General features: G+C 41.5%; 102 protein-coding genes, 1 tRNA gene and 1 pseudogene. 42 read left to right on the forward strand and 62 right to left on the reverse strand.

Features of this window, described 5'->3' with window-relative positions; genetic code table 11:
* From U2718_RS03880 to ppsA, 7 genes are all read right to left on the reverse strand, one after another.
* The coding region (locus tag U2718_RS03880) for an ATP-binding protein (protein ID WP_411813221.1) at positions 1 to 1,172 on the reverse strand (1,172 nt) is incomplete at its 3' end.
* 117 nt (positions 1,173 to 1,289) lie between these two features.
* Positions 1,290 to 1,736 (reverse strand): response regulator, encoded by a 447-nt coding sequence (locus tag U2718_RS03885; RefSeq protein ID WP_341995263.1) that lies wholly within the window; start codon positions 1,734 to 1,736, stop codon positions 1,290 to 1,292.
* The gene (locus U2718_RS03890) at positions 1,684 to 3,987 is read right to left on the reverse strand and encodes an ATP-binding protein (RefSeq protein ID WP_341995265.1); all 2,304 of its coding nucleotides are present in this window, start codon (positions 3,985 to 3,987) and stop codon (positions 1,684 to 1,686) included. The genes U2718_RS03885 and U2718_RS03890 overlap by 53 nt, the downstream gene beginning before the upstream one ends.
* Positions 3,988 to 4,290: 303 nt before the next feature.
* On the reverse strand, positions 4,291 to 4,635 hold the full coding sequence (locus tag U2718_RS03895; protein WP_341995267.1) for a hypothetical protein: 345 nt from the start codon (positions 4,633 to 4,635) through the stop codon (positions 4,291 to 4,293).
* A gap of 221 nt (positions 4,636 to 4,856) precedes the next feature.
* Positions 4,857 to 6,404: a dolichyl-phosphate-mannose--protein mannosyltransferase gene (locus tag U2718_RS03900; protein ID WP_341995268.1), complete on the reverse strand. Its 1,548-nt coding sequence runs from the start codon at positions 6,402 to 6,404 to the stop codon at positions 4,857 to 4,859.
* Positions 6,405 to 6,466: 62 nt separating this feature from the next.
* On the reverse strand, positions 6,467 to 8,209 hold the full coding sequence (locus tag U2718_RS03905; RefSeq protein WP_341995269.1) for an ABC transporter ATP-binding protein/permease: 1,743 nt from the start codon (positions 8,207 to 8,209) through the stop codon (positions 6,467 to 6,469).
* A 287-nt stretch (positions 8,210 to 8,496) separates the two neighbouring features.
* On the reverse strand, positions 8,497 to 10,995 hold the full coding sequence (ppsA, locus tag U2718_RS03910; protein WP_341995271.1) for a phosphoenolpyruvate synthase: 2,499 nt from the start codon (positions 10,993 to 10,995) through the stop codon (positions 8,497 to 8,499).
* A 529-nt stretch (positions 10,996 to 11,524) separates the two neighbouring features.
* On the opposite strand from ppsA, the gene U2718_RS03915 reads away from it, so the two are divergent.
* Positions 11,525 to 12,739 carry a hypothetical protein gene (locus tag U2718_RS03915; RefSeq protein WP_341995273.1) on the forward strand — a complete coding sequence of 405 codons (1,215 nt, stop codon included), beginning with the start codon at positions 11,525 to 11,527 and terminating at the stop codon, positions 12,737 to 12,739.
* A gap of 139 nt (positions 12,740 to 12,878) precedes the next feature.
* On the forward strand, positions 12,879 to 13,070 hold the full coding sequence (locus U2718_RS03920; RefSeq protein WP_341995275.1) for a hypothetical protein: 192 nt from the start codon (positions 12,879 to 12,881) through the stop codon (positions 13,068 to 13,070).
* Positions 13,071 to 13,192: 122 nt separating this feature from the next.
* Here U2718_RS03920 and prmA read toward each other — a convergent pair whose 3' ends face one another.
* Positions 13,193 to 14,098, reverse strand: a complete 906-nt coding sequence (gene prmA, locus U2718_RS03925; protein ID WP_341995276.1) for a 50S ribosomal protein L11 methyltransferase — start codon at positions 14,096 to 14,098, stop codon at positions 13,193 to 13,195.
* A 153-nt stretch (positions 14,099 to 14,251) separates the two neighbouring features.
* Complete coding sequence (gene serA, locus U2718_RS03930; RefSeq protein ID WP_341995278.1) at positions 14,252 to 15,832, reverse strand: phosphoglycerate dehydrogenase; 1,581 nt, start codon at positions 15,830 to 15,832, stop codon at positions 14,252 to 14,254.
* 480 nt (positions 15,833 to 16,312) lie between these two features.
* Between serA and U2718_RS03935 the strand changes: the two genes are divergently transcribed.
* Positions 16,313 to 17,467 carry a Fic family protein gene (locus tag U2718_RS03935; RefSeq protein ID WP_341995280.1) on the forward strand — a complete coding sequence of 385 codons (1,155 nt, stop codon included), beginning with the start codon at positions 16,313 to 16,315 and terminating at the stop codon, positions 17,465 to 17,467.
* Between the two features lie 75 nt (positions 17,468 to 17,542).
* Here the strand turns inward: U2718_RS03935 and U2718_RS03940 are convergent.
* The 4 genes from U2718_RS03940 to U2718_RS03955 all read right to left on the reverse strand — a co-directional run bounded on the left by U2718_RS03940 (position 17,543) and on the right by U2718_RS03955 (position 18,989).
* Positions 17,543 to 17,616 (reverse strand) — tRNA-Val (locus U2718_RS03940).
* 57 nt (positions 17,617 to 17,673) lie between these two features.
* Positions 17,674 to 18,405 (reverse strand): hypothetical protein, encoded by a 732-nt coding sequence (locus U2718_RS03945; protein ID WP_411813222.1) that lies wholly within the window; start codon positions 18,403 to 18,405, stop codon positions 17,674 to 17,676.
* Positions 18,406 to 18,482: 77 nt separating this feature from the next.
* Positions 18,483 to 18,728: a hypothetical protein gene (locus U2718_RS03950; RefSeq protein WP_341995283.1), complete on the reverse strand. Its 246-nt coding sequence runs from the start codon at positions 18,726 to 18,728 to the stop codon at positions 18,483 to 18,485.
* Between the two features lie 135 nt (positions 18,729 to 18,863).
* Positions 18,864 to 18,989, reverse strand: a complete 126-nt coding sequence (locus tag U2718_RS03955; protein ID WP_341995285.1) for a hypothetical protein — start codon at positions 18,987 to 18,989, stop codon at positions 18,864 to 18,866.
* A gap of 167 nt (positions 18,990 to 19,156) precedes the next feature.
* On the opposite strand from U2718_RS03955, the gene U2718_RS03960 reads away from it, so the two are divergent.
* On the forward strand, positions 19,157 to 19,933 hold the full coding sequence (locus U2718_RS03960) for an SDR family oxidoreductase (RefSeq protein WP_341995287.1): 777 nt from the start codon (positions 19,157 to 19,159) through the stop codon (positions 19,931 to 19,933).
* Between the two features lie 268 nt (positions 19,934 to 20,201).
* Here the strand turns inward: U2718_RS03960 and U2718_RS03965 are convergent, their stop codons facing one another.
* The 4 genes from U2718_RS03965 to U2718_RS03980 form a co-directional block, all read right to left on the reverse strand.
* Positions 20,202 to 20,981, reverse strand: coding sequence for a photosystem II S4 domain protein (locus U2718_RS03965; RefSeq protein ID WP_341995289.1), 780 nt, complete (start codon positions 20,979 to 20,981; stop codon positions 20,202 to 20,204).
* An 18-nt stretch (positions 20,982 to 20,999) separates the two neighbouring features.
* Positions 21,000 to 21,143 (reverse strand): hypothetical protein, encoded by a 144-nt coding sequence (locus U2718_RS03970; protein WP_341995291.1) that lies wholly within the window; start codon positions 21,141 to 21,143, stop codon positions 21,000 to 21,002.
* Between the two features lie 164 nt (positions 21,144 to 21,307).
* The gene (locus U2718_RS03975; RefSeq protein WP_341995293.1) at positions 21,308 to 21,802 is read right to left on the reverse strand and encodes a hypothetical protein; all 495 of its coding nucleotides are present in this window, start codon (positions 21,800 to 21,802) and stop codon (positions 21,308 to 21,310) included.
* 86 nt (positions 21,803 to 21,888) lie between these two features.
* On the reverse strand, positions 21,889 to 22,269 hold the full coding sequence (locus U2718_RS03980) for a hypothetical protein (protein WP_341995294.1): 381 nt from the start codon (positions 22,267 to 22,269) through the stop codon (positions 21,889 to 21,891).
* Between the two features lie 134 nt (positions 22,270 to 22,403).
* On the opposite strand from U2718_RS03980, the gene U2718_RS03985 reads away from it, so the two are divergent.
* Positions 22,404 to 22,853, forward strand: a complete 450-nt coding sequence (locus tag U2718_RS03985) for a DUF6022 family protein (RefSeq protein WP_341995296.1) — start codon at positions 22,404 to 22,406, stop codon at positions 22,851 to 22,853.
* Here U2718_RS03985 and U2718_RS03990 read toward each other — a convergent pair.
* The 7 genes from U2718_RS03990 to U2718_RS04020 form a co-directional block, all read right to left on the reverse strand.
* On the reverse strand, positions 22,850 to 23,557 hold the full coding sequence (locus tag U2718_RS03990; RefSeq protein WP_341995298.1) for a M15 family metallopeptidase: 708 nt from the start codon (positions 23,555 to 23,557) through the stop codon (positions 22,850 to 22,852). The two genes, U2718_RS03985 and U2718_RS03990, sit on opposite strands and share 4 nt — an antisense overlap.
* A gap of 164 nt (positions 23,558 to 23,721) precedes the next feature.
* A complete protein-coding gene (gene phoU / locus U2718_RS03995; RefSeq protein ID WP_341995300.1) occupies positions 23,722 to 24,408 on the reverse strand; it encodes a phosphate signaling complex protein PhoU in 687 nt (228 codons plus the stop codon).
* A 28-nt stretch (positions 24,409 to 24,436) separates the two neighbouring features.
* On the reverse strand, positions 24,437 to 25,750 hold the full coding sequence (locus U2718_RS04000; protein WP_341995301.1) for a sensor histidine kinase: 1,314 nt from the start codon (positions 25,748 to 25,750) through the stop codon (positions 24,437 to 24,439).
* A 40-nt stretch (positions 25,751 to 25,790) separates the two neighbouring features.
* Positions 25,791 to 26,543: a winged helix-turn-helix domain-containing protein gene (locus tag U2718_RS04005; protein ID WP_289791356.1), complete on the reverse strand. Its 753-nt coding sequence runs from the start codon at positions 26,541 to 26,543 to the stop codon at positions 25,791 to 25,793.
* 1,398 nt (positions 26,544 to 27,941) lie between these two features.
* Positions 27,942 to 28,715: a 1-(5-phosphoribosyl)-5-[(5-phosphoribosylamino)methylideneamino]imidazole-4-carboxamide isomerase gene (hisA, locus tag U2718_RS04010; protein WP_341995304.1), complete on the reverse strand. Its 774-nt coding sequence runs from the start codon at positions 28,713 to 28,715 to the stop codon at positions 27,942 to 27,944.
* Positions 28,716 to 28,988: 273 nt separating this feature from the next.
* Positions 28,989 to 29,285 (reverse strand): DUF3593 domain-containing protein, encoded by a 297-nt coding sequence (locus tag U2718_RS04015; RefSeq protein WP_341995306.1) that lies wholly within the window; start codon positions 29,283 to 29,285, stop codon positions 28,989 to 28,991.
* A gap of 35 nt (positions 29,286 to 29,320) precedes the next feature.
* The gene (locus U2718_RS04020; RefSeq protein WP_341995307.1) at positions 29,321 to 29,665 is read right to left on the reverse strand and encodes a DUF2499 domain-containing protein; all 345 of its coding nucleotides are present in this window, start codon (positions 29,663 to 29,665) and stop codon (positions 29,321 to 29,323) included.
* 178 nt (positions 29,666 to 29,843) lie between these two features.
* Here U2718_RS04020 and csaB point away from each other — a divergent pair, with 178 nt between their 5' ends.
* The 3 genes from csaB to U2718_RS04035 all read left to right on the forward strand — a co-directional run bounded on the left by csaB (position 29,844) and on the right by U2718_RS04035 (position 34,475).
* Entirely contained in the window at positions 29,844 to 30,887 is a 1,044-nt protein-coding gene (gene csaB / locus U2718_RS04025) for a polysaccharide pyruvyl transferase CsaB (RefSeq protein WP_341995727.1), read from the forward strand.
* Between the two features lie 381 nt (positions 30,888 to 31,268).
* Complete coding sequence (locus U2718_RS04030) at positions 31,269 to 32,561, forward strand: glycoside hydrolase family 140 protein (protein ID WP_341995309.1); 1,293 nt, start codon at positions 31,269 to 31,271, stop codon at positions 32,559 to 32,561.
* A 915-nt stretch (positions 32,562 to 33,476) separates the two neighbouring features.
* Positions 33,477 to 34,475, forward strand: coding sequence for a hypothetical protein (locus tag U2718_RS04035; protein WP_341995311.1), 999 nt, complete (start codon positions 33,477 to 33,479; stop codon positions 34,473 to 34,475).
* Here U2718_RS04035 and U2718_RS04040 read toward each other — a convergent pair.
* The 5 genes from U2718_RS04040 to U2718_RS04060 all read right to left on the reverse strand — a co-directional run bounded on the left by U2718_RS04040 (position 34,459) and on the right by U2718_RS04060 (position 39,180).
* Positions 34,459 to 35,664, reverse strand: a complete 1,206-nt coding sequence (locus U2718_RS04040) for an MFS transporter (RefSeq protein WP_341995313.1) — start codon at positions 35,662 to 35,664, stop codon at positions 34,459 to 34,461. The genes U2718_RS04035 and U2718_RS04040 overlap by 17 nt on opposite strands.
* Positions 35,665 to 35,859: 195 nt before the next feature.
* Positions 35,860 to 36,573 carry a rubrerythrin family protein gene (locus U2718_RS04045; protein ID WP_341995317.1) on the reverse strand — a complete coding sequence of 238 codons (714 nt, stop codon included), beginning with the start codon at positions 36,571 to 36,573 and terminating at the stop codon, positions 35,860 to 35,862.
* A 212-nt stretch (positions 36,574 to 36,785) separates the two neighbouring features.
* Entirely contained in the window at positions 36,786 to 37,907 is a 1,122-nt protein-coding gene (locus U2718_RS04050) for an alkene reductase (RefSeq protein WP_341995319.1), read from the reverse strand.
* Positions 37,908 to 37,936: 29 nt separating this feature from the next.
* Positions 37,937 to 38,680 (reverse strand): glucose 1-dehydrogenase, encoded by a 744-nt coding sequence (locus U2718_RS04055; protein WP_341995321.1) that lies wholly within the window; start codon positions 38,678 to 38,680, stop codon positions 37,937 to 37,939.
* A gap of 137 nt (positions 38,681 to 38,817) precedes the next feature.
* Complete coding sequence (locus U2718_RS04060) at positions 38,818 to 39,180, reverse strand: antibiotic biosynthesis monooxygenase family protein (protein ID WP_341995323.1); 363 nt, start codon at positions 39,178 to 39,180, stop codon at positions 38,818 to 38,820.
* 197 nt (positions 39,181 to 39,377) lie between these two features.
* On the opposite strand from U2718_RS04060, the gene U2718_RS04065 reads away from it, so the two are divergent.
* From U2718_RS04065 to U2718_RS04075, 3 genes are all read left to right on the forward strand, one after another.
* A complete protein-coding gene (locus U2718_RS04065; protein WP_341995325.1) occupies positions 39,378 to 39,812 on the forward strand; it encodes a MarR family transcriptional regulator in 435 nt (144 codons plus the stop codon).
* 203 nt (positions 39,813 to 40,015) lie between these two features.
* Positions 40,016 to 40,630 (forward strand): Crp/Fnr family transcriptional regulator, encoded by a 615-nt coding sequence (locus U2718_RS04070; RefSeq protein ID WP_341995327.1) that lies wholly within the window; start codon positions 40,016 to 40,018, stop codon positions 40,628 to 40,630.
* Positions 40,631 to 40,779: 149 nt separating this feature from the next.
* Positions 40,780 to 41,691: an AraC family transcriptional regulator gene (locus tag U2718_RS04075; RefSeq protein ID WP_341995329.1), complete on the forward strand. Its 912-nt coding sequence runs from the start codon at positions 40,780 to 40,782 to the stop codon at positions 41,689 to 41,691.
* Positions 41,692 to 41,760: 69 nt separating this feature from the next.
* On the opposite strand, the gene U2718_RS04080 is transcribed toward U2718_RS04075, so the two are convergent.
* The 4 genes from U2718_RS04080 to pgeF form a co-directional block, all read right to left on the reverse strand.
* Positions 41,761 to 42,321: a response regulator gene (locus U2718_RS04080; RefSeq protein ID WP_341995331.1), complete on the reverse strand. Its 561-nt coding sequence runs from the start codon at positions 42,319 to 42,321 to the stop codon at positions 41,761 to 41,763.
* Between the two features lie 572 nt (positions 42,322 to 42,893).
* Positions 42,894 to 43,877 (reverse strand): TAXI family TRAP transporter solute-binding subunit, encoded by a 984-nt coding sequence (locus U2718_RS04085; protein WP_341995333.1) that lies wholly within the window; start codon positions 43,875 to 43,877, stop codon positions 42,894 to 42,896.
* 269 nt (positions 43,878 to 44,146) lie between these two features.
* Positions 44,147 to 44,905, reverse strand: a complete 759-nt coding sequence (aqpZ, locus tag U2718_RS04090; protein WP_341995335.1) for an aquaporin Z — start codon at positions 44,903 to 44,905, stop codon at positions 44,147 to 44,149.
* 975 nt (positions 44,906 to 45,880) lie between these two features.
* Positions 45,881 to 46,681, reverse strand: a complete 801-nt coding sequence (gene pgeF, locus U2718_RS04095) for a peptidoglycan editing factor PgeF (protein ID WP_341995337.1) — start codon at positions 46,679 to 46,681, stop codon at positions 45,881 to 45,883.
* 50 nt (positions 46,682 to 46,731) lie between these two features.
* Here pgeF and U2718_RS04100 point away from each other — a divergent pair, with 50 nt between their 5' ends.
* Entirely contained in the window at positions 46,732 to 47,571 is an 840-nt protein-coding gene (locus U2718_RS04100; protein ID WP_341995340.1) for a biotin--[acetyl-CoA-carboxylase] ligase, read from the forward strand.
* Between the two features lie 89 nt (positions 47,572 to 47,660).
* Complete coding sequence (locus U2718_RS04105; RefSeq protein ID WP_341995344.1) at positions 47,661 to 49,268, forward strand: peptidoglycan DD-metalloendopeptidase family protein; 1,608 nt, start codon at positions 47,661 to 47,663, stop codon at positions 49,266 to 49,268.
* A 153-nt stretch (positions 49,269 to 49,421) separates the two neighbouring features.
* Here U2718_RS04105 and U2718_RS04110 read toward each other — a convergent pair whose 3' ends face one another.
* On the reverse strand, positions 49,422 to 50,102 hold the full coding sequence (locus tag U2718_RS04110; RefSeq protein WP_341995347.1) for a riboflavin synthase: 681 nt from the start codon (positions 50,100 to 50,102) through the stop codon (positions 49,422 to 49,424).
* Between the two features lie 340 nt (positions 50,103 to 50,442).
* Between U2718_RS04110 and U2718_RS04115 the strand changes: the two genes are divergently transcribed.
* The 3 genes from U2718_RS04115 (at position 50,443) to U2718_RS04125 (ending at position 53,812) form a co-directional block, all read left to right on the forward strand.
* The gene (locus U2718_RS04115) at positions 50,443 to 50,940 is read left to right on the forward strand and encodes a bifunctional nuclease family protein (protein ID WP_289791375.1); all 498 of its coding nucleotides are present in this window, start codon (positions 50,443 to 50,445) and stop codon (positions 50,938 to 50,940) included.
* A gap of 78 nt (positions 50,941 to 51,018) precedes the next feature.
* Positions 51,019 to 52,152 (forward strand): aldo/keto reductase, encoded by a 1,134-nt coding sequence (locus U2718_RS04120; protein ID WP_341995349.1) that lies wholly within the window; start codon positions 51,019 to 51,021, stop codon positions 52,150 to 52,152.
* Positions 52,153 to 52,222: 70 nt separating this feature from the next.
* On the forward strand, positions 52,223 to 53,812 hold the full coding sequence (locus tag U2718_RS04125; RefSeq protein ID WP_341995351.1) for an NCS2 family permease: 1,590 nt from the start codon (positions 52,223 to 52,225) through the stop codon (positions 53,810 to 53,812).
* A 672-nt stretch (positions 53,813 to 54,484) separates the two neighbouring features.
* Here the strand turns inward: U2718_RS04125 and U2718_RS04130 are convergent.
* The 4 genes from U2718_RS04130 to U2718_RS04145 form a co-directional block, all read right to left on the reverse strand.
* Positions 54,485 to 56,719: a TolC family protein gene (locus U2718_RS04130; protein ID WP_341995352.1), complete on the reverse strand. Its 2,235-nt coding sequence runs from the start codon at positions 56,717 to 56,719 to the stop codon at positions 54,485 to 54,487.
* Between the two features lie 66 nt (positions 56,720 to 56,785).
* Positions 56,786 to 58,354, reverse strand: coding sequence for a circadian clock protein KaiC (gene kaiC / locus U2718_RS04135; protein ID WP_341995353.1), 1,569 nt, complete (start codon positions 58,352 to 58,354; stop codon positions 56,786 to 56,788).
* 84 nt (positions 58,355 to 58,438) lie between these two features.
* Positions 58,439 to 58,756, reverse strand: coding sequence for a circadian clock protein KaiB (kaiB, locus tag U2718_RS04140; RefSeq protein WP_026087735.1), 318 nt, complete (start codon positions 58,754 to 58,756; stop codon positions 58,439 to 58,441).
* 169 nt (positions 58,757 to 58,925) lie between these two features.
* Positions 58,926 to 59,231 (reverse strand): circadian clock protein KaiA, encoded by a 306-nt coding sequence (locus tag U2718_RS04145; RefSeq protein WP_341995356.1) that lies wholly within the window; start codon positions 59,229 to 59,231, stop codon positions 58,926 to 58,928.
* Positions 59,232 to 60,393: 1,162 nt separating this feature from the next.
* On the opposite strand from U2718_RS04145, the gene U2718_RS04150 reads away from it, so the two are divergent.
* From U2718_RS04150 to U2718_RS04175, 6 genes and pseudogenes are all read left to right on the forward strand, one after another.
* Entirely contained in the window at positions 60,394 to 63,894 is a 3,501-nt protein-coding gene (locus U2718_RS04150; protein WP_341995730.1) for an ATP-binding protein, read from the forward strand.
* A 131-nt stretch (positions 63,895 to 64,025) separates the two neighbouring features.
* Complete coding sequence (locus tag U2718_RS04155) at positions 64,026 to 64,508, forward strand: phosphate-starvation-inducible PsiE family protein (RefSeq protein ID WP_341995358.1); 483 nt, start codon at positions 64,026 to 64,028, stop codon at positions 64,506 to 64,508.
* A 335-nt stretch (positions 64,509 to 64,843) separates the two neighbouring features.
* Positions 64,844 to 65,263: a nitrogen fixation protein NifX gene (nifX, locus tag U2718_RS04160; protein ID WP_341995360.1), complete on the forward strand. Its 420-nt coding sequence runs from the start codon at positions 64,844 to 64,846 to the stop codon at positions 65,261 to 65,263.
* Positions 65,264 to 65,323: 60 nt separating this feature from the next.
* On the forward strand, positions 65,324 to 65,464 hold the full coding sequence (locus U2718_RS04165; protein WP_411813223.1) for a hypothetical protein: 141 nt from the start codon (positions 65,324 to 65,326) through the stop codon (positions 65,462 to 65,464).
* Between the two features lie 84 nt (positions 65,465 to 65,548).
* Positions 65,549 to 66,391, forward strand: a pseudogene (locus tag U2718_RS04170) (homocitrate synthase); the annotation flags it as partial.
* Between the two features lie 121 nt (positions 66,392 to 66,512).
* Positions 66,513 to 66,848 (forward strand): DUF4870 domain-containing protein, encoded by a 336-nt coding sequence (locus U2718_RS04175; RefSeq protein WP_341995362.1) that lies wholly within the window; start codon positions 66,513 to 66,515, stop codon positions 66,846 to 66,848.
* A gap of 98 nt (positions 66,849 to 66,946) precedes the next feature.
* Here U2718_RS04175 and hisD read toward each other — a convergent pair whose 3' ends face one another.
* Positions 66,947 to 68,233 carry a histidinol dehydrogenase gene (hisD, locus tag U2718_RS04180; RefSeq protein ID WP_341995364.1) on the reverse strand — a complete coding sequence of 429 codons (1,287 nt, stop codon included), beginning with the start codon at positions 68,231 to 68,233 and terminating at the stop codon, positions 66,947 to 66,949.
* 1,178 nt (positions 68,234 to 69,411) lie between these two features.
* Here hisD and U2718_RS04185 point away from each other — a divergent pair.
* Positions 69,412 to 70,248, forward strand: a complete 837-nt coding sequence (locus U2718_RS04185; RefSeq protein ID WP_341995367.1) for a sulfite exporter TauE/SafE family protein — start codon at positions 69,412 to 69,414, stop codon at positions 70,246 to 70,248.
* Between the two features lie 90 nt (positions 70,249 to 70,338).
* Positions 70,339 to 70,881, forward strand: a complete 543-nt coding sequence (locus tag U2718_RS04190; RefSeq protein ID WP_341995732.1) for a DUF1634 domain-containing protein — start codon at positions 70,339 to 70,341, stop codon at positions 70,879 to 70,881.
* A 343-nt stretch (positions 70,882 to 71,224) separates the two neighbouring features.
* On the opposite strand, the gene U2718_RS04195 is transcribed toward U2718_RS04190, so the two are convergent.
* The 4 genes from U2718_RS04195 to U2718_RS04210 form a co-directional block, all read right to left on the reverse strand.
* Positions 71,225 to 71,569 (reverse strand): four-helix bundle copper-binding protein, encoded by a 345-nt coding sequence (locus tag U2718_RS04195; protein ID WP_341995369.1) that lies wholly within the window; start codon positions 71,567 to 71,569, stop codon positions 71,225 to 71,227.
* Between the two features lie 69 nt (positions 71,570 to 71,638).
* Entirely contained in the window at positions 71,639 to 71,836 is a 198-nt protein-coding gene (locus U2718_RS04200; RefSeq protein WP_411813224.1) for a rhodanese-like domain-containing protein, read from the reverse strand.
* Positions 71,763 to 71,951 carry a rhodanese-like domain-containing protein gene (locus tag U2718_RS04205; protein ID WP_341995374.1) on the reverse strand — a complete coding sequence of 63 codons (189 nt, stop codon included), beginning with the start codon at positions 71,949 to 71,951 and terminating at the stop codon, positions 71,763 to 71,765. The genes U2718_RS04200 and U2718_RS04205 overlap by 74 nt, the downstream gene beginning before the upstream one ends.
* Before the next feature lie 61 nt (positions 71,952 to 72,012).
* The gene (locus U2718_RS04210) at positions 72,013 to 72,294 is read right to left on the reverse strand and encodes a hypothetical protein (protein WP_341995376.1); all 282 of its coding nucleotides are present in this window, start codon (positions 72,292 to 72,294) and stop codon (positions 72,013 to 72,015) included.
* A gap of 69 nt (positions 72,295 to 72,363) precedes the next feature.
* Between U2718_RS04210 and U2718_RS04215 the strand changes: the two genes are divergently transcribed.
* A complete protein-coding gene (locus U2718_RS04215; protein WP_341995378.1) occupies positions 72,364 to 73,488 on the forward strand; it encodes a site-2 protease family protein in 1,125 nt (374 codons plus the stop codon).
* Between the two features lie 167 nt (positions 73,489 to 73,655).
* Here U2718_RS04215 and U2718_RS04220 read toward each other — a convergent pair whose 3' ends face one another.
* Positions 73,656 to 74,135 (reverse strand): hypothetical protein, encoded by a 480-nt coding sequence (locus tag U2718_RS04220; RefSeq protein WP_341995380.1) that lies wholly within the window; start codon positions 74,133 to 74,135, stop codon positions 73,656 to 73,658.
* Between the two features lie 379 nt (positions 74,136 to 74,514).
* Between U2718_RS04220 and U2718_RS04225 the strand changes: the two genes are divergently transcribed.
* The 5 genes from U2718_RS04225 (at position 74,515) to U2718_RS04245 (ending at position 80,218) form a co-directional block, all read left to right on the forward strand.
* On the forward strand, positions 74,515 to 75,462 hold the full coding sequence (locus U2718_RS04225) for a DUF5996 family protein (RefSeq protein ID WP_341995382.1): 948 nt from the start codon (positions 74,515 to 74,517) through the stop codon (positions 75,460 to 75,462).
* A gap of 438 nt (positions 75,463 to 75,900) precedes the next feature.
* Positions 75,901 to 76,308, forward strand: coding sequence for a hypothetical protein (locus U2718_RS04230; protein ID WP_341995384.1), 408 nt, complete (start codon positions 75,901 to 75,903; stop codon positions 76,306 to 76,308).
* 353 nt (positions 76,309 to 76,661) lie between these two features.
* A complete protein-coding gene (locus U2718_RS04235) occupies positions 76,662 to 76,859 on the forward strand; it encodes a hypothetical protein (protein ID WP_341995386.1) in 198 nt (65 codons plus the stop codon).
* 525 nt (positions 76,860 to 77,384) lie between these two features.
* Positions 77,385 to 78,281 carry a hypothetical protein gene (locus tag U2718_RS04240; protein ID WP_341995388.1) on the forward strand — a complete coding sequence of 299 codons (897 nt, stop codon included), beginning with the start codon at positions 77,385 to 77,387 and terminating at the stop codon, positions 78,279 to 78,281.
* Positions 78,282 to 78,295: 14 nt separating this feature from the next.
* On the forward strand, positions 78,296 to 80,218 hold the full coding sequence (locus tag U2718_RS04245) for an Hsp70 family protein (RefSeq protein WP_341995389.1): 1,923 nt from the start codon (positions 78,296 to 78,298) through the stop codon (positions 80,216 to 80,218).
* 169 nt (positions 80,219 to 80,387) lie between these two features.
* Here U2718_RS04245 and U2718_RS04250 read toward each other — a convergent pair whose 3' ends face one another.
* Both U2718_RS04250 and U2718_RS04255 read right to left on the reverse strand, forming a co-directional pair.
* Complete coding sequence (locus U2718_RS04250; RefSeq protein ID WP_341995391.1) at positions 80,388 to 80,606, reverse strand: hypothetical protein; 219 nt, start codon at positions 80,604 to 80,606, stop codon at positions 80,388 to 80,390.
* Between the two features lie 395 nt (positions 80,607 to 81,001).
* A complete protein-coding gene (locus U2718_RS04255; RefSeq protein WP_341995393.1) occupies positions 81,002 to 82,018 on the reverse strand; it encodes a sulfate/molybdate ABC transporter ATP-binding protein in 1,017 nt (338 codons plus the stop codon).
* Between the two features lie 305 nt (positions 82,019 to 82,323).
* Between U2718_RS04255 and chlP the strand changes: the two genes are divergently transcribed.
* The 3 genes from chlP (at position 82,324) to U2718_RS04270 (ending at position 86,605) form a co-directional block, all read left to right on the forward strand.
* Positions 82,324 to 83,544: a geranylgeranyl reductase gene (gene chlP / locus U2718_RS04260; protein ID WP_289791992.1), complete on the forward strand. Its 1,221-nt coding sequence runs from the start codon at positions 82,324 to 82,326 to the stop codon at positions 83,542 to 83,544.
* 106 nt (positions 83,545 to 83,650) lie between these two features.
* A complete protein-coding gene (locus tag U2718_RS04265) occupies positions 83,651 to 85,306 on the forward strand; it encodes a GH3 auxin-responsive promoter family protein (RefSeq protein WP_341995394.1) in 1,656 nt (551 codons plus the stop codon).
* A 621-nt stretch (positions 85,307 to 85,927) separates the two neighbouring features.
* Positions 85,928 to 86,605: a tetratricopeptide repeat protein gene (locus U2718_RS04270; RefSeq protein ID WP_341995396.1), complete on the forward strand. Its 678-nt coding sequence runs from the start codon at positions 85,928 to 85,930 to the stop codon at positions 86,603 to 86,605.
* Between the two features lie 561 nt (positions 86,606 to 87,166).
* Here U2718_RS04270 and U2718_RS04275 read toward each other — a convergent pair.
* From U2718_RS04275 to U2718_RS04340, 14 genes are all read right to left on the reverse strand, one after another.
* The gene (locus U2718_RS04275; protein ID WP_341995400.1) at positions 87,167 to 87,313 is read right to left on the reverse strand and encodes a photosystem I reaction center subunit IX; all 147 of its coding nucleotides are present in this window, start codon (positions 87,311 to 87,313) and stop codon (positions 87,167 to 87,169) included.
* Between the two features lie 187 nt (positions 87,314 to 87,500).
* The gene (locus U2718_RS04280; protein WP_341995401.1) at positions 87,501 to 87,980 is read right to left on the reverse strand and encodes a Photosystem I reaction center subunit III; all 480 of its coding nucleotides are present in this window, start codon (positions 87,978 to 87,980) and stop codon (positions 87,501 to 87,503) included.
* 380 nt (positions 87,981 to 88,360) lie between these two features.
* A complete protein-coding gene (gene psbH / locus U2718_RS04285) occupies positions 88,361 to 88,567 on the reverse strand; it encodes a photosystem II reaction center phosphoprotein PsbH (RefSeq protein ID WP_341995402.1) in 207 nt (68 codons plus the stop codon).
* Between the two features lie 73 nt (positions 88,568 to 88,640).
* Positions 88,641 to 90,173 (reverse strand): photosystem II chlorophyll-binding protein CP47, encoded by a 1,533-nt coding sequence (gene psbB / locus U2718_RS04290; RefSeq protein WP_341995735.1) that lies wholly within the window; start codon positions 90,171 to 90,173, stop codon positions 88,641 to 88,643.
* 365 nt (positions 90,174 to 90,538) lie between these two features.
* Positions 90,539 to 91,963, reverse strand: coding sequence for a photosystem II reaction center protein CP43 (gene psbC, locus U2718_RS04295; RefSeq protein ID WP_341995403.1), 1,425 nt, complete (start codon positions 91,961 to 91,963; stop codon positions 90,539 to 90,541).
* Positions 91,947 to 93,008: a photosystem II D2 protein (photosystem q(a) protein) gene (gene psbD / locus U2718_RS04300; RefSeq protein ID WP_341995404.1), complete on the reverse strand. Its 1,062-nt coding sequence runs from the start codon at positions 93,006 to 93,008 to the stop codon at positions 91,947 to 91,949. The genes psbC and psbD overlap by 17 nt, the downstream gene beginning before the upstream one ends.
* A 31-nt stretch (positions 93,009 to 93,039) precedes the next feature.
* On the reverse strand, positions 93,040 to 93,561 hold the full coding sequence (apcD, locus tag U2718_RS04305) for an allophycocyanin subunit alpha-B (RefSeq protein WP_289792942.1): 522 nt from the start codon (positions 93,559 to 93,561) through the stop codon (positions 93,040 to 93,042).
* Positions 93,562 to 93,605: 44 nt separating this feature from the next.
* Positions 93,606 to 93,815, reverse strand: coding sequence for a hypothetical protein (locus U2718_RS04310; protein WP_341995405.1), 210 nt, complete (start codon positions 93,813 to 93,815; stop codon positions 93,606 to 93,608).
* Positions 93,787 to 96,060, reverse strand: coding sequence for a phycobilisome rod-core linker polypeptide (locus tag U2718_RS04315; RefSeq protein WP_341995406.1), 2,274 nt, complete (start codon positions 96,058 to 96,060; stop codon positions 93,787 to 93,789). Before U2718_RS04315 ends, U2718_RS04310 begins: the two co-directional genes overlap by 29 nt.
* A 63-nt stretch (positions 96,061 to 96,123) precedes the next feature.
* Entirely contained in the window at positions 96,124 to 96,603 is a 480-nt protein-coding gene (apcD, locus tag U2718_RS04320; RefSeq protein ID WP_341995407.1) for an allophycocyanin subunit alpha-B, read from the reverse strand.
* Between the two features lie 122 nt (positions 96,604 to 96,725).
* Complete coding sequence (apcB, locus tag U2718_RS04325) at positions 96,726 to 97,211, reverse strand: allophycocyanin subunit beta (RefSeq protein WP_341995408.1); 486 nt, start codon at positions 97,209 to 97,211, stop codon at positions 96,726 to 96,728.
* A gap of 124 nt (positions 97,212 to 97,335) precedes the next feature.
* Complete coding sequence (gene apcD / locus U2718_RS04330) at positions 97,336 to 97,812, reverse strand: allophycocyanin subunit alpha-B (RefSeq protein WP_341995409.1); 477 nt, start codon at positions 97,810 to 97,812, stop codon at positions 97,336 to 97,338.
* 296 nt (positions 97,813 to 98,108) lie between these two features.
* Positions 98,109 to 99,194, reverse strand: coding sequence for a photosystem II q(b) protein (psbA, locus tag U2718_RS04335; protein ID WP_276751469.1), 1,086 nt, complete (start codon positions 99,192 to 99,194; stop codon positions 98,109 to 98,111).
* A 30-nt stretch (positions 99,195 to 99,224) separates the two neighbouring features.
* A complete protein-coding gene (locus tag U2718_RS04340) occupies positions 99,225 to 100,355 on the reverse strand; it encodes a photosystem II q(b) protein (RefSeq protein ID WP_341995410.1) in 1,131 nt (376 codons plus the stop codon).
* Positions 100,356 to 101,250: 895 nt separating this feature from the next.
* On the opposite strand from U2718_RS04340, the gene U2718_RS04345 reads away from it, so the two are divergent.
* The 4 genes from U2718_RS04345 (at position 101,251) to U2718_RS04360 (ending at position 106,753) form a co-directional block, all read left to right on the forward strand.
* Positions 101,251 to 102,414 (forward strand): response regulator, encoded by a 1,164-nt coding sequence (locus U2718_RS04345; protein WP_341995412.1) that lies wholly within the window; start codon positions 101,251 to 101,253, stop codon positions 102,412 to 102,414.
* The gene (locus U2718_RS04350; RefSeq protein ID WP_411813229.1) at positions 102,401 to 105,046 is read left to right on the forward strand and encodes an ATP-binding protein; all 2,646 of its coding nucleotides are present in this window, start codon (positions 102,401 to 102,403) and stop codon (positions 105,044 to 105,046) included. The genes U2718_RS04345 and U2718_RS04350 overlap by 14 nt, the downstream gene beginning before the upstream one ends.
* A gap of 92 nt (positions 105,047 to 105,138) precedes the next feature.
* Complete coding sequence (locus U2718_RS04355) at positions 105,139 to 106,320, forward strand: transposase (protein ID WP_341995415.1); 1,182 nt, start codon at positions 105,139 to 105,141, stop codon at positions 106,318 to 106,320.
* Position 106,321: 1 nt separating this feature from the next.
* The gene (locus tag U2718_RS04360) at positions 106,322 to 106,753 is read left to right on the forward strand and encodes a response regulator (protein WP_341995417.1); all 432 of its coding nucleotides are present in this window, start codon (positions 106,322 to 106,324) and stop codon (positions 106,751 to 106,753) included.
* Between the two features lie 61 nt (positions 106,754 to 106,814).
* On the opposite strand, the gene U2718_RS04365 is transcribed toward U2718_RS04360, so the two are convergent.
* Positions 106,815 to 108,290 carry a GH1 family beta-glucosidase gene (locus U2718_RS04365; RefSeq protein WP_341995419.1) on the reverse strand — a complete coding sequence of 492 codons (1,476 nt, stop codon included), beginning with the start codon at positions 108,288 to 108,290 and terminating at the stop codon, positions 106,815 to 106,817.
* Positions 108,291 to 108,692: 402 nt separating this feature from the next.
* Here U2718_RS04365 and U2718_RS04370 point away from each other — a divergent pair, with 402 nt between their 5' ends.
* The 5 genes from U2718_RS04370 (at position 108,693) to U2718_RS04390 (ending at position 115,035) form a co-directional block, all read left to right on the forward strand.
* Positions 108,693 to 109,076, forward strand: a complete 384-nt coding sequence (locus U2718_RS04370; RefSeq protein WP_289792953.1) for a response regulator — start codon at positions 108,693 to 108,695, stop codon at positions 109,074 to 109,076.
* A 184-nt stretch (positions 109,077 to 109,260) separates the two neighbouring features.
* On the forward strand, positions 109,261 to 111,627 hold the full coding sequence (gene psaA / locus U2718_RS04375; protein WP_341995422.1) for a photosystem I core protein PsaA: 2,367 nt from the start codon (positions 109,261 to 109,263) through the stop codon (positions 111,625 to 111,627).
* Between the two features lie 93 nt (positions 111,628 to 111,720).
* Positions 111,721 to 113,946: a photosystem I core protein PsaB gene (gene psaB, locus U2718_RS04380; RefSeq protein ID WP_341995424.1), complete on the forward strand. Its 2,226-nt coding sequence runs from the start codon at positions 111,721 to 111,723 to the stop codon at positions 113,944 to 113,946.
* Between the two features lie 281 nt (positions 113,947 to 114,227).
* Entirely contained in the window at positions 114,228 to 114,773 is a 546-nt protein-coding gene (locus U2718_RS04385; RefSeq protein ID WP_341995426.1) for a photosystem I reaction center subunit XI, read from the forward strand.
* A gap of 61 nt (positions 114,774 to 114,834) precedes the next feature.
* On the forward strand, positions 114,835 to 115,035 hold the full coding sequence (locus U2718_RS04390; RefSeq protein ID WP_016873408.1) for a photosystem I reaction center subunit VIII: 201 nt from the start codon (positions 114,835 to 114,837) through the stop codon (positions 115,033 to 115,035).
* Positions 115,036 to 115,098: 63 nt separating this feature from the next.
* On the opposite strand, the gene U2718_RS04395 is transcribed toward U2718_RS04390, so the two are convergent.
* On the reverse strand, positions 115,099 to 115,242 hold the full coding sequence (locus tag U2718_RS04395) for a hypothetical protein (protein WP_341995428.1): 144 nt from the start codon (positions 115,240 to 115,242) through the stop codon (positions 115,099 to 115,101).
* Positions 115,243 to 115,343: the final 101 nt, after the last annotated feature.

Consider the following 115,343-nt stretch of genomic DNA (forward strand, 5'->3'; position numbering starts at 1 on the left):
TCTTTAATCATTGGCAGCGTCACAGTAAAACTTGTGCCTACTCCCACCTCACTTTCAACTAAAATTTCACCACCGTGTGCTTCTACGCACTTTTTGACAATTGCTAGTCCTAAGCCAGTGCCAGGAATCGCACCGACATTGGAAGCACGTTGGAAAGGTTGAAATAAGTGCTGTTGCTCGTTTTGAGGAATACCGATGCCCTGGTCTTTTACCCGGAATATTACTGACTTATCCTGACCTATGAGTTCAAAATGAACTTTACTGTTTGCAGGCGAATACTTAATGGCATTGGTAAGCAAGTTGCCTAAAATGTGTCGCAATAGGTGTTCATCCCATAATGCCTCATCCAACTGTCCACTGGCAGTAAACACAATTGTGATTTGCTTCTGGGCTGTACTTAGTTCAGTTTCTTGAGTTAACTGACGGCAGAAGGCTTCCAAATCCACAAGCACAAGTTCACACTGAAGTCTACCTGTATCGGCTTTACCTATGAATGAAACTTCATCCAATAGTTGCGACATACTTTTGACAGCAGAACGAATTAACTGATAATGATTCAGTTTTTTTTCCTTGGGCAATTTGTCATCGTTGCTCTGCAACAATCCAGCCGCTAATAGGATTGTGTTTAGAGGATTGCGGATATCATGAGAGAGCATTGAGACAAATTCTGATTTAAACTGGTTGAGTTCTTTTGCTTTAAGCAACTCAGCCGTTCTTTCTTGTACTCTAATTTCTAAACTTTTATTATCTTTTCGTAAGCATTCTAAAGCTTGCTTGCGCTCTATTGCATAGCGCAAAGAGCGCAGGAGCACTTCTAAATTCACCTGCCGCTTGACGAGATAATCTTGTGCGCCTTGCCGCACTGCTTCAATTGCGAGCGCTTCATCATTGGTATTAGTTAGCACTACAATCGGCAAGGTAGGAGCAAGGTGGCTCAGAATCGGGAGAGATGTCAATCCTTGACTATCTGGTAGCGTTAGATCTAACAAAATAATATCAAAAGGATTATCTTGATCAATATAATTACTTAGTATATCTAGGGCTTCTCCCAATCGTTTAACGTGAATTAAAGTAAACTCCTTTGACTGGGCTTGCTTCAGAAACTCTTGTAACAACCTAGCTTCTGCTAAGTTATCTTCAATTAACAAGATTTTTACTGAGCTTCCAACCATAGTTTGTTTTACAAGTGCTGAATGCAAAGTGTGGAGCGAATAAACAGGGAACAGAGGAAGACAAAGTAGAAAGTGCTTCCTTTCCCTTGTCTTCCCGATTCACTTGTTTTGTTGTCCTTAGTCAGATGGCAGAGTCACAGTAGATAACCAAAAATCTTCTATTCCTTTAACAATTTGGAATAGCTGACTAAGGTTGCGGGATTTGGTGATATAGCAATTTACGTGCAAGTCGTAGCTGTGAAAAATGTCTTCCTCGTTATGTGAGGTTGTCAGTACTACTACGGGAATGCGTTTGAGGTTGGGATCGTTTTTAATTTCTGCTAGAACTTCTCTGCCATCTTTTTTAGGCAGGTTTAAATCCAACAGAATTAAATCGGGGCGGGGTGCATTAGCATACTCGCCCTCTTGGCGCAAATAAGCCATTGCATCCATCCCATCTCTGACAGTGACGACTTGGTGCGGTATCAAGCTATTTTTCAATGCCTCTTGGATCAGGCGGATGTCAGCTTTGTTATCTTCTACCAAAAATATTGTTTTGTGCTTTTCGTCCGTTTCTACGCTCACGATCGCGCCCTCCCACGGGTATTGTAAAGTAGAATGTTGCACCCTCTCCTAGTTGTGATTCTACCCAGATCCGCCCTCTGTGACACTCGATAATTTTCTTGCAGATAGCCAAGCCCATGCCTGTACCTGCATATTCATCACGGGTGTGCAGGCGTTGAAAGATAACGAAAATGCGATCGCTAAATTGTGGATCGATACCGATACCATTGTCTCGGACTGAAAATAGCCATTCATCTTCTAAGCGAGTGGCACCGACATGAATTTCTGGTGCTTGATCGCTACGGAATTTAATGGCGTTGCCAATCAGGTTTTGGAACAGTTGCATTAGTTGGGTATGATCAGCCATCACTGTTGGCAAAGGATCGTGGGTGATCGTGGCACCAGTTTCGCTAATGCGTTTGCGCAAATTGGCAAGGGCGCGTTCTAAAGCTGTATCTACCTCCGTTAGTTCAAACTCAATTGCTTGCATATCTACCTTGGAGTATGCCAACACGTCATCAATTAGTGTTTGCATCAGACTGACTCCCTCGACGGCAAAGGTGATAAATTCTTTAGCGTCTTCATCAAGAAAGTCGTTGTAGCGCATCTCCAACAATTGCACGTAGTTTGCTACTTGATTTAATGGTTCTTGCAAGTCGTGGGAGGCGACGTAAGCAAACTTTTTCAATTCCGAGTTAGAAAGTTCTAGATCGTGCGCTAACTGTGCCAGTTCATCTGCTTGCCGCAGCACGATGTTGACAATTGCTTTGCGCAGTTCTAGTGCAGCTTTAATTTCTACATAACGCCACGGCAAAGAAGTTAAGCGAACTGTCTCTTTCCACAACTCAAATGATTTACGCGGACAAAGACGCGTACTACCATTGGACTGCTTAACCTCAAACGCCTTATTAGGATCGCCACCCCAATTGACAGTTTGAATTACTTCTGGACGGAACCACAATACATAATTGCGCTTGGAAATGGGAATAGCAAGTAAACCACTGGCAACGTTTTTAAAGTTGTGCGCATCTGGATATAGCCGTGGCAAAGAATCTGTGTAGAAAATGTCTTCATTAATGGTATTCTTGAGCCATTGGACTAACAGGTTTACATCTTCTTCGGCAGGAGTTTGTCCGATTAAGGTATAGTTACCACCAAAGCAAATTGCTGCTCCTTGCGCACTGGTTAAATCCAGCAAATTTGGTTGATGTTTAACCAAACCATCAATAAAGTTTTCTTCTTGGGACATATGTTCAATCAATCCTGATTGAACATATGTCAGCTGCATCCTGTAGTCATAATCTTCGGTTTCTTCTCTGGCTGAAAGTTCAGAAAATATCACTCGCCCCAAGAATTCGCAAGCTTTGCGTAACTCATAGGAAACATATTTGGGTGTTTGGTGATGGCAAGCAATTAATCCCCAAAGTTTACCTTCTTTAATTAAAGAGATGGTTAAAGAAGCACCTACGCCCATGTTGTGTAGATACTCCATGTGACAACTATAGGGGCTTCTAAGAATAGAGTTGGTTAAATCGAGGGGACGTTGAGTGAGTGGGTTAACAGCAGGAAAGATTGCTACAGGCTGAGAATGGGTATCTGGAATTATTCTGATCCAATTTGAACTGAATAATTTTCTGGCTGGTTTGGGAATATCCGACTCTGGATAATGCAAGCCCAGATAAGATTCCATACTTTCTAGTTTTTCTTCAGCAAGTACGGAGCCATGCCCATCATCATCAAACTTATACAGCATTACCCTGTCAAATCCAGTGACTTTTCGCACTTCTTGCACAATAATTTGACACAAATCACGGGTATTTCCTGTTTCTTCTAGTCTGCTGATGGAAGCTCTAGCTAAATGATAAATACTGAGAAAGGGGATATTTTCCTGAGAGATAGCAGGCTCTAACTCTAAAATCAAAACATTGTCGATATTACGGTGAAATACTCCATCAAATACTACGTAATCGTCACCTTTTCTTCTCAACCAAATTTTGACAGGATTGATAAAATCTAGACTTTCTTCTAAAAGTCCTGCTTTAATTCTCTCTATTTGGAATGGATCTAATAAATCTTCCAGTTTTTTTTGCAGTAGTTCTTCAGGAGTAATGCCAAAAACACTGGATGTATTACTGCTAAATTGCAAAATCTTTAAATCTGGCTCTTCTAAAACCAAAAGTACGCCATATGGTTGAATTTGACCAATAACATGAATTGGTGGCTCTTTCAAATTAGTCAAATTAATATTTTGCAATTCTAATTCCTTAACCATTTAGATCCTCCTCTTTCCTTGCGGATCGTTCAAAACTAAAGTAGCGATCGCCTGAATTACCAATTGGGTATACTACTCTCAGTAGATTAATTTTTGTAACTACCTTTTTAATCACAGATAGTTAAAGCTAAACGACAGGATTATAATCTTGCTAAATTTCCCAAGTTATAAAAATCTTGTCTGAATTCTTAAGTCTTTTCCCGCCTTTAGTTGTTTTTGCAGTGTTTCTCAATTAACTTGCGTTCCCAGTCTAACAAGTCATAGAGGAGTATTCAGCTAATTAATGTTAAAAGTCGTTTATTATTACATACTCTCAATATGTACTTTGATGAATAAACAATGCTTTTTATATGCATAAATTACTAAGTTTGTAGAGTAGAAGGCAGAGGGCAGAAGGCAGAAGGCAGAAGGCAGAGGGGTAGAGGGGTAGAGTGGAAGATTGAAAAGCTCAAACTTCATCCTCAAAAGCTCGACTTTCATCCTCAGAAGCTCGACTTTCATCCTCAAAAGCTCAAACTTCATCCTCAGAAGCTCGACTTTCATCCTCAAAAGCTCAAACTTCATCCTCAGAAGCTCGACTTTCATCCTCAGAAGCTCAAACTTCACCCTCAAAAGCTCAACTTTCACCCTCAAAAGCTCAAACTTCACCTTCAGTTCCCCGTAGGGGTTCGGTGCAGGGTAAGTAGCTACTCCGCATCTACCGCGTCTACCGCGTCTACTACCTCTTGCCTCTCCGAAGTTTGGAGCCTCCTTGTGGAGGAGCTAAGTCGCAAAGCGAGACACTGCGCGGTAAGCGCAGCCATGCCCGCAGGGCTTTACGCTACGAAGGAAGCCTCCGCTCTAACTTCTCTGTACCCTCTGCCTTCTGTTTAAATCCAAGAATTGAACCACATCCGCAATTTGTAATCTTCAGGAGACAGAGGTAAAGCCAAATAAATAGGCAACCAGAAAACAAAAGCAGCGAGAATGATGAAGGTAATGGTGACACCAACAGCGCGGAGTGGTTTGTAGTAACTGCGAAGACACTGATCCACAAACCAAGCGATCGCTAAAAATGCAAATACCACTGCTGTCATGTAGTGATAAATAAAAACGCAGCGATTTACTGTCACCCAAGGAAGTATATTAGCGGCATAATTTAAAACCAAGTACAAGGCAATCCAAGTATCAAGTGAAAGCACTGCAACAGAAGAAAAACGCTTTTGCTTGACTAAAGAATTTACTACTAACCATCCAAGCATTAGTACTAAAAACAACAATGCCGCTAAACCAAACCACCATAAAAAAGGATTGCCCATAGCATGGACATCATAAACTACTTCTCCAGTCCCCGTAGGTAAAGGTGGCCCCATGACGGGCAATGGTTCTTGTAAACTTGTTGCTGTTTGGTATAAGTATGCCATTGGTCTAATCATTAAAGGCCATGTATACCAAGGAGCGCAGTAAGGATGTACCTTAGAAGTATTACCGCCTAAACCTTCATGAAACGATAAAATTTGTTTGTGAACTTCGATGAAATTGAATCTTGTGTCTATTAGTAGGTGAGGAATCCAAATCAAAGTGTAAATGACAACAGGAATAATTCCTAAGTAAAAAGCAATATGAAAAATATTAAGCTGAGTTAAGTTTTGTAGTGGTGATAAATTCTGATCAGATTCCCACAAATGAAGGTTGTGTCTGCCATTGATGATGTTGACATCGGATTGTGTAGCAGGTGTGGCAGAGGAGTGATTATTTACATCAGTTACTTGATGTCTGGCAATGAGAATTTTCCACGCCCAAGCGAAGATCCAAAGCAGATAAACACCCAAAAGAAACCACAAACCATTCCATTTCGTGGCAATAGCAGCACCAAAAGCAATACCAGCAAGTACTAAATAAAATCTGCGTTGCTGTCTTTGTTTGGCTAGTGCCAATAAAAACAACCATTGCCCTAACAACCCAAACACAACTATATAGATATTGATGAGGGCATAACGAGACTCAACTATAAATATGCCGTCGGTGGCTGCGAACAAACCAGCAAGCAAAGCCAAGCTGCGGCGATAACTTAACTGATAGGCAATGCCAGCGATAATTAGGGGAATAAATGAGCCAAACAGAGCATTAATCCAACGATAACTCCAGGGCGATCGCACTGAACCTGTTAGCCCATTTACCATATCTTGTCCAAAGGGAAGGTGACTGCCAAGCCATATTCCCACTGCAATAATCAGTTTACCAACTGGTGGATGACCGTCAAAAAAAGGTTTGTGGGTAAGGTAGTTATTGCCAAAAGTGGCGTAGTAAACTTCGTCAAATACCAAGGTATTAAATCTCTCTAGTCCCCAAAACCGCAGGGCAAGCGAGAGAATAAATATACCTGCAATGCCTAACCAAAACCAATAATCAATCTTTTTACTTGGCTGTTTCGTCATTTTCCCATCTAAAAGCGGTTTTCGGGATATCTAGTTTGAACAGCAAAACTTTGAAAATCTAATTAGCTGAATGCACTCAGATTAGCTGTGTATTCCTCGGTAGGTACCAACTGCCAATTAGAGTTTCCATCCAGTTCTAATACATACTCGTGGTATTGTAGCAAGCTAGGACGGTGTCCGACGCTGATCAAGGTAGCTTGCTGTGTCCGTAGTTGCTGATACAGTTTTTGTTCGTTGGCAAGATCGAGGGCGCTAGTTGCTTCATCTAAGATGGCATAGTTGGGTATATTCAACAGCAGTCTCGCGAAGGCAAGGCGTTGTTGTTCTCCCAAAGATAATACACCTGACCAGTCTAACTCTACGTCAAAGCCTCCCACTCGTTCTGGCAAGTCGATTAAGTTGACTTGCTCTAGTACCTCATGCATCTTGCTTTCACTAATTTCGCCATTAGTTTTGGGGTAAAGCAACTGACTGCGTAAAGAACCCAACACCATATAAGGACGTTGCGGCAAAAACATCATCTCTGCTAGAGGAGGACGAATAATTTGCCCTGTACCCGCATTCCATAATCCAGCGATCGCCCTCAATAAGGAACTTTTACCGCTACCACTGTTACCGACGATAACTAAACCTTCCCCTGGCTGCAAGCTGAGTGACAGTTCCCTCACCAAAGTACGTTCATAGTTGGGAGTCAACAGCGTCACGTGGCGCAATGCTAATTGGGAGTCTTCTGTTGTGTCGATAGTTGTCATTCCAGGCTGCGGCTTGGATTCTATTTCTAGGGCATCAGCCAAGCCTCCCATACGTTCTATCCCGGCGGCAAAAGCAGTTAGGTTTTCAAACTGACTAACTACAACAGATAAAGCACTGAAAATTTGCTGGAAGGCAATTGCTGCTTGGGTAAATGTGCCAAAATCAGTTTGACCTGCAAAGTAGATGGGCGCAATTACTATATAAGGTAGTGCAGAAACAAAGTAGTTATAACTTTGAGTAAAGAAACCTAAATTCCGCTGCCAGTTAATTAACAAATCAAAGTTGCGGATTGCTAACAAAAAACGCTGTCTAAGTTGCAGAGATTCTTGAAACTCACCTTGGTAAAAAGCAATTGATTCAGCGTTATCCCGAACATGAACTAAACCGTAACGAAAGTCTGCCTCTTTTCTAAGTTGATTGAAGTTAATGCCAATTAAACGTTGACCGATCCAAGCTGTGACTATTGTTCCGATCAATGCATATATAATTAGTGCAATTGATAGGTAAACAGAAATAGATAATAAGACTCCAGTGAAAGAAACTAGAGTCACAATTGATGTCAGAATCAGTAGTAAGAAAGATAAGCTGGTGCGGGTAAATGACCTAATGTCTTCAGATATACGTTGATCTGGATTGTCAATATTCTCATTAAAATTAATTTTGTAATAGGCACGATTTTGGAAATATTTATCCAGAAAACGGTTTGTCAGCCAATCCCGCCAGAACAATCCTAGCTTGTCTTGGATATAGCTAAACATGACAACAATCGGAGTACCAATTACTAAAAGTCCTGCATAAATAGCGATGAATCGCCAAAATGTTGTTGTATCTCCTGTTTGCGGAAAAGTTGCCAGTGAAGTATCAATGTTTCTGAAAATAAAGCTGATACTGACATTGATAGCGTTAACTAATAATGCCAACAAAATCAACAGCGCTAACAGCCCTCTGGCTTTCCACTTTTGTTCAGAAAACCAGTAAGGTTTGGCAAGCGTCACAAATCTCCGCCACAGTTGATAATCAAATCGTTTCGGCTTAGTTGTCGTTGCGCTCATTGCTGAAAGACTTGGTTAAATCTCACTTTTCTCACTTTATCTTAGGAATATGCAAGCTCAGAAAATAAAGTAGCTGTATTCCTGTTTCTGTCTTGAAAATAGGGAACGGAGAACTCTTAACAGGGAACAGGTAACAGGGAACAGGGAAAGAGTTTTTATGCTTAGTTGTGGGATTTTCCCGTGATTAACTGATTAGATATTAAGGACGCGGTTGATTTAGAGCCTGCCTTACTGTTCGGCAGGCTCCATGTTGCCAAATTTTAATGGACACTTGCGAGCCACTAGATTCAGGGCTGTGCTTTGTCTAGATGAGTTTGCTGTTCTACTTTTGCCACTTCCAGCATAGTTTTTAGTAGCGAATCAGGATTGAGACTGATGGAATCAATTCCCTGTTCTACCAAAAACTGGGTAAATTCTGGATAATCGCTAGGTGCTTGCCCACAAATACCGATTTTGCGGTGATGTTTTTTTGCAGCTGCGATCGCCATTTTCACCATTCGCTTTACTCCCTGACTGCGCTCGTCAAATAACCGCGCTACCAATGCCGAATCTCTATCTAATCCCAATGTCAACTGAGTGAGGTCATTAGAACCGATGGAAAAACCATCAAAAACCTCAGCAAACTCTTCAGCCATTATGACATTATTGGGTAACTCACACATTACATAGACTTGCAAGTTATTTTCACCTTGCTTTAACCCATTTTTTGCCATTTCTGCTAACACCAGGCGTCCTTCATCGGGTGTACGACAAAAGGGAATCATGGGAATCACATTTGTCAAACCCATCTCATCTCTGACTTGCTTGATGGCTTTACACTCTAAGGCAAAAGCTTGACGATAACCTTCATCATAGTAACGTGCTGCTCCTCGCCAACCCAGCATGGGATTTTCTTCATCAGGTTCAAACTGTTTTCCACCTAGTAAATTTGCATACTCGTTACTTTTAAAATCCGACATTCTGACAATAACTGGCTTAGGATAAAATGCCGCAGCAATTCTACTTATACCTTGTGCCAATTTATCAACAAAATACTGGGGTTTGTCATCGTAAAGGGCGGTGATTGCGGCTATTTTTTCCTTCACAACTTCATCTTTTAACTGCTCGTAATGAATCAATGCCATTGGATGAGTTTGGATGTGGTTGGCAATAATAAATTCTGTTCGCGCCAAACCTACCCCATCATTAGGAATGGTAGATAAATTAAAGGCTTCCTGGGGATTGCCCACATTCATCAAAATTTGCGTGTTGGTACGAGGTAAATCTTCTAAAAGAACTTCTTGTACCTCAAAAGGTAGCAATCCTAGATAAACCCGCCCCTCTTCTCCTTCGGCACAAGAAACAGTCACCTCTTGACCAGTTTTCAAGATTTCCGTAGCATTACCACATCCGACAATTGCAGGTACACCTAATTCTCGTGCAATAATAGCTGCGTGACAAGTGCGTCCGCCAGAATTAGTAATAATCGCACTGGCTTTTTTCATAATTGGTTCCCAGTCGGGATCTGTTCTTTCGGTGACAAGTACTTCTCCTGGCTGGAATTGCTCGATTTTATCGGCTTCTATAATTACCCGCACTTTCCCTTGGCTGATGGCTGAACCTACGGCTCTTCCAGTTACAACAGACACGGGGAGGTGGGGACGGGGCGTGTCTCCGTGTCTCCGTGTCCCCTTGTCCTCTTCTAATAGCCGATAAGTCCTCAAGACATTCTGTTTTCTCTGAGATTGCACTGTTTCCGGGCGTGCTTGCACAACAAACAATTCTTCAGTAATGCCGTCTTTTGCCCATTCGATATCCATCGGCGTGTAAGTGCCGTTGATTTGGGAGTAATAATCTTCAATTAAACAAGCCCACCGCGCTAGTTGTAAAATTTCGTCATCACAAAGAACAAATTTACTTTTTTCTGCGTTTGTAACTGCTACATTTTTAGTAAATTTAGAACCGTGATCATAAACCATTTTTAATTCTTTACTGCCCAATTTTTTATCGATAATAGGGCGAAAACCTGCTTTTAAAGTTGGTTTAAATACATAATATTCATCAGGATTGACAGTTCCTTGAACAACATTTTCACCCAAACCATAGGCTGCTGTAATTAGCGCAGCATTTTTAAAGCCTGTTTCCGTTTCAATAGAAAACATGACTCCAGAAGATGCTAAATCGGAACGCACCATTTTTTGCACGCCGACGGCGAGAGCAATGCTAAAGTGGTCAAATCCTTTGATGTGGCGATAGGAAATAGCGCGATCTGTAAATAGGGAAGCAAAGCATTGATGACAAGCTGCTAAAACTCCTTCCACACCAGTGACGTTAAGATAGGTTTCTTGTTGCCCGGCAAAACTAGCATCAGGTAAGTCTTCGGCGGTGGCGCTGGAGCGAACAGCCACATCTGTATTTGGATTGTATAGTTCGCAGAGACTTTGGTAGGCTTTAGCGATCGCATTGCGTAATTGCGGTGGAAATGGTGTTTGTAAGATGAGCGATCGCGCTTTTTTTCCTCGTTCTTGTAAATTCCTGACACTATCTACATCTAAGTCAACAAAGAGTTTTCGGAGCTTTGCTTCTAACCCTGCTGATTGAATGAAATAACGATAAGCATAGGCAGTAGTTGCAAACCCAATCGGTACTTTAATTCCTTTAGGCATGAGTTGCTGAATCATTTCGCCTAAAGATGCGTTCTTGCCCCCAACTAGGGGTATGTCAGCAATGCCAACTTCGTCGAACCAGAGAATGAGCGATCGCTCTTTAGAAGTTGATAAAAAAGTTTCTTTTATAACTGTAGTCATAAGTATTTTCTCCCTAATCAATTCTCTATCTACTCAGCAAAAATAGGCAGTGTAGTTCGTGACTTTAAAATTGCCAGTCTTTTTATTGACGAACTACTATATTTCGTAATTTACTTCATATTTTTTTTGGGATCACTATATCAAAAGTTGGAGAGGAAGCTTTCTTCTCTATAATCAAGTAAATATTGCTAAATAAAACGGTAAGTGGCAATTAATCTAATTATTGCTTGAATAATTGCGTTTATAATCCAATTATTGTTTTAAGAATGTATTTTTCATCCAATCTAAATCTGTATTTTACAATTCCGAAATAATCCCTATTAATGCTGGATTTATTTAATAGATGCTTTTTTAACTGAAGAAGTAATACCAAATCTGTTTTTTAACCCTTTTTTTCTAGCCCGTATTGGCAGGCTAGCCTCTGGGAAGTCGCCTACGGCGTCTATGTACGTGTTGCCTCAGGCTTCCAGCCTGTAGAGCATAAGGCGGATTTGAAAAATCAAGATTTTGCAGGTAAGTGTGAATTAATATGAACAATCAAGATGTTAATATTAAATTTCCTAAAGGTCGTACAGCATTTCTTGTTATTCACGGTGTTGGAGAACAAAGTCCATTTGAAACTATGGACTATTTTGCTCAGAACTTGCTCCAATTCTTAAAAGACGAAAATTTACAGATTCAGCTAGAACATCTAATTAAAAAGCGAAAACTATCAACAGGCTATCCTTGGACAGAAAGTTTTGTCAGAATCAATTCGGCTAATTCTCAAGCAGAAGATTTCATAGACATTCATGAATACTACTGGGCGCCTGATACAGAAAATAAAATTAGTATTCCGGAAATTTTACAGTGGGCTGAACGAACACTACAAGGCACAATAGACTTTTACAGCCGTAAAGAAAATAAACCTTTATTAGAAGAACTTTTAAAAGACAAGCAAGGAAAAGGAATTTTTATATTTCGCTTACGTTGGCTGACAATATTTATACGTATATTTAACTTAATATTTCCTATTTTGCGACTGTTAGTATGGTTAATTTTGCTGATAATAAGTCCATTTCTTAGTGGTCGTTTTCTGCAACCAGCTTGGCAATTGAGTAAAGAAATTGTAACTCCATTGTTAGTAAATTTTGTGGCAGATGTTGCTATCTACACTACTACAGATATGAAATCTCCTTACCACTGGATTCGAGAGAAAATATTAGCAGAATCCTTAACAAGGCTGAAAGCGCTTCTGAAGGATAAACAAGCCAATTATGACCAAGTAATACTAGCTGGACATTCTTTAGGTAGTTGTATTGCCTATGACACTCTCAATCTTTTGTGCTTAGAAGCTAGTCTTGCTCAAGATTTGGGTAAAAGTTTACAGATTGACAAAATTACAGGATTAATTTCCTTTGGTTCCCCATTAGATAAAATTGCTTTTTTCTTTAGAGAAATGGGGCAGCATCATCAATACATTAGACGGCGTATTTTAGAACAATTAAATTCTTTTCGGATTAAACCGTTATATATTTGGGAACTTCCATACTTGAATGTTAATCCTGTGCAATGCCAACTAGAAAAAATCCAATGGGTTAACTATTATCATCTACAAGATCCGATTAGTGGTCATCTAGATTATTATGAAAAATTAGATAATGTTAAGATGGAATATCCAAGTCAATGGGGTGTAGAAGCACATTTAGGCTACTGGACTTATCGAGATTTCTATGAGGATATTGCCAGACGCTTCTTATTTTAAGACACAGATCCCCGACTTCTCAAAGAAGTCGGGGATTCTGATTTAAAGCATTATTCGGTTTTCCCTCTATACTCTTCTCCCTCATCTCACAATAATTTTAGTCAAAATTTAAGTAGGGTTTTATTTAGACAGGACAATTATGTTTCCCTTTAATGTTTGGTATAACTCTTGCTATGGCGGAGAGTCTGTTTCTCGCAAGACTCAGCTAGAGCGTAAGTTGAGATTTCTTAAGACGATGCGAGATGATTTGGAGACTAAACTTGCTGGGCTGAATGCTGCTATTAGTAAGGTGGAGCAGCAGTTAAGTCAAGAAGATGTGACAAGAGTCTAAGCATTTGTGACTGGCAAGTATTCTCTTGATTGTATAGTTGCATTTTTTTAAACGGCGTTGCCCAAGCGCGTTATGAATCCAGGTGTAGAGACGCGATATATCGCGTCTCTACAAAGGTTTTCTTAAGAACGCCGCGCATTTAAACAACACCATTCTTTACGTTTCCACAAAGTCGCTACGATCCAACCATGTTTTTCTAAAGTGTCGGCAACTGCTTGCGACTGTTCAACTAAGATGCCGCTAAAAATAGCCCAAGTTGTAGCTTTGGCGATCGCACTCATCTGCGGTACTAGTTCAATAATTACATCAGCCAAAATATTACAAACAATACCATCAACTGGCTCTGCAACCAGTTTTATCAAAACATCTACACTTCCTTGTGCCACTACTAGGCTGTCAGGATCGATATTATTGAGAGCGCGATTTTCTTCAGTAGATTGCACTGCTAGGGGATCGTTATCTACCGCGTATACTTTTTTTGCTCCCAATCGCAACGCACCAATAGAGAGAATTCCTGAACCACAACCAATATCGGCAATTACCGCATCTCCTCCCTGTACCTGAGTCAGAGAATTACCCAGCCGCATTTCCAAAGATTCTAAACATAATTGAGTTGTGGCGTGAGTACCTGTACCAAAAGCCATACCAGGATCGAGCAGGATTAGCAAGCGATCTGAATTTTCTGGAAGCGGCTGCCATGCAGGATTAATCAAAAAGCGATCGCCAATTTCTTGCGGTTGCCAATATTGTTTCCAACTACTTGCCCAATCTTGTTCATCTATCAACTGCCAATGCATGGTGGGTGCTGAAATTCCCATACAAAGAGCGTCTTGACGCAGCCACAACGATAGCGCTGCTAAATCCAAAAGCTGCGCCTGAAATATCGGCAAGTAAGCCTTAACCAGACTGTAATTTCCTTTTTGTTCGCTAGCTGTGCCACGACAACCAAAAACCCCTAATCGCCAAAAAATAGAATCTTCTAAGTCTGGCTCACAAAAAATCTTTAGTTCCCACCAAGTATTAGCCATATCTAAAGTATGAAGTGTAAAGGCTAAAGGATGAAAGAATTTTTAAGTAGAAGGCAGTTATGCTGATGGTAAATTACAGATAAATATTTTATGTTTCATTCTGTCCACCTACTTACTTAATATTTCATCCTTCATCCTTTATCCTTCATCCTTTTAAAGTGTTACTGTATAAGCATCGCGAATTCCAGGTACTTTGATAATCTCAGCCAAAATCCCATCCGGTAAAGGATCATCAAGACTGAGAACCATCACTGCATCACCGCGAACAATTTTTCTACCTACCTGCATACTGGCAATATTGACATTAAAGCTGCCCAACAAGGAACCAAGTTTACCAATAATTCCCGGCATATCCCGGTGAAGGGTAAATAGCATATGCTGGCTGGGAGGAACGTTAACAGGGAAACCGTCAATGTTAGTCAGGCGGATTTCTCCATCGCCCAACAAAGCACCAGTCACAGAATGAGTACCCAAAGAACCTGTAGCTTCTAGATGCAAAGAACCTGCGTAGTCTTTAATTGCAGCATCGCGTGTTTCAATGACGCGAATTCCTCGTTCTTTTGCTTCAAGGGTAGCATTTACATAATTTACCCGTTCCCGTAGTGCTTGGTAAAGAAGTCCTTTTAGGGATGCGACAACTAAAGGCTGACTCTTATTGGTTGCTAGCTCACCTTGCAGTCTAACGTTGAGTAATTCTACCCTACCTCCAGCTAGCTGTCCCACCAGCTTACCCAGAGTTTCTGCCAACTGCATATAGGGCTTGAGTTCTTCCAATATATCAGGGCCTAGTCCAGGAATGTTAACTGCTGATCGCGCTGGTAATCCCAACAATACATCCCGAATTTGTTCGGCAACATCAATCGCTACATTCACCTGTGCTTCTGTCGTCGATGCACCTAAATGGGGAGTGAGGATAATTTCTTTGCCTAAAGCTCTCAAGGAAGATTCTCCCAAGGGTTCTGATTCAAACACATCTAGAGCCGCACCGGCAATTTGTCCTTGTTTGAGAGCCACAGCCAAAGCTTCTTCATCAATGATGCCACCACGAGCGCAATTTATAATCCGAGCAGTGGGTTTCATTTTTGCCAGCATTTTGGCATCAATCAGGTGGGTAGTTTCTGGAGTTTTAGGCATATGCAGTGTGATGTAGTCTGCTTGCTGTACCAATAATTCCAGATCTACTAATTGACAGCCGATTTGTTCTGCTCGTTCTGTAGAAATGAAGGGATCGTAGGCAAGCAACTTCATTCCCATTGCTTTGGCAACATTGGCAACATGAGAGCCAATTTTACCCAAGCCGATAACACCAAGAGTTTTTTTGTATACTTCTGCTCCAATGAAGCTTTTGCGATCCCACTCACCGCGTTTTACAGATACATTAGCATCGGGGATGTAGCGAGACAAAGATAACATCATGGCTAGTGCGTGTTCGGCTGCGGCGATCGTGTTGCCCTCTGGAGAGTTGACAACTACAATCCCTTTACGGGTAGCGGCGGGAACATCCACGTTATCTACACCCACGCCGGCGCGCCCAATAATTTTTAGCTGTGTGCCAGCTTCAATGATTTCTTTGGTGACGCGAGTACCAGAACGAATCATTAGTGCATCGTAGTCACCAATGATTTGTACTAGTTCTTCTGGTTTGAGATTTGTTTTGATATCAACAGTAGCAACTTGGGATAAAATATCAATCCCAGCTTGGTCAATCGGATCGGAGACGAGAACCTTAGACATGATACTTTGAGTTTTAAGCTAGAGGTAATGCGGTTGGTAGAATTTATAAGTTTAATGTTTATCTGTACCAATTAAGCAAGTGGTATGAATTTGCCAATTATCTAACACCAAACCAGCTATACCTCTTAGTGATTGTGTGAGAGTCTTAGTTACAGAGACCTCCATCACTGAAGGTGCATAGACTTAGTACCACTCCCTCGGTAAATATAAACCATCCACAGCGCAAATACTCATTATTTTATTAAAAATTTCAAAAGCAATGATGACTTGCTGAGTCTTTAGCGCGATCGCTCATTTAAGGTTTAGGTTCAGCGGGAGCGAGCGCCACGGATTCAATTTGGAATAAGCGGCGCGATCAAGGGTAACGGGAGGCAAGCCCAAATCTTATTTTATAAAATAGGCTATAAATAAAATAAGATTTAAAACTTGCTGGCTTATTTCACAGCACTAAAATAAGACTCTTACTCATCTGGTTATATTATGCGAAGTGGTCGATATGTAAAACAAGTTGAGGGCTACAGTGCATTTATCCCGGCTCCCTTACCTCCAGATCCGCCTATAAAGATGGATGATTCAGAACTGATCCGTCTGCTATCCGATGCCGATCGCGCCTTAGGCAGACTTGATGGTTCTACCTCCATTCTCCCCAATCCTGACTTGTTTGTAGCCATGTATGTCCGTCAAGAAGCAGTACTGAGTTCGCAGATTGAAGGAACTCAAAGCACCTTAGAAGACGTACTTCAGTTTGAAATCGATGTCAAAAATCAGGAAATTCCCAAAGATGTAGAAGAGGTAGTCAATTATATCCGAGCCATGAATTATGGGTTGGAACGCCTAAAGGAATTTCCGCTTTGTCTGCGCCTAATTCGAGAGATCCACGCCCACTTAGTTGACGGAGTAAGGGGAGGCGATCGGACTCCTGGTGAGTTTCGTACAAGTCAGAATTGGATTGGTGCAACAGGTTGTAACTTAGCTACTGCTTCTTTCATTCCACCGCCAATTACAGAGATGAACCAAGCTTTAGACAACCTGGAGAAATTTCTGCATGATACAAAATCTTTCCCTGTACTTATCCTATGTGGGCTAGCTCACGCGCAGTTTGAGACTATCCACCCGTTTTTAGATGGTAATGGGCGTATTGGACGCTTGTTAATTACCTTTTTACTATGTGAGCGAGGAATTTTACAGCGGCCTCTTTTATACCTCAGTCACTATCTGAAAGCTCATAGAATAGAATACTATGACCGACTTATGGCTATCCGTACGGATGGAGATTGGGAAGGGTGGTTAAAATTTTTCTTGCGAGGCGTTTTTGAGGTTAGTCAGTCTGCAACTACAACCGCCCGCTCAATTCTTAACCTACGTGAGATTCACCGGGAAATCATCGGTCAGAAAATTTCTAGCAGTAATTACGGTTTGCGTTTATTAGACTTTCTCTTTCAGCAACCCATAGTTACTGTCAGGCTAGTAGAAGAACATCTTCAGTGCGCTTACGTTACAGCTAGCAAAACAGTAGAGCAGTTTGTAGAGCTTGGATTTCTTAGAGAAATTACTGGCTGGCAGCGCAATCGTCTATACCGTTATGAACCATATCTCGCTCTCTTTCAACCACTTAAAATAACCACATCTTTATAGAGTAATATTTAACATTTAAGATTGTTCGAGATAATCTTTTCAGTGTACAGTCGTGAACTCTGACTGGTAATGTAATGGACGTAACTGGATTCGAACCAGTGACCTCTACGATGTCAACGTAGCGCTCTAACCAACTGAGCTATACGTCCGTTTGCAGCTTTGTAATTATAACATAGATTTCTCTAAAAAGCAACTTCTACAAAAAACTACTGTTGCAACCTTTGTTGTGCTGAGATGAGCAGTTGTTGTGCTTCTGCGTAGGCACTTGTCCCTGGTTTAACAGTTTTTAGTTCATTGATAATTCCCATTAACTCACCTTTAAATTGATTGCGATCTGTGGGAGGGTAAGCAACCAGTCTTTGGATTTGCTCGTTAGCTTTATTGAGGGCTTGGGTTGACTCAGTTTCTGCTTGCTTGCGAGATTGCACAATCCCTAAGTTGCTCTGATATGCAGCCAGTAGCTTTTGTGCTTCCAAATATAGCGGTTCTCCTACTTGAATTTTTTGTAGTCGTTCAATTGCTTCCAACCACAATTTTTCTGCTTGTTGCCATTTTTGGCCTAGATGGGGTGGATTTTGTAAAACTTGTGCAGCTTTTAAGGCAAATACTTTTGCAGCCTCAATTAATGACTCTGTCTGCCTATTCCCTGTAATATTATTAGTGACTTTACCAAAATCGCGCTCGTAAGCTGATAGCTTTACTTGTGCCGTTTTTCCTGCTAGTGTTTCTCTAGGTATTTGCTCTAGGGTATCCAGCGCCGCTTGCATAGATGCGATCGCTTTCTTTTGTTCTTGTGCATTCTTGGCTTGTTCGTATTGCTGCTTTGCAACCCCCAGAACATTTTCTGCTTCTATTAAGAGCGTAAAAGCATTTTTTTCTTGAAAAACTTTTGCATCCATCCGTGCTACTCTACGACGGGCGTCTTCAAACTCATCCAAAGTAAACTTCCAAGTGCAACTAAAGAAGCGACAGTAAGCTTGAGGATAGTATCCCAAAAACCAAACGGGTAAATGATCTAGATGCTTTTGTGCTCTTTCACTTTGTCTGCACCATACTCAATATCAGCTTGGCTTGTAGCTTTGTTGATGAGCTGATCTGCTTGTTCAACGTAGTTGACTGTCCCACGATAGTTACGATCCATGCTTATAAAACTAGGTAGTAGCAAAATTGGTGCTGTTTTGGCAACAGGCCAGCGAATCATCGGATAGGGTAAATTTACTACCCAAACAGAGCCAGTGACAGTTGTGACTAAAATAGTCACCCATTTTATTTTGCTGAAAATAGTAGAAGGCTGATTAGCGCGCGCAGCTTGCTTGATAACCTTTTCGCTGAAGTGGGGAAATACATCTACAACTGTATCGCGCAGTTCATCTGCATTAGCAGGATAACCTTTTTCTCACCGCAGTTTTTCTAAACGTTTCATAACGATTTGGCGTTCAGTTTTGCCAATCTCGCTATCATTACTACATTTTTCAACTTCAGTACCCAATATTTCAAAAGCTTGCTTTTCGAGACGGTACATAAAAAACTCAATATTTTATGATTTTAGTATTCCCGTCAGTAACGAAAAATATATAAATAACCCAGTTCAGCTTTGCCTTTTTGGGTATATGACTCTGGGCGGGTCAAACTTCCAACTAATATTGTTAATATCTGTACAGTAATTAACAAATTATTTTAGTACCGATAATGCCGACTGCTTTAATTACAGGAGCCTCTGGTGGAATTGGAAAAGCTTTTGCAGAGGAACTAGCTACACGCAATACAAATCTTGTACTGGTTGCTCGTTCTGAAGAAAAGTTAAACGAACTGGCAAAAGAACTACAAGAAAAATATCAAATTCAAGTTGACATTATAGTTAAAGATTTAGCAGAAACAGGCGCTACTAGTGCTGTGTTTGATTTCACTCAACAAAAAGGATTGACGATTGACTTATTAATTAACAATGCTGGTTTTGCTGATTATGGGGACTTTGCTGAAACAGACGAAGAAAGGCAAATTAAGATGGTACAACTGAATATTTTGGCATTAGTCGATTTAACTCATAAATTTCTACCTTTGATGCGCCAACGCCGCTCAGGTAGCATCATCAATGTATCTTCTTTAGCTGCATTTCAACCAATACCATACCTTTCTGTTTATGCCGCTAGCAAAGCTTTTGTTCGTAATTTTAGTGAAGCACTGTGGGCAGAAAATCGCCACTATGGTATCCGCATTCTAGTCTCTTGTCCGGGGCCAGTTGAAACAAATTTTTTTACTGAAGCTAAATTTCCTCCAGCTTTGGCAGGAAAAACAAATAAGATATCTACAGCAAAAGAGGTTGTGCAGGAAACACTAAAAGCTTTAGAAAGAGGTGACTCTACGGTAGTAATTGGTGGTTTAACGACTCATTTAATCACTAAATTAGCTGGTTTTGTTCCACGGACAACTCTAGTGAATATTTTGGAAAAACAATTTAAGGCGTGAGAGTGGTTAGTGGTTAGTTATTAGATAATCATTGGTGGTTAGTATACCGACTTACTATATTACTGTCTACTAATTACCAATTACTGTAGGGGAGGCAGCGCGTTGCGGAGCCAGTGCGCCCTTGCGGGTTTCCCGCGTTGTAGCACCTGGCGTCACCTGGCGTTGGGTTCCCCCGGTTGTAGCGGCTGCCGTGCGGGTTTTGTTGATTATATGAACGGTTAAAAAAGATAATTTATCTCCTACACCCGCCTCTACTAACTCCTAACTCCTACATATACCGTGTAAGTTGGACGCGATATCTATCTTTCTTGGTAATAGCAATATCACCAACTTCTAAACGTCCTTTGCCACGAATCGCTATTAAGTCACCTGTTTTAACTTGAGAACTAGCTTGAGTGATGTCTTTCCAATTCACTCGTACATCACCTGCATCTATTAATTCCACCATTTTACTGCGAGACATACTAAATCCAGCCGAGGCGATCGCATCTAAGCGCAAAGATGCCTCCACGGTGGTTAATTCTTTTTTCTTTGGTTCCCGTACCTTTAATTCGCTTAAATCAATACGCTGAGTTTTCACAGGAACCGATCGCACCTGCTTGAGGTTCATCTCTAAAAAGTCTACTAATTCTGGTACGACTATTGCCTGTGCTCCACGTTCGCCCAAGACAATAATATCCCCTGTTTTTTCGCGAACAATACCAGTTCCTAGCATTGCACCTAAAAAGTCGCGGTGAGTAGCGGTATCAAATAGAAAATTGCCAGCAATATCTAGTATGGCGATCGCGACTTGAGATAGATCAACAGGAAGTTCAGAACGAGCAATCGCTATTCTTTGGCGTTCTGCTTGGGGATATCCTCCCCACGCCAGTAATTGTACTTCTGTTAATCGACCAAATACTTGCTGAATTTCTGCCAACTCTGGTGGAGACAGAAAATCTGTCAAAACCACTTCCCAAGTTTTAATGGCTTGTTCGGCTTGATCGATGACACGAGCTAAAGCATCTCGATTTTCAACACCTTTTAAAATTTCTTCCCTTGGCAGCATTATGTAAATTGTTAGTTGTTAGAGTAGAAGGCAGTAGGCAGTAGACGCGGTAGACGCGAAGCGGCTTCCGAAGGTACGGCTACTTGCAGAAGTCGCTCCGCGTCTACCGTAGGTAGGCAGAGGGTAAAAGGCTGTTTCTACCCGCTTTCTAGAAGTCGCCATTTTACATTTAATTATGTCCGCTTACTTAATTATTAACTGTTAATTGCTGTAACTATTAAATAGTCGGCAATAAACTGTGTAATAAATAAGACATAAAAAGGAAAATCTCAATCACGTTCTTGCTCTAAGCCTTTCCATCTGCCATCTGCCTTCTTAACCATTAACTATCCTTGGTAACCTTGGATATTTTCTGGCTCATATTGACGTAAAATGCGATTTGCTTGGCGGATCAGAGTTTCAGAACCTTGAACCGCTATTAAGTATTTACCTTCATTCAAGCGGTTGCGGTACGGTAAAGCATCACCACTACCAGCGATCAAGCCAATTCCACCACCTACGAATAGGCTACCCAAAGCACCACTACCAGCTCCTAACAATCCTCCAATGATGTGATTGCCAATTTCACCTGCCCAAGCAAAGGTATTCAACCCCGTAATAATGCTGAAAGTCGTTCCTGCAAAAAATCCAAAGGGTATGAGCCAGAATGCCATTAGCCTGGCTTGCTTTTTAGCTGGTTCTTTAGGATCGATTAAGCCAAATTCATCAGCTGATTTGTAGCCTTTACCTAAAATTGTGCCTTTTATGCCTTCTTTTTCTAAGGCTAAGTAAGCTGCTTCTGCTTGGATGCGGTCTGATAATACGGCAATAAGGTAATTCATTGGTATAACTGGATATAACTTAAGATTTGTTTGAAATCAGTTTTGCCTTAATTACCAGGGTATCAGTGCTCGGAGTTCTAAACCATTTACTCCAACAATGCATCCAGTGGCTCACAAAAATTGTTTATACCTTGCTTGAGAATATACATTAAGACTGGTGTGGCTAAAATTTTCGGAAACGTCGGCATTGTATTTAAACGCTCAATTATCCCCTTGACTGATCCATTGAGCAAGTCTTCACGGAATCCTTGTTCGCAAATCACAGCCCGCCACTTTCTTGCTAAGGCATCTAACCACTCTGAATTTGCTCTTTCTGGTTCTTGCCCTACCCGAATAGCTAACGTCATTGCTGCATCTTCCAAATCGCCCTCACAATCTTCGATCATGTCCAATGCTTCCATTGCTCTAGGATCATCTGCCAATTGTGAGCGAAAGAGGGCGATTTCTTGCACTGTCACTGTAGTCATGGGATATTTTTTCTAGCCAGGTGTTGACCTCTCAGTTATGTTATTCCAATTTTGACCAATCTAAATATACGTGAGTCTCCAACGAAGGCGCACCTGAGGAAAGAGGTTATTCATGATTTTCATACCTTTGCTGGTTGTACTCCCACAGCTTAAAAAATAGAGATAAGTTGTTAGATGCTTTCAGCAAAGCTGGTGATATGGCTTATGGTGCCTATTGCTATAAGCTATTTCGACCTATTCATCAACAGCTTAAACAGGTTGAATTATATCCGTCACCCTGGTTCCCTGGCGATTTTAACATCTCAAGAGAGTGGGGCAACATAGATCAAACCGAACAGCAGCGATGGATGTGGAGTAAAATTACTACATTGGAAGGAGAAGCGATCGGCACAATTGTTACTATTATCTTTCACGACCACACTCAGTTTCGCCTCCCTCACCAGCCCCAAGTGATTGCTTTAACACAAACCAGTAAAGAAGCAGTTGTCGAAGCATTATCAGAACGTTCTACAGACTTTAAATTTGCTCTAGAATTCCAAATTGAATACGCACAATATCTCCAAAGTTTAGAAAAGCAAACCTAAACTAATCGACCGTACCGTGCTACAAACTTTGCATCTGGATTAATTTGATTATTTAACCAAGCCCACATTTGATCCCCAAAGGAAAAATGCCACCACTCGCGGGGATTGCGTTTAAATCCAGCTTTTTCCATCACATCCAACAAGAGCCAACGGTTAGCATGATACTGCTGTGCCTGTGCATGATCGCTGTTGAGATAGTAATCGGGGAGCGATCGCTCGGATAATTCATCAATCGGCGAACCCATATCAATAATTTTTCCCGTATCATCTACCAGCGTTACATCTACAGCTGCACCAGTACTGTGAGGAGGTGGTGTTTTTTCATCTAAACTGGGTTCAGCCCAGATTTTATAAACTTCCTGCCAAATTTCCTGGCGTTGAATTTCTGATAACTCAATGCCAATAAGTCCCCTGTCGTGCAAAGCTTCGTCAAAGGCGTAATTAACCATAAACTGCTGCACGGTTACGGGGCGATAGGCATCAAATATTTGAATATGCCAATCAGGGCGTAGTCTTTGCAGGTAATTTTGCGCTGCTATCAAATAATCAACTACGCTTTGGCGTAGAAAATAAGGGGAATGTTCGCCATAAGGCGCACCCAGCTTTTCATAAGGATGGGGAGATTCGACTGCAAATTTTTTGAGGGGAATAGGTACAAGAGGTTCACCACACTCTTGAATAGGAATTTGATGATAAGGTCTCATTATTCAATAGAAGTCAGAATACCCGCCTTAAAAACGAGACGGTAGTCAAAACTAAATTTTTGACTCTTGAATAATGCTAAAGCAGTGGAGCAAAATTAACCACATAGTAAAAATTATCAAAAAAGTCTACGATCTAATCTTTATAGCTTTCTGCCTTCTTCGATTTAACCCCGTTGACCGGTGACGATATACGCGACTCTTTGACCAATATTAGTAGCATGATCTGCCATGCGTTCCAAGTAACGTATTACTAGTACCAGCAGTAAAATTGGCTCGACGATCCCTGGAACATCTTTTTGATAAGCTAAAGTTTGATAAAGGTACTCATAGGCATCATCGACAGTATCGTCCATTTGTTTGACACTGCGTCCGCTGACTTCATCTAGATCGGCCAAAGCTACCAAGCTAGTTGCTAACATCGCCTGGGCATGATGAGACATCAGCGCAATCTCAGGTAGAGAGGAATGCGGTGGATAAGGAAAAATTTTAATTGCAATTTCTGCTATATCTTTTGCATAATCGCCAATGCGTTCAAGATCGCGCACCAGTTGCATAAAAGCACTCAAACAGCGCAAATCCTGAGCCACAGGGGCTTGCAGCGTCATAATTGCTGTACAGTCTGATTCTATTTGTTTATAAAAGCGATCTATTTGTTTATCTATACGCGGAAGTTCCTCAGCCGCTATTAAATCACGAGCAAATAAGGCTTGGTGGCTAAGGCGAAACGATCGCTCTACCAAAGCTCCCATACGTAAAATGTCCCGCTCTAAACGCCTGATCTCGCGTGTTAGCTGGGGTCTTCCTGAATTAGCATCAAAAATAAGAGCTTTCACGCTTGCAGTCTCAAACATGAAGATACTTCTAAATATAATCTTGTGATTAATAATTTGCCACGCTCTCAGGGAGTATTATCTGTATCCATGCCCCACCTGTGACGGGATGGTTCATGGCTTTGATAGTACCACCATGAGCAAGCACAATTTGACGCACGATCGCCAAACCTAAACCAGTACCTACAATTGTTGTAGAACTATTTTCTGCTTTTTGTGGGCGAGAGCGTGCCTGATCTCCTCGATAAAAACGTTCAAAAACATGGGGCAAATCTACCTCAGAAAAACCAACTCCAGAGTCAATAACATTTATTTCCACATTCAGTGGCGTGCTTGCTTTGCTGCTAGAGCCATTTTCTGCACAAAAAATCTTTGCCTCCACAGCAATGATACCTTCAGGGGGGCTGTATTTGATGCTATTGTCTAGCAAGTTCAGAAAAACTTGATAAATACGCGATTCATCGGCATTAATCCACAGTTTTTCGGAACCAGAATAGGTAAGCTGGATTTGATGGCTTTGTGCTAGAGGTTCTAGAGTTTCCCATACTTTGGCAATCAGTGATCGCAATTCTACAGGTTGGCGATTTAATTCCAAGGAGGGGTTGTTTTCGAGTCGGGTAAGTTCCAACCAGCTTTGTACCAAATAAATTAACCGATCAACCTCATGTAAGAGGCGGCTTACCCAGCGATCTAAAGGTGGTTTCAAACGATCTTGCAAATTTTCCACAACTAGACGAATTGAAGTCAAAGGCGTTCGCAGTTCGTGGGCAAGATCAGAAAGAGCGCGATCGCGTGCTTGGTTTAATTCCAAGAGCGATTGGCGATTTTCTAGAAATACTCCTACTTTTCCTTGCGATAAAGGCAAGCTAGTGGCTCGTACTGCCAGAGGTTTTATCTCTAATATTGCGGCTGCGTTTTCCACAGAGGGATGAAATATCCACTCCCGAATTTGGGATTGTTGGCGATCGCGAGTTTGCTCAATTACTTGATCGAGTTCATAAGAACGCACCAATTCTAGCAACAAACGTACTTGTCCCGGTTGCCACCTTTGTAAATACAACATCTCTCGTGCCAGTTGATTGCACCACAGCAGCTGATTTTCTTCATCCACCTGCAAATATCCCACTGGTGCCATCTCTAGCAAGTTTTTGTAATTTTGCAGATCTTGTTGTAATTCTTCCTGCTGCTCCTTTAACGAAGTAATTTCAGATCGCAAGCGTGGAATAAGCGGTAGTGTTACCTCAGAAGACTGGGATTTCAACGAGGGCGGTATTCTTCCCAAGAGGCGGTACACTTGTATTTTGTACCAAAGCCAAAACCCAAGTCCAATTGTCAAACCTAAAAAAAATTCCGGTACTAACATCACTAGTTGTTAGTGCTATTGCACAACTCATAACTAACAACTATCCAAATCGATAACCAAAACCACGCACAGTCACAATATATTCGGGATGGCTCGGGTCTTGCTCTAATTTTTCACGTAACCAACGGATATGAACATCCACAGTTTTACTATCTCCAACAAAATCCGGCCCCCAAACTTGATCGAGCAGTTGTTCCCGCGACCAAACTCTACGAGCATAACTCATAAAGAGTTCTAAAAGACGAAACTCCTTTGGAGACAGATTCACCTCCTGAGCACGAACTAGCACCCGACACTCTTGCGGATACAATGTAATATCTTTGTACTGCAATACTGGGAGTTGAGGCAAACTACTCAAGCGTTGGCGGCGTAGTAAAGCGCGACAACGAGCCACCAATTCCCTCATACTAAAAGGCTTTGTCAGGTAATCATCTGCTCCTACTTCTAACCCTAAAACGCGGTCAGTTTCACTACCTTTAGCACTTAGCATCAAAATTGGTACTGGATTGCCTTGGTAACGAAGCAAGCGGCAAATATCTAAACCATTGATTTGAGGCAGCATTAAATCAAGAATAATCAAATCAAAGGCAGGTTCTCCTGAATTGGTTTCAAAATTTTTCAGTTGTTCTACAGTTGAGCGACCGTCCGTAGCCGTTACTACCCCATAACCTTCCTCTTCCAGGGCTAAGACTAGCATTTCCCGGATGAGTTCTTCATCTTCAACAACCAAAATACGATTTCTTTGGCCGATGTCGGTCGTGGGAGGATACTTAGTTGATTCACTCGTGTACATCGATATCACAACAATGCTGCAATTTTTATTGTATCAATATAAGTGACTAATCTCAGTGCAACTACTCGATTATAAGTTGGTTATATTTTCAATTTTTCGTAACCTAGATGACAGCACACTCTACAATTATAAACTAAGCGTGCAACAAATACTTTTTCAAAGCTTTTATTATTTAGCATTTTATCAAGTCCAGAGAAATTTGTTTTATGTCAACATAATCTGAAAAAGCTACTTAAATTTCAGAGACACTGATGATGTAAGAAATTTTGCCTGGATATCACCAAGTTATGATGTTAACTCGCAAAGGCAAAGTTAAATAGGTGTGTACCAAGTGCGTCGCTACTTTTAGAAACGCTTGCTTCGCGAAGCGCCTGAAAGCTCGGCACAGTCGAGAGGGGCGGCTTTCCAGAAGGTAGATATGGTGTTAGAAATCCTAACCAATAGCGCTGGTTTACCCCGGTACTGTCTCCCCACCAGAATGGCAGATCGCAAAGTGTGCGTAGCAAGGAGAGGGGAAAGAGATAAGGTAATTTAAATATGATGCCCAACAATAATCATAAATTTTATTTTCTATATAATTTATTAGTTTTTTAATATTCATAGTAATTAATATTTGATTATAAAAAATACAATTTTAAAACTCTATTTACAATTAATTATAGATAGAATTATAGCTATATTTTTTAATACTAAAAGCTTTTTTCGAGGAAATTATTTACTTCATTTTTTATGGATACTAGGTTAATTTTTATCAGAAATTAAACCAGGTTCTGTTTTGATTCGTCTGTCTTTAATTGGTAAAGGAGGTGGGCTTGGTTTTGAAGCATAATAACAATACTAATAACATGATTTTTATTGCTGTTTTAAATTAATATTCTAAATAAATCTGCATTTTGGCTAAGTTTTAATGAGTTTTGTTACAAAATATAAAAATAGAGACGCTATTAACGTCTCTACAACAGAGGAAACCCATGATAAAAATTAAAAACTCAAGCTATAAAGTAGAGAATTTAAGCTAGAAATTAAAAATCAAAAAATATATCTTGCCGTCTTCATCATCAAAATTTAGATGTACAGCATTTTTTCCAAACCCCTAAGCTGTTTTTGGCTTTTGTTGGTTGTGTTTTTGATTATTCTCAGATCGGAAGTTAGTGCTACCTGATTCAGTTCGAGGTTTACTGGTAATGGGGGGTTTTTTACGAGTCATATAAATTAGTTGCGTTGTAATCTCTACAACTTGAACTACAACGCAGGTAATTACTAATCCGGAAAATAAAAAAATTAACGGATGGGGATTGGGAAGAAGAGGACACGGGGACAAAGGGACGCGGGGACACGGAGAATGGTGATTCACGTTCTTGCCCCTGGTACTTCTTTCCTAGCCCCTAATCCCTTCCACTAAGCAAATGCTGAAAAATCTAGATTCGGAGGTATATCCTGAATACGCCCAGAACCAACAGCCCGCAATGCTTCTTTGAGGAGAATGTCACCAGTATACAAGGCACGACCAACGATCGCACCAGTTACACCTTGAGGTTCTAAGGCTAGCAAACTCAATAAATCCGTTACGGAACTCACACCACCAGAAGCGATGATCGGAATATCTACTGAGTTAGCAAGTTCACGCAAAGCGTTTATATTTGGCCCTGTGAGGGTTCCGTCACGATGGATATCGGTGTAAATTACTGCTGCTGCTCCCAATTCTTGCATTTGCATAGCAAGTTGGGTAGCAATAACTTCTGAGGTTTCTAACCAGCCGCGAGTTGCGACTTTGCCGTTACGAGCATCAATGCCGATAATGATCTGTCCGGGAAATTCTTGGCAGAGTTGTTGTACTAACTGCGGTTGTTCTACAGCAATGGTTCCCAAAATTGCCCATTCTACACCCAAATTAAACAACTGTTGGGCGCTTTCTTTTGTTCGCAATCCTCCACCAACTTCGATCGGTACAGAAACAGCTTGAGCGATCGCTTCAATTGCCTCTAGGTTGACAGGTTTACCCGCTTTTGCACCATCTAAATCAACTAGGTGGAGTCTAGTAGCGCCTTGTTCTACCCACTGTTTAGCTACATCCGCAGGATTTTCGCTAAAAACTTGCGATCGCGAGTAGTCTCCTTGATAAAGTCGTACACAGCGACCTTCTAGTAAATCTATTGCTGGAATAACTTCCATAATTGTCCTCAAAGTAGTTAGTAGATGGTAGTTAGTGGTTGACAGGGGCGTTTTATTGATTAACTTTGGGTTAGAACCGACATATTTCTCTTTTAAACCCGCCCGTACAGTAGTTAGTAGGTAGTAGGGACGGGTTTTGCTGATTATCTTGCCATTCAAACTGATAATTTATCTTCTAAACCCGTCTGTACCGTATTTAGTGGTTAGTTGTCCTCTTGTCTCCCCCTCCCCGTGTCCCCACGTCTTCTTGTCCCCTTGTCTTCTTCCTAGCCCCTAATCCTCAGTCTCTTTCATCTTCATCACAGCGTGCCGAAAACCTAGCACGACTAAGATATTAGAAAGCACTAAAAAAGATTCTGCACTTCCGTGCAACCAATCTACGTTTGCCAAAGATTTACCATAATGCAGTTGAGCGTAAATCCCTGCCGGAATAGTGACAGCAACAAAAACGAGAGTGCAATAAAACCCATACAGTGCCAAACGTGGCATTTGCTTGACTCGGCTAATAAACCACAAGAAACCCAAATAGGGAAACAGTGACAGGATAAATAGGGTTTCTTTAGAAATCATTGTTATAAAGTTGAAATTTACGTGATAGTTAATTATTACTTTGATTCGAGTGGTTCTGTGGAAGCTAATTTATTGGTAACATCACTAGTTTTAGTAGAACGCCAAATCCATACAGCGGCAGCCCACAGTGTGAAATTACCAACTAAAGTCATGCTAGCTTGTAGCGTTACCAACCATTCGAGTGATTCTGCATTGTCGAAATAGTGCCAGGTACAGGCACACATCGCACTTATCAAAGCTGGTAACATCCCAAAGGACAATGCCCACCAAGCACGGTTGTTCGTGAGTTCACCATATCTCCAAATCAGCCAAATGGCTACAATCCACTCAATTACGCTAGAAACATGAATAATCCAGGTAGGAATCGAAAGAACGTGCATAATTCGTCATTAATCAATAGTCATTTGTCATTTGTCATTGTAGAGATGCGATTAATCGCGTCTCTACAAATCTCCCAGTACCTAATACCCGATCGCTAGTTCCTTTGAATATTACTATTTGCATTAATGCACAATATCAGTTAAATAATCTGAAAATCCAAAATCCAAAATGATTAAGATGCGGGCGCTATTGTCTGGGTACTACGGTAAAGGAAATGGTGGTGATGAGGCTTTGTTGGCAACCTTGCTGCAAATGCTACCATCTGATGTTACACCTGTGGTTCTTTCTGGTAATCCACAAGAAACGCACAGTCGCTATGGTGTAGAAGCTCATGAACGTATGAGTTTTTTACCATTAATGCAAGCTTTACGCTCCTGCGATGCCTTAATCTGGGGCGGTGGTAGTTTAATTCAAGATGCTACTAGTGCTGTTAGCCCATTTTACTATGGAGGTATGATGGCATTAGCTCAAAAAATGGGTTTGAGAACAGTTGCTTGGGCGCAGGGTATTGGCCCTTTGGAGCGTTCTGTATCTCGTTGGTTGGCACGGCTAACTTTTGCAGGTTGCACCAAAATTAGTGTTCGCGATCGCGCTTCTGCGGCTTTACTTTCTGATTGGCAAATTCCCCATCTCCTCGCACCCGATCCGGTTTGGGCGTTGGAGTCAAAACCAGTTCCCGGATTTTGGGATTTACCAGCTCCGAGGGTGGCGGTGACTTTGCGATCGCATCCCCAACTTACACCCACTCGCCTTGCTAATCTGACTCGCGCATTGGTGGATTTTCAAAAAGCCACGCAAACTTTTATTGTGCTGTTGCCATTTCAAAAAGCCCAAGATTTGAGTATTGCCCAAGCCATTCAACCTGCTATTAAAGATGCCAGTAAAATTCTTACTTTGGATGAGCCACAGCTTTTAAAAGGTGTATTTCGCGGTGTAGAAATGGCGATCGGGATGCGCTTACACAGTTTAATTATGGCAGCAAGTGAAGGATGTCGTTGTTTTGCTCTCAGTTACGATCCCAAGGTAAACCGTTTAATGGAAGACTTGGATATGCCTGGGTGGGATTTAGCTAATTTGCCAGATGATGCCAATATGATTAGTAAAACTTGGATTGAGCATTATGCCAATGGCGATCCGCTTTCATCAGAAAAAATCCAGTTTTTAGTGGATCGGGCGCTAATTCACCGTGAGGTACTGTATGCGGCGCTAGGCAATAATTAATAGTTTTGATGTACCGATTTAATTGAATTAAAGCTGATAAAAAACTAATAATTACCTATGCATAAATATTTAGATTTAGCCATTTTTACATACGACTAAAATCGCTATATATCTTCTCCAAACCCTCTTCCCTTGCCTAATACCAATTTTGGATTTTGGATTAAAACCATTGATTAATAGCCTAGTCCAGAATTTTGAAACAAGACTCCTACGCCAATTTGGTATAACTAGATAATTTATTGCACAACTACTTAGAAACTTCTATAAAATTACTTACTAATGCACAAGCCTTTAGCTAGACGAGTGTTTCTCGGCTCATGTTTTGGGATAAGTTTATCCGTATTTTTATCACAAAAAACTAAAGCAGTACAACGCTTAAAGATGAAACCAAACAAGCATTACTTATTCAAAGAGGATGGTAAGCCTTTCTTCTATCTCGGTGATACAGCTTGGGAGTTGTTCCATCGGCTGAATCGGGAAGAGGCGCTTATCTACTTGCATGATCGTGCCAGAAAGGGATTTACTGTCATCCAAGCCGTTGTTCTTGCAGAATTGAATGGACTGAAGCAACCTAATCCTTATGGCTATCTACCACTAAAAAATCACGATCCTACCAAACCCAATGAAGCTTACTTTCAGCATATTGATTACATTGTAAATAAAGCCGAAGAGATGGGGCTTTACATCGGAATGCTACCGACATGGGGAGATAAGTGGAATAAAAAATGGGGTGTGGGGCCAGAAATTTTTACTCCAACTAATGCTGAAGTTTTTGGTCTATATCTTGGCAAGCGTTACCAGAATAAGCCGATTATATGGATTCTCGGTGGCGATCGCAATCCGGAAAACGATACTCATCTTGCCATCATTCGGGCGATGGCAAAAGGACTAAAGCAGGGGGATGGAGGCAACCATTTAATGACATACCATCCACAGGGAGGAAGTAATTCCGCGACTTGGTTTGAGAATGATGATTGGCTTGATTTTAATATGTTCCAATCGGGTCATAAGGCTATTAATTTACCGAATTATGAGATTACATCAGAGAACTATCTTTTAAATCCACCAAAGCCAACGCTAGATGGAGAACCACGCTATGAAGATCACCCAATTGATTGGAATCCAGAGAATGGCTGGTTTGATGAGTTTGATGTTAGGCAAGCTGCTTACTGGTCAATGCTAGCAGGAGCTTGCGGCCATACTTACGGTAACCATAACATTTGGCAGATGTGGGAGCCAAACCAAAAGCCCATTTCAGCAGCGAGAACACCTTGGCGGAAGGCGCTAAGACATCCTGGCGCAATCCAGATGGGCTATTTGCGGCGATTATTTGAATCTAGGCCATTTACTAAGTTAGTACCCGATCAGTCTCTGATTGTCGGTGATGTGGGTGAGGGGATGGATCATTTGAGAGCTGCTTGTGCGGAGGATGGTAGTTTTGCATTTGTGTATACACCCACCGGAAAGCCTATTACTGCGAAGTTAGGAAAAATAAAGGGCAGTAAAGTAAAAGCTTATTGGTATGATCCACGCGGGGGGGTTGCAAGACAGATAGCAGAACTACTTAGTATGGGAACAAAAGAGTTCATACCACCGACAAGAGGGCGAGGTAACGATTGGATATTGGTGTTAGATAATGCAGCTATTAATTTTTCAGCACCAGGAGATGATTAGAAGGTTATCGGATTAATCCTTTGGGTGGAGATTACCCACCAATTCTGTATCGTGGTGGGCATAAATAAACTTACGCTACTAATTCTTCAGAGCTAACTTGCACTCTTTTGTTTGCTAATCGTTCATAATTCATCCGCAGCAGTTCCAACAGCAGCGGCACATCCTCCACACTATTAGGACTTAGGCAGAAGTTCTGTAAAAATCTTATTTCTACCCTTCAAGAACGCCTTTGTTCACATCTTGCATCAGTTGTTTGATTACGATTTTTCAACCGCCAATAAATAAATTTCTTGGCTAAAAGTGAAAGTAATACAAATTTGAAAAAGAATGCGATAATAGATATTGTTGAAGATTTATTTTTACACAAAATTTATGGTAACTATATCATAATTTTATATTACTCTATCCTCAAACTAGCTATTCTATGAGAACAAGCTCACTTTTTATCATCTTAAAAATCGAATAGGTAAAGCACATAAATTTATATAAAATATTACATGTGCAACTATATATAAATACCTCATAGCAATTTACCTAGTTTTTAAAGCACCTTTTTTATAGTAACTGTAGTTTCTAATTTAATATTTTTCTAATTTTGAATTTAATTGAATATTATCTCCATGAGTTTGCATATAAGTTGAGAAATTTAGTTTTTTACTAAAAATATTAATATGTAAACTTTTACCAGTTATATTGCATACGCAAAATATAAAAGCTTTAGTTTTAGCTGTTTGCTTCCAGTTAAAAATAAATTAAATTAATGATGATATGGGATCCGGTTTGATTACTTAAAAAATAAGTCTAACGCACCTAACCCTTGAAAATAGTATGTTAAGCTATGCGATCATACATCCTACATGTTTTTCAAAAATCAAATATGAGTCCTATATTTGAGAATTATTTGAAAAGAGGAATATGATGAAAAAACAAATTTATAGTATTCATAAAATTCTAAACAAAGTAGAAAGAAAGCTAGCTCAACTTACTTCATCTTACATTTACAGAACTAAGCAAATTACTCATGCTAGAAAGTTACCTGTTATTTCTGAAATTGGTCGTTGTATTGTTCGCGAGCTTAATCGAGAAGGTGTTGCTGTTCTTCATTTAAGAGAGCTTCCATTTTCTTCTAATGTTTCACTTTTAAATGCTATGGAGAAGGCTGTCAAAGATTTGCATGAAGCTTCTCCTGATTCTCCCAGATTGACTGAGTATCGTACAGGATTTGAGCATTGCATTCCAATCAATCCAACTAGAATCGCAATGTATTATCCAGAGTTATTTTTATGGGGACTTGACGAACAACTACTTGATATTATTGAAAATTGTATTGGTCTTCCGCCTGCATATCATGGTGTAATTTTACGCAAAGAAATTGTTGATGAACAGCAGGTAGGATCGCGAATATGGCATCAAGATCAAGACGATCGTAATATTATCCGAGTCAGCATTTATTTAAATGACGTTGATGAAAAAGGTGGTGCTTTTGAATATATTCCTCGAAGCCTGACTCCATCTATTCGTACATTTAAATATGGGCCAAATATTTTGGATGAACATATGGAAGAAGTGATTCCTTCTTCAAAATGGAAGACTTGTACTGGGCCTGCGGGTACAGTTGTTTTCGCTGCTGCTGCTAAAATATTTCATCACGGGAAAATGCCTTCAAAAGAGCGGATGGCGGCTTCTTTTTACTATACTTCTAGAAATCCAAGCAATGAAAAATTATGCCGAGAGTTTAGCTTTCAATCAGGAATTCCATTTATCTTTCAACCTTTAACAAAACGGCAGCGAGAGTGTCTGTGGAAATATCAGGAACTTCTACCTGCTCAAAAAGCAGATTATCTTTTGCCCACGAACAAGTTAACTGTACCAGTAAACGAATCTCCATCTTCCTTCTCTACTTTGAGGGGCTAGCTGTAAAAGCCATAACTTGTTGTTTCATCGCAATCAATACTACTCCCAGAACGAGCAAAAACCCTCCTGCTAAAGAGTATGTCAAACCCAAGCCGAATTTTGCACTTATGGGTTGGCTGACAATAGGTGAGAGAAATTGCCCCAAAAATAAAGATGTAGAAAGCCCCCCTAAAGCACGTCCGCGCACAGCATCAGGGACAGTTGCGGATACCCACACTGTCATATTAGGCATGAGCAGTCCCAGTCCCATACCTGCAAAGCCTAAACCTAATAAAACTAGTGCATAGCTACTAACTAAACCAATAATGGTGTAGCCGATGCCCATTAATCCGAACATGATTGGTAGAATGCTGACAAAATCTAGTCTTGCTTTGACTTTACCGTAAGCCAAGGAGGCAAAGGCGCTAAAGAGGGTGGCAAAAGCGATCGCCATTCCGCTTTCTGTGGGTGTTGCATTTGTAAGACTACGCAGATAAAACGGTAACTGCACAGGAATAAGGTAAAAGATGATTTGGCTGAGGACAGTAGTGCCAAAGACAAGTATGAGCAAATTAACAGGAATGGATGTATCACTAATTACCTCACCATCTGGAATTGATGGGATGTTTGATATGCTACGGTTTGGTTCGTATATCCAAAAAATAATTAGAGGTATTAGTAGCCATGCCAACAGATAAATTAAAAATGGTAAGCGCCAATTTGCACTTGCTAGCGAACCACCTGCCGATAAGAAAAGTACTCCTCCTAACCCCATAAAGGCTGCTTGCAAACCCATAAACGTGGCACGGGCAGCACCAATATAGTAGTCTGCAATCAAAGTAGTAGCGCTAACCATTACTCCTGCCACTGCCAAGCCTAGTAAAGCACGTCCAGCAAGAATGGCAAACAAAGAATTGAGAATTAATCCAGAACCACCTGCAAAACCATAAAGTACAGCAGCAGCCAGTAGTAGTGGTTTGCGTCCCAGTCGATCTACAATTACGCCAGCGATGGGTGAACCAATGACGATAAATAAAGCAGGAAGCGTCAAAACCAGCTTTACCCAGAATTCTGCATTGGCTACGTCAGCAAATTGATCTTGCATCGCAGGTAGAGAAGGAGCGATCGTTGCACCTGCCATCACAGTTAGGGTGCTAGCAAGCAGTAGGGTAGCTTTGGTTAGGGTGGAGTTGGGATGAGAATTGTTCATAAGTTTTCGAGTGACTAAAAACTAGGGACTAGGAAAGAAGCACCAGGGGCAGAGGAGCAGAGGGGCAAGAACGTGGTTCCGATTCTCGGTGTCCCCGCGTCTTTGCGTCCCTGCGTCTCTTTGTTATCCCTAGCACGCCAGTCGCCTTAACGGAGCGGAGCCTCCGCACGGCGCTGGCTCCCCTAGCCCCTATCCCTAAGCTGCAATAGTTTCCTGATAAGGAACGAAAGTTTTCTTGCTAGCGCCACAAATTGGGCAGTGCCAATCTTCAGGAAGTGCTTCAAAGGGTGTTCCAGGAGCAATACCAGAATCAGGATCGCCCTCTACGGGATCGTATATCATCGAACATTGACGACAAATCCATTTTTGGGTGGCAGGGTCACTACTAGCTTCTTTGGTAGCAGGTGCTTCCCCTTGCAATACGTGGAGTGCTTCCGTATATTGACGGGCGTGGTGATTTTCAATGTGTGTTAACAAACCAAAGTTATGGGCTGCTTTACGGAATGTGTTAGCGTGCTCGCGAGACTCTGCTTGTTGTGCTTCAAACTCGACTACAGCTTTGTTATCTCGTTCAGCACGTGCTTGCTCGGTGAATCCTGGGTACATGGTAGTGTACTCATAGGTTTCTCCTTCAATTGCTAGCTCTAAACAACGAGCAGCGATTGCCTTTTTTTCCTCTTCAGTTAAAGAAACCACATCACCCACTACTAACTCTGGATGCATGAGGCGAAAGTGGGCAAAAGCGTGTTCTGTCTCTTGATTTGCCGTTTCCCGAAACAGCTTTGAAAGTTCATTCATCCCCAACTGACGAGTGACTTCTGCAAAGAACAAATACTTGCGATTTGCCATTGATTCTCCACCAAAAGCTTCGGCTAAGTTCTTGGCTGTATTGGAGTTAGATAAATCCATTGTGTTCCCTCTTGTGAATCCATTCAAAGACTGCTACTAGAACATCAGTCTTTTAGCTAAAGCGTACTCGTAATGAGTTTGTTTAAATCATATTATATGTACTTTTTACGAGTATGAGAAGCATAGATTCTTTTAAGAAACAAGGTAGCCCCCATGAACTTCGTACACCACCAAGTATGAAAGAGGATTTGACTATTGTGGAGTAATTATTTCTAGGCAGGTTGCGCTTCTAGGAATGGATAGTCGATATAACCTTTTTCCAAATCTTTATCGCCTAAACCGTAAAAAGTTTTTGGATCTGGTGTATTTAGGGGAGCATCTACTTGCAAGCGTTGGGGTAAATCTGGATTTGCCAAGAATAGCTTGCCATAGGAAACCAAATCGGCATCACCGACGGACAAAACCTCGTTACCTTTGAGCTTGTCGTAGCCGCCATTGGTGATAATTGTGCCTTTGTAAATCGGACGGAAAATTGGCAAGACGGGATTGAGAACCTCACGATTAGCTAAATCGACTTCATTTGGCTCCATTAAGTGAATGTATGCCAGATTAAATTCATTGAGTGCAGCGATCGCATAGCTGAAGGTTGCCTTGGGATTTGAGTCTTTCATGCCGTAGAAAGTGTTACTGGGTGAGAGCTTAATTCCAACACGGTTGCTTCCCCATACACTGCTGACAGCTTGTACTACTTCTAGTAAAAAACGAGCGCGGTTTTCAACAGAACCACCATATTCATCATCACGCTGGTTAGAGCCATCTTGAAGAAACTGATCTATTAAATAACCAAAGGCTCCGTGTAACTCGACACCATCAAATCCTACTGCCATTGCATTTTCTGCTCCTTGGCGGAACTGCTCGACAATTGCAGGGATTTCATGGGTTGCCAGAGCGCGGGGTGTTTCAAGATTAACTTTGCCAACGGGTGTATGTAGTGTTCCTTCCGCAGCGATCGCACTTGGTGCAACTGGTAATTCTCCATTCAGCAAAGAAGGATGCCCCACGCGCCCACTATGCCATAGTTGCAAGAAAATCTTTCCGCCTTGAGCATGAACTGCTTGTGTAACTTGCTTCCATGCCTCCACCTGTTCTTGAGAGTATATTCCCGGACAGTTCATGTATCCATTACTCAGGGGAGATACCATCGTGCATTCAGTAATAATTAATCCTGCGGATGCCCGTTGAGCGTAGTAACTTGCCATTAAACTAGTTGAAATTGAATCTACTGCCCGTAAGCGAGTCATCGGTGCCATGACTATTCTGTTGGGTAAAGTATGCGCCCCTAGCTGGATAGGTGAAAAAAGATTAGTGATTGAATCTAGAGCGGCTGATGTCATAGATGCTTCTCCTAACTAAAACTTGGCGATTAAAATTTTGCTCCGCCATTAGCGACAATATGTTGTCCGGTAATCCAACGTGACTCCTCGCTAACCAGAAAGGCAACGACATCGGCAATGTCTTCAGCATGCCCAATACGACCGAAAGGAGAACTAAGAGCTACGGCTTTTTGCTCTTCTGGTGGTCTTTTATCGAACATTCCCGGTGTCGTCGGGCCGGGAATAATACTGTTAACTGTAATACCACGTACCCCTAACTCTAAGGCGAGAACATCGGTAAAAGATTTAACTGCGGCTTTACTGGCAATATAAACAGCTAAACCTGCGGCAGGATAAATAGTAGTGCTGGATGAGACATTGACTATGCGCCCACCGTTATTCATACGTCGCGCTGCTTCTTGTAGAGCAAACAACACACCTCGAACATTAACGGCAAACACATTATCAAAATCAGCTTCTGTTACTTCAGCAAAAGTTGCAGCACTAGCAATGCCAGCATTGTTAACCAAAATATCTAATCCACCGAAGCGATCGCAAGTTTGTTGAAATAAGCGGCGAATGTCGGCAACTTGGCTAATGTCCGCTTGCAATGCTAAAGCCTTTCCACCATTGCTTTCAATAGTAGAGACAAGGTTTTCTGCTTCTTCGGCACTATGCCTGTAGTTAATAACAACTGTTGCACCATCTTTGGCTAACCTTTGGGCGATCGCCTGTCCAATTCCACGAGAAGCACCTGTAACAATTGCCACTTTACCTTCTAATTTGGCTGGCATAATTTTATTGCCTAAATAGTAGTGCGAGAAAAAAGGTGTCCTTGTTTGAAACCTTAAAATTTATGTATAGGGTTTCCCTTCTGCCCGGTTACTGAGCGTAGTCGAAGTGCTGCCTCCGAAATAGCTGCCTTTTCAATTTAATCAGCAGGCTCGCTGATAAAAACTTCATAGAGACGAGAGTTTGGTGCAGGAAACGCAGAAAGCCGACTTGAAATTAATGGCACCTCACTATTTATATAGGCTTCGTAGTCTTTTTGGCTTTTCCACTGGACGTAGTTTACTACTCTTTGTCCATCTCGACTGCGATGTATAGCAGCAGCGACAAAACCTGGTTGTTGCTTAAACACGATTCTAATATCCTCTATCAATTTATCTACCAGTGACTGCTGTTGTTCTGGTTCGACAGGGAATATGTCTATTTCTGCTACTACAGGATTGTTTTTAGTAACTGTAAGCATGAGTTCAAAGGTACTTGCTAGAGATTGGTTGAGTAAATTCATTAATTTCAACCTGAACCTTTGCAGGAATATTAAGCCGATGAGGATAGTAAATTGTTAACTCATGTCTATGCAGTCGGCTCACTTCAGGTATTTGAATAAAAATTTACAGAACAACAGCTACTATGTCTTTTCTGTTCTTGCTAAAAATGGTCAGTTTTTGCGATACTTTTATTTAGTTGGCTAAATAAATTAGCTCTATGCCTTCTAAACCGATGCAAGAAACTATCGGCTACCTGATGGTGCTGGTTTCTAGAGCACATCGCAATCTAGTCAGTGCATCTCTAGCTAACTTGGGGCTTTACCTTGGGCAAGAGATTTTACTGATGTACCTGTGGGAAAAGGACGGATTAACTCAGTCTGAACTAGTCGAGCTTATGGAAATAGAACCCCCAACCTTAACCAAAATGTTGAATCGGATGGAAAGAAGCGGTTTATTGGTGCGCTGCCGCTGTCCGGAAGATGCTCGTTCCTATAGAATTTTCTTGACGGAAGCAGGGCGTACTCTTCAAGAACCTGTTACTCAACTTTGGCATGATTTTGAAAAGCGGATTTTGACTGACTTCACTCTTGAGGAGCAACTTTTATTTCGTCGGTTACTGCTGCAAGTCCGTAGTAATTTGTCTTCAAAATAAGGCAGAAGATAGCCCCTATGAACTTCATACACAACCAAGTATGAAAGAGGATTCTTTCCCTTACACCCCCACACCCTCTTTCAAGTCAGAAGGAATTAGAGATTTTTATGCTTTTTTTGTAACTAAATCACATAGGTATCTAACTTACACTTTTTTGAATTTTATTTAGCTGGCTAAATATTTTTGCGATCACAGGAGATTTTATGGATTTGTTAACACTGGATAGCTTACCACCACAGTTGCGGCAACTCATTTCATATCGAGATCTAGAACCAGGAGAAGTTCTTTTTCAGCAAGGAGACGAAGCAATTGCTTTTTTTGTAGTCGAAACAGGGCGAGTGAGGCTGGTGCGCTATAGCAGTGATGGCAAAGAAGTGACTTTTCAAATTACTCGCTCTGGAGAAAGTTTAGCGGAAATTGCGCTGTTTTCAAACAATTATCCCTGTGCTGCTGTAGCAGAGGTAGCTTCGCGAGTGATTGTTTATCCAAAGCAACCGCTTTTATCAGCATTGCATAACTATCCTGATCTCGCTGAAGATTTTATGGCAATGCTAATCGGAAAAATTCACGATTTAAAGGTGCGCTTGGAGTTACAGCACATTCGGGCGGCGCATGAACGAGTACTGCGATACTTGCGGTATGTAGCTGATCCTACTGAGCAAGCAGTGGTGACTTTTGATCGCCCTCTCAAGGATATTGCCGCAGATATAGGTTTGACACCAGAAACCCTTTCCCGTGCCTTGACTCGCTTAGAGCGAGAAGGAAAAATCAGGCGATCGCGACTACAAATTTTGCTTCAGAATTCATCTGCGGCTTGATTGCAATCAAGGGAATATGCAACAAAAAATAATATTATGTTTTCAGTTTTCAATAATATCTTGCAAATTAAAAATTGATTAAAATTTAGTTAAAAATTTGCAAGACTGCGAGTGCGATGTATGTCTTTCCAAATTTTGCTTGTGACTATATGCTGAGTTGCCAAAAATTAGAGCAAGAAGAAACTTTACTAATTGATTTTCAACAGAAAGATGCTTCATTTGAACTCTTTCCCAAAGCACCTATTCTTAGTAGTTACAATTCTGGTTGGAGCGGTATTCACTTTGAGTTTCATCACCAGCCTAGTCATGATACTCCAGAACACCGCCTGACAATGCATACTGTTTGTATTGCCTTCAACTCTACTCCTTCAGAACGATGGTTTGATGGATATAGGCAAACCGAGTACCAAACCGTAGGAGCAACAGCAATTATTCCTGTTGGTACACTTCACCGTTCTCTTTGGTTTCAAGATGTACAATTCATGTTTTTAGCAATCGATCCGAAACTTTTAGTAAGCTTAGGTGCAGAAGTAAATTTACCTGACGATATTGAACTTATTCCTCAATTCGCAACGAAAAAAGACCCACTCCTTCAAGGTATATTTTTAGCTTTTAAAGATGAGCTAGAATCAATAAATAAAGGAAATAACTTGTATGTTGAGCAACTAAAAACAACATTAGTTATTCATTTATTAAAGAAATATTGTGTTAAACAACCTCAAATATCAATTCATAATGATGGACTACCTAAATACAAGTTACGACAAGCACTTGAGTACATTAACACCCATCTTAACGAAGATATTAAATTAGCTGACTTAGCTGGAGTCGTTGCTATGAGTCAATTCTATTTTGTGAGACTTTTCAAGCATTCAATGGGTGTTACACCTTATCATTATGTGATTCAGCAACGAGTAGAGATGGCAAAGCAATTATTGAAGCAAGGCAAAGTAACAATTACTGATATTGCATTGCAGTGTGGTTTTGCTAATCAAAGTCATTTTACAAAGCATTTTCGTCAACTTACAGGAGTTACACCCAAGGCATATCAAAAGCAATAGAATCAATCATGTCTTGTGTTGTGTAATTTTAGGCGATCGCTAACAAAATTGTCCTGTTGATTTCAGTTACTAAGGGACTAAGGCAATATTAGATTCTTCAGTAGGCATAAATATATCATATACTTGTTTTATAGCTAACATTGAAACTAATTCAACCAATTCATCAGGATTAAATGGTTTAGCCATATAATTAGAGAAACCTGCATTAAAAACAAGATTTATTGCCTTTTGATAGGTAAGTGTTGTGAGAGCAATAGCCGGGATTTGTGCTAATTTTCCTTTAATACTTCTAAGCTGACGAATTAGTGAATAACCATCTTCATCAGGTAAAAAAATTTCGCTAATCAGAATGTTTGGTTGCAAATGTATAATTTTTTGTAAAGCTTCACTGGTCGTTTTTGCTAGTACTACTTGTGTATTGTATGGTTCAAAAATAAATCGAACCAATTCTAGAGAATCAAGATTGCTATCTACTACTATTACTTTTAAATCGTTGAGAGCTTGTAAAGCAATTGTATGTCTGAAGTGATTGTGGATATCTATCGACGAATTCTCACAATAGTCAGATGTCATGCAACTATACTTGGGGTTTGTTCTGCTAATCAAGTGTGCCATTTGTTGGACAAGCATTTGATTGGTTTTCCTGGTTTTGTCCATTAAGTAACTTTAACTAAGTGCTGCTACAGACTTACTAAAAAATTTCTCACCCAAGCGATGACGCTCTTTACTTATACTTCTAGTGAAAATCTAAGAAGAAAAACCTTATAAATACTGTATGAGTGTAAAGCCTTAGAAAGGGTAGTGATTTAACTTAGATTTATAACCATCCAAACCTTATCAATCAAAGTTTAAATTGAGGTAATAAAATGGTAAAGAATAGAAAATACGGCTAATACTATTGGAAAGCCCTTTCCCTATTCTTGGTAAGAACAGGGGTTGTGGATGCGTCTGTACCAGTTAATTCAATGGAAAGAGCACTCTTAGTTTAGTTTTCGTAATCAGGTTGAACTAAATCTCTGAACTTTCATAAAAAAATACCCTAATTACAAATTGGAATTTTTAGGGTATTACATAAAGCTATCTAAGACAAATTCACTAAACAGTGCCTTTTAACAAGCGTGAAGTACATTACCTCAGTCTTCCTATCGAAACCTTCACGCCAGGTAACACCAGTCGCTACTTTCAGAAGCCGCTTAAAATTTTTATTGTTCTTTGAGAAAATTTCTTACACCTGGATGATAATCTATGCCTTTGAAACGGGGGCTGTTAGCATCAGAAATACTAAATAAACTCCAGAAAGGATTTTTACTTCTTAATTGTGATGCTTGAGGATAGGTAGCTTTTGCTAGCTTATATACTTGTTCAGAAGGTAGAGATTTATTTACAAAAATGAATGAAGTACTAGCAACTGTGTTAACGGCTTCCTTTTGCCAAGGATATGTATTAGCAGGAATTTTTGCAGGATTGTAAAGAACACTACCACGTGTATAAATCTGCTGAGGAATTTTAAATTGCTGTCGGTTGATTGGTAAGAGTTGAAGTGTTGCACCTTCTTGAACAGAAATATTTTTCAATAAAGGATTACCAATTCCAGCAGTGTAAAAAGCGGCATCAAGTTCTCCAGTTCTCACTTTTTCAATTGACTCTTTAACTTCCATTGGAAGTAAGGATTCATTAACTACATCGATATCGTGAAGTTGGTATAGAAAAATAGCACTGACATATGTTCCCGAATTTTCTGGGCCAACACCTACATTTTTACCTTTGAGATCTGCAAAAGATTTGATTCCAGATGAGCTGTTAACTATAACATGAATAGTTTCAGTATTGACTGGAGCAAAAATTTGAATATTCTCAGCAAGCTTTGCAACATTTTTATCACCTGCATTTCGTAATAGATAAAAAGCATCTTGTTGAGCAAATGCCATATTCGCACTGCCATTACCCAGTTCGATTAAGTTTTGAAAGGAGCCTGGAGATTGTTCTTTAATTGTTAAATTAAATCCAGATTTTTTTAGAACATCTTTGAGTTCGTTCGCAGCTTGGTAATAAAGGCTTGGTGGTTTGGTTGATACAAACGATAATGTCTGTTGGGCAATAGTTGACTTTCCATCTCCCAGGCTGATTAATGTAACTATAGAAGCTGTTAAGAGAGCTAATAAAATAAATAATCTAGATTTCCTCATGTTGAGAATTCCTACGTAAAGATATGAAAATACTTTTAGCAACTTGTCCCTATAAGAAACTAACGCACCGCGTGATTGGTGGTGCGCTATAGCTAGTTCTTATTCTCTTAAACTCTCAAATACTTGCATAGCCGTAATACACACTACATAAACTAAAAAATAAGTTCTAATTTAGACAGACATAAATTGCTCCAGCAATCTCAATTTTGTTGCTAATAAAACTACTAGATTGCTGGGCATTGCGACTAATCTTTCATATAGTGGGATGGCTATTTCAGTTGCAGTTCTGCCTCACCAACAACTTGCTCTCCTGATTCACCTAGAACTTTTGAGTAGAAAAATCCTGCTAAAATTGCACCTAAGATGGGAGCAATCCAAAACATCCATACTTGCCTAAATAATTCTACTCCAGCAAAAAGTGCTGGGCCTGTACTGCGAGCAGGATTAACTGATGTATTGGTGATTGGAATACTAATTAAATGAATTAGTGTTAATGCCAAACCAATAGCAATAGGTGCAAAGCCCTTGGGAGCACGTCCATCTGTTGAACCTAAAATCACTATTAAAAAAATGAAGGTAAGTACAACCTCTGTAATGAAACAAGCAACTAATGAATAACCCCCAGGAGAATGCACTCCAAAACCATTTGTTGCTAATGGATTAGAACCAGAAAGAGTAAAGCCTTGTTTACCTGTTGCAATTAAATAGATTAACCCTGCGGCGACTATTGCTCCTAATACCTGGGCAATAATATATGGAAGTAATTCAGAGCCTGGAAAACGTTTTCCTGCCCACAAACCAAATGATACAGCCGGGTTAAGATGACAACCCGAAATATGACCAATTGCATAGGCCATAGTTAGCACTGTAAGACCAAAAGCCAAAGAAACGCCTACAAAGCCAATTCCCAATTCATTGGCTTTTGCATCAGGAAATACTGCGGCAAAAACAGCACTCCCACATCCACCAAAAACTAGCACTAATGTTCCAAGAAATTCTGCAAGACAACGCGTAAAAAGAGATATCATTTTTCTTCTCCATGCTCATATTCTACTCAATTTCTGACCAAAATCTTTAAAGCTTTTCAATAGTTGGTTTGGTCTTATATTTCGCAACATTATGTATGATGTGCATCTAATCACAGCAACAGATGTAGATTTAAGATTTTTTTTAGATTTGTATTTTTGTGCCGTAACTATATAGAAAATCAATAAGAAATTTATAAGAATTTTCTAATAATTTTCTAAGAATAGACAGTTTTATCAAAAATGCGTAGACGCAAAGCGGCTCTTCGGGAGACATCGCCTCATATAAAAACGTGAGATACTTATTTTTCAGCATTAACAACTGTAGTAATACCCAGTACACCAGGCAATACAAGTTTGCAATAAATATATTGGTTAATCTTTGAATTTACATATTAAATTACTCCAAATAAATACAGAATTTGGATTGCGAAAGAATTAATGGATTATCAACGTTTATTAATTAATTTTTGCGATTTTCACAAATTGGTTTCAGCAAGAATTCTTATGAAGCTATTAATTTCAAATGTGAATGACCATTTGAAATTAATATAGTTATCTAACTATTACTTTGAATCTAGCATCTATCCTAAGACTGATTTATTAGTATCCTTAAAATCTCATATTTTGTAATTTTTCACTTTTTACTCTAGATTATCAAACCTTACAGATATTTGGAAAATACAATACTTTTGATAGATGCTTTATTAATAATTTTATGAGTTGAGTATAAAAATAAATATAGTTTTAATGAAATATGTAAGAGATTATTTATGAAGATATATAAATATCAAGAGTTCGATTGTTCAGAATAAAAACAGGATTATTATCAGGTTTTTAGTTTAAATTTTTACCTTACACTGATGACAAACTACTGTAAGATTTAAGATTGGGTAACAATTTACGTGTAATAATTGAGTGTTTAGAGCCTACAGGCAAGGGGACAGGTAAAATACCCATCCCATAATAAAATTATTCTCAACGATTAGAAGTAATGCTAACAATTCCCGACCACTGAACTTTTTTAAGATTGTCACGACGATAGGAAAAGAAATGCTCTGGAGCTTGGTAGGTACAGTAAGGAGCGATCGCTATTTGTTCTATATTGATGCCTAGATTTTCTAGCTGCAAGAAATTTACTTGTCGGACATCCACCCGCACTTTTGTAGGATCAGGATCGGGGAGTAAAGGAGATTTGGGTAGCTCTTGTAATGCTTCAACAATAACGGTTTCGTCTTCATCGGAGATAATACTAGCTCCGATTTGGGCTGCAACTTGCGTAGATACTTGGTAAACTTCCCCTGTGATCGCAGGCCCCATCGCTATTCGTAAATCTGTGAGCTTACTGCCTTGTGTTTGGAGGCGAGCAATCGCCTGCGGCACAATCTTTGCTGCTGTACCTCGCCATCCGGCGTGTACTGCTGCTACCTGACCAGTCTTTTCATCGGCAATGAGCACAGGTGTACAATCAGCAGATGCTACCCACACAGCTTGTAGCGGTTCTTCGCTGATTAAACCATCCGCAGCTGCCAACGCAGAATTATCTTCTTGTTCATCACCACTCGATAGCTGACTAGAAATTTCTGAAGGCGTCAGAACAGTATTGCCATGCACCTGCTTCAAGCGATATCCTGAAGCATCTGGATGTAGTACCACAGTTAACTCTTCTGGAGAGCGAGGCCAAAACTTTTGGGTAAAAAAGCCGTGTGGCCAAGCTTCTAGAAGACTACAAGTCAGATAAGACATTCCTTCCCAAGTGCGCCAGTACCAAGTATGCATCTTCCACTCAGTCTCAAAACAACATCAAAAAGCAATCAATTCATGCTAACTTGAACAAGCAAATTTGGGTAAACCCTGTGGGATTGAATCAGCAACAGCTAGAAGCAGCCCTGAGAGCAGGGCGAAAAAATACTTATTTACCATTCTGTTTCTCTTTAGTGGAGTCAGTCGCCTCAACAAACCAAACCCTCTGGAAGTTGCTAGATGAAGGAGCACAACCAGGATGTGCAGTCATTGCCACTCAGCAAACTGCTGGACGGGGACAATGGGGACGGCAGTGGGCTTCCGCACCAGGAGGATTATATCTTTCGCTATTGTTAGCTCCGAATCTAGAAGCCGACAAAAGTTATCAATTAACTTTTGCTACTGCTTGGGGTATATCTTACCAATTGCGAGAATCTGGTATTAATGTTGGAATTAAATGGCCTAATGATTTGGTTATCAATCAGCGCAAGCTGGGCGGTATTTTAACGGAAACGAAAGTCAACCAAGGGCTAATCACGCACAGCGTCGTCGGCGTTGGCATTAACTGGACTAATCCAGTGCCAGAAACCGGAATTAATGTGGAAATGTGGCAAGCTGCCAAAGATCCCAAACCAATTTCCAGTCTGGAAATGCTCGCTGCCAAAGTTTTATTGGGAATAGAATGTGGTATACAGTGCCTTTTTGAAGAAGGAGTAAATATATTATTGGCTCGCTATTTAGAGTTGCTTGCAAATGTGGGCGATCACATTTGTGTCAACGATTTAACAGGCACTGTTGTTGGTGTAACATCTACCGGGGAACTTCGTGTCCGTTTGCAAACATCTGAATCCCTAACAGTAATAACACCAGAAATTTGTCTTCAGCCCGGTACAATCAGTCTGGGCTATAGCAAAGCCTCTGGTTAACTCTCTAGCTTGTCCAAAATTTTAAATTTGGGCTAAGAAAATACTGAGATGATCATTTTAGGCTAACTACACACAACATCAGAGAACCAATGAAGCAGCGTCATAACTCTGTCCACAATCGCTTGCACCACTTATGGCAGTGCACTCTGCCAGCTCAGAGTCTCTGTTTGGTTGGCAGCTTCAGCCTTGTCAGTAGTGGTTTGGCGTTTGCTCAAACCGATTCAGCTATTGACAACATTGTGCCTACAGTTGAAAATTCCCAACCAGCAGCGGGAAATACCGTCAAAAAAGAAACGGTTGAGCAGACAATCATAGCTTCAGAAGCAGCTAAACCGCAGCCAGAATTTTCCCAACGCCGAAACAGACTTAAACACAGACTGAAAAAGGTAGAGATTTCTCAACCAAGCGAAACAGTCAAACCAGCGTCTGGAGTTGGTGTGAGAACATTCAAAACTGGAGTAACAGTTTCTCAACCTGCAACATCTACGAAAATTTTTGCACCCCAAACTACTATTGTCCGAGAGCAAAAACCCAAAGTAGAATTTGCCGCTCCTGTTGCACCTCGTTCTATACCCAAACAACTGCCAACAGTTGCCCAACCTTCAAACGACTCCCCAGGCATCGCCAGTTGGGCGACAGCAAAACCCAAAGATTACAATAACGCTTACATCGATCCCACTGATTACAATCGAAATACTACGTCTAAGTATGACGCACCCAGTAGCGTAGTAGTTATAGAACGGGCAAGTGGTTGTCAAGCCGTTTTAGCAAGAGGAATTTCTAGTCTTAATTGTGCCAAAACAGCAGGCACTTCTGTTGCCAATGGCCAAAAAGTTACACCAGCCTGGTTAAACAAAAGTCAAAATACTCGGATAGCAGCGGTTCCAGCGGTACAGCGCGTTGTTGCTACTAATGCAGGCAACAGTGGATTGCGTGCTCCACGGGTAATTTCTAAGCTTGTTGCTAATACTGGATGGCGTTCTAACCAAACAGTTCCTGCTAATGCTGGCAAGAATGTTTATCAATCGAATCGCTTTATTCCGAATCCCAGCGACTTTACTCCTACAACAACAGTTAGTTCTGTGCCAATCGCACCGAGTGGTGGTGCTTTGCCAGCCCCTGTTACAGCTGATAACCTTGCACCACGCCCCAGTGTAGTAGCCTACAATATCCCATTGGCAACAACATTGCCACGTATTGCCTTTAGTGGTGTTTATGGTCGTGGCATCGCCTACAACCCTTCAGGATTAATCTTTCCCCTGAGTGTTCCTGCACCAATTACCTCATTGTTTGGTTGGCGAAATCATCCCATTAGTGGCGATCGCCGTTTTCATGCTGGTATGGACATAGGTGCAGCGATGGGAACACCCATTTTAGCAGCATACTCCGGTCAAGTAGAAGCTGCTGGCTGGCAGGGTGGTTATGGCTTAACCGTTGTCATGAGCCACAATAACGCTCAACAGACACTTTACGGTCATATGTCAGAAATCTTTGTTCAACCCGGACAAAGGGTAGAACAGGGAACTGTAATTGGAAGGGTAGGTAGTACAGGTAATTCTACAGGCCCCCACCTACATTTTGAAGTGCGTCAACTCACACCCCAAGGATGGGTTGCAGTTGATCCAGGCATACAATTACAGTTTGCTCTCAATCAACTAGTAAATACCTTACAAACAGCACGGGTAACTAGGGACTAGGAAGAGGACACGGAGACACGGAGACGCAGTGAAAGAGGACAAGGGGAGGGGGAGACAAGGAGACAAGGGGCAAGAACGTGAATCACGATTTTCCGTGTCCCCTGTCCCCTGTCCCCTGTCCCCTGTCCCCTGTCCCCTTTCCCCTATTCCCTTTCACAAATACCCATGCTCTGCAAGAAAAATAGGCGTGATTTGCTCGTGATTGGTAACTGTAGAGTCTTGATGCTCTCTTTTGCCCATGACAAGGAATTTTTCTACATATTTGCCCAGAATATCCCCTTCTAAATTTACCCAATTGCCTGGGGCTAGATAGCAAAGATTGGTCTCGGCATAGGTAAGAGGAATAACCGCTACTTTAAACTGAGAAATTTCTGGCTCGTAATTGGCGACTGTGAGGCTAATACCATTAATGGCTATACTGCCTTTAGGGACTATATAGCGAGCGATCGCATCGGGAGCACTAAAAGTCATTTCCCAAGACGTTGCTGTTTGTTCTGCGGCAATCATACGCCCTATACCGTCTACGTGTCCCATCACAAAATGACCGCCGATTTTACTACCTACTCGTAGGGAAGTTTCTAAATTAACATATTTGGGTTCTGCTTGTTCTATTCCCAAGGTTGTACGACGTAAGGTTTCCGGTGAAGCAGTGGCGATAAAACCGCCCTTGAGAACTTCTTCTACAGTTAAGCAAACGCCATCTACTGCTACGCTGTCACCATAAGCTAAATCTTGCATAACTAAATCAGATGATTGGCTGATGCAAGTTATTTGCCAAGAATCCCCTCCCAGGGGAATTATAGTTCCTAATGCTTGAATTATTCCTGTAAACACGGCTTTTTAGTCAATTTAATTCTATTTATTGCGTAATTTGGACTAAAATCAACTGGTAATTTTCCCAAGTATCCTTGTTTTTAAAGTATATTTTCTGACTCAATTTTGTATAAAGATTTCAACACATTTACAGCAATTACAAGGCATACTTGGATCAGTAGATTATTGCGGAACCAAACTAATTTAACTTACTCTGGTATTCGCAACCATTTGGGAGTTTAATAGAAGCAATTATAGAGAAAAAAGAACTATGTTTGTTATTGTCCCAATCTTGCCCAACCAAGGGTATGATTTGTTACAAATGCTCTCTAGCGCTCAAAAGATTGTAGAGGCTTAGCCAATGATTGAAATGAAAGTCGCTGGCATAGCATTAGATGCCATAACTCGCAGCCCAATTGTACTTTTGAAAGATGCTTCAGATCGCCGTGCTTTACCTATTTACATAGGTCAAGAACAGGCTAGGGCAATCATGAGCGCACTGGAGAATCAAAAGCCTCCAAGACCTTTAACTCACGACTTGCTCGTGAATATTCTAGAAGCGTGGAATATGACTCTAGAACGCGTTATTATTCATTCCCTACAAAAGGATACATTTTATGCAGTTTTGATTCTTAAACAAGGGGAAGTCAAAAAAGAAATTGATGCCCGTCCTAGCGATGCAATCGCTGTTGCTCTCCGTACAAATACGCCTATTTGGGTAATGGAAGAAGTAATTGCTGATGCTTCTATTCCCGTAGATAGAGATGCAGATGAAGCCGAGCAACAAGCTTTTCGTGAATTTATCTCTAATCTTCGTCCTGAGGATTTAATCAAACGCTTTGGCAATGGTGAGTCTTAGAAAAGTTATTGGTCATTAGTCATTGGTCATTGGTAAAAGACAAATGACAAAGGGCAAATGACATAAGGACAATTGAAGATGCGATACCGACGCTTTGGGAAAACACAGCTGCGTCTTTCAGTGTTTTCCTTGGGAACAATGCGCTATTTGGCGACACCAGAGAACGTATGGCAAATCATCGAAAAAGCCATAGCGCTAGGGATTAATCATATAGAAACTGCCAGGGGTTACGGTAAAAGTGAGGAGTATTTAGGAGCGGCGATCGCTTTGGGATTGCCAGTACCTCGTTCGCAGCTTCACATTACTACCAAAATCTCGCCCACAGCAGATGCTGACACAATGCGTCGGTGCATCAATGAATCTCTAGAGAGATTGCACCTCGATTATCTTGATTGTTTGGGGATTCATGGCTTAAATACTTGGGAGCATCTCGATTGGGTAAAAGCTAAAGGCGGCTGTATGCAAGCAGTTAAAGAAGCTATTACTGAAGGCCGTGTACGACACGTTGGCTTTTCCACCCACGGTTCCCTAGACTTGATTTTAGCAGCCATAGGTACAGATTTATTTGAGTTTGTCAATCTGCATTATTACTATTTTTTCCAGCGCAATTTACCAGCAATTCAACTAGCAACACAAAAGGATATGGGCGTGTTTATCATCTCTCCTGCCGATAAAGGCGGACGCTTGTACACACCTTCCCAAAGTCTAGTTGAATTGTGTTATCCTTTTTCACCCCTAGAATTAAATTATCGATTTTTACTGAGTGATTCCCGTATTACTACCCTAAGTGTAGGGCCAGCAACTCCAGAAGAATTGACTGAACCCTTGGCTATTAGCGATCGCGATGGGGAGTTAACGCTTGAGGAGATTACTGTTTTAGAAAGACTAGAAAATCATAAAAACATAACCTTAGGTACTGATAAATGTAGCCAGTGTTATGAATGCTTGCCCTGCCCGGAAAATATTAATATTCCAGAAGTGTTGCGACTGCGGAATTTGGCAGTGGCTTATGATATGACCGAATACGGACAATATCGCTACGGAATGTTTGAAAATGCCGGTCATTGGTTTCCAGGCATGAAGGCAAATCGTTGTACAGAATGCGGTGACTGCTTGCCAAAGTGTCCGGAAAAGTTAGACATTCCTGCCTTGCTAGAGGATACCCATGAAAGGTTAAAAGGGCGAAGTGGTAGGCGATTGTGGGGTAATTAATATCCTGTAATACTATTGCTGGTATTCTGAAAGCGGCAAGATTACTGCAAGTAAATGTCAGAGTAAAACAATGGAAATTGCTACAACCAAATTCCCCCGTTGGTTCGTTCGCAGAGATATTGATGGTTTCTTTGGGCTAGCGCTCGATAATTTAATTCAAATTTTGTTAATTGTCAGTTTGTGTCAAGGAGTACTGGGCTTTTCTGTTTCGTTAGTCTATGGGCGTATCTTACCAGGAATTGCTTTAAGTTTGATTGTCGGCAACTTTTATTACGCTTGGCTAGCAAAAGAGCAAGGAAAGCGCGAACAGCGAGAAGATATTACTGCCCTGCCCTATGGTATTAACACCGTTAGCCTTTTTGCCTATATTTTTCTGGTGATGCTACCAGTGAGACTGGCAGCAATTTCTGGTGGCGCATCAAATGAACAAGCCGCTGAATTAGCTTGGCAGGCAGGATTGGTGGCTTGCTTTGGTTCTGGTTTGATTGAATTGGCTGGGGCTTGGGTTGGCGATCCTCTCCGGCGTCTTGCTCCCCGTGCAGCACTACTTTCTACTTTGGGCGGTATTGCCATTACTTTTATTGCCATTGGTTTTTTATTTCGTACCTTTGCCAATCCGGTGGTAGGTTTAGTACCTCTAGGTGTAATTTTGCTAACTTATTTTGGGCAAGTGCGATTTAGCATTCCTGGCGGGTTGTTGGCTGTTGTGTTGGGAATTGCCTTGGCTTGGGGAACAGGTTTGTTGAGTTGGGATAATGCCAAGTTTGCCACCGCCCTACAACCGATTGGATTTTATCTACCAAGCTTGTGGCTAGGGAAACTGTGGAGCAGTCGTTCAATCTTGATCGAGTATTTCAGCATTATTTTACCAATGGGGTTGTTTAACCTGATTGGCAGTCTCCAGAATTTAGAAAGTGCGGAAGCTGCGGGCGATGTTTATCCTGCTACTCCTTCTTTAGCGGCAAATGGCATCGGCACATTAGTAGCTGCTATTTGTGGTTCTTGTTTTCCAACCACCATTTATATTGGTCATCCTGGCTGGAAAGCTTTAGGGGCAAGAGTCGGTTACTCTGTTCTTAATGGCATCATCATGGGCTTGCTCTGCCTAACTGGAACTGTAGCAATATTGGCTTACTTTGTTCCAATTGAAGCGGGGATGGCAATTGTATTGTGGATCGGGATTGTGATTGTAGCCCAAAGTTTTACAGCGACTCCACCCCATCATGCACCTGCTGTAGTTGTTGGTTTATTACCAGGAATTGCAGGTTGGGGTGCTTTAATTGCTAAAAATGCGCTGCGGGCAGCGGGTTTGGGTACACCGGAAAAACCTTTAACAACTGCTTTGATTGAGCAGTTTAAGTTGAGCGATACCTATATCGATGGGGCTTTTGCTCTCGAACAAGGGTTTATTTTTTCAGCTATGATTTTAGCTGGTATCACAGTCTACATTATCGAGCGAAAATTTCGCCATGCTGCTTATTGGTCTGTTTTTGCTGCTGTTATTTCCTGGATTGGATTAATGCATAGTTATCGCTGGACTGTTGCAGATACAGTTGTAAATTTAGGCTGGGGAACTGGAACACCTTGGGCAGTTGGTTATATTTTGCTGGCGATTCTCTTTTTCTATGTCGATTGGCAAGAAAGACGTAAGAGTTCGTAGCAAATTAAAGTAGGAAAAACTCTGCGTACCTCCACGCTTCCTAGCGTTCCTACCCTACGGGAAGGCGTTCGCGTTTGCGATTCAGCGCCTAATGTGTTTAAAAACCTGCAATTTTATGCAAAGCTGTACTTATACCAATTCTCTAAAATCTGGCAACACATTCAAGCCTTGAAACCCACAGCATATCTGACTTTCTAAATAAACGTGAGTCTCCAACGGAGGCGCACGTTTAATTAACCTGCTCGAAACAGTAGAAATTGACTCCGAACATTGAGCAGGTGATCGTGTCTGCACGATTTTGCGATCGCCAACATTTTGTATAAATTTATAATTATTAGCCAAGTAAAAGCACTAATTAAACTATGATGCAACTTGCCTTTGAGCAGACTGGATAAAAGTCTGACAAACGCTAGAGCATCTTTGTTCAAGTGGTAAAAATTGAGTTAAAAGTAATTTGTCATGTGTTAGTTGTTGCCCACAAACACACGAGTGATTGTCAGTAGAAGGTAGAGGAGCAGTAAACTACTAACAACTAACCACTGTACGAGAGGCAGCGCGCCCTTGCAAGTTAAGCGCGTTGTAGCGACTGCCGTGCGGGTTTATAAAGATAAATTGTCGCTTTTAACCGTTCATATAATCAACAAAACCCGCCCCTACGAACTACTAACCAACCTAACGCAATGCTCTGGTAGTAACAGCTCTTTGTAAATTAGCCAAAGCGCGGTTGTAATCCAAAATTGCGACTACACGATTACCTTCAGCAGTAGTTAAATCAGTTTCAGCGGCAATGACATCGGTTTGGGTTCCCACGCCTGCTTGAAAGCGCAAACGGGCTAAACGGAGAGCTTCTCTAGCTTGATCTAATGCGGCATTGGCAGTTTGCACATTCTCCAGGTTAGCTTGCAAATTCGAGTAGGCTTGTTCTACGTCAAAGCGAGTTTGATCGCGCTGTTGAGCAAATTGAGTTTCAGCAATCCGGATATTAGCTCTTTCTTGAGCTGCTCTGGCTCTGGCTGCTCCTCCATCAAATAAATTTAGGTTTGCCCGCAGTCCGATCGAGTAGCCATCGGTAACGCTAATACTATCATCAAACTGATCTAGCAGATTATAGCTAGCAACTACACTCACTTGTGGCCCTAACTCTGAAAGAGCCAAACGTCGTCTCTGTTCGCTAATATTGCGTTGTGCCAAAAACTGTTGCAGTTCCGGACGATTTTGAAAGGCGAGTACAATACTTTCTTCCAATGTTGAATTCCAAAGACCTGCTAAGTTAACTGGATCTGCTGCACTAATATTAATCGATCCAGGGATACTCAAGCGAGTTGATAATTGGCTGCTAGTAATTCGTTGTTGAGAAAGCGCTCTTGTCAAGTTCTGTTGGGAATTTGCTAAATTGACTTGCGCTCGCAGTACATCAAACCGCGTACCTACTCCAGCTCGTTCTAACGCCTGGGCATCCCGTAAGCTCGCTTCGGCATTTGTGACAGCAGCTTGCTGAATCCGCACATTTTCATCTGCTTGTTGCAAGTCGTAGTAATTAGTTGTAACATCTAGGCGGATTTGTTCAGACAAGCGCTCTACATCTAATTGCTGGAAGCGTACCTGCTCCTCAGCAGCGTTAATATTAGCTTGTCGTCTCCCCGAAGTGTAAATATCGTAAGTAAATTGTGCTGTACCATTAAAGGATGAAGAAGGTTCATCTTGGGATGGACTGCGTAATTCAGGTGGTACACCAGCTTCAGCTTGGGTTGTTCGTTCAGTCTGTAATTGACCGCTAGCAGACTGCTGACGACCAATTTCAGCGCTTAATCCCAAATTAGGATACAAAGCAGCTTGTGCTTCTCGCAGACTAGCTCGCGCCCGTTGTAGCTCTAGTAAAGACACTTGTAGCTCCCGATTGTTGCGCCGAGCCAATTCTATTGCTTGCTCTAAGCTGATTGGTTGCGTTCCCCTGGTTCTCACTTCCTCTATTTCAGTCGGATACTGTAGAGGATTGGGATTGGGATTGAGATAATCAGGAATTGGTTGTGGAGTTTTAGGTGCTGCAGGAGTAGTTGGCGCACTCGGAGTAGGAGGAGTTACTGGTGCAGGAGTGGTTGGCGCACTTGGAGGTGCTTGCGAGACTAATTGTGTCACGAATGGTTTTTGTGAACAGCCAACGGGGTTCAAAGTAGAAGCTTGGTGTTGACAATTCTGCACTTCTAGCAGTTTTGCCGCTCTCGCATTACTAACATTACCTTGTAAAAATCTTGACAATGACATACCAGGATTTTTCTTAGCAATTCGTTCCGGAAATGGAAGTTTAGATAAACTTTTGTCTGGAACAGAACTTACTCTTAAGGTAGTATCAGAAACAACTTTTTTCTGCGCTCGCCTCAGTGCGAGTGCTTCACGCAGTCTCTGTCCATTATCTTTACCTGTGTCCCTGGAACTAGCACGGGCATTTGGCTTAACTTTGGGAACTGGAATACTCACGGATGTTTTGGCAGGGCGCTTGGGTGTGCTAGCAAGCTTACCCAACCTAGCTCCAGATGGGTTGCTAGGCTGTATTTGGTTCCCTGACAGATACTTGGCAGGCAAGGTAGCGCTCAAGCTAAAAATTGCTGCCTTCTCATTTCCGGATATTCGTTCTACTGGAATACCAGTTTTTCCAGTGACTACAACTCCCAGATTTTGACTGCTGGGTGCTGATAGGCGATCGCTAATAGCAAATAGTTGTTTATCTAAATCTAAATTATTTGCTTTCGTCAGCCAACTGCCACTACCGATGGTGGAAGTTGAAACACTTGGAGGGACAACCTGCTGTAACCCACTGGCTTTCGCCGTTTCAGCCCAAGTGGGTTGGGTTGTTAATACAGCTGCTGTCACACCAGGCAAGAAACTATAGAAAATTTGCTGTCCTTTCACCGCATCCCCTCACACGACAATTAAGCGGCTTCAAACCGTTGATCACCACAGAACTATAGCACTATGCTAACTGGAGGTTCCGGAACTATCTTTGTCTTGAAAACTTTTGACTATACGAGATAGTTCGGCTTTTTCATCGATATTAACGCGGGTAGGTGCTCCACTGACAATTCTTTCATAATTACGGAAAGAATCTTTAATTTCTGGCCCATCAGCCGTAATATTGTACTCCCGAATACCCTTGTCATGCCAAGAGCCGCGCATTTTGAATACATTGATTGCTCGTGCCATTTCCCCACGAATTTCCACATATTGCAACATCAAAATTGTGTCAGTAATCGTAGAGATATGGGAATCGGTAATCGAATGTGATCCCATAAATTGATCTGTTGTATTGGTAAAAAAGCCTGTAATTTCTTCTTGCTTGGCGTAACCAGTGACACCAATCACAAATTGCCGGAATGCATTATTGCTCACACCCCGCGCTAAGGCAGAAAGCGAATCAATCGCAATTCGGGCTGGCTTAAATTCAGCAATCTCTGACTTAATAATTTGTAGATGATCCTCTAAACCAGTTGATTCAGGATAAGTACAAATAATTTTGAGCAAACCTTGACGTTCTAAATCTTCAAAATCAATTCCCCAAGAGTAAGCGTTGCGTGATAATTGGGCGCGTGATTCTTCATAGGCAAAAAGTATTGCCCGTTCACCATTATTGCAGCCATCTTGTAAAAATTTGCTGACGAGTAATGTCTTGCCGGTACCTGTGGCTCCTGTCGCTAAAATTATCGAATCTTTAAAAAAGCCTCCACCACACATCTCGTCCAAAGTCTTCACCCCAGAAGATACTCGCACATTTGAGGATCTTTGAGTCAAGCGCATTGCTCCCAGGGGAAAGATATTAACTCCTTCGTTAGTGATTGTGAAGGGATACTCGCCCTTCATGTGCGTTGTACCGCGCAATTTGAGAATTTCCATTGTGCGGCGACGGCGTTCTCCTTCTAAGACATTGCGAACGATTACCACATTATCGGATACAAATTCTTCTACCCCAAAACAGGCAACAGGCCCGTATTCTTCTGTGCGTTCTGTGGTAATAATGGTGGTAACGTTTAATTGTTTGAGTCTTGCTACCAAACGAAAAATCTCTCGCCGCACTACTCCTACTGCTTCATACTGCTGGAATACTGCTGTAATTGAGTCGATCGAAACTCGTTTGGCTTTGTACTTGCGAATTGCATACTGCAAACGCTCGATTAGTGCCGAAAGGTCGAAGTTGCCAACAATGTCTTGCCCTTCAGGGTCAGGAGACGCGTCGAGAATAAACAACTTCCCTTCGTCGATCAGACGTTGCAAGTCCCACCCAAAAATATGAGCGTTCTTAATGATATCATGGGGAGACTCTTCAAAAGTAACGAATACCCCTGGGTCATCAAAATAGCTGATACCGTTGTATAGAAACTGGAGAGAAAATAAAGTTTTGCCAGTTCCAGAGGTACCGCTGACTAGGGTTGTTCTGCCTACAGGTAATCCGCCATGACTAATATCGTCAAAGCCTTCGATCATTGTACGAATTTTCTCTACACCCTCAAGTAACGGTGTGTGATTTTTCTCTGGTTGGTCGTTTTCTCTCATTTTTGTGGACTGTTACAAATGGGAATTCAACCCAGTTATTATATTAATGAAATTTGAAGTATAGTTTGAGCTATTTATAATAGCTTATTCTTGGAATTGTTCTTCTTCAGACAGTTCTTCATAGAGTAAATCTAATCCAATTAGTACTCTTTCTCGATCTGATAGATCACCGATAATTTTCCGAACGGGTGGAGGTAAGATTTTTGATAATGTGGGTGTAGCTAGGATCTTATCTTCCTCGGCTAATTGTGGGCTTTTGAGCACATCGATCACCTTGAGAGCATAAATGCCTTGAAATTCCTGGTCTAATATATTCTTGAGTGTCTTTAATGCCCTGACAGAGTTGGGGGTGTTCCCTGCTACATAAAGCTTGAGAACATAAGTCTTTCTTACCTTATTCATATCGATTGTACAGGCTGGAGATAAAGTTGTAACAAGATGATATTATCGGCAATTTTGTCATAAAGATGTCTATAACATTAGATATCAAAAAATAATGTTTTTGGCTCTATACTTGTTTTCTACTTCAATTTATTTGAATAAACACTCACCTATATCGAGTATATGCAGGCTATTTAGGAAGCGATCGCCTATATAGTTCACACAGATGAGCTAAGATATCGATTAATGTCAAACGATAGTCAAGCAAGGTTTCGTCGCTCCGTCCCTCTAACTTGAGATGTTTGGAAAACTCGTCAATTAGCTCCATATGAATTTCTATAATTTGCGGCACAGGAATATTAGCACAAAATACTGCATTGATAAATTTATCAATTTTTTCTTGCAAATTTTTGTCTGTGGTAAAGTAATTTATGAGAATCTCACGGTAGTCCGATTTGATTTGCTCTAAAAATGCCTGGTGATCGGCTTTTGTCATTTGTTGAAATGTTTACTGCTGTTCTGACTGATGACATCTAGCTACATACAAAATGTGAAGGAGAAAAATTTTTACTCAATGTTTGTTGGCAACCACTTCAGCACACGATCCCATTGGAAAATTTGTAGTGATAGCAACATCTTGAATGCAAAATTTAGGATTTGCTAAGTGAATTTTTCAACTGAATCTCCAAGCAAAGCCTACTTAATGATTAAAGAGCTAAGTAGTGTTGGCTTGAATAATCTCTATGGAGAACACACAACATAGCATTTATATATTTTAAACAGAGTTAGCTCGACCACCTCCTTCGCTCTAGGCGACTTAAAGTAGTAAAAAGGTATTTAAATAAATCTAGACACCACTTCATCCAGTCGAAGCAGGTGTGAGAGTAAAAGTGTAAAGTTATCTAAAGCAACTAGCTTTAATAACAAATTGTAAACTAAATATTAACAAATATGACCCTCTTGTTCAGCATAAGCATTTAGTCGGTCTTTGAGGAGGTATTTGGACGTAAAGAAAAATGCTTATTTAGGGTACTCGCGTTGGAATTTGTGTAGATAGGAGTCTACCTGCTAACACAAATTGCAGTCCGGATGCTAAATTCGCTAATTACTCTCTAGTTAAGAGCTGCATATCTATCTAAATATATATTTTTACTTTGTCTCCTTGATAAGATACTTAAACGAAGTTAAATGTTTGTCGCATTCTAAATCATTATAATTCCTAAAGGTTCTAAAACGAATATTTAGAGCCATAATTGGTTTAGCTGTCGCTATCTTAAAGAAGAGTTTTAACACCAGAAAAACACTGGTGAACAGGAGGCTCTCGTTGTGGCGGTAATTACCGTTAGTTGGAAACACTTTGTTAAAAAGTAGCTTTCCAATCGAACCCTTAGGGAAATTCCCACGGGGTAAGATAACTTAGCCTCTAGAAATTTGAAGCGGTAAAGCCAAATGCCGTTGCTAAAAAAACTTGCTTGTTGCAATCAGCATAATTTATGAAGGTAAATTTTGTTTTAAGTGTTGCAAATGTGACAACTATCACCTAAGTCTTGCATAATTTGAGGATATTAGGTTGAGGCGCTAAAGACCATACACCATACTGGCAGCTTGGTAATGCTGGATGCTTCCGCAGGAAGAAAGACCCCTGAAGCCCTATGTCAATGCTAAAGTACCCGCTTTATGAATTTATCGCCACTGCGCCCAGCTGCGTAGAGACTACTGCTTTAAAAATGGTGCTGGGCATTTTTGAGCAAGAGCAGTGCGATCACTTAGTAGTTTTAAATGAGCAACAATGCCCAATTGGGTTAGTTTATTCTGGGCGTTTGCTCACCACACTTTTAGCAGCAAATAAAGCAGAGCACGAAGGTGGTGGGTTGATCGACTTGCAGGAGCCCCTTGCCAAATGCCACTCAACCCTTGTTGAACCAGTCAAAACATTACCAGCTACATGGAGTATCGAGCAATTGAACTGGTTTGTGCGATCGCAACAAAACCAGAATCACACTAACTTAGATTGGGTACTAGTTGACTCAAAGGGCAAGTTTTTAGGATTAGTAGATAGTTTGCGTCTGCTGAAATTCTTAGCCAAGCAGAAAGTAAAAGTTCAGCCACAGGAAAGTAAACCTTCTCACCTCCACTCTGGTGCAGACAACAGCACCAAAGATTCTTCCTGGATGGCTTCCCCCAAAGTAAAATCTCGTCGCCGCAAGCTAGCAACAGATCGAGCTACTCTGCCAGAAGTCGTAGGTGCGCCTGCGATGGTAGAAGAAAAATCAACAGTAATGGAATCGCAAGCACCATTACACCAACCACTAGTACAGTTGTTGGAAAGGTTACCTTGGCCTTTGATGTTACAAACTGGTAATGGTGAAGTAGTCACACAAAATCCAGCCTGGTGGCAGCAATTGGGAGTGTTAAAAGATCCAGAAGGAGTGAGGCAGCAGGTAGAAGCAATACTTACCCCCACAGTTGTGAAAAAACCTGAATACCCAACTACTAAAGTAGTAAATAGTATAAGTGTTCAGAGGAATGACAGTTGCTATCAAGCACAGCCTACACCCATCCAAGTTCTGGCATCAGAAAATGACTTATTAAATGACAACACGGTAACATTACCAACAGGAGTGCCACTGCGATCAAAATTAACTACACCAGAGCCAAATCCCTTTCCCAATCTACCTGCACAACCATCTACTCTGCGAGAAGCCGCAGATACATCAACAACAAATCGCTGCTTTCTGGATAGCCAGCAGGGTACTTGTACCTGTGTTGTAGAAGTGCAAAATGGACAAGAGCGAGTTTGGCAATTCGCCAAAATTCCCCTAGATAGCCCTGATTTGAAAACTAAAAGTTCTGAATCAGGCATGGTGACAAGTACTGACTTATGGCTGATGCTGGCGACAGATGTGACTGAACAGCAACAACTCAGCAAAGAACTAGCAGCAAAAAATGCTGATTTAATTCAACTTAATCGCTTAAAAGATGAATTTTTAGCCTGTATTAGTCATGAATTAAAGACTCCTCTCACCGCAGTTTTAGGATTATCACGATTGCTAGTAGATCAGCAATTGGGAAAACTCAACGAAAGGCAAGCGCGTTATGCTGGGCTAATTCATCAAAGCGGGCGTCATCTGATGAGCGTGGTTAATGATATCTTAGACTTGACCCGCATGGAAAGCGGACAGATGGAGTTAATGCTGGCAGGTGTCAGCATTCGGACAGTGTGCGATCGCGCCCTATCAGAAGCCAAAGCGATGCATACTCAAAACCGCAAAACTACAATTGCTTCCCCAGCACCAACAGTTGTAAAAGAACACCAATTTACCCTCTCGATTGAACCAGGTTTAGAGGAAATTGTCGCAGACGAATTTCGCCTCCGCCAGATGTTAGTACATCTGCTTTCCAATGCCTTTAAATTTACCGAAACAGGAGGCGATATTGGAGTCAGGGTAAATCGGTGGGAAGGTTGGATTGCCTTTACTGTTTGGGATACGGGTATTGGTATTCCCGAACACCAACAACATTTAATCTTTCAGAAATTCCAACAATTAGAAAATCCCCTCACCCGTCAGTTTGAAGGTACTGGTTTGGGATTGGTATTAACTAGGGCTTTGGCTCGTCTCCACGGTGGTGATGTTAGCTTCTTATCTCGTGAAGGACAAGGTAGTCAGTTTACTTTATTATTACCACCGACTCCTCCACACAAAATTGGAGCAGGAGAAGACAGCCATGAAATTGCCACAGAAAGTAGTTATTATTCGCCCCCGTCTTTAAACTCACTTGCCCCCACCTCCAATTCCCATTCATTAGTTTCAACTTCTCCAACCAATCGCAACAGTTTGGTTTTGATTGTGGAGGCAGTAGCCCGGTATATAGAAGACTTAACCGAACTACTAACAGCTTTGGGCTACCGAGTTGTAATTGCGCGATCGGGATGTGAGGCAGTAGAAAAAGCGCGCCGCCTACAACCAAAAGCGATATTTCTCAATCCGTTACTACCTTTGCTATCGGGTTGGGATGTACTCACCTTACTAAAATCTGATGTTGCAACTCGCAGCATTCCTGTGATTGTGACGGCAACAGCAGCCGAAAAAGAACAAGCATTTGCCAATCGTGCTGATGGCTTTCTCAGTTTGCCGGTACAGCATCAAGTGTTGGCACCGCTGTTGGAAAGTTTATGTGCTATCCCAGAACCAAAGCTGCAAAATGCAATTAAAGAAACTACCGTTGAACACACGCCACTGCGAATTCTAAGATTAGTTAACCATCAAGGAGATACTTTAAATTTACACCCATTTTTACAGCAGCACCGGGTGATAGAAGTAGATGACATTGAACAGGCAGAACTTTTGGCTAGAGTTTGGCAATTTGATGTAGTGTTACTAGATGCAGAAATGCCAACAGCAGAAGCCTGCTTGCAAAAACTTAAAGCGAATCCTCGTTTGGCGTCACTACCGCTAGTAACCTGTGATGTAGCTACTACCCAGGCAGCTTCTCAAGTGACTGGATTATCCGTGTTTCCTTGCTTAACACAGAACAACACAGACAACAGTAATAACGACAAGCAAGTAGACGCTTTGTTATCAGTGTTGCAAATCGCAGCTAGTATATGCTGTCCTCCCAGTATTTTAGTAGTGGATTTAGCAATCTTGCCTGATTTACCAGACGCCAAATACAAGCGGGGAGCAAGAGCGGATGGTGTTCGTTGTGCCAAAAGTACTTCCTTAGGAGAGCTAACTGTAGACGAAAATACTCCTTTTCCTAGCCAAAATCTGAAATCGTCAACTATCTCTCGTGGTTCGGAATGGTTCCAAGCTTTGATTCAATATTTGCAAACCGCTGGGCTGAAAGCGGCGATCGGGCGTTCTTGGGCAGAACTGTTACAACAACTCCGTCACGAAAGCGTTGACTTATTGCTGATTTGCCTGAGAGAAACGAAGATGCCAAAAGAAGTCTTCTCAGCACTTAGGGCATTGGAGCAATTACCTTTTCAGTTGCCACCAGTTTTGGTACTCGATCAGCGACGAAATCCAGACATCTGCCACGAAGGTTCTCTAGAAAATGTAGTGGGTGCGATCGCAAGCGAAATTCTCCCCCGCTCAATCTCTATGGAAGATTTATTAAAGCATATCAATCAAGCTTTAAGTGTCAAAGTTGAGTAGGGACAGGGTATAGGGAATAGGGGACAGCTAAATTTCAAATCATCAAGCAAAATTAGTTTCAAGAGAAACTAATTTTAAATTTTGAATTACTTATCATGGATCTGGACGAATCGAGAAAGTCCGGAGATACCATGCCAAAACGGCTGATTCTAGGGTTACATAGTTGGTTTCAGCGAGATAGAATTGTCAGTAATCTTGTCATTTTTCAAGATATTATTGTTATCTCTCTCTGCCTTGGTTTATTCTGTGTGATGCTGATCCGATTGGTAGATATGTTTTTCTCCCTTTTGCATCCATTGGATTTAAGGCAAGTAACATCTGATATCTTGTTTATTTTGATTCTAGTAGAGTTATTTCGCTTGTTAATTGATTATTTACAAGAACAGCAAATCTCTGTAGTTGCAGCAGTAGAAATTACCATTGTTTCTGCCTTAAGAGAAGTAATTTTACGTGGAGTACTTGAAATTTCCCGTGACCAAATTTTTGGAATCTCTGTATTTTTAATAGTATTAGGAGTTATTTTAATTGCGATACCTTGGATGTCTCGATTTTTTGAACACGTCAAAATTCCTCATTCTGAAATTACTGAAGATCCTACCCAATTATCATCATAGATGTTGTTTATATTACTCTAAAGGTATCAAAATATTTTTATGTCTTTGTCTGTAATACTTTTCTAAGTAACTGTAAAAAGGAATAAAATTTCTAGCTGTATAAAATTACTGTTCATTCAGTAATAAGCCAATTATATTAACTTTTAGCTTGATAATTAATGCTAAGAGAAACGAAAATTTTTGTGGTAGTTATCACCACAGAATAAATTGAGCCTAAGATTAAAAGTAGAATCTTAGAGCAACTACCCATTAGAGGAGTTCTTATTCGGGAATCTGGCTGTTGTAAATGCTGATGTACTGCTCATAACTCCTAATTATGGGAGAGGAGAATAAAGATGAAAATCGCTTTCGCAACAACTGATCGAGTTAATGTAGATGCTCACTTTGGCTGGGCGCAGGAAATTGATGTTTATGAAATCTCAGCATCTGGATATAATTTTGTGGAAACCCTCAAGTTTGATGATAAATCCAAGAAAGTAGAAGTAGAAACTAAGCAAGACGAAAGTACAATAAAAACAAACAAAGATAGTGAAAGTGATGACAAAGTAGCAGCTAAACTTGAGGCACTAGCTGACTGTGCTATTGTTTATGTAGCGTCTATAGGAGGTATTCCTGCTGCTAAATTAATTAAACAAGGAGTGATGCCAGTACGACCACATTCTGAGCAGGAAGATATTGCTTTTATTCTCAATAAATTAGTACAAACTTTGCAAGGTAATCCGCCTCCGTGGTTGCGTAAAGCTCTACAAAAATAATCGAAATAAGTAATTAGTCATCAGTCATTTGTCATTAGTCGTTTGTGTGACAAATGGCTAATGATGAGCGCAACTAAAAAATATGCAACGCCAGACGCACATTACTACTCACCTTTACTGCTGAAAAATCTTGCTCGGATCTATAAGGAGCATCAGATTGAAACAGCCAGAGGCTTTAACCTGGTAACGAGAGTTTACTGACTTTGCCTAGCGGCTGTTGGTAGGAGTCTTGATGTGAATGGAACAAAGACAGAACGCAGAGAATATATAAGGGACATTTGAGTAATGAATCAAGTTCTAATTAACGATACAACTCTGCGTGATGGCGAACAAGCAGCTGGCGTTGTCTTTAATCTAGATGAAAAAGTGGCGATCGCGTCTCTTCTCGATGCGATCGGCATTCACGAGTTAGAAGTCGGAATTGCAGCGATGGGTGGGGAAGAGCAGCGAGCCATAGCCACCATTTGTAATCTGGGTTTGCGAACCCAATTGCTTGGCTGGAATCGTGCCGTAGTTTCAGATATTCAAGCTTCTATTGCTTGTGGTTTGCAGCGAGTACATATTTCCATTCCTGTTTCAGAAATCCAAATTGCTGCTAAATTTCAGGGAAAGTGGCAACTAGTTTTACAAAAACTCAAAAGTAGTATCAGCTTTGCCTGCGATCAAGGGCTGTTTGTATCCGTTGGTGGAGAAGATTCTTCTAGAGCTGATGAAAATTTTCTTCTAGATGTAGCGCTTTACGCCCAACAATGGGGTGCATCGCGGTTTCGCTTCTGCGATACGGTAGGTATTCTCGATCCTTTCACGACTTATGCAAAAGTGAAGCAATTGGCGATCGCATTATCGATACCAATCGAAATGCACACCCACAATGATTTCGGTATGGCAACTGCCAATGCCCTGGCTGGAATTAAAGCTGGAGCCTTATCAATAAATACAACGGTAAACGGCTTAGGTGAAAGAGCCGGCAATGCCGCATTGGAAGAAGTAGTCATGGCTCTTAAATGCATTCACAGTATGGATTTGGGTATTGAGACTCCTCGTTTGTTGGAAATATCTAAACTTGTGGCATCGGCATCAGGTTGCAGTGTGCCTGCTGGTAAAGCAATTGTTGGTGAAAATACGTTTAAATTTCTATCTCAATTTCTACAGCAACAATATCTTCTAGCAGAATGAGGGCAACCAAAATTTCACTAGTTAGGATTGGGGATGATAACAAAATTTTGAGTGATTAATTACTTAATTAATTATGGAAGATGAAACAAAACGCAAGCTTTTATCAGCACTATGTCATGGAGCAATATTTTTTAGCTCATTGGTTGTGTCTATAGGTATACCCATTGCCATTTTGTTAATCAGTAATGATTCTGTAATTAAAGCCAATGCCAGAGAATCCCTAAATTTTCACATTAATCTCTACGTTTATGGGATTATCTTTGGATTGCTGGCTTTTATTGCTATTGGTGTTCCATTACTGATTATATTGTGGATTGTGAGTTTAATCATGCCAATTATTGCCATCATCAAAGTCCTTAACGAACCTCAAGTAGCCTATCGCTATCCGTTTATTTTTCGCTTAGTTTAGTAGAAGCAAACAGTATAGTTTACACAGCCTTATTTTTAGCGATCGCTTCTATCTAACCAATTAAATAATGGCGGAGTTCGAGCGATCGCCGTGACAAGCTAAATCTCTTGCAACCGTATGGCTACACTACCCGCATGAGCAGGCAATCCTTCTGATTCTGCAAGGGTAATGGCTGCTTTACCTATGCTGTGCAAAGCTTGTTCATCACATTGCAAATAGGTAATTCGTTTGACAAAATCATAAACACTCAAGCCAGAGGCAAAACGGGCAGAACGTGCTGTAGGTAACACATGATTTGGCCCGCCTACGTAATCACCGATCGCTTCTGGAGTATGGCGTCCTAAAAACATACTGCCAGCACATTTAATCTGATTTGCTAGCAATTGGGGGTCGTCTACGCATAATTCTACATGCTCTGGTGCTAACTGATTGAGAAGCGGAATACTTTCTTCTAGATTGTTCACAATCATCACTGCACCATGCTTTTCCCAACTTGCGCTTGCCACTTCTTTGGTGGGCAAGTTAGCAAGAACTTCTTCAACAGCAGCTATTACCTTTTGAGCGAAGCTTTCCGAATCAGTAATCAAAATTGATTGAGCGCTGGGATCGTGTTCTGCTTGCGACAGTAAATCCCAAGCAATCCAGTCTGGATTATTCTTATTATCTGCTACCACTAGAATTTCTGAAGGCCCGGCAATACTATCAATGCCAACTCTACCAAAGACTTGTCGTTTAGCTTCAGCTACGTAAGCGTTACCAGGGCCGACAATTTTATCTACAGGAGCAACACTTTCTGTACCATAGGCTAGGGCTGCCACTGCTTGCGCCCCACCAATACTATATATTTCCGTAATGCCCGCAACTTGTGCAGCAGCCAGTACTACAGGATTAATCTCGCCACGCGGCATCGGTACTGTCATCACGATCCGCTCTACACCAGCAATCTTAGCAGGCAAAGCATTCATTAACAGAGAACTTGGATAGCTTGCCCGTCCACCAGGTACGTAAATTCCGACCGTCGGCAGTGCTACCCAGTTTAATCCCAACTTCACTCCTACTGCATCGGTATAAGCAATATTTTGAGGTAGCTGTTTTTCATGAAAAGTGGCAATTCTCTGGGCTGCTACTTTCAGTGCAGACTTGACATTAGTAGGACATTGGGCTGCTTGCTCGGCAATAAAAGTATCGCTCAAACGAAAGGACTGGGGATTGAAATGGTCAAAGCGGCTAGTATATTCTTTTACTGCTGCATCCCCGCGTACTCTGACATCAGCGATAATATCTCGTACTGTCCCACTGACATCAACCGTCGCTTCCCTTCGCTCATTCACAAATGCTTGGAATTTGGTAGAAAAATCTTGGTCGGTAGTTTTCAGTATTTGCATGGACAGTTTCTCAAACTAGGGGCGTTCTACTAGTGTAGTGGGTTGTGTTGCAAAAGAATGAAAACTCTGCTCTAACTATTCTCAAAGCCGCTTGCAGAATGTTCTGATTCAGATCATCATAACTTCCGATCATCCCAGATGAGTCAAATTAGCACAATTATCACTGAGGCGATCGCTATCTTTGCTACCACTATTCTGATTTTTCACAGCTAAATACTCATTTTTGCCATCAGCATATTTTCGTCAGTCAGTATCTTGGTTTTTTCACCATTATTATTGTCAGCTTTCCAGAATTTTTTGGTAGTTTAGTAGTAGCGATGACCTAGATAGGAATCTTAGGAATATTGCCAATTGTAATTTGAATTAAGAAATTACTGAATTAAGAAATAGAAAATATTGTAGGGTACATTAAAGCAGTGCGTACGCATCGCATAATTATGGTGCTTTATGGCTAGCTCTTACTCTCTTAAACTTTCAAATCCTTACATAGCCGTAACACACATACCCTACTGATTGTCAGGTATTATCAAATACATTTATATATTTAGTGAGAAATTTATATAAAAAATCTGAGTAAATCCGATGGGATTAGTGGTCATTGAAAATTATCAATAAAACCTAAAAAATATTTGCAATCGACTATTGATTATGAAAATTTCTTGAAATGGTATTTACTTTGTGGAGAAAAATGAAATAAGCTATTTGCACATTTAGAAAAAAATAGATGAAGTTGTGTCTATATAAATTTATTTATGTCTAAAAATCCTAATAAATTCACGCTCGATTTAGCGATATGAATACAAATGAACGTATCCACAAACGACGCAAAGTTTCTGACTAAGCCCCCTTCGGGGCGGGTGTAGGGGTGCAGGGGAGCCACTGCGGTGGACGGGTTTCCCGGCATAAAGCATGTGGCGTTGTAGGGGTGTAAAGCGATTAGCCCCGAAGAAAAGGATACAAGCCCCTGCTTTTAAGCATGGAGAAGAAAAGAAGATGTATTTCGAGATACGTAGTACGAGAAATACGGCGTCCTTGTTTCAAGCCCCTAAATTTATTTATGGGGTTCCCTTACACCCCTATACCCTTATCCCCTTACACCCCTAATTTTTGACTCGTTGCAACTCTTTGTAGTAACAATTTCATGCCTTTTGCCCCAATGAGATGAGGAGCTTTAATTTTTGAACATCCTAGAGTTTTCTTTATTAGTATGGCTGGGATCTTTCAGTGCAGGCTTTGTTGGGGCATTGACAGGCTTAGGAGGAGGAGTTGTTATTGTCCCTTTGCTAACTTCTGTATTTGGTGTTGATATTCGCTATGCTGTAGGCGCTTCACTCGTTTCTGTCATTGCTACAAGTGCTGGTGCAGCCTCGACTTATATTAAAAAGGGCTTTGCGAATTTACATTTGGGAATGTTTTTAGAAGTTGCAACAACTATTGGGGCGATCGCTGGTGCTTTAATTGCAACATTCGTGTCTGTCAAAGCATTAACTATTGTCTTGGTAATTGTTTTGCTTTACTCTGCTTATCTTTCAGGGCAACCTAAGCTAGAAAATCCACAAAACGACACAACCGATCCTCTCGCTGATTATCTCCAAATCAAAGGTACTTATCCGACACCTGAAGGTGTAATGTCTTACCAAGTTCATGCTGTGCCAGCGGGATTTGCCGTAATGTTGGTTGCTGGCATAATTTCTGGGTTACTCGGAATTGGTTCAGGAGCCTTTAAAGTTTTGGCAATGGATCAAATTATGCGTATTCCCTTCAAAGTTTCGACTACCACAAGCAATTTTATGATTGGTGTTACTGCCGCAGCATCAGCAGGAGTTTATCTTGCTCGTGGCTATATTGATCCAGGGCTATCTATGCCAGTGATGTTGGGAATATTACCTGGTGCATTTTTAGGAGCAAGAGTTCTAATTGGTGCAAAGACGAAGTTATTAAGAATTGTCTTTAGTTTGGTGTTGGTATCAATGGCTGCAAAAATGGTTTATCAAAATCTCGTTGGAGGAATTTAAACAATTCAAACTTTGAATATCCAAAAACAGCAGTGGTGGCAAGCAACTTGGCAGACTGCACTAGGTAATTGCTATTGGGAAAAGTTGAATATGTCTAAATTAAATTCTAATCAGTTGTCAACCTCTGTACAGTCAGATAGTCGAGTTATTACCTTACCATTGCAGCTACAAAATGCTAACTCTGATATAAATGCACTAACCAAGCCAAGTCTTGAAATCCCAGACATCAAAGTTGATACTGAAACTCAACAATTGCAAATTATACAGAATTCACAGCTACTCAGTATTTTATTGAGTAATCTGCTGAAATATGGTGTTTTGCTTGCTAGTAGTGTGGTTTTGTTGGGTGGCATACTCTATTTGTTACAACATGGGACTGAACCTGTTCATTATCAATTTTTTCACGGTGAACCATCAGAATTTCGTACTCCCACTGGTGTTGTAACAGCAGTTTTGTCTGGTAGTCGTCGTGGCATCATTCAGTTGGGATTGTTACTGCTGGTAGCTACGCCCATTTTGCGGGTGGTAGTTTCCCTATTAATTTTTATTAAACAACGCAACTGGATTTACGTAACAATTACCACCTTAGTGCTGACTGCTTTAATTTACAGTCTTGTAGGAGCTTACTATTAAGTGGTCGTGCAAAATAAATTATCTAGTTAGAAAAGGGAACGGGGAATAGGGAACAGGGAAAGAATACAGCTATTTCAGTCGTGTTGAAAAATGGCTAAATATTTATGCGTAGGTACTTACAGCCATTTTCAGATGAATAGACCACATAATACTGTAGGGGCGGGTTTTGTTTCAATCTCTAGCTCAAACCGAAAGAATATCTGCTAAACCCGCCCGACAAAAAATTGTGGTTCAAATAAATGAAATTTGCTGTAATAGAAAATTTATAAGTATTCAGGTGTGAAAATCGAGAGGCTCAGATCCCCAACTTTTGAAAAAAGTCGGGAATCTTGTTGTTCACTAATCAAACTCTTGCTGTCCTGATACTAGCAATCTTCTGGTACTCCTCTGCTGCTTGTCGACAAACTCTAGCACATTTTTGGCAATGTTCTAAGTTATACTTTTGGCATTCCTTCGCACAGGCTTCACAGATGTTAGCACAAGCTCGTGCAAGGTGAGAAATGAAGTACGAACCACGAACCATGTAAGTCGCAAGGGTTTGGCAAACTTCGGCACAATCTAGACACATTTGAGCGCATTTAACCATGTCTGGATGTCCCATGCAGGCTTTAGCGCAGTGTTCGCATTCTACTGCACAATGCATGGCAGTATCAAAGCTAGATTGGTATTCTTGCTGAATTAAAAGCATTGAACTTCTCCTGATATTATGGTTGCAATAGTAGATGACTCTAAATAGCTAACAACTAACTTGCTACTGCTAGCCCCGCAACCTTCCAAGCATTCCACGAGCCAGGAATGTTAATAATTTTAAGAGACTAGCAGCGATTGAGGCACGGTAGCCACTGCCACAGTAAGTTGCGATCGCCTGATTTTTATCTAACTCATCCAGATGTTCTTCGAGATGCGGTACGTAGATGTGTAGCTCCAGGTACTTTGCCCTGTTGAAATTCATCATCGCTGCGCACATCCAGCACTGTTAAATTCGGATCTTCTTTATGTTCGTTTAATTCATAAACTGTCCACTTACCCAGATGCTGTAGTGGCAAGCCTGCATTTTGCCAACTTGTCACTTCTTTTCTTCTCCATGCTTAAAAGCAGGGGCTTGTATCCTTTTCTTCGGGGCTAATCGCTTTACACCCCTACAACGCCACATGCTTTATGCCGGGAAACCCGTCCACCGCAGTGGCTCCCCTGCACCCCTACACCCGCCCCGAAGGGGTTGGTCATGCCATCGTCTAAGTAGCCGCCTAAGTGATCGCAGCCAAGCCTGAATAGCTGTTCTGTTACTAGTTTAACGTCGCGATCGCTCTCGCAGAGATTAGCAGAAGTAACATGATTTGCTGCTAAATTCGCATAACCACACCTAAACGGACGGACTCCACTACCGCCATAAAGATTAAAATTGCTTAACATTTCGTTACGATAGAAACATCAAGAGGTACAAAAACAAACCTCTGATGGCTGAAATCAAAGGTAAACACCATGAATGGCACAATTCGCGTTGGCAACCTCTTTGGGATTCCCTTTTATATTCATCCGTCCTGGTTTTTAGTCTTGGGTTTAGTAACTTGGAGCTATAGTAGCGGACTAGGAGCGCAATTTCCTCAACTAGGTGGGGGATTAGCTTTGTTACTAGGATTGATGACGGCGTTACTTTTATTTAGCTCTGTTGTCGCCCATGAATTAGGACATAGCTTTGTTGCCATTCGCCAAGGAATCGATGTCAAATCAATTACACTATTTATATTTGGCGGATTGGCAAGCTTAGAGAAAGAATCAAAAACTCCAGCTGAAGCTTTTTGGGTAGCGATCGCCGGGCCTTTAGTTAGCTTACTGCTGTTCGGTCTCTTTACAGCCATTGGTTTTGCTACTGCTGCATCTGGCCCTTTGGCAGCAATTATTGGTGTAGTAGCTTTTGTTAACTTAGCATTAGCGCTATTTAACCTGATTCCTGGCTTGCCATTAGACGGCGGAAATATACTGAAAGCTTTAGTATGGAAAATAACGGGTAATCCTTACAAGGGTGTAGCTTTCGCCAGCCGAGTCGGACAAATCTTTGGTTGGGTTGCGATCGCTTCTGGTTTATTGCCACTACTGTTATTTGGCAGCTTTGCTAACTTCTGGAATTTATTAATCGGCTTCTTCTTACTGCAAAATGCCGGTAATGCAGCTCAATTTGCAAGAGTACAGGAACAACTCACAGGTTTAACAGCAGCCGATGCTGTAACTCTAGATAGCCCTGTTGTATCTACTCATCTTACCTTGAGAGAGTTTGCTGACGAGCAGGTTTTGAATGGGCAGAACTGGCGGCGATTCTTAGTGACAGATGAAAACGGTCAACTATTGGGAGCGATAACTGTTGATAATCTGCGTTCTATCCCGACTGCACTATGGACAGAAACTCAAGTTAGAGAGGTAATGCAACCAATTACAGACTCTAGTACTGTACAATCCGATCAACCTTTATTGGAAGTAATGCAGCGGCTCGAACAACAAAAATTATCTGCACTTGCCGTAATTCGTGATAATGGAGTGCTAGTTGGAATTTTAGAGAAAGCTGCAATTATCAACTTACTCCAGAAAAGAGTACAAACAAACCCTGCATAGTGTGGTTGAATTCCAAAATTAGATAATAATTGTCATTCTGATTAACAAGAGTTGGGTAACCATGAGACTGCAACACCTACTAGGTTACTCAACTCTTTTTGTTGGGTATTTTGAAGAACAGAACATCACAAATCCAAGGCGATCGCAATATTTCCAGATTGTTCTTGTTAATATGCGATCGGAACTTGCATTTCTGGCGCACTTTCCTGCTCTAAGTAAGCTTTTACTTGTTGGCGTTGTTGTGGGTTTAGCGCAGTTGCAATTTCTTGATTTGTTTTGCGAATAATACTAGCAACCTGCTCTTTTTGCCCATCATTGATATTTGCATCCATGAGTGCTATGTCTAGTCTTGTCCCAGAACTGAGATCTTGTTCAAGTCTAGTTCTTTGCGCTGGAGTAAGAACCAGTTGGATTTGGCGGCTTCTGCGAGATAGTATTTCCCAAATTTGTTGCTTTTGTTGATCGGAAAGATTTAACTGCTTCAGAATTGATGTAGAGTTACTTGGCGTACCAGAAAACTCTGTATTAGTTGGCTCAGAGGTGCTATTGGGAGTTTCGGGTTCTGCCAATACCATACTATGAAGTAGTGTTGTCAGGGCTATTACACCGATAAAGATTGAAGTACGTTTAATAGTGTTAAATTTCATATTCAGAAACTCACAAGTTGTAGAGTTTGCTTTAACTGGAGTTATAGATATCAACTAAACAGTCAGTATCTGCGCGAGCAACTAATAAGCAATTTTGCAGATTGAAAACTAATAGCCTTCAAATAGTAAAGTTGAAACATAACAAACTAGTAGCCTAAAAATAAGAAATTAATAAAGAAAGACTGAATAGATCGCAACCAACCCAGAACTTTCTGCGAGAAAGCAGTTATAGAATTTGTGTCAGAAGATAAAATTTACGAAAACTTACAGCGGTTTCGTGTACTCTGTATACAGAATAGGCAACATTTTTGTTTACTCCTATAGTCTTAGTTTATACATAGATGCTGAGTTCTTAATGTCCTCGCATGGAGGTTTTTTTATGGCAGAGACTGTTCGTGGAACATTAACCGATGTCATCTGGCCTACCTTGCCCTTGAGAGAATGGCAAGATACGTATGAAACGTTACATATGTGGACTCAGATCGTTGGTAAAATTCGGTTGGCTTTATCTCCCAAACTCAACCACTGGTGGCAATCTACTTTGTATGTCACACCACGTGGACTAACAACCTCTTCAATTCCTTACGGAACACGCACCTTTGAGATTAGCTTTGATTTTATCGCTCACCACTTACAAATCGATATTAGTGATGGCACCACCAAAAGAATTGCTCTTGTTCCTCGCTCTGTAGCTGACTTTTATCAAGAGATTATGGACACACTAACAGCGAGTGGCATCGAAGTGAAAATTTGGACGATGCCCCAAGAAGTTGGCGAGCCAATTCCTTTTGAGCGCGATCGCAAACATACAGCTTACGATCCGGAATACGCCCAACGCGTTTGGCGCATTCTTATGCAGGCAGATCGGATCATGAAAGAATTTCGCTCTCGTTTTATTGGTAAATGCAGCCCAGTTCACTTTTTCTGGGGCAGCTTCGACTTAGCTGTAACTCGTTTTTCTGGGTGTCGTGCTCCAGATCATCCAGGTGGAATTCCTAATATGGCAGATTGGGTAACGCGAGAAGCCTATTCTCACGAAGTCAGCAGCTGCGGTTTTTGGCCAGGTGCCGGAGCAGTCACAGAACCTATTTTTTACTCCTACGCCTACCCTGAGCCAGAAGGATTCAAGGATTACCCCATCCAGCCCAAGGAAGCGTTTTACAGTTCCGAGATGCGAGAGTTTGTCTTACCATATGAGGTAGTAAGGCAGGCTGAAGATCCAGATGCAGTACTTCTTAGTTTCTTGCAAAGCACCTACGATGCAGCGGCAAATTTAGGAAATTGGGATCGAGGAGCTTCGGAACGCACGCAACTGTTGTCAGCGTAAAGAACCTAACCCAGAGATAACCGAGCAAAGATGAAGAATGAAAGATTGTATTAATTCATACTTCATACTTTGGCTATCTGCTGGACTTTTCTTTAGAAACTATCTTTAATTTATTCTAGTAAATTACGCTTGCCGAAAGAATACCTCTGATCAAGGTTAATGGTAGGTAAAATTGTTATTTTTATTGTCATTTAATTTTCCAATTAAATTGAAATAAATTTCAAAAATAAAGATACAATAAGAACTTAATAAGAAAATAATAAGAAATAAGTAAAAATAAAACTATAATAAATAAAAAATCAGAAATACTTAAGAGAAAAGATAAGAAATAAAGCCTTAATCTATCTAAAGGAATATTTGCAGAATTGGCGAATGCAAATAATCTGTTACTAACAGTTTTTTGACTGTAAGTATTAATTACTTCTGGTGTTAAAGATCATGATGATTGCATCTACCAACTACCAGTTTTTTTGTGTAGATTTTTGGCTTCCTAGTGATTATCGATCAGAGAAGAACGGCGAGACTTTTATATTTGCTTATGATGAGAGCTTAGATTTAAGTATTGCAGAGTTTTCTCTCAGTAATTATTGTTTTGCCGAAAATGAAAATCAGGCATGGAGTCAATACAGAAATCTTTTAAAAACTTTGGCTTTTCCATTAGAATTTTATGGAGAAGCTGTGAATTTTTTACGCCTTAACAGTGCCATTATACTATTAGATGAAATATCTAATAGATATGCTTGGGAACTTTCCTGTTGGCTGCGAAATTACATTTGCCCTTCGTGGGAAAGCCAAGGAAAAATAAATATACCTCGTGTCACTGATTCTTATACTCTCTTTCAATAGAAAAGTTATGTAAGTATCTGCACACAAAAAATTCCGAAGATTAATGCCATTCAGAAGTTATGTGTATGATAGGCATTTACAGCTTTTGATGAAGACTACAAAGATTTTTAGATTGAGCAAGAATTCGCACACTATCACCAAAATAAAAATCTCAATCTTTCTTTGATTAAAATTAAATTAGCAAGCGATTTAGTCAGTCTCAAAAAATAATTTTTGCCATTTCTAATACTCAAGCTTCAATTTCCAACAACAAATAAAAACTGCAAAGTAACAAACTTTGCAAATTCTGCGTGTCTATTTGTTGTCAAACGGAACATGGATGATGTCTTTAAGCAGTAGGAAAACAAAATAATATGAATAGCAACAAGCATCTATACACTCAAATTCAATCCCACGATGACCTATGTTTGCAATATATCCGCAATCATGGTGGCAGTGCTCAATTGTGTGATATCAAATTTAGTAACGATATCGTTCAAAGATTAATAAGTCGAAAGCTTGTTAAAGTTACAAATACAGGCAAAGGCTTTTACCTACAATTAGAAGATTGATAGCAATTAAGAAACCTTGCACAATAATTGTGCTGTCGTTAGAATAAACCCTTAATCAAAGCGATCGCTTTGATTATTCAATCACAATTTGGCTCGATGTTGGATATCGTAATTACGGTTTCGTGTGTCGAAACATCGATATCCATACATTAGCCAAATTTTTGTTTTTGTAACTTTGTGCGCGATCGCTAAATCTGAAATTGAATTGCCCATAGCCCCCCGATGTCTCTAAAGAAGTCGGGGGGAACTGAATACCTGCGACTCAAGGATAGAGAATTACCATACCATCAGCCGATTTGGAATTGATGGCTCTATATGTATGCTTGGATTGGCTAGATATTACCGCTCTTGAAAATAGGCAAGAGTAAATGTAGCACTCATGTTATGGGTTATGAAAATTTTGTGCTCGCTAGACAGCCAACAGGCACTTAATTATTAGCCACTAGCTGTTAGCCAGGAAATGTCTAGTTAGGATTGCTATGGCTATCTTAAATTATATGGGTTCAAATCTTTTTGCTCAAAGTAATGAAAACACTGTTCACACTATTTAGCGAAGAACGCAACCAACTTCAGACAGACATTGACAAGGCAACCAGTATTGAAGAAGTAGTTAAGCTAGTTCATAACCAACTTGATCGCCTAGAAAGAATCTATGTTAGCGAGCTAAACATAGCTCAAGTACGTCTAGCTTCCTTTTTCCTGGATACACTGCGCCAGTCTATTGCCACTCTTGCTGCGGCTACCCAAACTCAAGTTACTCAGCAACAGCACATTATTCAGGAAACAACAACGTTTGCTCCCAACAAGTTAATCTTAAAATTACTTAAGGCACTAATCTATATAGGTATTCTCGGTTGGTTGTTCCATTTAACCGAAACTACCCCAGGCGCGTGGATGGCTATTTTGCTAGCTTCTGTACTTTTAGGGCTAGAAATTGTTCTTCAACTCGACAAAAATAACCAAGAAAATAACTTGCCCCAGCGATTGGAATTACCCCAATCGATTCTACGGGTAGATAGCAGAGTTCTTTTGGATCACCTTGCCGATGCTCTGCACACGATTGACCTAGCAGTTGCTAGAGTTGAAGAAGGAAACCAACCTTTTGCTGATCGTGGCATAGAAGAATTACCAGAGCTATTAAATTTTTTACAAAGGTTAATTGGCGCATCGTTTCTCGCCCAACCCCAAATGGTGTTAGAGCTAGCCAAACTTTTGCCACAGATTTTAATAGAGCAAGGAATTCGCACTCAAATTTATCAACCAAACGAGCCTGATCGCGATCGCGAGAATTTTGACTTTGAGCCAAGCATCGATCCCGCCACCAAAGATTACGTGACTATAACTCCTGCTTTGGTGAAAGGCGATCGCTTGCTCCGGCGCGGGCGGGTAATAGAGCCAGCATACTCCCAGGCTAAAGAATAATAGACAATAAAAGTATGAAAATTTTTGAGACAATCGGTTTTGATTTGGGGCATGGTGAAACAGCTGTCGCCAGAGCAATAGTAGAAAGCATTGAACCTCCCCAAATGCTGGAAGTGAATAACAAAAAAAACCAAGTTACAGCTCTTGGTTGGCATCCCCAGCTCGGTTATCTTGTCGGAGAGCAAGCCTTAATTCAAGCTGGTGTTACCCGACTGCAAATTTCTTTCAAGCACAAACCAAACAACGATCCAAATTATCGAGAAACAATTAGCACCTTTATTGCCACCTACTACCACAAATTGAAAGAAAGTAAGCAAATTGAAGGTGGAGAAAGTAGCTACTTTTATGTTGGCTGCCCTTCTGGGTGGACAATAAGTGAAAGGGAAGAATACCAAAAGCTACTTCAAGCAGCGGGCATTCCTCTTTTGACTGTTATACCCGAATCACGAGCTGCTTTCATGCAAGCAAAGGAAGCCGGCAAACTAGAGTATGAAAAACTCAGATCATCGGTGCTAATGATTGATATTGGCTCTTCGACCACAGATTTTACTCTAGTTAAAAGCTTGCAGGAAATTCCCATAGATTTTGGAAGTAACAATTTAGGAGCATCCCTAATCGACAAAGCCATTTTTGAGCGCACTCTTGCTCAACACGAGCGATCGCAATTACTCGAAAAAATATTCACAGAATATCCCCATCACCAAGCTCGTTGTGAACTTGCCTGCCGCAAAGCCAAAGAAGATTACTTTTCTAACGAACAGGTATACAGTGATCCTCAAACCTTTGCTCGTGGCTTCGAGTCTATCAACGAACAAATTTACTTTATCCCCCAAGTTAATAAATTAATGATGGAGGAAATCTTGAACCAACCCTTGCCCCAACTAGAGCAAAAAAGTTGGATTCAATCGTTTCGCGAAGCTGTCAATGAGGCAAAACAACAGCTAGACAAAGAAGATATCGTACCGAAACTCGTACTGATGACTGGCGGTGCATCTCGAATGCAGTTTACCCGCCAAATCTGTCAAGAAATTTTCAGCGATCCCCAAACGCTGCTTCGCCCAGATCCAGAACCAGAACGATGTATTGCATTAGGTTTGGCGCGAGTGGGGCGATGGGATTTGCGTGCCACTGCCTTTAAACAAGAAGTTAACACCCTCTTTGACTCGAATAAACTTCAACAGATGATTGAAAGACATATCCCGGAGTTAATTACATCTTTAACTAAGCCGCTAGCGGATAGCTTACTTGAAAATGCAATTAAACCAAGTTTAAAAGATTGGCAAAAAAACCAAATCCGGACTTTAGCCGAATTGGAAACATCAATGAAGCATCGAGCAGAGCAATGGTTTAAGAGCGCACATGCTCAACAAATCATTAACAATCAATGCATCAGTTGGTTTAACAGCAAAATCCAACCCAACTTAGCCGCCCAAACCGATCCTATTTGTCGAAAATTTCACATCCCTAGAAGCAGTTTAAGATTTGAAGATAGCATTAACCCAGATTTTGTTAACCCAGAGTTGCGAATCGGAGACGCAATTCTTGCCGACACAGTGGCGTTTATCGTCAATGTAGTTATTGGCGGAGGCACTCTTGCTAGTATCATTACTTTGATATTAACAGGACATTTAACCTGGCCGATCGCACTAGTTTATGGGGCTTCAGTGATGGCGGCAGGGATGGAACTCAATCGCAAAGGTGTACAAGAGGCAATCAAGACAAATGTAGATATCCCCAGTTGGATGCGTTCTAGTTTTTTAAGCGATAAAAAAATTGAGGATATCTGCGAGCAAATTCAGCCTGAGTTAGAAAAGGTATTACAAGAACAACTAATAGCAAATCAACAAGCTTTTGACAAACTAACAGAGAAAGTTTGGCAAGGGCTACAAAAAGCTCTTACCACTAAGGTGCAAGAAGCAATTATTTTAATTCAATAGGGTTTCCTCGAAGATGTTGCAAGACAGCCATTCACGAGAAAATCTTACAACCAAGCATAAAAGGGGAGCAGGGGGGCAGGGGGCAGAGGGAGAAATACTCCTCGAAATTGCAACTTAGTATCAAAAGATTGCGACAATTACTTACTACCAATGAAATAGCTAAAAGTGATTAAGGAACTAAAAAATCTGCGACACTAAGTAAACCTTGTGTCACGAGAGGATTTAAAGTTTGCCACGGAATTTGAGTCGAGGAATTTAGTGGTTGGAAAGGAAAAGAAGTAGAAACTGCAATGTCTTGACCTCCTATAATAATCTCAGTCTCTTCTTCTGTTAATTCTGTAATTGCCAATCCACTTACTAAGTTATGAATTGATACTTGTGTGACCATTATAAAATTTCCTGAATCAAAAACTGGTTATAACTAATTAGTTAGGAAAGAATCTCATAAGAGATTATTTATAAAGTAAACCTTAAATTGTAGGGTGCGTTACGCGCTGCCTTAACACATCCTACTTAGTATTAATACGATTTCCCTAAATTTTAGCTACAGATTAAAAAAGGTTTGTAATTGCGCTTAAGCGCTACTACAAACTATGTGTAGCCTTAATTTTAGAGAATTGGTATTACTTTATAAATAGCCTCTAAAACTTAGCATTCCAAAAAAAAATAATCTTGTAAACTCATATGCAATTTAGATGCAACTCAACCCAGCATCATTGCTATACTTCAATTGCAAAGATACAAATGCCTTGACAAGAGAGGATGAATATAGTCTAGGGTTATCTATATTGAATAATACAACGGGAAAGACCTAGCATCCTTTGGCTTCACATATACCTTCTGTTGTGGCTCTAGCTGTAACTCATCAAACCGTTCCCGTGTTAAATGCGCCGTTACTACCTGTCCATCATCTAAAGTCAATTCTGCCTGAATTTCCCAACCGAGATGTATCAATCGACTCACTCTTGCTGCTACGGTGGTGCCGTTGGGAGTTGTTTCTATCAGGACATCTTGGGGACGCAGGAATATTTCAGGATGTGCTGAATCGAACCCGTTACCCTGGAAGATTCGCGAACTACTTGGCAGCACATTTACAGGCCCGATGAAACTCATGACAAAGGCTGTGGCGGGATGATCGTAAACATCTGCTGGTGTTCCTATCTGTTCTACGCGTCCTTTATTCATTACCACAATTTCGTCTGATACTTCCATTGCTTCTTCTTGATCATGGGTGACGAAAACTGTGGTGACGTGTACTTCATCATGCAAGCGCCGCAACCAAGCACGTAAGTCTTTACGGACTTTAGCATCAAGTGCGCCAAACGGTTCATCCAGCAATAATACCTCTGGTTCTGGTGCCAGCGCCCTTGCTAAGGCTACTCTTTGCCGTTGCCCACCAGAAAGTTGTGAAGGATAGCGATCGCCTAGTCCTCCAAGTTGCACTAATTCTAATAATTCTTCTACCCGCCTTTTTGCTTTAGCTTTCGCAACCTTACGAATTTCCAACCCAAAAGCAATGTTTTGCCGTACTGTCATATGCTTGAATAGGGCATAATGCTGAAATACAAAGCCAATATTTCTTTCTTGCACGCTTTGATAGGTAGCATCTTTGCCCGTAAGCACAATTCTGCCGCTATCTGGCACTTCCAAACCAGAAATTAGCCGCAACAAGCTAGACTTTCCTGAACCTGATGGCCCCAATAAAGCAACCAGGGAGCCACTTTTGATTTCCAGACTTACCCGATCAACCGCTTTAAAACTGCCAAAATGTTTGGATACGTTTTCAACTACTATGCCCACTGCTATTAACCTCTGCAACTTATCTACGGTTGTTTGATGGGGTTAGAGTATTTTATTTATACCATAGATGGTTGCTACTAAGTTGCAAGTTGTGAAAATTTAGTATCACGAGCGGCGATCGCCACGATTTGCTTTGGAGTTTGAACAAAGCAGCAAATTTCATCATACCCAATTCCAATTTAAGCAATCGTAGCGAAATATTAAGGAATATTGCATTTCCGTGCGATCCTGAAGATAGAGCGAGAAATGAGCCAAAACTCCGTGATACGATTCTTTCGGTAAATGTCAAGATTGGGAGTAGACCTTTGACACTACGGGTTGCTGTTGTTGGGTCAGGCCCAGCTGGCTCATCTGCCGCAGAAACACTGGCAAAAGCTGGGATCGAGACTTACCTGTTTGAGCGCAAACTAGATAATGCCAAGCCCTGTGGCGGTGCGATTCCCCTGTGCATGGTAAGTGAATTTGACCTGCCCAAGGATATCATTGACCGTCAGGTGCGGAAGATGAAAATGATCTCACCCTCCAATCGTGAGGTTGATATCAATTTAGAAAAAGAAGAAGAATATATAGGAATGTGCCGCCGTGAGGTGCTGGATGGTTACCTGCGCAATCGAGCGGCAAAATTAGGCGCACATTTAATTAATGCCACTGTTCATAAACTCGATATACCTACTAACAATACTGACCCTTACACCATTCATTATGTAGACCATACAGAAGGTGGTGCTCAAGGCATTGCCAAAACTCTGAAGGTCGATTTAATTATCGGTGCAGATGGGGCGAACTCCCGTGTTGCCAAAGAAATGGATGCTGGGGATTACAATTATGCGATCGCTTTCCAAGAGCGGATTCGCTTACCCCAAGACAAAATGGCATATTACAATCAGTTAGCAGAAATGTACGTTGGCGACGACGTTTCTACTGACTTTTATGCTTGGGTTTTCCCCAAATACGACCACGTAGCCGTCGGAACTGGTACGATGCACGTGAATAAAGCCAGTATTAAGCAACTGCAAGCTGGTATCCGCGCCCGTGCTGTAGAAAAACTTGCTGGCGGTCAAATTATCAAAGTCGAAGCACACCCTATTCCCGAACATCCTCGCCCCCGCCGCGTTGTTGGACGCATTGCCTTGGTAGGAGATGCTGCTGGCTACGTCACCAAATCCTCTGGCGAAGGCATTTACTTTGCTGCTAAATCTGGGCGGATGTGTGCCGACACCATTGTGGAAGTATCTAACGGTGGTGCTCGCATTCCCACAGAAAATGAACTCAAGCTCTACCTGAAGCGCTGGGATAAAAAATACGGACTCACCTATAAAGTGCTAGATCTCCTGCAAACCGTATTTTATCGTTCTGATGCTACCCGCGAAGCATTTGTGGAAATGTGTGCAGACCTTGACGTACAGCGGCTAACATTTGATAGCTATCTGTATAAAACGGTTGTGCCAGCGAATCCCATCACCCAGTTAAAAATTACTGCCAAGACAATTGGTAGTCTTTTGCGCGGTAACGCTTTGGCTCCCTAATTAGGGTATACAAAGACTAGGATATTGAATATACAAGACGCACTTGCATCGGGGATATTTTCCGCTTGAGGTGCGTCTACTTTTTTTGTATCACTTACTCTGGATTATGCGCCGAGTTATACAAGTTTTTAGTAAAATTATTGCTCCTGCTGCCAAGCGATTTGATTATGCTTTGGAATATCCCCAAATAGCACAGCGAAAGTTACAGGAGGAAATTTTTCAACGTCTTCATCACAGTGAATATGGTAAATCATTAGGCATCAATACTATTGCTGATTGGTCTCAAATTCCTATACTGAAATACCAGGATATTGAAACTTGGATTTTAAAACAGCAAGCAACAAAAAAGTCTCTTCTCACAAACGAACCGATTCTTTTCTATGAAAAGACTTCTGGAAGTCGTGGTGCTGCTAAAGTCATTCCTTATACAAAGTCTCTGCGTCGTTCTTTTAATCAGATGTTTTGTGTTTGGGCATATGATTTGATTGTACATGGCCCCAAACTTTCCACTGGAAAGATATATTTCTGTATTTCGCCGCAGTTGGGAGACAAAGGCGACGCAGAGATAGTAAGACGCGGTGACGCTTCTAAAGACGCGGAGAGTTTCAGACACGGCGACGCAGAGAAATTGTCAAACACATTCCCCGTATCCCCGCGTCTCCGTGTCCCTATGTCCCCTTCGCCCGTGTTCTCTTCCGGGCTAGAGGATGATTCTCAATATTTAGATACTTGGTTAAGGTGGTTTGTTAGCCCGTTTCTGGTTGCCCCTGCACGACTCAACCGCTTGCGCAATGCTCAAGAGTTTAGACACGAGCTTGCCAAAGCGTTATTGATGGCACGAAAGCTGGAAATTATTTCTATTTGGAGTCCTACTTTTTTGCGGATAATCCTTGATTATATTCAAACTCACCGCAAAGAATTGGCTTTAGAATTGGGCGATCGCATTTCACGAGAATGCCGTCAAATCTTGCTAGAACCTTCTTCTTTAATTCCCTGGACACAAATTTGGCCGGAACTTAAGTTGATTTCTTGTTGGGATAGTGCTAACGCTGCCGATGGAGCAGGTTTTTTGCGAGCTTTGTTTCCTAATGTCTTAGTGCAGGGAAAAGGACTATTAGCAACAGAAGCACCAATGACTATTCCTTTGATTGGCGCACAAGGATGTGTACCTGTTCTAGATCAAGTTTTTTTTGAGTTTGAAGATGTAGAAGGAAAAATTTACCATCTTCACGAATTAGAAAAGGGAAAAGTTTACGAGATTATTATTTCTCAGAAGGGAGGATTGTATCGTTACCGCATTGGCGATCGCGTTCGCGTTACTCATTTTTATCTACAGACACCCTGCTTAGAATTTCTCGGACGTACTCAGGAAATCAGCGACTTAGTGGGTGAAAAGCTGCATTCTGAATTTGTCCGCGATGCTCTAAATAGTCTGCCATTACAGGAAACATTATTTAAAAGCCTTGTACCCGCCAAGCAACCCAAAGAACACTATATTCTATTACTTGATCGAACTACACTGCATCCTCAAGAAATCGCTACGCAATTAGACGCTGCACTGCAACAATCTCCTCATTACCACCATGCTAGGCTTTTGGGACAACTTACGAGCGTGCGTGTAATAGTACATTCACGCATTCATGAGATTATTAGTTTACATCAAGCCTGTTCTGGCAAAAAGTGGGGAGACTTAAAACACGAGATTCTCTCTAACACGCCTATTGATGAAGAATTAATTGTCGAGTTGGAGAAATCAATTTAATTGGAAGACGCACAGAATCAAGGTGGAATAATCTATGCAGGAGATAAATCCTTGGGTTACTATCCTGGTATTCGTAATGTCTGTGATCGCAACTGCGATCGGTGTGTACAATTTTGAATTATTTTTAAACTTTATCTGTTTGATTGATACTTTGCCTAATGTCAGCAAACATTGCAAGTAATCTTAAATCATATGTGTGTATTACTAAAATTCATAAAAGTTTACGGAGTTCTAACCCCTGGGATTGCTGAACACGGGATTAAGTGGTATGAGTCTACTCGTGTTAGTGACTGTGAGCGTGAGCATTTACCAGTTCTGCACTAACTATTGATGGCTAATAGAGCAGTGAGCGCGAAAATAATTAATCGACTCAACAATAAGTGCACTAATTGTAGGGCAATATCTCCTTCTTAAACCACCTGCTGCTCGCTAATCACAGAGCCACCTAATAACCCCACTACAAGCAACACCACAATCAACCCACCCAAATAATTATATTTAACTGGATTTCTCGACGGGAATACTCAATATTGCTCACCACATACTCAGTACAATAATTATTAAGGGCAACAATTAGTTTGAGCTTGAAAAGTCAGACACTGATTGTGTGAAGGGGAAAGGATGAAGCATATCAAGCAAGGAATTGCCATTTTGGGAATCACAAGCATGATAGCTGGAATACCTGCTATTGTGTATGCACAAGCACCACAAACGCGCGGCACTCAGATTAGTTATCAACAGTACTACACTCAGGGAGTGCAAAAGCTAGAGCAAGGTAATTTTAGTGGTGCAATTGAAGATTTTGATCTAGCAGTGCAACTTAACCCTCAACTATATCAAGGTTTGTGTCTGCGAGGTATAGCTAAATATCAATTAGGGGACTTGCAAGCAGCGAAAGTAGATTTTGCACAAGCGCTCAAAATCAATCCCAATTATGCAGATGCTTACAATAGTAGGGGAATTGTATCAGCAGAATTGGGAGATACCCAAGGCGCGATCGCTGACTTTAACAAAACACTGACAATCAATCCGCAGTTTGTCGATGCCTACTACAATCGCGGGCTTCTAAATCACAAACAGGGAAATCACAAGTTAGCCATAGCAGACTTTAATCAAGCGCTTAAAATTAATCCCAAGCTAGCTGATGCTTACGGCAACCGGGCAATTGTCCAATATACTCTGGGAAATAAGCGCGGTGCTATTGCAGATCTACAAAAAGCAGCAACATTATTTCGCGAACAAGGAAACAGCGAAGGTTATCAACAAACACAATTTCTGATTCAGAAGGTTCAGGAGTAGCTAGTACAAAAAGACAGTTCCTATGAACCTTCCACATTACTAAGCTTGAAAAAGGGCATTAGGCATTCAACCCTTTTAATTTTTGATTGCATCGGTGGGCAGCAATGTCCACCTTTTTTTAGCACTGAACATACAATAAAAAACAGAGACTTCCCCTCATCAAGAGCTAGCTTGACACATTTTCAATTCGACATCAGTGCATGAATCAATTCTACTTCTATTATTCAAAAATAACACGGTAAAAGTCATTAAAAAATGCTGATGATTGTTTATATTTATGTGAAAAATATCTCTAATTGTGTAACTTCTAATTAAGATAATCTTAGTAAATATCAATATTTGTTTATAAAGCCCAAACAGTAAGGTTGGCACTATCTAACTTTCCTCAAACCCTGATTTTGACGTTATGGATAGTGCCACCCTACAAAAATTGCTAAAAAAGCCCAGAAGTCATATCATTTCACGTTCATTACGATACACATGAATTTTGCCCAGCCGCGATATATCGCAGCTCTACACAGTCTGTATTGGTATCAGATTGTTTGTGAAATAGTATTAGCGCTACGGCAAAGAATGGAAAAAAGTACCATATTGCAAACCAGGAAATAGATAATTCAACACAATCAAAATCACAGAAACAATCACCAAAGCCAATGTAGCTATTACAGGAGCAGTGGAAAGATATCTGAATAAATAACGTGTTTCCATGGTAGTTTCTCCAAAATCAACTCAAGTGAAATTTGTCAAACAGAATTTAGGAATTAGGAGCCAGAATAAATTCTTCATTCTGAATTCTATATTCTGTATTCTGGATTATTCTTCAAATTTTTATTCGGATTTTTGAGAGGATATTGTTGAACTATAGAAAATTTTCAGATATCCTCTCAGTCTTATTTCAGCGAACTGAAATAGGAATTTCTTCATCTTTCGCAACTAATTCACCTGCTAATAATTCTTTGATTACTGCCGCCGGCCAAAATAAAGCCATCACCATACAACTGATGAACAATGGTATATCAATAAACACCTCCTTTTCTTCTGCTTTCTCTTGTTTTTTAATTGCTTGTAGATAAGACCGACCGCTCCAGCCAATAAAACCAGCAGTGTATAGAAATATGGCGATCGGAATTGCTGCATCAACAGCAAAACTCAGGCGATCAAGAGCGATTCGAGGTAAACCATCCTCTCCACAAAGCAACTGCGAATAAGCTTTTAATGGCTTTGTTGTGTAATAACTGTCAGGAGAATTTTTCATCCTTTCTACAAATGCAGCTGATTTGTAACAAGGCACCAATGTAGTATTTTCTGCCAATGCAGTAGAAACAGCACTAAACCAAATAAAAATGGCGAGCATCAAAGCAAATATTCTTTTCATACCTTGTTGATTGTTGAATTTTAGTTATTAGTGGTTATTTTTTTAAACAATTACCTTCGATTTGCTGGATAAGTGTTTGCTGCATAAATTATTACGAGAGCGCAAAATGACACAGCTGTTATCAAACCAAAAAGAACTCCGGTTGCAGTTGAGGCAAATTGTCCCTCACCATACGCTAAAAACATGGATTGCATTTAAATACCTCCGTTTATTGGTTAGTCATTAGTTATTGGTCATTGGTCATTTGTTAGTGGTTAATGGTTAATAGCTAATGGTTAGTAGTTAGTAGGGGCGGGTTTATGAAGATAAATTATCCGTTTGAACGGCAAGATTATCAACAAACCCATGTTTATCACCTGTGATTATTTGCCCAAACTTGTTCAATTCATATTGATTCCTTCAAGTAAAATTGAGGAATTGACAATCTCTAAAATCATTAATAAAAAAATAAACAACAACAGCATCAAGCCAGCCATTAGTGGTGTAGTACCCCAACCAGGGGTAACCTTACCTGCCTCAGTATTTAATTTTTTGAGTAAATATTGTACAGGTGCGACTTTTTTAGGTTGAAATTTTTGTGCTTGCATGGATTCCTCCGACTATTTTTGATGGTATTTGGTAATTTGTAGAGACGCACCATGGCGCGTCTCTACTTGTGTTTTAGACAACTGCTTGCTTCTTGCGTGTGGTTGTATCTCCCACTTTCTGGAAAACACCAAACTCTACTTGTTCATCAAGCTCTGGATCGATACCAGCAAATACATCCCGGTAGATGGTACGAGAACCATGCCAGATGTGTCCGAAAAACCACACTAAAGCAAAGCAAGTGTGGAAAAAGGCAAAGAAGCCCCGGTTACTAGTTCGGAAAACTCCATCGGAATTGTGGATTGTGCGGTCAAATTCAAAAGGTTCACCAAGTTGGGCTTGACGTGCATACTTTTTCACCGTCATCGGATCTGTAAAAGTTTGACCATCAAGTATCCCGCCAAAGAAACTGACATTAACGCCAGTTTGCTCAAAGCCATATTTTGCCTCTGCTCGCTGGAAGGGAATATCTGCACGCACTACACCATCTTTGTCAGTCAAAACGACTGGGAAGGTTTCAAAGAAAGTGGGCATTCGACGAACTGTCAATTCTCGTCCTTCACGGTCTTGAAATACCGGATGACCAAGCCAACTTCGAGCCACTCCATCGCCATCGACCATTCGACCGACTCGGAATAAACCACCCTTGGCAGGATTATTGCCAACATAGTCATAGAAAGCTAGTTTCTCTGGGATAGCTGACCAAGCTTGTGAGAGAGTTTTACCCTCATCTAAACCAGCTTGCACCCGCCGATCAATCTCTTGTTTAAAGTAGTTTTGATCCCACTGATAACGAGTTGGCCCCCACAGTTCAATTGGTGTGGTGGCAGTTCCATACCACATACTGCCAGCAGCCACAAAACCTGCAAAAAAGAAAGTGGCCAGCGCACTGGCAAGGACGGTTTCAATATTTCCCATCCTTAATCCCCTATACAGTACTTCGGGGGGTCGAACAACTATATGGAAAAGTCCGCCAATAATTCCCACAATGCCCGCTGCAATGTGATGGGCAACAACCCCACCAGGATTTTGAGGATTAAAACCCTCTGGCCCCCATACTGGTGCAACTCCTTGAACATGACCAGTTAGCCCGTATGGATCAGAAACCCACATACCAGGGCCAAAAATACCGGTGAGATGAAAAGCACCAAATCCAAAGCAGAGTAAACCAGCTAAGAATAGGTGAATGCCAAAAATTTTGGGCAAATCTAAAGTTGGTTCACCCGTTTTGGAGTCAAAGAATGTGGCGAGATCCCAGTAAAACCAGTGCCAGCAAGCAGCCAAGAATTCAAGACCTGAAAAGATAATGTGAGCTATGGCGACAGTTTCAAACGTCCAAAAACCAGGATCTGCAAAGCTTTCGCCTGTAACGCTCCAGCCTTGCCAGGAATTTGTCACTCCTAAGCGTGCCACGAACGGCATTAAAAAACATCCCTGCCGCCACATGGGATTGAGTACTGGATCGCTAGGATCGTACAAAGCTAGTTCAAACAAAAGCATCGAACCAGCAAAGCCTGCACAAAGAGCATTGTGCATGAGATGTACAGCAATCAGTCGTCCTGGGTCATTTAAGACCACTGTATGAACTCTATACCAAGGTAATCCCATTGATTGTTCTTCCTTAGTCAAAAGTCAAGAGTCGATAGAGACGCGATCGCTCGCGTCTGTACAAGTGCGATCAATGCAATAAACACTTCATCTATTTAGAACAAAAGTCGTAGGTATGTACCCGATGCTGAATCAGGAAAAAAATTTTTCAAAACAAACAAAATCACACAAAAAAACATCAACAAAGTTATGTGAACTACAGAGTCAATGATTTGATTTTTGAGCAAGTACTGCATAGTCAGAATGGGGATTGGGGAATGGGGAATGGGGATCGGGAGACAAGGAGGAGTTTGATAGATTCTCCGCGTCCCCGTGTCTGGGTGTCTCCGTGTCCCCTTGTCCTCTTCCTAATGGCCGATCGCCAACTAATCTAATGGAGGCATGGACAGAACTGGCTCATCTTCTCGGTCTATACCTCTTTCAAAGCCTGCTGCGGCTGCTCTGGCGCGACCGGCGTGCCAAAGATGACCAACTAAGAACAGCAGAGCAAAGACAAAATGCGCAGAAGCTAGCCAGGCACGGGGGCCGACAAAGTTAAAGGAGTTGAGTTCGGTTGCCAAGCCGCCGACAGAATTGAGGGAACCAATGGGCGCATGGGTCATGTACTCAGCAGCACGGCGAATTTGCCAAGGCTGGACATCATGCTGAAGTTTGTCAATATCTAGACCGTTTGGGCCGCGCAGAGGTTCTAGCCAGGGAGCTTTGACATCCCAAAAGCGCATGGTTTCCCCACCAAAGATAATTTCTCCGGTTGGCGATCGCATCAAATATTTCCCCAGACCTGTTGGCCCCTGTGCGGAAGCGACATTGGCTCCTAAATTTTGGTCGCGCACGAGAAATACTAGCGCCTGAGCATTGGAAGATTCGGCAACTGTCGGCCCGTAAAATTCGCTGGGATAGGCAGTGTTGTTAAACCAGATGAACATCGTGGCAATAAATGCTTGTCCGGCTACATTGCCCAAGCTTTGCGAAAGATAAGCCTCTCCTGACCAAATAAAGGCTTTGTGAGTCCACTTAAAAGGCTTAGTCACAATGTGCCAAATACCACCCAGTATCAGCAGCGAACCGATCCAAATATGACCGCCGACTAAATCTTCTAGGTTGTCAACACTAGCAATATTACCTGCTCCACCTGTAAAACCTTTGAACAGATAACCAAAGATGATTCTGGGGTCAAGAGTAGGATTAGTAACAAGGCGTACAGTACCACCTCCGGGCGCCCAGGTGTCATACAACCCGCCCCACAACATCGCCTTACCGACAAGTAAGAAGGCAGCAACACCCAAAGCAATGAGGTGATATCCCAAAATGCTGGTGACTTTATCTTTATCGCTCCAATCGAAATTGAAGAAACCAGGAAGTTTTTGCGGCCCTTTGAGGGAGTGATAAATGCCACCAAAACCCAAAACAGCAGAGCCGATCAGGTGAAAAACAGCGATCGCAAAAAATGGAAAAATATCTACTATCTGACCTCCTGGCCCCACACCAAAACCAAGGGCAGCAATGTGAGGCATTAAGATCAGACCCTGGTCATACATCGGTTTTTCCGGGACATAGTGAGCGACTTCAAACAGCAGCATCGCTCCTGCCCAGAAGGCAATCAGCCCTGCGTGGGCAACATGAGCACCCAAAAACCGACCAGATTGGTTAATAAAACGAGCGTTACCAGCCCACCAGGCATATCCAGTCGAAGCTTCATCACGACCTTCGCTTGGTGAATTAACTATATAAGCAGGTGTTTGAACCTCGTCTTTTGGTTTTGCAACTTTAGAATCAAAGGGCGTTTCCACGGGGCATTACCTCTTCAGGAAATTCAAACTTTTCATGGGGCTGGTCTTGAGCCGCCATCCACGCTCTGGCACCTTCATTGAGCAGGATATTCTTGGTATAGAATGTTTCAAATTGTGGATCTTCTGCTGCGCGTATTTCTTGAGACACAAAGTCATAAGCCCGGAGGTTAAAAGCTAAACCCACCATGCCAATAGAACTCATCCACAAGCCTGTAACTGGCACAAACAACATAAAGAAATGCAACCACCGCTTGTTAGAAAAGGCAATCCCGAAAATCTGTGACCAGTAGCGGTTTGCAGTTACAAACGAATAGGTTTCTTCTGCTTGGGTAGGAGAAAATCCACTGAAAGTGTTAAAGCCTCTGGTATCTCTAAACAAAGTGTTTTCCACTGTTGCACCGTGAATAGCACACAACAGCGCACCTCCCAATACACCGGCGACTCCCATCATGTGAAATGGGTTCAGCGTATAGTTGTGGAAAGCTTGGAAGAATAGTAAGAAACGGAAAATTGCAGCAACCCCAAATGAGGGTGCAAAAAACCAGGAAGATTGTCCTAGTGGATAAATGAGGAAGACAGAAACAAATACAGAAATGGGAGCAGAAAAAGCGATCGCATTGTAGGGTCGAATGCCGACTGTTCGAGCAATCTCAAATTGGCGCAGCATGAAGCCGATTAAACCAAAAGCACCATGCAAAGCGACAAAAGTCCACAAACCACCAATTTGACACCAACGGACAAAGTCCCACTGCGCCTCAGGCCCCCACAGGAATAATAGGGAGTGTCCCATACTATCAGCGGGAGTGGAAACAGCCGCAGTCAGGAAATTACAGCCTTCCAAGTAAGAACTCACCACACCGTGAGTGTACCAAGAAGTAACGAAAGTCGTACCAGTAAACCAACCCCCAATCGCCAGGTAAGCACAGGGGAAGAGCAACAAACCCGACCAACCGATAAAAACAAAGCGATCGCGTTTCAGCCAGTCATCGAGGACATAAAACCATTCAAACCCCCTTGTCCGCGAGGGTCTAATTGCAATGGTCATCATCAATTATCCTTTTGCTAAAAAACTTTGTTCACCAATCCAACCGACCATCATTCATAAAATAAGGAGCGCCTGGAAAGGAGAGGGTTTGGATAATATGGTCGAAATAAGGGGTGACTTCCGCAGCATCTTCATCACCAAGCAGTGCTTGAGCTTCTTCTTTAATACAGCGCACTGCCTCAACCCAATTAGAAAGTGGAATTCCTAAAGATTCATACATTTGTTGCATTCCAACTGTGCCAATTTCTGTTAATGGCTGCTCACTCCCTGCCAAAACACAATAGGCAACTAAACGGATATACCAACCTTGATCACGTTGACAGGAAGCTGTTTTCCTCATATTGCCGCTATTACTGGGTGTTACCGGACACCGCTTCCAGAATTTTTGACTAGCTTTTTCTACAAGCCTATTTTGGTTACTAGCCAAAGCTGTAGCAATGCGAATCCGTTTATCTCCCGAATGGCAAAAATTTTGAATCATGCGGATTTCTCCGGGAGTAGGATAGCGCATTTGTTCGTCAGCGTTCTCAATTACTTGCTTTACGAGACTCATATCGATTTTGGATTTTGGATTTTAGATTTTGGATTTAATGATTATTAACCTCGTCTACTTATCCCTATTTCATAACTCTGCGCTCTCTGCGTCTGGTGTGGTTGCTCGTTAAAAATCAAATTTCTATAAGAGCCAGAGGCTCTAGTTTTAGTTACCAGGTTCAACCTGGTAACGAGATGGTGGGCTGTTGCCTCCGGGCGATCGCCAAAACCAAATTTTTCCCAATTAGACAGGATTGATATAGCTGTCTTCACTTTCCGACTCAATCACTGGAGCAGCTTGCACGTATGTTAATTCTGGTTCGAGCTTTTGTTCTTGGAGGTTAGTCTCACACCCATTTACCAACTCTGACAAAGTTTGTGTTTGTCCGTTGCGGTGGCTGGGAACAAACCTGTCTAATTCTGATGGTGACGACAGCAAAGATTTTGCCGACAGATTTACAGCGTAAGATGATTTAGGCGATCGCATTGCAAAACCTCTGGGTGTAACATAACGTTCATAAGGAACCGTATCTTCCCCAAAAGTTTGCATATATTCTGGACTATCGATCATTTCATCAATCAGTGCGTAAAAGCCTTGATTTGCAGAGATGTCGTAGTAATGATTCATTTCTTGTCGCCCGTAGGTAGGACGACCCAACAAGCGCCGATGGATGTATTCAATCGCCTTGGTTACGTACAGTGGTTCCCAAAACATACTGCGGAATAATTTAGATTTGGCTAACTGGCGGATAAATTCCCGCATCGTAATTGCACCACTTAGTAGCGCTGATTCTGCGACTGTTATACGCTGACCTTCAAAGACATCGCGCCCAAATACCTGCCGATAGGCTCCTTGAATCACTGCGGGCAAGGAATTTTTCGTAAGGCTGATATTGGGTGGTGCTTGTTTGCCATTCACCAGAGATATTGTATGTAACTTCTCTGGATGATCTAACTTGATTACCCTTCCCAAAGTGCCTGGGACTTGTCCCAAGCCATTAGAACTAATCAGAATGCGGCGGTTATCTTTACCAAAGGGTGCAGGACTGTGGAGAGTCGTTGCAGGTAAAGTATCTACGGGGAAAATTGCACCAAATTGAATTTCGAGGGGGTCGTTACCAGAACCGTAAGGATGTTGATTGGGTAAAGGTTTAGTATATTTGCCAAACAAGGTCACAAATTGGGGTACTTTGTGAACAGCAGCACTGTACTTAAACAAATCTGTCTGCGGCCCCCAATTACGGCACTCCTGAGCTTCTTGTCCCAAACCACGCAGATATGGTACTGTTTCCTCGCCAAAGTAGTCAGCGTATTCTTGGGAATCTACTAAAGTATCAATTAGTTTAGGTAAACCACCTTTGGTAACTACAGCAAAGTATGCTTGGAACTCTTCGAGGGAACTCAATCCCCGTCCCAAAAAGTGACGCGTTGCCAGCTCAATCACGCGGCTGATAGTATACGGTTCCCAGAAAAGTCTGCGGTAGAGGCGAGATTTACCCAAACGACGAACAAACTCCTTCATGGAAATTTGTCCACCCTTAACTTGGGACTCCAATTCATCTACAGCGAAACCATAAGTAGCAGTAACATCACGCTCAAAAACTTGCCGATAGGCAGCTTTAATTACAGCTTGCTTTTCCGTCTCTGGTAAAACCGACTTCATTACATATTTGAGTCGCGCTTGGGAGGCGATCGCATAATTTTGAGGCAATACCAAACCTTGCTGCTCATTGTTAACTCCAATTCTAATTTGAACTGGAGGTTTTTCCACAAGGTATTCTGATATCAATACTTCAAAATTGTGCTTGATAATTTCCTGCGCCTCAGCATCATTTGCAAAGTAGCTGAGAGATTGACGTTGCATTTCCTTCAGAGCAACGACAGTAGCATCTGTTACATCTTCTGGAATGACTCCGCGTAAGCCTCTGGCATTAGCTGACAAAATACTAGTATCACCAGCAACAATTGCAAAAGTAATATACCGTAAAAACCACGCTAAGTCTCGCATAGACCGTTTCATTCTCGTCGGGCCGTAGCGAGAAATATTGATAAAACGGAAACCCTCTGGAAGTGGCTCTCTATCAGAGAAGAGGGTACGTGCTTGTTCCCACCAACCGCTTAAAGGATTGAAAAATCTTGGCGTTGGTAATAAATTTACCCGTTCCTTATCCGGAACATAACCATTTCTGCGAGCTGCACTCAGGAAATCCTCACCCACATAGTAACCAGAACCAGGTAATCCTAAAGGATCTTGGGGTTTTTCCAAGTAATCCATTGGAAAACCGCCAACAAAAATCCGATTTGCCCCCACAGATACAATTTCGTCTGCATTTTTAGTTAGCGTTTCTACAATTTCTAAACGCTTATTACCAGAACTAAAAAATGAATTGAGTTCTTGAAGTTCAGTACGCTTTAAACTGCGGTCTTGTTGTTCTGCTTGTGAAATAACTGCAATAGGTACAGTTTGATATTGTTGTGAATGAGCAACTGAACTATTACTACTTGCTTTAGCACTCATTTAACTTTGTCCTTTGTTATTTGTCCTCTGTCAAATGACTAATGACTAATGACCAATGACCAATCAAGGCATCAAACTCTGAATCAAATAGTCAAAATAAGGTGCTACCTCGGCAGCGTCTTCTAAGGTAAATAAGTCTAAAGATACTTCTTTGAGACAACGAATTGCTTCTACTAGATTGGGTAGAGGAATTTCTAGAGAGTCGTACATTTCTTTAACTCCAATAGTGCCAATTTCTGCTAAAGGCTCTACATCCCCCATTACTACAGCATAAGTAATCAAACGAATGTACCAACTCTGGTCTCGCAAGCATGAATTCCGATACATTCTATTGCCGCTATTACTAGGCGTATTTGGACAGCGTTCCCAAAATCTTAGACTTGCCTTTTCTACAATTTCTTTTTCATTTTCCGTCAGAGTCACGGCAAGATTTAGCCGAGAAACTCCACCTTCATAAAATTCTTGAATTGCGCGTAACTCACCAGCGTTGAGATATCGAGCTTCGCGATCAGCATTCACAATTGATTTTATAATAATACTCATTGGTAATAAAGAATTGTTAATTGCTAATAGTAATCAGTTACAAGTTATCAGTTATCAGTTATTAATAGACAGACAAATATACTGATAACTGTTTACTGTTCACTGATTACTGATTTTGGTCTTTAACTCAAACCAGAGGCGATGTAGTCGAAATAGACACCCATTTCTTTACCTGCTTCTGCACCTATCATGCTATTAGTTACTTCCTTCATTGCTTGTACTGCTCGTATAGTTGCACCAATGGGAACGCCCAAAGAGTTATAAGTTTCCCTCAAACCATTCAAAATTCGCTCATCAAGAATTGAGGGGTCACCAGCTAACATGGCGTAGGTAGCATAGCGTAAAAAGTAATCTAAGTCTCGAACACAAGCAGCATAACGACGACAAGTATACATATTGCCACCAGGAGCGGTGATATCTGTATAAAGCAGAGATTTAGCTACTGCTTTAGTAACGATAGTTTTAGCATTTGCACTAATCGTAGTAGCAGCACGCGCTCGCATATCACCAGTGTGATAGTAATGTTGTAGCTTGTCTAAAGAATTGTTATCCAGGTATTTGCCTTGAACATCAGAAGAATTAATCAAAGAAGTAATGGCGTCTTGCATAACCTTGTGTCCTTAATTTGAGTTTTCAAGTAATCGGAGTAATAAATTTTTAAGAAAAGACGAAAAATGAAGTATAAATTTATCTTTTATTTTTCATACTTCATTTTTCATCGGCTCATCTTTTCTATGACAAAGCTCTAATTATGTAGTCAAAATATGGGCCTACCTCAACAGCATCTTCCTCACTCATCATGGATACAGCTTCTTCTTTAATACAGCGCATTGCTTCCACTATATTTCTGAGTGGAATCTCTAAATTGTTGTACATTTCTTTAATGCCAACAGTCCCTATTTCTTCCAAGGGTTTCTCACTACCCGCCAAGACTGAGTAAGCAACTAAGCGAACATACCAACCTTGATCGCGCTGACAGGAAGCTGTTTTCCGCTCGTTACCACTATTACTGGGAGTATTAGGACAGCGTTCCCAGAATCTTTGGCTACCACGTTGCACAATTAGTTGTTCATTTTCTGCCAAGATTTTTGCAATCCGAATACGTTGGTCTCCTGTTTTGACAAAGTCTTGAAAAATTCTTAGCTCTTTAGGAGCAGGATAACGAGATTCACTATCAGCATTGAGAATTAATTCGGTGACGACGCTCATAAATTACTCCTGAATTTTTAGTTAGTAGGGGCGGGTTTTGTTGATAATCTTGCCGTTCAAATGGATAATTTATCTTCTAAACCCGCCCGTACAATAGTTAGTGGTTAGTAGTAGGGGCGGGTTTTGTTGATGATTTTTGGGTTAAAACCGACAATTTATCTTTTAAACCCACCCGTACAGTGGTTAGTAGTTAGTGGTTATACGTAACAAACAACAAACCACCAATAACTAACAACAAATTGATTAGGAAATGGTTCAGTTGTCAGGGAGGAATCAAACTGACAACTGAAAACCAACTAGGCAGTGATGGAAGGCGCTGTGATTGCGACAGGAATAGCTTCACCACACGCAAGATCTAGTGGGAAATTATGAGCATTCCGTTCGTGCATCACTTCAAAACCTAAGTTTGCCCGATTCAAAACATCAGCCCAACTGGGAAGTACGCGTCCCTGGGAATCAAGGATGGAATTATTAAAGTTGAAGCCATTCAAGTTAAACGCCATTGTACTGATGCCTATAGCAGTACCCCAAATACAAATCACCGGCCAAGCTGCAAGGAAAAAGTGCAAGGAACGGCTATTGTTAAAGCTGGCGTACTGGAAAATTAGGCGACCAAAGTAACCATGCGCTGCAACAATGTTATAGGTCTCTTGTTCTTGACCAAATTTGTAACCGTAGTTCTGCGATTCTAATTCTGTCGTTTCACGAATGAGACTAGATGTCACTAGCGAACCGTGCATTGCACAGAACAACGAACCTCCCAAGACTCCAGCAACTCCAATCATGTGTAAGGGATGCATGAGAATGTTATGTTCGGCTTGGAACACAAACATAAAATTGAAAGTGCCGCTGATACCCATAGGCAGTCCATCAGAGAAGCTACCTTGTCCAATGGGGTAAATCAAGAATACTGAAGTTGTCGCAGCAAGAGGAGCGCTGTAAGCAACTGCAATCCAAGGACGCATTCCCAGACGGTATGATAATTCCCACTCACGCCCCATGTAGCAAGCAAGGGCAGGAATGTAATGGAAACCAATCATCTGGTATGGCCCGCCATTGTAGAGCCATTCATCCATAGAAGCTGCTTCCCAAATGGGGTAAAAGTGCAATCCAATCGCGTTGGACATGGGAACTACGGCAGCAGTAATGATATTGTTGCCGTAGAGTAGTGAACCAGATACTGGTTCGCGAATGCCGTCAATATCCACTGGGGGAGCGGCAATAAAGGCGATCGTAAAGACGCAGATAGAAACTCCTAGCAGAGGAATCATCAAGACACCGAACCAGCCAATATACAGGCGATTTTCGGTACTAGTAACCCAGTTGCAAAACCTGTCCCAAGTTGGGAAACGGCTTGTTGGTCGTGTGGAAATAGTAGTCATAAAAAATTCCAAATTGAAAATTCAAGATGCCTATTTCCAAGGCACTACTTCACCTGCTGTTAAGTTTTCAGGGAAGTCATAAATATGGCGTTCATCTAAAACTTTTATCCCTAAAGAAGCCCAATCAATTGTGTCTGCCCAAGTGTGAATAATCTGCCCTTGGCTTTTGATCTCAGGCTGATGAAATTGCAAGTAATCAAAGTCAAAAGCAGCAATGTCTACACCTAAAGCCGCAGACCAAATTCCTGCTACTGGTAAAGCTGCCAAGAAGAAGTGCAATTTGCGAGAGTTAGGAAAACTAACACGCTGCCATATCAAGTGCCATAAATAAACTTGGGCAGACCTAAAATTATAGGTTGAGTGTTGTTGACCAAGTTTGTACCCTTTGTTAATTGATTCAAACTCGCTGTGATTATGACTGCGAATGAGGGTAGATGTGACTAAGGAACCGTGCATTGCAGCCGCAAAAGCACCCCCCAAAACCCCAATCACTCCTAACTGATGCAAAGGACTCATCAAGATGTTGTGGTCGGCTTGAAACTGCAACATGAAGTGAAATGTGCCAGATATTCCTAAAGGCATTCCCGCAGATAAACTACCTTGTCCAACTGGATAAATTAACAGCACTGAAACGGATGCGGCGACGGGAGCGGTAAATGCTAAAGAAACCCACGGACGCATTCCCAAACGGTAGCTCAGTTCCCATTCCCGATCTTGATAGGCGATGATGCCAATCAAAAAATGCAGCACAATCAGTTGATATGGCCCGCCATTGTAAAGCCACTCATCTATAGAAGCAGCTTCCCAAATTGGATAAAAATGCAGACCAATTGCAGCCGATGTTGGCACAACAGCAGCAGTGATAATGTTATTTCCAGAAAGTATTGAACCGGAAATGGGCACACCTATGCCATCCATGTCTACAGGAGGAGCGGCGATAATGGCGATGATAAAAACAGTTGCTGCTGTTAAGACGCAAGGAATCATCAATACACCAAACCAGCCAACATATAATCTGTTTTCTGTGCTGGTAACCCATGAACAAAATTTTTCCCAATAATTAACTTTTTTGCGTCTTTTTGAGAGTTTGTTTGCTGTTGGCTCAGAAGTGTAATCGCTACTATCTGAGGTTGCAATTACATGATCTGACTCTAGCTTCATACTTAATACATCCTTACGGAATGGGCAGGAGTTTCCATCGCAGCGCACTCTCACACTAGAGGCGATGGGCTATATATTTGCAGTCAAACCTTCATCAGCTACGACGAAAATATTGTTCAAGATTTATGAAAAGCACAATAGTGAAAAAATATGAAAAACTAATGAAGAAATAAGTAACCTTTACAAAACTTTACTAACTACTTGTTGATTAGTTAATTTGAGCAGGTTTTAGATAGTGGTTCGCAGTCAGAACCTTAATGGTGACTTTGCCTTGACACGTTACAAAACGAGATTCCTGATTTCTTAGAGAAGTCGGGGATCTGTAAAAAAGTACTCTAGAATTTATAAAAATAAGTAAATAAACGTAAATATTATTAAAGCTAAGTAACTAAGTTTGTGAGATATCTGTTAATAATGAGTGTTAATCTCAAACAAAATATATTTAGTAGCTCAGTTCTTCTAGAATGGGGCAATGCTAGTAACATTTGTTGTGAGCAATCAGTTATTTTTTTATTAACCAAATTTTTTGATTCCTCTGATTTTGATTTTTGGCGGTTATCTCCGAATCAATTTGTAGCTGACGCATTTTAACAACATACATTCATTTTGTAGTCCTAGCTTTTCCAAAGATTGCGGAGCAGTCGCATGGCAATTCTGAAACGCTGCTTGTTAACAAGTGAAAGATAAAAAGGTGAGTATTCCCTGTTTAGCTTTCTCTTAAATTATTTATTTAACATCATCACAAGATGAACAGAAAAGTCAACTGAATTAATTGCGAATATCACGCTTGAGTAATCGGCTAAATCAGTGAACAGTGAAAAAACTGATAACTGTTAAAGCCTAAAACCCAAGCGTGTGGTTCCATATATTCCAATTACTAACAGGGCGATATTTCATGAGACTTTTACTAGTAGAAGATGACGAGTGCATTGCGGATACTCTAGAAAAGATCCTTGGGAATCACCATTATGTTGTCGATGTTGCAAATGATGGGGAATTGGGCTGGGAGCTTGTAGAGGCTTTCAACTATGACTTAATTTTGTTGGATGTCATGCTACCGAAGTTGGACGGTATTCAGCTTTGTCAAAGGTTACGTTCTCATAATTATCAGGCTCCTGTGCTGCTATTAACAGCGCAAAATTCTAGCACTCATAAAGTGATGGGATTAGATGCTGGAGCGGATGATTATCTTGTTAAACCTTTTGATATGTCAGAATTATTAGCTCGAATTCGGGTTTTATTGCGACGGCGGAATTCACCCATCCAAACGGTTTTGGAATGGGAAAATCTGCGTCTCGATCCTAGTAAATGTGAAGTTAGTTATAACACTAATCTCCTCAATTTAACTCCCAAGGAATATCGTTTGCTAGAGCTTTTTCTTCGCAACGGACATCAAGTTTTTAGCCGCAGCGACATTTTAGAACACTTGTGGGCCACAGAAGAAGCCCCCCAAGAGGATACAGTTACGGCTCATATCAAAGGTTTGCGACAAAAACTTAAACAAGCAGGAGCGGAAAGTGATTTTATTGAAACGGTGTATGGTTTAGGTTATCGCTTGAAAGTATTTACATCTTCTCAAAAATTGTCACAAAAGACAAAAGAAAATCACAGATTAAATGGCGCGAAATCGAATACAAAACAACAGGCAGGAGATTTATGTTATGAGACTCAAGATTTACATAATGGTATACAACAAACAAAAGCAGCCTTAACTAAATTATGGGAGAAGCTAAAAGTTAAGAGTTGCGATCGCATCATGATTTTAGAGCAAGCCACCGCAGCATTACTAGAAAACAACCTGGGCGACGAATTAAGACAAAAAGCACAACAAGCAGCACATAAACTGGCGGGAGCTTTGGGCATCTTTGGTTTTAGCAAAGGTTCGCGTTTGGCTTTTGAAGTTGAACTGATGTTGCGATCGCAAATGAGCATTAATCAAAATCAAGTGCTACATTTGTGCGATTTGGTTATAGCCTTGAAGCAAGAAATACAGCAGCCTGCGTTTGCAGAGCTAGAGAAAATACTTCGCCATGATGTTTTAGATGATGCCATCGAATAATCCCCATTCAAAGGCGTTAAATGACACTAGCAATGCTGGTGAAAAGCAAATCACTTCCTTGGAAGTTTTGCTACATCGGATGATGAATCGCATTCGTCAATCTGTAGAATTGCCAGCAATACTGTCAGTAACTGTTGCCGAAATCCGTGGATTTTTGGAGACTGACCGCGTTAAAATATATCGATTTGATCCAGATGGTAGTGGTGAAGTTGTAGCAGAGTCTGTGAATAAAGAACGCTTGCCATCTTTGTTAGGGCAACACTTTCCGGCTGAGGATATCCCATCTGAAGCTCGTGAGTTATTTGTGTTGGCTCGTCAGCGCTCAATTGTAGATGTAGCTGCGCAACAGATCGGACTGAGTCCGGTTCTAGAAGCTGACGAATTCATCGAATTCAAACATGATATTCGGTTTCGATCTGTAGATTCTTGTCATGTGAAATACCTCACCTCAATGGGGGTGCAATCTTCTTTAGTCGTGCCAATTTTGCATCGTGAGCATTTATGGGGTTTGTTAGTTTCCCATCATAGTTTGCCACGTCAAGTCACAGAGCAAGAATTACAGGTAGTGCAGTTAGTGGCAGATCAATTATCAATTGCGATCGCTCAAGCCATCCTCTTAGAGCAAAGCCGCCTTCAAGCCCAACAAGAAGCCACAATTAATCGTGTTGCCAAGCTGCTACACTCTATGACTGAGATGCAACTGCAACAAGCACTAGAGTTAACTGTATCAGCCCTACAAGGTGCGGGCGGCAGAATTTGTATCACACCCCAAAACCCTGCTGAGAAAACACAGTTGTTCACTACTGGTAAACAGCCGATTTCTGCTGTTAAAGACAACAGCAGCAGAAACGAACAAGGAGAACAATCTTCCCCCAATTCCCCAGTTCCCGATCTCCTCGAAGAACATCCTAGCTGGCGAGAATGGTTAAGAATGGAAGCAACTGTTGCAGAGGGAAAGCAAGTTTGGGCTGTTGATGATTTGTATCAAGCGGCACTGCAATCAGATTTAGCGCAGATGTTTTTGGGGGCTGGAATTCGCAGTTTACTGATTATTGGCTTGCAGTATCGACAGCATTTTTTAGGTTACTTAAGTATTTTTCGTGATGAAATTGACATAGAAACTATCTGGGCGCGACGGCCAGACCGCAACGATCAAAGACATCTGTATCCAATTATATCCTTTGAAACATGGCGAGAATTGAAGCGGGGTCAAGCTCAACCATGGAAAGCCACAGAAATTGAACTTGCCGAAGCTTTGGCTAGCCACTTTGCCATGGCAATTCATCAATATCAACTGTATCAGCAAGTTCATGCTCTCAATGCCGACTTGCAGTGCGATATCGAAGAGCGCAAGCAGGCTGAGAAAAAAATTTCTGCATTGAATGCCGAATTAGAGCAACGAGTCCACGAACGAACAGCAGAGTTACGAAGAGCCAATCGGCGATTGTTGCAAGAAATTAGCGAACGAGAACGCGCACTTCGCGATCGCAAGCAAACACAAGCCTCACTAGAACGCCTCAGTCGGCAAAGCGAGTTAATTTTAAATTCAGCTGGCGAGGGAATTTACGGTTTAAATTGTCAGGGCAAAATCACTTTTGTGAATCCAGCAGCAGCAAGAATGCTGGGATATACAGTCAAAGAACTAATTAATCTGTTTATGCACGAAATTGTTAAGCATTCTCGACCCGACGGTATCCGTTATTTTTTTGAAGACAATCCCATCTATGCCACCTTACAAGATGGGACAGTACAGCATATCACTGACGACATATTTTACCGTCGCGATGGCTCAAAATTTCCAGTTGAGTATGTCTCTACACCGATTCGAGAACAAAAAACAATTGTCGGTGCTGTAGTTATTTTTAAGGATATTACCGAACGACAAATAATAGAACGGATGAAGGATGAATTTGTTTCTGTTGTCAGCCATGAATTGCGAACACCTCTAACTTCAATTCGCAGTGCTTTAGGTTTGTTGGCGCGAGGTTCCTTAAACAATCAACCCGAAAAAAGTCAGCGGATGTTAGAAATTGCCTTTGATAACACCAACCGTTTAGTACGTTTGATCAATGACATCCTTGATATTGAGCGCATCAATTCAGGCAAAGTGACGATGCACAAACAGAATTGTAACGCCGCAGACTTGATGATTCAGGCTGTGGATGAAATGCGAGCAATGGCTGAGAAAGCAGAAATTCACCTAGAACTGACACCAGCATCGGTACAATTATGGGCAGATCCAGACCGCATCATCCAGACAATTACTAACTTACTCAGCAACGCCATTAAATTTTCGCCTCCAAGCAGTACTGTCTGGCTAAGTGTTGAGCTTCAAAAAGAAGGGGAAGTGAGGAAAGTGGGTGATGTGGAAGAAAATAAACTTATCACTTCTCCTAGCCCCTATCTGTTATTCCAAATCAAAGACCAAGGGCGAGGTATTCCTGAAGATAAACTAGAGACAATTTTTGACCGCTTTCAGCAAGTCGATGCTTCTAACTCTCGTCATCAAGGCGGTACTGGTTTGGGATTGGCGATTTGTCGCAGTATCATCCAACAGCATGGAGGCAAAATCTGGGCAGAGAGCAGTTTAGGGAAGGGTAGCACCTTCTATTTCACCTTACCTATTAGTTAGCGATTAGTAGTTAAATGATCGGCTTTTCTTCAACATGGATTTTTTTGAATAAACGCATACCTATTTATTCAGACTGGTTTTATCATGGTTGTATGCTGAATCTAACTTATGAGTACAAGCTCATTCCCACCGACGCGCAACGCGAAACACTAGACCTTTGGCTAAAGATTTGTTGCAAGGTTTACAACTTTGCGTTACGTGAGCGAAAGGATTGGGGTAATTCTCGTAAGTGCGAACTCAATTCGTGCAGTATCAAGCACGAGTATATTATTTCTCCTGATACACCACGACCAACCTTTGCGCGGCAATGCAAGTCATTAGCTCAAGCAAAGAAGAAATCTCCTGAATTAAAACTGCCTCACACCCATGTATTGCAGCAAGTGCTACGGCAATTAGAAGCGACGTTTGTTGCGATGTGGGAACGTGGGCATGGATTCCCTCGCTTCAAGAAGCGGATGCGCTCCATAGTGTTTCCTCAATTGAACTTGGAGGTGATGCGCAGAGATGACGGGAACGATGAAGTCAACCTACCTAAGATTGGGTGGGTAAAACTGCATCTATCGCGTTCTCTTCCTGAAGGGTTTGAAGTCAAGCAAATTCGTGTTGTCAAAAGAGCGTCTGGATACTACGCCATGCTCACTTTGCAGCTTGATGTTGATGTGCCTCAACCTTCACCTTCTGGGCATGGATTGGGAATTGATTTAGGGCTGGGACATTTTTTAGCAACTTCCGATGGACAATTGATTGCTAGACCTCGATTTTTTGTGGATGGGCAACGCAAGCTGAAATTGCTGCAGCGTCAACTGAAGCGTAAAAACAAGGGTTCCAGGAAATCGCATCAATTGCAACACCGGATTGCCAAACACCACGAATACATCTCGAATACACGTAAAGACTTTCATTTTAAAACTGCCCATCAATTGTGCGATCGCGCTGGAATGATATTTGCTGAAGATTTGAACCTGAAAGCAATGTCAGCCGGGATACTATGCAAACACACGCTTGATGCAGGGTTTGGGCAGTTCCTCAGTATTCTCAGCCATGTTTGTTTGAAGCAAGATAAGTTCTTTGCCAAAGTGGATGCAAATGGGACGAGTCAAACCTGCCCACGGTGTCAAACACATACTGGTAAGAAATTATTGTCAGAGCGTGTTCACAAATGCCCTGAATGCGGGTATGAAACCAATCGAGATGTAGCTGCTGCTCAGGTAGTTTTGCAACGTGGGTATACAGCGGTGGGGCACATCGCGGTGAATTTTGGGGAGGGCAAGTAGCATGAGTTATCCCGACGAACCAAGAATCCCCGATCCAATCGGACGAGGAGTTGTCAAAAAACGTATTTTGATTATTGATGATGAACAGGATATCCGAGAAACTACACAGATGTGTTTGGAGATAGCTGGCGAATGGGAAGTTCTAACAGCAGTTTCCGGTAGAGAAGGTTTAATCAAAGCTGCTACCGAACAACCTGATGTCATTCTCTTAGATGTAATGATGCCAGATATGGATGGGTTGACAACCTTGCAAAACCTCCAGAAAAATCCTCAAACTAAGAATATTCCGGTAATTTTGCTCACAGCAAAAGCACAAGCTGCCGAACAACGTCAGTTTACTCAACTCAAGATTGCGGCAGTCATTACCAAGCCCTACGATCCTTTTACCTTATCCGATCAAGTGCTACAGGCATTGGTTGGTAAGTCGGTGTGAGTTTATTGCGTGTAGTAGCTAGTAACGTTGCCAACCTTCCTGACGTCGGAAACTGCACCCGTTACATCACACTGTTTCGAGCGATTACTTCTCGATAGAACGATGCGCTTAATTTCGGCGTGCGTTTCAGCGTCGTATAATCCACATAGATCGCTCCGAAGCGTTGGGCGTAACCAGCAACCCACTCAAAGTTGTCCAGCAAACTCCAGAGGAAATAGCCGCGCACGGGCGCTCCTTCAGAGGTTGCGCGTTGCAGTTGCGTCAAGTAACTACGCAAGAACATAATGCGATCGCTATCATATACTTGGCCGTCTTTAGCCACTTCGTCGCTGGTAGCGCATCCATTCTCGGTGATGTAAATTTCCTTCACATTCCACAGTTTCTGCAAAAGACGTGGTGCCCAATATAGCGTTTCCGGGCCGAGCCGATGCCAGGACGAAACCATTCGTGGGTGAGATTTGTTGAACGGAAGGGATTGATAACCAGGAGGTTTGTTACTAGCACTGATGTAATAATCCGGCGTATAGATATTGATGCCGACGAAATCTATCGGGGAAGCGATGGCTTTCAAGTCTTCGGAGGTGAATTTGGGTGCATCCGCTCCTGCCGCTTTGAGATACGCATCGGTATAACGACCTTCTAGCATGGCGGTCAAATAACCTGCATTCAGCTCGCGCATGGCAATCTCGGTCGCCTTGATATGTTCTGGTGTCTCAATGATGGGTACGACAGCGAAGATGTTTTCTGCTGGCCCCACTTTGGTTCCCCGACGCGCCTTGGCGCGAATCGCCTGAACTGCGAGACCATGGGCGAGAATTGCATGATGCCTAACCTGATTCAATCGGGCAGGCGGCAGTTTAAATCCTGGTGCGAGGATGCCGGATTCGTGTCCCCGATCTACGAACGTGCGGATTTCGTTGAGTGTGAAAAAGCGTTGGACGCGATCGCTCAGTTTTTCGGTGACGTAACCCGCGTAATCGGCAAACGCCAGAGCAGTTTCGCGAGATTCCCAACCACCATATCGCTCTTGCAAAGTGTGGGGCAAATCCCAGTGATAGAGGGACGGAAATGGTTCGATACCGTTGGCGAGTAGTTCATCTACGAGACGATTGTAAAAATCGAGACCCTTTGGATTCACCTTGCCCCTGCCCTCTGGGAATATACGGGGCCAGGCGATGGAAAAGCGGTACGCCTTCGTCCCCATCGCCTTCATCAACTGCACGTCTTCTTTGTACCGATGATAGTGGTCTACGGCAACATCCGCGTTACTTCCATCAAATATCTTGCCAGGTGTGTGTGCAAACCGATCCCAAATAGATACGCCGCGACCATCTTCCTTAACAGCGCCTTCAATCTGGTAGGCTGAGGTAGCGGTTCCCCAGACAAATCCTTTCGGAAAACTGCGGGCGTCGTTTGCAGTGGCAGGTTTGGGCTTTACAGTCTTTAATACCCCGCTCCCTTCCTCACCCGCCACTTTCACTGGAATTGCGGCGGCTAAACCGCCCAACGCAGTCTGCATCAGTTGCCGCCTATTCATAAAAACATCTCCTGTGCATAACTTACCTGAAGTTTGGTATCAGATTTAGGTGCTAATGTTATGTTGCAATCAATGTTGTCAATAGTCTCAGTGATTACAAAGTATTCTCGGTATTTACCCTGTATAAGCAGATGTTTTGTTATACACTTAGTTGCAACGTGGAAATCCTGAAATTCTAACGGGGTCATGTTTTTTGTCTCCAACGAGTAAAAACTTTTAATTGCAGACCCAACCATTTATTGTACAGATTTTGGCAAGGTTGGTGTGAAACTAAATTTCTATAGGTAAATGCTCCAAAAGGCTGACTCTCTTCATTGATTATTCAGATTTTTTGCCTACTCTACAAGAAGCTGGAATTGTATATCTGCCAGCTAATTTGAGGCAGAAAGGTAAATCTTAGCAGTGATAACCCGGCGCATTTTACTAATTGAAAATGAAAACGTTATTCGGGAGTTAACCCAGCTTTGTTTGGAAACAGAGGCAGGCTGGGAAGTGCTGACAACAGCATCCAGTTATGAAGCGATTGTTAAAACTGAGACAGAGAAACTCGATGTCATCCTCATGGATGTGGACGCATTCGTCTGCGAACAGGATTTATCTGTAACCTTGCAACAGTTGCAGAGCAACCCTGTAACCTATCATATCCCTGTAATTTTATTAACAACGTTAGTGAATGGAGAGATATCCCAAATGGTAAAACTTGGGGTGAGGGCTGCGATCGCTAAACCTTTTGATTTAATGACTCTGGCTCAACAAGTAGCTGAAATACTAAATTGGAAATATTAAAAATGTAATATTTTGTTAAAAACTAGCTTCCTTCATCAGTTCTTCATTTTTTTTGCTTATTCTCTACTCCAAGGGTTATGTAGCTAATAGTTAATCCCCCAACGAACAACTAACAACAAACTTAAATACAACTACTTTGAGTAGAGCAAAGTTCTCATTTCTTTAATAGAAGAGGGAGAGTTCAATGACTCTTACGCCAGAGCGAGAGCAAGAGGCGAGGGTTGTAGTTGATAACGATCCAGTAGCAACTTCTTTTCAGAAGTGGTCGCAACCAGGACACTTTGACCGCACCCTTGCCAAAGGTGCCAAAACCACAACCTGGATTTGGAACTTACATGCTAACGCCCACGATTTCGATACTCATACTAGCGATTTAGAAGATATATCGCGCAAGATTTTTGCTGCCCATTTTGGACATCTAGCGGTGGTATTTCTTTGGTTAAGCGGGATGTATTTTCATGGTGCTCGCTTTTCCAATTTTGAAGCTTGGATGACAAACCCAACTGGTATTAAACCCAGCGCTCAAGTTGTTTGGCCGATATTTGGCCAAGAAATTTTGAATGGAGATATGGGTGGTGGTTTCTACGGCATTCAAATCACATCTGGGCTTTTCCAAATGTGGCGTGCTGCTGGTTTTACTAATACATTCCAATTGTACTGCACTGCAATTGGTGGTTTAGTGATGGCAGCGCTGATGCTGTTTGCTGGTTGGTTCCACTATCACAAACGCGCTCCCAAACTGGAGTGGTTCCAGAATACCCAGTCGATGTTAAATCATCACTTGGCTGGGCTGTTGGGTTTGGGTTCGTTGGGTTGGACAGGACACCTCATCCATGTTTCTTTACCAACTAACAAGCTGTTAGATGCTGGAGTAGCTCTTGAGGATATTCCTTTGCCGCACGAGTTCATCTTGAATCCCAGTTTGATGAACGAGTTGTATCCCCGTGTAGATTGGGGTTTTGTGAAGGGTGTAGTGCCTTTTTTCACCTTGCAGTGGGGACATTTTGCTGACTTCCTCACTTTTAAGGGTGGTCTTAACCCTGTCACAGGCGGCTTGTGGTTAACAGATGTTGCACATCATCATTTGGCGATCGCGGTAATGTTCATCGTTGCCGGTCATATGTATCGTACCAACTGGGGTATCGGTCACAGTATCAAAGAAATGCTGGATGATGCCAGAACTCCAAATATGCTGCCGTTCTTGAGCTTTATCGGGCCTGTTGGTCATAAGGGTCTATTTGAAGTTCTGACGACTTCCTGGCACGCTCAACTGTCAATTAATTTGGCAATGTTGGGTTCTTTGAGCATTATCATCGCCCATCATATGTATGCGATGCCACCCTATCCCTATTTGGCAACAGACTATGCAACTGTGGTATCTCTGTTCACTCATCATGTGTGGATTGGGGGTTTCCTGATAGTTGGCGCGGCAGCCCACGCAGCGATTTACATGGTACGGGACTACGAGCCAGAAGAAAATTACAATAATGTGCTGGATCGGGTACTACGCCATCGGGATGCAATTATTTCTCACCTGGTTTGGGTGTGTCAGTTCCTTGGCTTCCATAGCTTTGCTATGTATTGTCACAACGACACCATGCGGGCTTTTGGTCGTCCTCAAGATATGTTCTCGGATACGGGGATTCAACTACAGCCAGTGTTTGCCCAGTGGTTGCAACACATCCATACGATGACTGTAGGTAATCCAGCTCTGCAAGTTGCTGCACCTTTGGGTCATGCTTTTGGCGGCTTGCGAAATCTAGAACTAACAGGATTGGGAACCGCAGCTCCTAATTTGCACGAGCCTGTCAGCTATGCTTTCGGTGGTGGTGTAGTGGCTGTAGCTGGGAAAGTGGCAATGATGCCCATTACCTTGGGTACAGCAGATTTCTTAATTCACCACATTCACGCCTTTACAATTCACGTCACTGTTCTCGTACTGCTGAAAGGGGTTTTATTTGCCCGCAGTTCCCGTTTAATTCCAGATAAAGCTAATTTAGGCTTCCGCTTCCCCTGCGACGGGCCAGGACGGGGTGGTACTTGCCAGGTATCGGCTTGGGATCATGTCTTTCTGGGTCTATTCTGGATGTACAACTCTCTGAGTATGGTGATTTTCCACTTCTTCTGGAAGATGCAGTCAGATGTCTGGGGGACGGTAGGAGCAGATGGGGTGGTTACTCACATCACTGGTGGAAACTTTGCGACTTCGTCAATTACGAATAACGGTTGGTTGCGTGATTTTCTTTGGGCGCAATCACAACAGGTGATTACATCTTACAATTCATCACTTTCGGCTTACGGTTTAATGTTCCTGGGCGGACACTTTGTCTTTGGCTTTAGTCTGATGTTCTTATTCAGTGGTCGTGGCTACTGGCAAGAACTGATTGAATCGATAGTTTGGGCACACAATAAGTTGAAAGTTGCCCCAGCTATTCAACCTCGCGCTTTGAGCATCATTCACGGTCGGGCTGTAGGAGTTGCTCATTACCTTTTAGGAGGAATTGTTACTACTTGGGCTTTCTTCCTGGCACGAATGACGGCACTTGGATAGTAGTCCTGAGTCATTAGTGATTCGCAAATGACAAAGAACTAATGACTAATGACAAAAAACAATAAATTGACAAGCAAAACGGCTATCTAAATTATGGCTACTAAATTCCCAAAATTTAGCCAAGACCTTGCTAGCGACCCGACAACGCGACGTATTTTCTATGCGATCGCCACTGCTCACGATTTTGAAAGTCATGATGGGATGACGGAGGAAAATCTCTATCAAAGGATTTTTGCCTCTCACTTTGGTCATCTAGCAATTATCTTTCTGTGGGCGTCGGGGATTTTGTTCCACGTTGCTTGGCAAGGTAATTTTGAGGTATGGATTAAAGATCCTGTGCATGTGCGTCCTATTGCCCACGCGATTTGGGATGCTCAATTTGGGCCGGGAGCGATTGAAGCTTTTACCCAAGCAGGAGCGAGAAACCCTGTAGATATCTGCTATTCTGGCGTCTACCACTGGTGGTACACGATCGGATTGCGGACAAATACTGAATTGTATGTTGGCGCATTGTTCCTAATTCTGCTAGCGGCAGTTTGGTTGTTTGCAGGCTGGTTGCATTTACAACCTAGATTTCGTCCGAATCTGGGTTGGTTCAAAAATTCAGAAGCTCGCTTAAATCACCATTTAGCAGGTTTGTTTGGTGTTAGCTGCCTAGCTTGGGCTGGTCATTTAGTACACGTTGCCATTCCTGAATCTCGCGGTCAACACGTTGGTTGGGATAACTTTTTGTTTACTCCACCCCATCCCGCTGGTTTGTGGCCATTTTTCACGGGTCATTGGGCAGCATACGCTCAAAATCCTGATACCGCCCAGCATATATTTAATACCTCTCAAGGTGCAGGCACAGCAATTCTCACATTTTTAGGTGGTTTCCATCCCCAGACGCAATCCCTGTGGCTGACGGATATGGCACACCATCATTTAGCGATCGCAGTCTTGTTAATTGTTGCGGGTCATATGTACCGCACTAACTGGGGTATCGGTCACAACATCAAACAGATGATGGACGCTCAGACTTTCTTTGGTAGAAAAGTTGAAGGGCCATTTAATCTACCCCACCAAGGGCTGTACGAAACAGTAAATAATTCTCTGCATTTTCAACTCTCTTTGGCACTAGCGTGTCTGGGCGTTGCCAGCTCTTTGACAGCACAGCATATGTATTCCATGCCGCCTTATGCCTTTATTGCCAAGGACTTTACCACGATGGCGGCATTATACACGCATCATCAGTATATTGCCGGATTCTTAATGGTGGGGGCATTTTCCCATGCAGCCATCTTCTGGATTAAAGATTACGACCCAGAACAGAATAAAGGTAATGTCTTAGAGCGAGTGTTGAAGCACAAAGAAGCGATTATTGCTCATCTAAGTTGGGTATGCCTATTCTTAGGCTTCCACACCTTGGGTCTGTACGTCCACAACGATGTAGAAGTAGCCTTTGGCGCGGCTGATAAGCAAATCTTGATTGAGCCAGTGTTTGCTCAGTTTATCCAGTCGGCTAACGGTAAGGTTTTGTATGGATTTAACACACTACTATCAAACCCAGATAGTATAGCTTTCACAGCATGGCCTAACCATGCCAATGTCTGGTTACCGGGATGGTTGGATGCAATCAACAATGGCACTAACTCATTGTTCTTGACTATTGGGCCGGGTGATTTTTATGTTCATCATGCGATCGCTCTCGGTTTGCACGTCACCACCTTGATATTAGTAAAAGGTGCGTTGGATGCTCGTGGTTCCAAGCTCATGCCCGATAAAAAAGACTTTGGCTATGCCTTTCCTTGTGATGGCCCTGGTAGGGGTGGTACTTGTGATATCTCAGCTTGGGATGCATCTTACCTCGCCGTCTTCTGGATGCTGAATACTCTAGGTTGGGTAACGTTCTACTGGCATTGGAAGCATCTATGCATATGGCAAGGGAATGTTGCTCAATTCAACGAATCTTCTACCTATCTCATGGGTTGGTTTCGAGACTACCTCTGGGCAAACTCCGCTCAGTTGATTAATGGCTATAACCCTTACGGAACTAGTAACTTAGCTGTTTGGGCTTGGATGTTCCTGTTTGGACACTTAGCTTGGGCTGTTAGCTTTATGTTCCTAATTACATGGCGGGGTTACTGGCAAGAGTTAATCGAAACTCTAGCTTGGGCGCACGAACAGACACCTCTATCCTTTGGTTACTGGAGAGATAAACCCGTTGCTTTGTCAATTGTTCAGGCTCGTTTAGTTGGCTTAACTCACTTTACTGTTGGTTATATCGCTACCTACGGAGCCTTTTTAATTGCCTCAACGGCAAGTAAGTTTGGTCAATAAATCAACTGTTGACAGTTAAATTTTAGCTGTCAACAGTTAATAAATAAATCTCAATAATTGAAATTATAATTTGTTATTTATATTTCAAAAATCCAATTATTAAAAATATAAAGTTTCGACCTCCTCTCTTGCTTGACTGAGCAAGAGACTTTCCTATTTCTGTTTAGATTATTGTTAATTTTATTATTAAAAATCTCTAAAAATGGATTTGATAAAATCAATAATTGATATATTTGGAATTAAGATAAAAACAAATCTGTTCAACACAAAGGATACTAATAATGTCTAATACAGTTGACACGGTTGATACAGTTGATACAGATATAATAAAACCCTTCAAAGGCGATCCTTGTCTTGGTAATCTATCCACCCCTATTAATGATTCTCCTTTAGCTAGAGCTTTCATTAATAATTTACCTGCCTATCGTAAAGGGTTAACTCCTTTCATGCGAGGACTTGAAATTGGTATGGCTCATGGGTATTTTCTTGTCGGGCCAGAAGTTGTAATTGGCCCTTTACGGGAATCAGCACATGGAGCAAATCTCAGTGGATTAATAACTGCAATATATATAGCTGTGTCAGCTTGTTTGGGAATTTCCATTTTTGCGATTACAACATTCCAAGGAAATCCGAAAGGTTCTTATAGTTCTTATTCCACAGACTCATTAAGACCATTGAGAAGTCGTGAAGAATGGAGTCAATTAAATGGTGGAATTTTTCTTGGTGCAATGGGTGGTGCAGTATTTGCATATTTGCTACTCGAAAATTTTGACTCTTTGGATGCCATCCTGAGAGGAGCAGTTAATGTTAGCTACCTACCGTTTTAATTCCACTGATTTTACTTTGGATAAGTTGGAGTTTCAATTTTGAATTGTAGAGGAGTACATCATGGTAGATATGACACAACTCACAGGTGACTATGCTGCTTCATGGTTACCCTGGATCATGATTCCCCTAATTTTCTATATTTTGCCTTTTCCCGTGTTTGCCATACTATTTTTATGGATTCAAAAAGAAGATTCCGAGCAAATTCAAGAAACAGATAGCAATCTTGCAAAAGTTGGAGAGCTTGAAGCGCCTAAACCGTAAAAGAGTGTTTCTTGAAAGTGACATTTTCACGGGGGTGCTAATTTAGCTGTCAATAAACCCTCTTTAATGAGAAGAACTTACTCGTACACACTGCTCAAAGCTTAACACTGCAAGCGTTTCGCGGGGGATAAAGAAAGAATAGGTATTTGAGCGATCGCCATACCCTCGCGAAAAATTTACCTGTTGTTTTTGAGAGCGTCGGGGCATGGTATCGTTTGAGCCATGTTTTTTTGTATTTTATCTCGTTTTAATTCCCATATGGGGATGAAAGTACGAATAGTTGCTACTTGTAGTTAGGTATAAAATCA

The organism is Chlorogloeopsis sp. ULAP02 (assembly GCF_038404745.2).
Lineage (GTDB): Bacteria > Cyanobacteriota > Cyanobacteriia > Cyanobacteriales > Nostocaceae > Chlorogloeopsis.

Excerpts from the sequence above, each read along its gene's own strand:
- U2718_RS04020 (WP_341995307.1), bottom strand. The coding sequence starts at position 29,665 with ATGCACGTTCTTTCGATTCCTACCTGGATTATTCATGTTTCTAGCGTA.
- prmA (WP_341995276.1), bottom strand. The coding sequence starts at position 14,098 with ATGGCTAATACTTGGTGGGAACTAAAGATTTTTTGTGAGCCAGACTTA.
- U2718_RS04145 (WP_341995356.1), bottom strand. The coding sequence starts at position 59,231 with ATGACAAAAGCCGATCACCAGGCATTTTTAGAGCAAATCAAATCGGAC.
- ppsA (WP_341995271.1), bottom strand. The coding sequence starts at position 10,995 with ATGACTACAGTTATAAAAGAAACTTTTTTATCAACTTCTAAAGAGCGA.
- U2718_RS04070 (WP_341995327.1), top strand. The coding sequence starts at position 40,016 with ATGGATTTGTTAACACTGGATAGCTTACCACCACAGTTGCGGCAACTC.
- U2718_RS04120 (WP_341995349.1), top strand. The coding sequence starts at position 51,019 with ATGCGATACCGACGCTTTGGGAAAACACAGCTGCGTCTTTCAGTGTTT.
- U2718_RS04210 (WP_341995376.1), bottom strand. The coding sequence starts at position 72,294 with ATGTTAAGCAATTTTAATCTTTATGGCGGTAGTGGAGTCCGTCCGTTT.
- U2718_RS04315 (WP_341995406.1), bottom strand. The coding sequence starts at position 96,060 with ATGAGTGCTAAAGCAAGTAGTAATAGTTCAGTTGCTCATTCACAACAA.
- U2718_RS04040 (WP_341995313.1), bottom strand. The coding sequence starts at position 35,664 with ATGAACAATTCTCATCCCAACTCCACCCTAACCAAAGCTACCCTACTG.
- U2718_RS04355 (WP_341995415.1), top strand. The coding sequence starts at position 105,139 with ATGCTGAATCTAACTTATGAGTACAAGCTCATTCCCACCGACGCGCAA.
- U2718_RS04270 (WP_341995396.1), top strand. The coding sequence starts at position 85,928 with ATGAAGCATATCAAGCAAGGAATTGCCATTTTGGGAATCACAAGCATG.
- U2718_RS04190 (WP_341995732.1), top strand. The coding sequence starts at position 70,339 with ATGTCTAAATTAAATTCTAATCAGTTGTCAACCTCTGTACAGTCAGAT.
- U2718_RS04365 (WP_341995419.1), bottom strand. The coding sequence starts at position 108,290 with ATGAATAGGCGGCAACTGATGCAGACTGCGTTGGGCGGTTTAGCCGCC.
- apcD (WP_289792942.1), bottom strand. The coding sequence starts at position 93,561 with ATGAGTCTCGTAAAGCAAGTAATTGAGAACGCTGACGAACAAATGCGC.
- U2718_RS04350 (WP_411813229.1), top strand. The coding sequence starts at position 102,401 with ATGCCATCGAATAATCCCCATTCAAAGGCGTTAAATGACACTAGCAAT.
- U2718_RS04215 (WP_341995378.1), top strand. The coding sequence starts at position 72,364 with ATGAATGGCACAATTCGCGTTGGCAACCTCTTTGGGATTCCCTTTTAT.
- U2718_RS04035 (WP_341995311.1), top strand. The coding sequence starts at position 33,477 with ATGATGAAAAAACAAATTTATAGTATTCATAAAATTCTAAACAAAGTA.
- U2718_RS04265 (WP_341995394.1), top strand. The coding sequence starts at position 83,651 with ATGCGCCGAGTTATACAAGTTTTTAGTAAAATTATTGCTCCTGCTGCC.
- U2718_RS04395 (WP_341995428.1), bottom strand. The coding sequence starts at position 115,242 with ATGCCCCGACGCTCTCAAAAACAACAGGTAAATTTTTCGCGAGGGTAT.
- kaiC (WP_341995353.1), bottom strand. The coding sequence starts at position 58,354 with ATGAGAGAAAACGACCAACCAGAGAAAAATCACACACCGTTACTTGAG.
- U2718_RS04165 (WP_411813223.1), top strand. The coding sequence starts at position 65,324 with ATGATGAGCGCAACTAAAAAATATGCAACGCCAGACGCACATTACTAC.
- U2718_RS03955 (WP_341995285.1), bottom strand. The coding sequence starts at position 18,989 with ATGTACCGTCTCGAAAAGCAAGCTTTTGAAATATTGGGTACTGAAGTT.
- psaA (WP_341995422.1), top strand. The coding sequence starts at position 109,261 with ATGACTCTTACGCCAGAGCGAGAGCAAGAGGCGAGGGTTGTAGTTGAT.
- psaB (WP_341995424.1), top strand. The coding sequence starts at position 111,721 with ATGGCTACTAAATTCCCAAAATTTAGCCAAGACCTTGCTAGCGACCCG.
- U2718_RS03975 (WP_341995293.1), bottom strand. The coding sequence starts at position 21,802 with ATGAATTACCTTATTGCCGTATTATCAGACCGCATCCAAGCAGAAGCA.
- phoU (WP_341995300.1), bottom strand. The coding sequence starts at position 24,408 with ATGTTTGAGACTGCAAGCGTGAAAGCTCTTATTTTTGATGCTAATTCA.
- U2718_RS04390 (WP_016873408.1), top strand. The coding sequence starts at position 114,835 with ATGGTAGATATGACACAACTCACAGGTGACTATGCTGCTTCATGGTTA.
- U2718_RS04065 (WP_341995325.1), top strand. The coding sequence starts at position 39,378 with ATGCCTTCTAAACCGATGCAAGAAACTATCGGCTACCTGATGGTGCTG.
- U2718_RS04245 (WP_341995389.1), top strand. The coding sequence starts at position 78,296 with ATGAAAATTTTTGAGACAATCGGTTTTGATTTGGGGCATGGTGAAACA.
- U2718_RS03900 (WP_341995268.1), bottom strand. The coding sequence starts at position 6,404 with ATGACGAAACAGCCAAGTAAAAAGATTGATTATTGGTTTTGGTTAGGC.
- U2718_RS03905 (WP_341995269.1), bottom strand. The coding sequence starts at position 8,209 with ATGAGCGCAACGACAACTAAGCCGAAACGATTTGATTATCAACTGTGG.
- U2718_RS04360 (WP_341995417.1), top strand. The coding sequence starts at position 106,322 with ATGAGTTATCCCGACGAACCAAGAATCCCCGATCCAATCGGACGAGGA.
- U2718_RS03890 (WP_341995265.1), bottom strand. The coding sequence starts at position 3,987 with ATGGTTAAGGAATTAGAATTGCAAAATATTAATTTGACTAATTTGAAA.
- U2718_RS04085 (WP_341995333.1), bottom strand. The coding sequence starts at position 43,877 with ATGAGGAAATCTAGATTATTTATTTTATTAGCTCTCTTAACAGCTTCT.
- apcD (WP_341995409.1), bottom strand. The coding sequence starts at position 97,812 with ATGAGCGTCGTCACCGAATTAATTCTCAATGCTGATAGTGAATCTCGT.
- U2718_RS03980 (WP_341995294.1), bottom strand. The coding sequence starts at position 22,269 with ATGACTACAGTGACAGTGCAAGAAATCGCCCTCTTTCGCTCACAATTG.
- U2718_RS04200 (WP_411813224.1), bottom strand. The coding sequence starts at position 71,836 with ATGATGAATTTCAACAGGGCAAAGTACCTGGAGCTACACATCTACGTA.
- apcB (WP_341995408.1), bottom strand. The coding sequence starts at position 97,211 with ATGCAAGACGCCATTACTTCTTTGATTAATTCTTCTGATGTTCAAGGC.
- U2718_RS04175 (WP_341995362.1), top strand. The coding sequence starts at position 66,513 with ATGGAAGATGAAACAAAACGCAAGCTTTTATCAGCACTATGTCATGGA.
- csaB (WP_341995727.1), top strand. The coding sequence starts at position 29,844 with ATGCGGGCGCTATTGTCTGGGTACTACGGTAAAGGAAATGGTGGTGAT.
- U2718_RS04000 (WP_341995301.1), bottom strand. The coding sequence starts at position 25,750 with ATGTTAGTACCGGAATTTTTTTTAGGTTTGACAATTGGACTTGGGTTT.
- U2718_RS04240 (WP_341995388.1), top strand. The coding sequence starts at position 77,385 with ATGAAAACACTGTTCACACTATTTAGCGAAGAACGCAACCAACTTCAG.
- U2718_RS03990 (WP_341995298.1), bottom strand. The coding sequence starts at position 23,557 with ATGAGACCTTATCATCAAATTCCTATTCAAGAGTGTGGTGAACCTCTT.
- U2718_RS03915 (WP_341995273.1), top strand. The coding sequence starts at position 11,525 with ATGAACAATCAAGATGTTAATATTAAATTTCCTAAAGGTCGTACAGCA.
- U2718_RS04385 (WP_341995426.1), top strand. The coding sequence starts at position 114,228 with ATGTCTAATACAGTTGACACGGTTGATACAGTTGATACAGATATAATA.
- hisA (WP_341995304.1), bottom strand. The coding sequence starts at position 28,715 with ATGGAAGTTATTCCAGCAATAGATTTACTAGAAGGTCGCTGTGTACGA.
- U2718_RS04250 (WP_341995391.1), bottom strand. The coding sequence starts at position 80,606 with ATGGTCACACAAGTATCAATTCATAACTTAGTAAGTGGATTGGCAATT.
- psbH (WP_341995402.1), bottom strand. The coding sequence starts at position 88,567 with ATGCAAGCACAAAAATTTCAACCTAAAAAAGTCGCACCTGTACAATAT.
- U2718_RS04115 (WP_289791375.1), top strand. The coding sequence starts at position 50,443 with ATGATTGAAATGAAAGTCGCTGGCATAGCATTAGATGCCATAACTCGC.
- U2718_RS04220 (WP_341995380.1), bottom strand. The coding sequence starts at position 74,135 with ATGAAATTTAACACTATTAAACGTACTTCAATCTTTATCGGTGTAATA.
- U2718_RS04030 (WP_341995309.1), top strand. The coding sequence starts at position 31,269 with ATGAAACCAAACAAGCATTACTTATTCAAAGAGGATGGTAAGCCTTTC.
- U2718_RS03935 (WP_341995280.1), top strand. The coding sequence starts at position 16,313 with ATGCGAAGTGGTCGATATGTAAAACAAGTTGAGGGCTACAGTGCATTT.
- U2718_RS04005 (WP_289791356.1), bottom strand. The coding sequence starts at position 26,543 with ATGTACACGAGTGAATCAACTAAGTATCCTCCCACGACCGACATCGGC.
- U2718_RS03970 (WP_341995291.1), bottom strand. The coding sequence starts at position 21,143 with ATGGCGACTTCTAGAAAGCGGGTAGAAACAGCCTTTTACCCTCTGCCT.
- U2718_RS04195 (WP_341995369.1), bottom strand. The coding sequence starts at position 71,569 with ATGCTTTTAATTCAGCAAGAATACCAATCTAGCTTTGATACTGCCATG.
- psbD (WP_341995404.1), bottom strand. The coding sequence starts at position 93,008 with ATGACCATTGCAATTAGACCCTCGCGGACAAGGGGGTTTGAATGGTTT.
- U2718_RS04345 (WP_341995412.1), top strand. The coding sequence starts at position 101,251 with ATGAGACTTTTACTAGTAGAAGATGACGAGTGCATTGCGGATACTCTA.
- U2718_RS04015 (WP_341995306.1), bottom strand. The coding sequence starts at position 29,285 with ATGATTTCTAAAGAAACCCTATTTATCCTGTCACTGTTTCCCTATTTG.
- U2718_RS04275 (WP_341995400.1), bottom strand. The coding sequence starts at position 87,313 with ATGGAAACACGTTATTTATTCAGATATCTTTCCACTGCTCCTGTAATA.
- psbB (WP_341995735.1), bottom strand. The coding sequence starts at position 90,173 with ATGGGATTACCTTGGTATAGAGTTCATACAGTGGTCTTAAATGACCCA.
- U2718_RS04155 (WP_341995358.1), top strand. The coding sequence starts at position 64,026 with ATGCCAAAACGGCTGATTCTAGGGTTACATAGTTGGTTTCAGCGAGAT.
- pgeF (WP_341995337.1), bottom strand. The coding sequence starts at position 46,681 with ATGCATACTTGGTACTGGCGCACTTGGGAAGGAATGTCTTATCTGACT.
- U2718_RS03965 (WP_341995289.1), bottom strand. The coding sequence starts at position 20,981 with ATGCTGCCAAGGGAAGAAATTTTAAAAGGTGTTGAAAATCGAGATGCT.
- U2718_RS04230 (WP_341995384.1), top strand. The coding sequence starts at position 75,901 with ATGATGATTGCATCTACCAACTACCAGTTTTTTTGTGTAGATTTTTGG.
- aqpZ (WP_341995335.1), bottom strand. The coding sequence starts at position 44,905 with ATGATATCTCTTTTTACGCGTTGTCTTGCAGAATTTCTTGGAACATTA.
- apcD (WP_341995407.1), bottom strand. The coding sequence starts at position 96,603 with ATGAGTATTATTATAAAATCAATTGTGAATGCTGATCGCGAAGCTCGA.
- U2718_RS04150 (WP_341995730.1), top strand. The coding sequence starts at position 60,394 with ATGCTAAAGTACCCGCTTTATGAATTTATCGCCACTGCGCCCAGCTGC.
- psbA (WP_276751469.1), bottom strand. The coding sequence starts at position 99,194 with ATGACTACTATTTCCACACGACCAACAAGCCGTTTCCCAACTTGGGAC.
- U2718_RS04075 (WP_341995329.1), top strand. The coding sequence starts at position 40,780 with ATGCTGAGTTGCCAAAAATTAGAGCAAGAAGAAACTTTACTAATTGAT.
- U2718_RS03920 (WP_341995275.1), top strand. The coding sequence starts at position 12,879 with ATGTTTCCCTTTAATGTTTGGTATAACTCTTGCTATGGCGGAGAGTCT.
- U2718_RS04050 (WP_341995319.1), bottom strand. The coding sequence starts at position 37,907 with ATGACATCAGCCGCTCTAGATTCAATCACTAATCTTTTTTCACCTATC.
- U2718_RS04105 (WP_341995344.1), top strand. The coding sequence starts at position 47,661 with ATGAAGCAGCGTCATAACTCTGTCCACAATCGCTTGCACCACTTATGG.
- U2718_RS04080 (WP_341995331.1), bottom strand. The coding sequence starts at position 42,321 with ATGCTTGTCCAACAAATGGCACACTTGATTAGCAGAACAAACCCCAAG.
- U2718_RS04225 (WP_341995382.1), top strand. The coding sequence starts at position 74,515 with ATGGCAGAGACTGTTCGTGGAACATTAACCGATGTCATCTGGCCTACC.
- U2718_RS03960 (WP_341995287.1), top strand. The coding sequence starts at position 19,157 with ATGCCGACTGCTTTAATTACAGGAGCCTCTGGTGGAATTGGAAAAGCT.
- hisD (WP_341995364.1), bottom strand. The coding sequence starts at position 68,233 with ATGCAAATACTGAAAACTACCGACCAAGATTTTTCTACCAAATTCCAA.
- nifX (WP_341995360.1), top strand. The coding sequence starts at position 64,844 with ATGAAAATCGCTTTCGCAACAACTGATCGAGTTAATGTAGATGCTCAC.
- U2718_RS04280 (WP_341995401.1), bottom strand. The coding sequence starts at position 87,980 with ATGAAAAGAATATTTGCTTTGATGCTCGCCATTTTTATTTGGTTTAGT.
- U2718_RS04055 (WP_341995321.1), bottom strand. The coding sequence starts at position 38,680 with ATGCCAGCCAAATTAGAAGGTAAAGTGGCAATTGTTACAGGTGCTTCT.
- U2718_RS04125 (WP_341995351.1), top strand. The coding sequence starts at position 52,223 with ATGGAAATTGCTACAACCAAATTCCCCCGTTGGTTCGTTCGCAGAGAT.
- kaiB (WP_026087735.1), bottom strand. The coding sequence starts at position 58,756 with ATGAATAAGGTAAGAAAGACTTATGTTCTCAAGCTTTATGTAGCAGGG.
- U2718_RS04235 (WP_341995386.1), top strand. The coding sequence starts at position 76,662 with ATGAATAGCAACAAGCATCTATACACTCAAATTCAATCCCACGATGAC.
- U2718_RS04060 (WP_341995323.1), bottom strand. The coding sequence starts at position 39,180 with ATGAATTTACTCAACCAATCTCTAGCAAGTACCTTTGAACTCATGCTT.
- U2718_RS04340 (WP_341995410.1), bottom strand. The coding sequence starts at position 100,355 with ATGAAGCTAGAGTCAGATCATGTAATTGCAACCTCAGATAGTAGCGAT.
- U2718_RS04045 (WP_341995317.1), bottom strand. The coding sequence starts at position 36,573 with ATGGATTTATCTAACTCCAATACAGCCAAGAACTTAGCCGAAGCTTTT.
- serA (WP_341995278.1), bottom strand. The coding sequence starts at position 15,832 with ATGTCTAAGGTTCTCGTCTCCGATCCGATTGACCAAGCTGGGATTGAT.